The sequence below is a fragment of the Aliivibrio sp. 1S128 genome (genome assembly GCF_001691065.1).
Lineage (GTDB): Bacteria > Pseudomonadota > Gammaproteobacteria > Enterobacterales > Vibrionaceae > Aliivibrio.
In genome coordinates this window covers 230,687-342,392 of the sequence record NZ_MAJV01000003.1, presented here as the reverse complement: position 1 = coordinate 342,392, position 111,706 = coordinate 230,687, and the positions used below count along the sequence as shown (strand labels likewise).

Below are 111,706 nucleotides of genomic sequence, written 5' to 3'. Positions count from 1 at the left end.
GCATCCGGACGCGGGATGGAGCAGCTTGGTAGCTCGTCGGGCTCATAACCCGAAGGTCGTAGGTTCAAATCCTGCTCCCGCAACCACATTTAGATTGAATGCTTTATAGCGTTGATCATGCGACACTAGCTCAGCTGGTAGAGCGCAACCTTGCCAAGGTTGAGGTCACGAGTTCGAGCCTCGTGTGTCGCTCCAAACAAAATAAAAGCGCTGAATTATATTCAGCGCTTTTATTTTCTTTAAAATTAATGCTGTGAAGCATTAACCCCACGAAAAACTCTGCTCTTTTAGAACATTCTGATTCAAATACTAAACAAGAATCAAACCGTCTGATGAACTATCTGTATTCACTGTATCTCTCAATGACTTATAGTATCAGAGGGATAGTTATATGCGTTAATTACCATATAACTAACAGACTTATCCACACATTAGTTTTTGTGGATAAGTCTGTTAGTTGTTTGAAAATGGCATTAAAAAAAAGAATGTATTTTTAGATCTTATTTCTATTTAATGATCAATAACATTTTTGCTTATTTGTATCTATTTGATAAGTAAGGGTTTTGTGTTTTATATGCATTATTCTTGGCCATTTGAAAGATCTTTTTCCTTGACTTCCTTGATCCTAATCATATTCCTGTCTTGTGTTTAACTTTTCTATTTTTTGAATTGTTAAGTCTGCTTAATAATGTTTTCCACATTTATTTCGATCCACCTCAAACTTTATAAGTCGTAATTAATAGGTATAGAAATATTATTATTTATTAAGCGTCTCTTGGTAACCCTTTTTCTATAATGCGGATAAGTCTTTGTTCTTTTCTATTTTTGTTTATTTGGTGTGATTTTTGCTGTTCTATTGCCCAATGAATGTGAATATCTAAATTCTCATCTAAATCTAGACGCTTCATTAGTGCAGAGATAATAAGTTCTGACTGAGGAGCATTTCCCATTGCAATCGAGATATTACGCAGCCATTGTAAATATCCAATACGACGAATTGCAGAGCCTTCCATGTTTTTTAAAAATGTGGCTTCATCCCAATCAAAGAGGGAAATAAGATCTGCATTATTTAAGGAGTCCCTGCGATGAAAATCATTTTGTTGTGTGATATCGGCTTCTCTATTCCAAGGGCAGACAAGTTGGCAATCATCACACCCATAAATACGATTCCCCATTAAAGGTCTAAACTCTTCAGGAATAACGCCGCTGTTTTCTATGGTGAGATAAGAGATACACCGACGCGCATCAATAACTCCATTTTCTAATATGGCATTTGTGGGGCACGAAGTGACACAAGCTGTACATTTACCACATTGGTTCTCAACAGGGGAATCAACCGGTAGTGGGATATCAACTAAGAGCTCGCCCAAGAAAAACCAAGACCCTGCGTCTTTATCAAGTAGAAGCGAATGTTTTCCGGTCCAACCAAGTCCTGCTTTTTCAGCTAAGGGTCTTTCTAAAATTGGGGCAGAATCAACAAAAGGGCGGTAACCTAATTGTTCTACTTCTGCTTCAATCTTTTGACCTAGCTTTTTTAATTGGTTACGAATCAGTTTGTGGTAGTCACGGCCAAGTGCATAGCGACTAATATAGGCCTGAGTGGTGTCGCTTAAATTACTGGCAAATCCTGCTTCTGGAGGGAGATAATCCATACGCGCACTAATAACGCGAATGGTTCCTGGGTGTAGTTCATTCGGTCTTGCTCTCATTACCCCATGCCGAGCCATCCAATCCATAGAACCATGGTAGCCAGCATCAAGCCATTGCTCTAAAGCTGCTTCATGTTGAGATAAATCGATGTCACAGATCCCGACCTTTTGAAAGCCAAGTTCTTGTGCCCAAAGTTTGATGTTATTAGCGAGTGCTTGATAGTCAATTTTCACAAGGAGATTACATTTTTTTATTACAGTATAATGAGTAAAAGTTTATCATATAGCTAAGATAACTCGTAATTTGATACTGCTGATAAAGTACTATTAAGTAAGATGTACCAATACAGAAGATAACTTGCGTATAAATATTCACTATATAAATTGTGAATTTGATACCAAGTCTATCAATTTAGACAATTAGAATAGTGAAATTAGTGAATAATGGAACGCTTTGAATTTAATTTAGCTACTGAAGACGACACTGTTGAATTTGGTAGACAGCTTTCTCAAGCTTGTAATCAACAAACAACGATCTTTCTGCATGGTGACCTTGGTGCAGGTAAAACGACTTTTAGCCGAGGATTTATTCGTTCACTAGGCCATGTAGGTAATGTAAAGAGCCCAACATATACTCTAGTTGAACCTTATGAATTGGATAAGTGGCAGGTATACCATTTTGACCTATATCGTTTAGCCGATCCTGAAGAACTAGAGTTTATGGGTATTCGTGATTACTTTACCGATGATGCAATTTGTTTAGTTGAATGGCCTGAGAGAGGGCATGGGTTGTTACCTGAACCTGATATTGATATTGATATTCGCTATGAAGGTGAAGGTCGTCATGTTGTGATTACAGGTAATAATGAATATGGATGTAGTTTAGTGCAGCGGTTGGATTTGTGTTAATCGGTAAATATTTGCGAGTTCTTTGGTATATGCTATTTGTTGTTTTATCAGCAAATAGTTTTTCTGTTTCTGCTAATACATTAGAGGGAATACGTGTTTGGCCATCACCTGATGAAACTCGTATTGTTATCGATTTAAACTCAGAGGCAAATTACAGTTATTTTACGTTGAGCAGCCCATATCGTTTGGTTGTTGACCTTAAAAATACTAATGTAAAAGCAAAACTACCACTTAGCGTTAGTGATAGTAAGGTGTTATCAAAAATAAGAAAGAGCTCTGCGCCATCAAAAGGGACAACTCGACTTGTTTTTGAATTAAAACACTCCGTTACAGCAGAGATTTTTAAATTAGCACCGACTCCTGGTGGCCAGTATGGACACCGTTTAGTAATGGATTTACCTCATAAATCTAAAGGAAATTCAAAACCAGTTCAAAGTAAACCTATAGCTTCTTCAAAACCAATTATTAATTCTCAAGCCAATCAAATTATTGGAAGTGGTGAGATTATTATTGCCATTGATGCCGGACATGGCGGGGAAGATCCTGGTTCTATTGGACCGACAAGAAAATATGAGAAGCATGCAACTCTCGCTATATCGAAGAAAGTGGTCGCGCAAATAAATGCTCAACCGGGTATGAGAGCAATACTTACTCGTAGCGGTGATTACTTTGTTAATTTAAACCAACGAACTGAATTAGCGAGAAAAAATAGAGCTCACTTTTTAGTGTCGATCCATGCCGATAGCTTTAGTTCTCCAAAGCCACGAGGTGGTTCTGTTTTTGTGTTAAATACACGTCGTGCGAATACCGAAATTGGTCGTTGGGTAGAGAAACATGAGAAGCAATCAGAGCTTTTGGGAGGCGCAGGAGATGTGCTATCTAAAAATAATAAAGACAGAAACGTAAGCCAAACTATTTTAGATATGCAGTTTCAAAACTCAACGGAAGAAGGCTATAAATTAGCGGTAAATGTACTTTCTGAAATGGGTAAAGTGATTAAACTGCATAAATCTAAACCTGCACATGCGAGTTTGGCGGTATTGAAATCACCAGATATTCCATCAATCTTAATTGAAACGGGTTTTATGTCGAACCCTACTGAAGAGAAGCAACTGTTCCAGCGAGCTCATCAGGATAAGATTGCTCGAGCGATCTCAAGGGCCATTACTCGTTACTTTAAAGATAACCCACCTCAAGGTACTTTACTGGCAGCAAAAGGACAGCAGCAGAAACACAAAGTACGATCTGGTGAATCACTGTCTGTTATCGCGAAAAAGTACGGCACTACGACGGCTAAGCTAAAAAGTGCAAATAAGCTTAAGAGTACTGGTTTAGCGGTAGGGCAAGTGCTGATTATTCCAAATAATAAATCTGTGTATGTTGCTCCGAAAACGACGACATCAAGTTCAACGCAAGCACGTACGATTATCACCCATAAAGTACGCTCTGGTGAATACTTAGGAAAAATTGCATCTAGATATAAAGTATCAACCAGTAGCCTACGTTCATTAAATAGATTGAAGTCCGATACCTTGTTTGTCGGTCAAAAATTGAAAGTGAGTATTGTTGCGCCAGTTAAGAAACATACGGTGAAACGTGGTGAGTTCTTAGGTAAAATTGCGACTAAATATGGAGTGTCTGTATCCAGTCTGAGAAAGGCCAATAAATTACGTTCAGATGAATTGGCAATCGGACAGGTACTCGTTATACCAACCAGTTAAAAGGACAGGGTTATGCCAATTCAGATCTTACCAGCTCGATTAGCCAACCAAATTGCGGCGGGTGAGGTTGTAGAGCGCCCTGCTTCTGTTGTAAAAGAGCTTGTAGAAAACAGTATCGATGCGGGAGCAACTCGCATCGATATTGATATTGAAAAAGGTGGCAGTAAGTTAATTCGTATCCGTGATAACGGTTTTGGTATTGCGAAAGATGAATTAACCCTCGCCTTAAGCCGCCATGCGACCTCTAAAATTACCACTCTTGATGACTTAGAAGCGATTGTCAGTTTAGGCTTTCGTGGTGAAGCCCTTGCTTCGATAAGTTCCGTCTCTCGTCTTACCTTAACGTCTCGAACTATCGCTCAAGAAGAGGCATGGTCAGCGTATGCTGAAGGGCGAGATATGACGGTAAAGTTGAAACCAGCAGCTCATCCAATTGGCACGACTATCGATGTGGTTGATCTTTTCTTCAATACCCCAGCTCGTCGAAAGTTTCTCCGTACAGAAAAAACAGAATTCACGCATATTGATGAGTTATTAAAGCGAATAGCGTTGAGTCGATTGGATATTACGATCAATCTGCGTCATAACGGCAAACAAATTCGTCAATATCGAGCAGCCCAAACTAAAGCTCAAGTTGAAAAGCGTCTTGCCGCGGTATGTGGTTCTAATTTTCTACAGCATGCGTTAGAGGTTGAGTTAGAGCATGGCGAACTTAAATTCCATGGTTGGATTTCTTCACCAGAAGGGGCGCGTGCGCAAGGTGATATCCAATATTGCTATGTGAATGGTCGAATGATGAAGGATAAATTAATCAATCATGCTATTCGACAAGGTTATGAGTCCTCTTTACTCGCCAATCAATATGCGGCATATATTCTATTTATTGAGATTAATCCTCATGATGTAGATGTGAATGTTCATCCTGCAAAACATGAAGTGCGTTTTCATCAAGCCCGCTTAGTGCATGACTTTATCTATCAAGCGATTTATGGTGCATTGCAGCAAAGTGCAAGCTTATTTTTGTCTCAGCATGACCATGACAGCGATAACCAAGTTGATGATAAAGAAGCCTATTTTCCACCGATGAAAGAATATGTTCGTCAACCTCAACAAGATTCTCCGCACAAAGAGGTTGATGTAAAGGCTGAACAGTTAAGAGTTGCGGTAAATTCCACGCCAAATTACCCCAACAAAGCCCCGTCAGATTCTTGGGTTTCATCAAGTTCATCTACCCGACTTTCGCCAAAAGCGGAAGGTCCAAAAGCACAAAGATTATATCAAAGCGATAAGCCATCTCAGAAAGAGTTGAATCAATATAAGGCATTGCTAACGACAACGACGAAAGATTTTCAGTCGTCACCTCATCAAATAAATGAAGCCCGCTTAAGTCATTCACCAGACGTTACAGAAATAGAAAAATTTGTACCGGTATTAAGTGTGGAGACTGATAAAACAGTATCATTAGGGAAAGTATTAAGCATTGTCGAAAACGTTTTTGCTTTGTTACAGCAAGGTTCTCAGTTACAACTTTTGGATTTACGCTACGCTGAATTTGTAAAAAGCCATGGCCAATTAAATACAGTACATGTTGAACCATTAAGACCCCAACCTTTATTGATCCCCCTTTCTGTTGGAATTGAAGAGGGAATATGTAATAAAATATTGAATTATGTTTCTTTCTTGAAACCTCTTGGAATTGATCTTAAAGTTAAAAATAGTACTAACGTGATCGTTATGGCGGTTTGTCAGCCGATAAGGCAGCAGAATTTACAACAATTGATCCCGAATCTGTTAAGGTATCTAGATAACATCAATCCGTCACTTGAGCAGGTAATAATTTGGCTTTCTCATCAAATTCAACATGAAGAGGCCAATTATAGTACCGCTCAAGCGATACAATTAGTGATGGAATTAGAGCAGTTATGGGGAAGTGGTTTATCCCAATTTAATCAGAAGCTGTTAAAAAACATCGATATTACTCAGGCGATACAAGCATTTAGTCATGAATAAAGCATTACCAAAAGCCATATTTTTAATGGGACCGACTGCATCAGGAAAAACAAGCTTAGCAATTGAATTGCGAAAACGTTTTCCTGTAGAGTTGATAAGCGTAGACTCAGCCCTTATCTATAAGGGTATGGATATCGGTACGGCAAAACCAAATGAGGCGGAACTTTTACAGGCACCTCATCGTCTTATTGATATTTTAGAACCGACGGAGAGCTATTCGGTAGCTGAATTTCGTCGTGATGCTTTAAGAGAGATGGAAGACATTGTTGCTCAAGGAAAGATACCTTTGTTAGTTGGTGGTACGATGTTGTATTACAAAGCACTACTTGAAGGTCTTTCACCATTACCAGCAGCGGATGCTGACATTAGAGCTCAAATTGAGCAAGAAGCGGTGACTCTTGGATGGGAAGCTATGCACGGTCAGTTAAAAGACATTGATCCTGTATCAGCAGCTAGAATTCATCCAAATGATCCACAACGACTTTCCCGAGCGTTGGAAGTATTTCGAATTTCGGGTAAAACATTAACAGAATTAACCCAGATTAAAGGTGAAGCTTTGCCTTATGAGGTGCATCAATTTGCGATAGCGCCAAAAGAAAGAGCAGAAATTCACCGTCGAATTGAACTGCGTTTTAAGATGATGATGGAAGCTGGTTTTGAAGAGGAAGCTCGTACGTTGTACGAACGAGAAGATCTTCATGCGAATTTGCCATCGATTCGATGCGTAGGTTATCGACAAATGTGGGACTATTTTGATGGGGAAGGCACATTAGATGACGCAATTTTTCGCGGAGTTTGTGCGACTCGTCAATTGGCCAAGCGACAAATTACCTGGCTACGTAGCTGGGAAGAGTTAACTTGGCTGGATAGTGACAACATTGATGGTGCCCTACAAACGATCTCTGATCGTTTAGAGAAAAAATAAGCACAATAAAGTATCAATGTTGTTTAACTTCAGAGCATTTAGTCATAAGCTAAAGACTAATAGCTAAATAAAATTACAATTACAAACCAAAAAGGAAAAAAAAATGGCTAAAGGGCAATCTTTGCAAGACCCATTTTTGAATGCACTGCGTCGTGAAAGAATTCCAGTGTCTATCTATTTAGTGAATGGGATTAAATTACAGGGACAAATCGAATCATTTGATCAATTTGTTATCCTATTGAAGAATACAGTAAATCAGATGGTATATAAGCATGCGATCTCTACTGTAGTTCCAGCTCGTGCTGTAAGCCATCACACTGCAAGTGATCGCCCACAAGGCGAGCGTCCACAAGAAACAACAGAAGAGTAGTATTATTCTATTATTGAATAGTTGGACTCTTAAGGAGTTAATGCTTGTTTGACCGTTATGAATCCGGTGAACAGGCTATTCTTGTGCATATTAACTTCACTTATGAAGGGGAGTTGGAAGATCTCGACGAATGTAAAATGTTGGTGTCTTCTGCGGGGGTAAACACATTGGCTGTTGTGACGGGAACCCGTCAATCCCCACTCCCTAAATATTATGTAGGTGAGGGTAAAGCACTAGAAATTGCCGATGCTGTTCGAGCAAATAATGCAGACATTGTGATTTTTAATCACGCATTGTCTCCAGCTCAAGAACGAAATTTAGAACAAATATGTGAATGTCGAGTAATAGACCGAACTGGACTAATACTGGATATTTTTGCTCAACGAGCACGAACCTATGAAGGTAAGCTGCAAGTTGAGTTAGCACAATTACGTCATATATCTACTCGATTAATCCGTGGCTGGACACACCTTGAACGTCAAAAAGGCGGAATTGGTTTACGAGGTCCGGGTGAAACGCAATTAGAAACTGATAGACGATTATTGCGAGATCGTATCAAAGCAATCCTACGTCGATTAGGTAAAGTTGCAAAGCAACGTGAACAAGGTCGTAGAGCAAGAATTCGGGCTGAAATTCCAACCATTTCTTTAGTTGGTTATACTAACGCAGGGAAATCTACGTTATTTAACCGAATTACTGAAGCTGGGGTTTATGTCGCAGATCAATTGTTCGCAACACTTGACCCGACTTTACGTAAGATTGAAGTAACCGATGTTGGAGCCTCAATACTTGCTGATACAGTAGGTTTCATTCGTCATTTACCACATGATCTTGTTGCTGCCTTTAAGGCAACATTACAAGAAACGCAAGAAGCTAATATTTTGTTACATGTAGTTGATGCCAGTGATGAGCGTTTTCGTGAGAACATTGAAGCAGTAGATATTGTTCTTGAAGAGATAGATGCCCATGAGGTGCCTTATCTTCTCGTAATGAATAAGATTGATAACTTAGAAAATCAACAACCAAGAATTGAACGTGATGAGGAAGGAGTCCCTCGATGTGTTTGGGTTTCAGCAATGGAAGGTCAAGGCATTGAATTACTTTTTCAAGCATTAACGGAACGGTTAGCAGGGCAAATGGTAGTTCATACATTGCGACTACCTCCTGAGTTGGTTGGGCGTTTTCGAAGTAAGTTCTTTCAAATGCAAAGCATTATAAAAGAAGAATATCAGGATGATGGCAGCTTGCTTATTGATATACGTATGCAGCAAGTTGATTGGTCTAAGTTAGAAAAACGTGAAGAGACTCCGTTAAGTTACTTTTTAGTGACAAACGAGAGCGCACAGGATTCTTTATCTTCATAATTACCTTGGAGTTTTCTAATGGCGTGGAATGAGCCTGGAAATAACAACAACAATAATAATGGCGGCGGCGATAATAAAGACCCTTGGGGTAATAAAAATCGTGGCGGTCGTGAACAAGGCCCACCAGACCTTGATGAAGTTTTTAATAAACTAAGTCAAAAGCTAAGCGGTAAGTTTGGCGGTGGAAATAAAGGCGGAAACAATAAAGGTGGCAGTGGCTTACCTTCATTTGGTAATGGCGGCGCAATTGGCTTAGGTCTCATTGCGGTTGTCGCAATTGCTATCTGGATATTTTCTGGTTTCTATACGATTGGCGAGAGTGAGCGTGGTGTCGTTTTACGCTTAGGTAAATACGATCGTATGGTTGATCCAGGTCTAAACTGGAAACCAACCTTTATTGACCAAGTAACAGCTGTAAATATTCAATCGATTCGTTCATTAAACTCAAAAGGCTTAATGCTAACAAAAGATGAGAACGTTGTGACTGTTGAAATGGGTGTTCAATATCGAGTTGCTGACGCACGAAAATATTTATATACCGTCGTTAATGCTGATGACAGTTTACGTCAAGCGACTGATTCTGCACTTCGTGCTGTAATTGGTGACGCAAAAATGGATGATATCTTGACCAGTGGTCGTCAAGTGATCCGTCAACGTACTCAAGAAACACTGAATCGTATAGTTGATAAATATGATATGGGTTTAATTGTTGTTGATGTCAACTTCCAACTTGCTCGTCCACCGGAAGAAGTGAAAGCGTCGTTTGATGATGCAATCGCGGCTCGAGAAGATGAAGAACGTTTCATTCGTGAAGCAGAAGCCTACAGCAATGATATTCTTCCAAAAGCCACAGGTCGTGCTGAGCGTTTGAAGAAAGAAGCTCAAGGTTATACTGAACGTACTGTGAACGGAGCTATTGGTCAAATTGCTCAGTTTGAAAAGTTGTTACCTGAATACAATAGAGCACCTGAAGTCACACGTACTCGTTTGTATCTTGATACAATGGAACGTGTATACGGTAATACAAGTAAGGTTCTTATTGATTCTGAATCAAACGGTAATTTGTTGTATCTTCCATTAGATAAGATGGTAGGTAATCAACAAGGGTCTGCTAAATCTTCTCCTAAAACATCAACATCATCATCTAAAAATTATGATTTTGAGTTAGAGAAAAATGGACAACCAGATCCAAAAGCGAATACTACAAGCCGTACTTCAACTCGTGAAGGGAGATATTAATCATGCGTAAGTTAATGATCCCAACGCTTATCGTTGTTATCGCTATTTTCTTAATGTCACTGTTTGTGATACCAGAAGGCGAACGCGGTATCGTAACTCGATTTGGTCGTTTGATTAAAGATGACAACAACATTACACGTATTTATGAACCTGGTTTACATTTTAAAATGCCAATGTTCGATCGTGTAAACGTGTTAGATGCTCGAATTCAAACAATGGATGATCAATCAGACCGTTTCGTAACATCAGAGAAAAAAGACGTTATTATCGATTCATACGTTAAATGGAAAATTAAAGATTTCGGTCAATTCTATTTAGCAACAGGTGGCGGTAATATCTTAACGGCGGAATCTTTATTGCAACGTCGTGTATCTGATGGCTTACGAGCTGAAATTGGTAGTAAAACCGTTAAAGAAATCGTTTCTGAAAAACGTGAACAAGTAATGGCAACAGTACTTCTTGACTCTCAAGAAGGAACTGGTGATTTAGGAATTGAAGTGATTGATTTACGAATCAAGAAAATCAACCTACCAGAAGAAATTTCAGAATCTATTTACCGTCGTATGCGTGCAGAGCGTGAAGCCGTTGCTCGTAAATTACGTTCTCAAGGTCGCGAGAAAGCCGAAGTTATTCGTGCTCAATCAGAGCTTGAAGTGGCCACTATTATTGCAGAAGCGGATAAAACAGCACAAATTACTCGTGGTGATGCTGATGCAAAAGTAGCGAAATTGTATGCAGATACGTTTAATAAAGAACCTGAGTTCTTTAGCTTTATTCGTTCATTGAAAGCATATGAAAATTCATTTAATAGCAAGAATGACATCTTGGTACTTGATCCTAAGGCTGACTTCTTCAAATACATGAATGATCCAAAAGGCGGAAAATAAATCTCGTGTAGATTTTAATTCTAACTAATTAACAAGGTCCTTCGGGGCCTTGTTTTGTTTTTGTCTATTAATTTATCTCGATAGAGAGGTTGTATGAGTAATGCTATTTGGTTGGCGATTGGCGGTGTACTTATTGTTGAAGGGCTAGGCCCATTAATTGCTCCTAATGGGTGGCGTAATATGGTGGCTCAATTGAGTGAGCAACCAGATAATACCTTGCGACGTATTGGTGGTTGCTTAGTTGTGACTGGTGTTGTGATTTGCAGTGTGATGCTTTGAATTTTGTTAGAAATCTAAGCGCATAAACTTGGTTTGATTTTATTGAGAATAATAAATGACAAATTTGTTTATATTGGCAGCGGTTTATTGTGAAAGTGAGTTTTCCCTTAAAAATAAATGAAACATTTTTCTATCAATGCTAGAATCCATTTTTAACTAACAAGCAGACTTTGGAAAGATGGGAAATAACGTAGTCGTTCTGGGCACCCAATGGGGTGACGAAGGTAAAGGTAAAATAGTAGACCTTTTAACTGAAGATGCAAAGTATGTGGTTCGCTATCAAGGCGGTCACAATGCAGGCCATACTCTAGTTATCGACGGTGAAAAAACCGTTCTACACTTAATTCCATCAGGTATCTTACGTAATAATGTTGAATGCATTATTGGTAATGGCGTAGTACTTTCGCCTGATGCTTTACTAAAAGAAATGGCGCCACTTGAAGCGCGTGGCATTCCAGTTCGTGAACGCCTATTCATTTCTGAAGCTTGTCCTCTAATTCTTCCTTATCACGTAGCGCTAGATCAAGCGCGTGAAATCGCACGTGGTAACAAAGCAATTGGTACAACTGGTCGTGGTATCGGTCCTGCGTACGAAGATAAAGTATCTCGTCGTGGCCTACGTGTTGGCGATTTGTTTGATAAAGCGGCTTTTGCTGAAAAACTAAAAGAAGTAATGGAATACCATAACTTCGCATTAGTGAACTACTACAAAGTAGACGCAGTAAGCTATGAAGAAGTACTTGAGCAAGCAATGAGCTATGCTGATCTACTTACTTCAATGGTTATTGATGTTACTGATACTCTTGACGCAGCACGTAAGCGTGGCGACAAGATTATGTTTGAAGGTGCTCAAGGTACACTTCTAGACATCGACCACGGTACTTACCCTTATGTAACGTCTTCTAATACTACTGCTGGTGGTGTTGCTGCGGGTTCTGGTTTTGGACCTCGTCATTTAGGCTACATCCTAGGTATTACCAAGGCATACTGTACTCGTGTTGGTTCAGGTCCATTCCCTACAGAGCTATATGATGGTCTAGAAAAACAAGACCCAATCGGTAAGCACTTAGGCGATGTTGGTCATGAGTTTGGCGCGACAACTGGCCGTTTACGCCGTTGTGGTTGGTTTGATGCTGTTGCTATGCGTCGTGCAATCCAAATCAACTCATTATCTGGAATTTGTCTAACTAAGTTAGATGTTTTAGATGGCCTAGAAGAGCTAAAAATCTGTACTGGTTACATGATGAAAGATGGCTCTTTATTAGAAGTTTCTCCAATGGCTGCTGAAGCATTTGAAGAAGCAACACCAGTATACGAAACTATGCCTGGTTGGTCTGAAAATACATTCGGTGCACAAACAATTGAAGCGCTTCCACAAGCGGCTTTAGATTACATTAAGCGTATCGAAGAATTAACAGGTGTTCCAATTGACATTATCTCTACTGGTCCTGACCGTAATGAGACAATCGTTAAAGTACACCCATTCGAAGTTTAATAACGAACGAATGAATAAAAACCAGCTCATGTAGCTGGTTTTTTTGTGCCTAAATTTTGAGGCTTGAGCCTTTTAATTCATATTATCATCAATTATTTAATCAACGATTTATAAAGTATGGGCAAAAAATTGCCACTTAGGGTGAATTTTGCCTAAAGAACTTGCCGCTTACGTCGATACAATAAATACAGTGACAAAGAGTTGATGAATTTATGAAACTACGACATCTCGTAGCAGCTTGTATGGTGGCACTTGTGCCCGTGCATGCTTCTAGCGAAGAGATCGGGGAACCGATCCCAATTTATACCGAAAACCAATTATTCCGGCTGTTTGATACTAACTCACAGTTAACTCGTGTGAAGAACGTGGATAATTGTCAATTAGTTGAAGATATCGTTGCTCGTGCAACCAAAATTGATTCTCCTGCGTATGAGTTCCTTTATGGGGATATGCTTGCATGGGGAGTGTGTGTTGACCGTGATGTAGAGCTAGGTCTCTATTATATGGAAAATGCAGCAAGGCAAGGCTTACCCGCCGCACTTGAGCAAATTGGTCGATATTATGCCAAAGGCACATTAGTGCAGCAAGACAGAGAGAGAGCGATCCCTTATCTGCGTGAAGCGGCAGGGATGGGTAATATTAATGCTCGTATTCATTTAGCGGAATTACTGCTTAGTGATTATGGCAGCCCGCTAGATTATGAAGATGCGTATCGATGGTTATATAATTCGATAACTTCTGATGGTCGTCAACATAGACGAATTGCTAATTTGAGAAATGGATTAGAGATGCGCATGCCAGGTAACGTTATTGCGAGAGCAAAAAGGCGAGATACCTTCTGGTAGAACCTAAGTGCTAATATGTAACTGTTTTTGTTAGATAGGTAATGTCATCAACTCTAAAAAACGCCCAGCGATTATTCATCGCTGGGCGTTTTTGCATTTTAATTTAGCGGTTTAAAGAACTTTATGAGGGCCAAAGCATTCGTAGTGAATACGATCTTCAGTAACACCCAGTTCAATTAACTGTTTCGCGACATGTTGCATAAAGCCCACAGGACCACAGAAATAATAATGACCAGTATCAGAGATGATCTCTTCTTTAACGTCAGCTAAGTTAATTAAACCGCCAAACTGGAAGTCTTGATTTAGCTTATCTGTTTCCTGTGCTTGGTTATACCAAGTATACGCAGAGATATGTTCATGCTTCTCTGCTAAAGCAGAAATATGGTGTTTAAATGCATGTTGAGATCCATTTTCTGTCGCGTGCAGCCAAGTTACTTTTTCTTCATGCTGGGTAAGTGTTTCTAGCATAGAAAGAGTAGGAGTTAAGCCAACACCTGCAGAAATAAGCGTAACAGGTGTTGATGCTTCAACATCTAAGAAAAAATCGCCAGCAGGCGCAGTAAGATTTACCTTATCGCCAACATTGAGTGACGCATGTAGATAATTTGATGCTTTACCGCCTTCCTCTCGTTTTACTGAAATGCGGTATGTTTTTTCTTGAGGCGCAGAAGATAAACTGTATTGACGCACTTCTTGGTTTTCGAATTCTTCAGGATTTAAATAAATACCAATGTATTGACCTGGTTTAAATGACGATACCGCTAAGTCATCTGTTGGCATAAGCGTAAAGCTAGTGATGAGCTCACTTTCTTTTTCTTTTGCTATTAGCTCAAACTCACGCAGTCCGCGCCAACCACCATCAAGAGCATTGTTATCTTGATAGATTTGTTCTTCACGTTGAATGAATACATTAGCCAGAATACCGTAAGCTTCAGCCCACGCATCTAATACTTCTTGGCCTGGAGAAAACATTTCATCAAGCGTTGCGATTAAGTGTCCACCAACAATATTGTATTGCTCGGCGGTGATCATAAAGCTGGTATGTTTGTGTGCTATTTTTTCAACAGCAGGCAGTAAGACTGCTAGGTTTTCAATATTACCCGCATAAGCACAGATTGCATTGAATAACGCTTCTCGTTGATCGCCATTGCGCTGATTACTCATGTTAAAAATATCTTTTAACTCTGGATTATGAGTAAACATACGATCGTAAAAATGCGCGGTTAATGCCGGGCCGGTTTGTGCAAGTAATGGAATAGTGGATTTAATGATGTCGATAGTATTTTTGCTGAGCATGATTTATTACCTTTAAAGGTGTATTTATAATGTATGTTATAAGTTGTATCTAAAATATATCTTTTAGTCAAGAGAAGAATTACAATGAAAAAGACATTAAGGAGAGGATATGCAGCTTACAAATTTTACCGACTTTGGCTTGAGAGCCTTGATATTCCTAGCTTCGTTACCTAAGGATGAATTAACCAGTATTACTATCGTGACAGAAACATTTGATGTGTCACGTAATCACATGGTTAAAATAATAAACAAATTAGGCCAAGAAGGTTACGTAAAAACGGTTCGAGGAAAGAACGGTGGCATCTGTTTAGGAAGACCAGCAGAGCTGATTAATATCGGAGATGTGATACGTTCTATTGAGCCATTACAAGTTGTGAATTGTGCTCCTGATTTTTGTCATATCACATCGGCTTGTCGATTGAAGAGCGCACTCGCTAAAGCCAAGCAAGCATTCTTAGGTGAACTGGATAATTACACCATTCAAGATATGTTAACTGACAACAATGAATTACTGATTTTGTTAAAGAGAGTTTAGCTTGTAATTCCAGATCCTTTCCTATCTGTTGTTTCTATACTCAGGTACAATTACCTTATTATCTCCTCCGACTAAGCAGGTCAGCCTATGTCTAAGATTATTCAAAACGATCCTTTCCAAGATCGAGAAGCAGAAAAGTACGAGAATCCAATTCCAAGCCGTGAGTTCATTCTTGAATTTTTCCAAAAAGCAGAAGCGCCTTTAAATCGTAATGACTTATTCGAAGCCCTGGGTTTATCTGGTGAAGATAACTACGAAGGTTTACGTCGTCGTTTAAGAGCGATGGAGCGAGATGGACAATTAGTCTTTACTCGTCGTCAGTGTTACGCATTACCAGAGCGTATTGAGGTATTAAAAGGCCTTGTTCTTGGTCACCGTGATGGCTTCGGCTGGATCCGTCCTGAAGGCAGCATTGGTAAAGATAACGATGTGCTTTTGCCTTTCCACCAAATGAAAAAAGTTATTCATGGTGATGTAGTACTAGTTCAGCCAACAGGTACTGATAAACGAGGCCGAAAAGAAGGTCGTGTTATCCGTGTATTAGAGCCTCATAACGATGGCATTGTTGGCCGATTCTTTACGGAAGATGGATTAAGTTTCGTTGTGCCTGACGATTCGCGTATTAATCAAGATATCTTCATCCCTAATGAGCATAAAATGAGTGCTCGAATGGGGAATGTTGTTGTGATTAATATCACTGACCGTGGTGGCCGTGCTCGCGGCATGTCAGGTCAGGTAATTGAAGTTCTTGGTGAGAATATGGCTCCGGGAATGGAAATTGACATTGCACTTCGTACACACAATATTCCTCATGTATGGCCAGCAGCGGTTGAAAAACAAGTTGAAGGGCTAGCAGAGGAAGTGCCAGAAGAAGCAAAAGAAGGCCGTGTTGATCTTCGTGAATTACCATTGGTAACGATTGATGGTGAAGATGCTCGAGATTTCGATGATGCCGTATTCTGTCAAGCGAAAGCCTCAGGTGGCTGGCGCTTATGGGTTGCGATTGCCGATGTTAGTTATTACGTTCGTCCAGAAAACGCATTAGACAAAGAAGCGATTCAGCGTGGTAATTCAGTTTACTTCCCTGCTCAAGTGGTTCCGATGTTACCGGAAATCTTGTCTAACGGTTTGTGTTCATTGAATCCTCAAGTTGACCGTTTATGTATGGTGTGTGAGATGACTATCTCTGCATCAGGAAAACTGTCAGGCTTTAAACATTACGAAGCGGTGATGAACTCACACGCGCGTCTTACGTATAATAAAGTAAGCGACATTCTTGATGGTGACGAAGAACTAACTCAACGTTATGAACCGCTGGTTCCGCACTTGAAAGAACTGCACAACATGTATCAGGTGTTAAAAACAGCACGTGAAGCGCGTGGTGCCATTGAATTTGAAACCATTGAAACTAAATTTATTTTCAATGCTGAACGTAAAATAGATCGCATCGAACCTGTGATCCGTAATGACGCACATAAAATCATCGAAGAATGTATGATTTTGGCGAACATTGCTTCAGCGACTTTTGTAGAAAAAGCAAAAGAGCCAGCGTTGTACCGTGTGCATGAAGCGCCAGGTGAAGAACGCTTAACGGGTTTCCGTGATTTCTTAGGAGAGTTAGGTTTAAGCTTATCTGGTGGGTTAACGCCATCTCCAACAGATTACGGTCAATTAGTTCATTTAATTGCTGATCGTCCAGATAAAGAATTGATTCAAACGATGTTACTGCGCTCAATGAAGCAAGCGGTATATAACGCAGATAATCAAGGTCACTTTGGTTTGGCTCTTAAGCGTTATGCGCACTTTACGTCGCCAATTCGTCGTTACCCTGATTTATTATTGCATCGTGCTATTAAGTATCTTATTGCAAAAGAAAAAGGTCATAACACCGATCGTTGGACACCAACAGGTGGGTATCATTATTCGTTTGATGATATGGATGTGTTTGGTGAGCAATGTTCAATGACAGAGCGTCGTGCAGATGATGCGACACGTGATGTGTCTGATTGGTTGAAGTGTGAATACATGCAAGATCATATTGGCGAAGAACTAGAAGGTGTGATTGCCAATGTCACGGGCTTTGGTTTCTTTGTTCGATTGAATGAGTTGCACATCGATGGTCTGGTACATATTTCATCTTTGGCAAATGACTATTATCAATTTGATGCTGCGGGTCAGCGTTTAACGGGTGAGAGTTCAGGTCAGATCTTCCGATTGGGTGATCAAGTGACGGTGAAAGTACTTGCCGTTAACTTAGATAGTCGCAACATTGATTTTGAATGCACGACATCAATGCGTAAAGCGCGTGGTCAAGGTAAAACAACCAAAGACAATGCGAAGAAGCGTGATGATAAAAAAGCCCCTCGTCGAGATCCTAACTTTAAAGCAAAAAAAGGCGATAAAGTTGAACCAAAAGGTCGCGGTCAATTAGCTGATCGTAAATCCAAAGGTAAGGGAAAGGTTAATTCAAAAGCTCAAGCCATGGTTGAACCAACGAAACGTCCTGACGGTTCTGCTGAAGGCGCTCCGGCGAAGAAAAAACCAAGACACAAGAAAAAAATACGTGCAAGAAAGCCGAAACCAAAGGCTGAGTAAGTAAACATTCGATAATGAGGCAACGTTGCCTCATTAGCTCCACTAATTTGTAATAGAAAGAAGCGATAACATGAGTAATGAATTTCTTTTTGGTATCCACGCAACCAAAGCTGTATTAGAGCGTGATCCTGCCCGTTTCATTGAAATCTTTGTATTAAAAGGTCGTGAAGACGATCGTTTATTACCTATCATCACTGAACTAGGTGAACTTGGATTTAAGATCCAAGAACTTCCACGTAAAACGTTAGACGACAAAGCGAAAGGTGCAAATCACCAAGGTATTATTGCTCGTGTTACGCCTGCTAAGCAGTTGAATGAACGTGATTTAGACGACATCATGGATAAAACAGAGAATCCATTATTCTTAGTTCTTGATGGTGTAACCGATCCTCACAACCTTGGTGCTTGTCTGCGTAATGCTGATGGTGCAGGTGTGGCTGCGGTTATTGTTCCTAAAGATAAATCAGCATCAATGACAGCAACAGTAAGTAAAGTGGCTTGTGGTGCGGCTGAAATGGTGCCTCTTGTACGTGTAACTAACTTGGCTCGTACTATGCGTGCACTTCAAGAGAAAGGTGTATGGTTTGTTGGTACCGCTGGTGAAGCTACACATGATGTATATCAAGCGAAACTTACAGGGCCATTAGCTATCGTTATGGGTGCAGAGGGGGACGGCATGCGTCGTTTAACTCGTGAGACTTGTGATGACCTCATTAAAATCCCTATGGCAGGTTCTGTAACGAGCCTAAATGTTTCTGTAGCGTCAGGTGTCTGTTTGTTTGAAGCGGTACGTCAGCGTTCGCTACAAGGCTAAATAGTCTATAAAAACAAGTGGCTAAGAGTGAAGGTAATGATGATTTCATTGCCTTCTTTTTTTAAACTAAATGAACGAAAATATTTTTGTGATTTAGGTATCTTTTTCTTGCCAATAACGCTGTTTTTCTATACTATCCGCCGTTCTTAATTCTCAGTCTTTTTTTTAGTTCCTTGCTTCCCTTGGATGACTGAGCCAATCGTGGAAGCTGAATAATCCGTAAGGAGCAACCAATGCGTCATTATGAAATCGTATTCATGGTGCATCCTGATCAAAGCGAGCAAGTTGCTGGCATGATCGAGCGTTACACAGGTTCAATCACAGAAGCTGGTGGTACTATCCACCGTCTAGAAGATTGGGGTCGTCGTCAAATGGCTTACCCAATCAACAAATTGCATAAAGCACACTACGTTCTTATGAACGTTGAGTCTGAGCAAGCTGTTATTGATGAACTAGAAACTGCATTCCGTTACAACGATGCTGTTCTACGTAACATGATCATGCGTACTAAAGCTGCGATCACTGAGCCATCAGTAATGATGAAAGCTAAAGAAGAGCGTACTGCTAAGCGTGAAGACGCTGCACCACGCGCTGAAGAAGCTGCTGCTGAGTAATTGATTTGATGACCAATCGATTGGAGTTAAGCGGTATTATCGCCAAGGCTCCGGTTCGAAGTCTTAGTCCTGCGGGCATACCTCATTGTCATTTTGTCATTGAACATCGCTCGATTAAACAGGAAGCTGGCTTATCACGTGAAGTCTATTGCAGAATGAACGTGGTAGTTAGTGGACAAGGGTCTCAAGCTTTAACTGCAAACTTGGCTCAAAATAGTAACGTTACGGTAGGTGGTTTTATCACGTACCAGACAGGCCGAAATGGCGTGGCGAGAGTAGTGTTACATGCTGAGCATATTAAATTCATTTAGATCTGGAGATAGCCCATGGCTCGTTTCTTCCGTCGTCGTAAATTCTGCCGTTTTACAGCAGAAGGCGTACAAGAGATTGACTACAAAGACGTAGCAACTCTAAAAAACTACATCACTGAAGCTGGTAAAATCGTACCTAGCCGTATCACTGGTACTCGTGCTAAATACCAACGTCAGCTAGCTCGCGCTATCAAGCGTTCTCGTTACCTTGCACTTCTACCGTACACAGATAAGCATCTGTAAGTCGATAGCAGTTTAAATAAGTTTATAGAGGACTAAGATAATGCAAGTTATTCTACTTGATAAAATCGGTAACCTAGGTAGCCTTGGCGACCAAGTTAACGTTAAAGCTGGTTACGCACGTAACTTCCTTATCCCACAAGGTAAGGCTGTTATGGCAACTAAAGCTAACGTAGAGATGTTTGAAACTCGTCGCGCTGAATTAGAAGCTAACGTTGCTAAGCAACTAGCTGCTGCAGAAGCTCGTGCTGAGTCTGTTAACGCTCTAGAAGTTACTATCGCATCAAAATCTGGTGACGAAGGTAAACTATTCGGTTCAATCGGTACTCGTGACATCGCTGACGCTGCTACAGCTGCTGGCGTTGCAATCGCGAAAAGCGAAGTTCGTCTTCCTGAAGGCGCTCTACGTACAACTGGTTCTTTCGAAGTTAGCATCCAACTTCACTCTGAAGTATTTGCTACATTGAAATTAGAAGTTGTTGCTGCTGAGTAATCAATAGCCAACTAATAATTTAAACGCCAGCCTTAGTGCTGGCGTTTTTTTTATCTATTACTTATCTAACTGACTACATTTCATAACTGCATCACTCCTTCTTTAATTTCTCATCTTCTTTATTTCATAGTGAAAATAACTCAATTACTACTTGAGAAAAATTCATAATCAGATCCTTGACTTTGAACTCTATAACATACATTCTGTAGACATATAGACGTCCAAATGACGTCAACACGGATGATGTATTTTTGTAATGCTTTATATTTGGCATTACAGCAGGGAGAGCAAGATATGGCCTATTCACACGCAAGCCACCTAGAGTCACTGAATCAAAATATTGCTGAGCTTGATGGTAGTATCAATGTCTCTTTTGAGTTTTTTCCACCAAGTTCAGAGAAGATGGAAGAAACGCTGTGGAATTCTATTCACCGTTTAAAAACACTAAAACCAAAATTTGTGTCTGTAACGTATGGGGCTAATTCTGGTGAACGTGACCGTACCCATTCCATAATAAAAGAAATTAAAGAGCAAACAGGCCTTATTGCGGCACCTCATTTAACGTGTATTGATGCAAGCCGTTCAGAGTTAATCGACATTGCGAATGATTACTGGGCAAATGGTATTAAAGATATTGTTGCACTGCGTGGTGATATTCCTGCGGGCGGTGGAGTACCTGATATGTACGCATCAGATTTGGTGGAACTGTTAAAATCTCAGCATGATTTTGATATTTCAGTGGCTGCATTTCCGGAAGTACATCCAGAAGCGAAAAGCGCACAAGCGGATTTATTGAATCTAAAACGTAAAGTGGATGCCGGTGCTAACCGTGCAATTACTCAGTTTTTCTTTGATGTCGAAAGTTACTTACGTTTCCGTGATCGCTGTGTTTCTGCGGGTATTGATGTGGAGATTATTCCTGGAATTCTTCCTGTATCGAACTTCAAGCAAGCCTCTCGTTTTGCCAAGATGAATAATGTGAAGATCCCTGGGTGGATGGCACAGCAGTTTGATGGCTTGGATGATGATCCTGTGACTCGTCAAATGGTAGGTGCAAGTCATGCGATTGATATGACGCGTATCTTAAGTCGTGAGGGGGTGAAAGACTTCCATTTCTATACGCTAAACCGTGCAGAACACACTTATGCGCTTTGTCATACACTAGGTGTTCGCCCTAAAGGTTAATATTTACCTAAGAGTTATTGATAAAGAACCGCTCACTGTAGCGGTTTTTTTGTGTCGGTATCTGTCTAAAAGATAAAAGAAAAGGCCACCGAAGTGACCTTTGAATAATAGGAAGGTTGTTTTAACGCTTAGGCTTAGCCAGTGTTACGCATACCTGCGGCAATACCTGCAATCGTAACCATTAGCGCTTCTTCAAGTTCTGGTGACGTCTCTTCTTGTTGACGAGTACGGAACAGAAGCTCAGCTTGTAGCATGTTGAGTGGATCTACATAGATGCTACGTAATTTAATTGACTCAGAACCCCACGGGTCACGCTCCATTAAGTGATCGCTGTTCTCTACGTTCAATACCGCTTTAATATCCGCTTGTAATTGATTACGTAGACGCTCACCTAAAGGCCATAGAGATTTGTCTGTTAAACGTTGATCGTAGTATTCAGACATCTGTGGATTACACTTGGTGTAAACCATTTCAAGCATTCCAAGGCGAGTAGAGAAGAATGGCCATTCACGACACATCTCTTCTAATAGCTCTTGGTGACCTTTATCAATTGAATATTGAATTGCTTCACCAGCACCTAGCCATGCAGGAAGAACTAAACGGTTCTGACTCCATGAGAAGATCCAAGGAATTGCACGTAGGCTTTCTACGCCGCCATTTGGATTTCGTTTAGCAGGGCGAGAGCCTAAAGGTAGTTTACCTAGTTCTAGCTCTGGTGTTGCTGCGCGGAAGTAAGGAACAAAGTCTTTCTCACCACGAACAATATTACGATAAGCTTCACACGATACTTCAGAAAGTACGTCCATTAAATCACGCCATTCTTGCTTAGGCTCTGGTGGTGGAAGAAGATTCGCTTCAAGAATCGCACTTGCGTATAGGTTAAAGCTGTTTACTGCGACTTCAGGTAGACCCAACTTAAATCGGATCATCTCACCTTGCTCAGTAACACGTAGGCCACCTTTTAAGCTTTTTGGTGGTTGAGATAGAAGTGCAGCATGGGCTGGTGCACCCCCGCGACCAATTGTACCGCCACGGCCGTGGAATAAGGTTAGTTCGATGTTTTCTTTTTCACAGACATCGACTAAGGCTTCCATCGCACTGTATTGCGCCCAACCTGCTGACATGACACCGGCATCTTTTGCAGAATCAGAATAGCCGATCATCACCATTTGATGGTTTTGAATAAATCCACGATACCAATCAATAGAGAACAGCTGCTCCATGACTTCTTTTGAGCGATTCAAATCGTCCAGAGTTTCAAATAGTGGACACACATCCATACGGAACGGACAGCCAGCTTCTTGAAGTAATAAATGAACAGCCAATACGTCTGATGCGGTGCGAGCCATTGAGATAACATAAGAACCTAATGCTTCTTTAGATTGTTCTGCAACGACTTTACACGTATCAATAACTTCTTGAACTTCAGGAGATGGCTCCCAGTTACGAGGAAGTAGCGGGCGCTTAGAGCTTAATTCATTAACAAGGAAAGAGATCTTATCTTGCTCGCTCCATTGGTCATAATCACCAATGCCTAAGTAGCGAGTCAACTCTGATAATACGTTTGAGTGACGCGTACTTTCTTGACGAATATCGAGGCGAACAAGATGCACACCAAATGCTTTCACACGACGAAGTGTATCAAGTAGAGAGCCTTCGGCAATAATAGCCATACCGCAAGCGTGCAGAGATTGGTAACACGCATATAATGGTGCCCAAAGTTGATCTGCATCGGTAAGAATTACTTTATTTGAGGTTAGCTCACCTTTCATTTGAGCATCTAGGTTTTCAAGTGTATCGCCTAATAAAGTACGAAGCTGTTTAAGAACCGCACGATAAGGTTCGTGTTGTTCCCCTGCAAGCTCTCGAACTTCATCAGTACATTTCACCATAGAAAGTTCACTGATAAGTTCATTCACGTCTTTTAAGAACAGATCTGCAGCTTTCCAGCGAGAAAGAAGCATCACTTCACGTGTGATCTTGTGTGTGACGAATGGGTTACCATCTCGGTCACCACCCATCCACGAGGACATATGAACAGGGCGAGCATCAATTGGAAGGCCTTCACCTAAATGGCTAGTTAAGCGTTGATCAAATTCTCGTAAGAATTCAGGGATACCTTGCCATAGTGAGTTTTCAACAACAGCAAATCCCCATTTAGCTTCATCTAGAGGCGTTGGACGCTCTTGTCGAATGACATCTGAGTGCCATGCTTGTGCAATTAATTGTTCAAGGCGACGTTCTGTTTTTTCACGTTCAGAGAACGAAATATCGCTAAGTTCAAGTTTTGACAAGCATTCGTTGATTTTAATTAATTTGTTGATCATGGTACGACGTGCAATTTCTGTAGGATGTGCAGTCAGTACGAGTTCAATATTTAATTCACGAACTGCTTGTGTGGTATCTAATTTGCTAATGTTATTTTGGCTTAACTTAGAGAATAAAGTACTAATAGCATCAGGTTCGCACACATGAGCTTCACAGTGACGTGAAATGGTATGATATTGCTCTGCCATGTTCGTTAGATTTAGGAATTGACTGAATGCACGAGCAACCGGAGTTAGTTGATTGTCTGGAAGGTTTTTAATTTCTTCAATTAATGCATTACGGTCATTGTCGCTTCCTGCGCGTGCTGTTTTAGACAGCTTACGAATGGTTTCAACTTTTGCTAATAGCTCTTCACCATGTGCGTCTCTAATTGTATTTCCAAGTAGATGACCCAACATGCTTACATTGCTTTTTAAAGCCGCGTACTTTTCATTCATAGTTACTTCCTATACTGTAATTTTGTTACATCCTAAATTTTTTCTACATCCAATCTATCCGAATTTACGGCTATTCGTCAAATATTGAAGTATAAACGGCGTTCTTTTAGATAAGTTATTGCCGTAGATCATCGAATATTCATTTTCATATTGACGAGTTTTGTAAATTTATTTCAGATTAGAAACAATGTTTGTACATTAATTTGCTAAGAACATTGATTGTTGGATCAATAAAGGAAAATGCTAAAAATTCATCAGGTTGGTGTGCTTGTTCGATAGAACCCGGACCTAAAACTAGAGTGGGGCAAAGATCTTGTAAGAAGGGTGCTTCGGTACAATAGTTCACGGTTTCGACTTCTTGCCCACAAATTTCGGCAGTACTTGTAACAATAGGGCTGTCTGAACTACATTCATAACCTGGAATTGGATCGTGTAATGACGTAATTTCAATTTTACCGGGCCATTTAGCTTCAACTTCTTTCAACGCATCGCGCAACATATTATCTAATCCATCAAGACTTATCCCTGGTAAAGGGCGGACATCATAATGAAGCTCACAACAACCACAAATACGGTTTGGACTATCGCCACCGTGAATATGACCAAGGTTGAGTGTTGGATAAGGAATTGAAAAACCAGGGTTGTGATATTCCTTAACGAGTTTATTTTTTAAATGCATTAAGGCAAACATGATTTCATTCATAATTTCTAATGCATTAACCCCAAGAGCAGGATCTGAAGAGTGTCCAGATTTTCCTGTGACTCGAATAGCATTGGCAACATGACCTTTATGACCTCGAATTGGTTTCAAACTTGTTGGTTCACCAATAATGCAATAGTCAGGTTGAATTTGAGTATTTGAAGCAAAATGACGAGCCCCTAGCATGGTTGTTTCTTCATCGCAGGTAGCAAGGATGTAGAGAGGTTTGGATTGATCTTTCCAATTAATATTTTTGATGGCCTCTAAGATAAAGGCAAAAAAACCTTTCATATCGGCAGTACCTAAACCATAAAATCGGTCATTGGCTTCGGTTAATGCATGAGGCTCGTAATTCCAACGGCCTTGATCGTACGGGACAGTATCGGTATGCCCTGCTAATAATAATCCGCCTTCCCCTGAACCTAGTTTTGCAAGTAAGTTCAACTTACCTTTTTCAATTTCTTCAATTTCAACTTCACACCCTAAATCTTCACACCACTGCGCTAATTTATGTATTACTTCAGCATTACCTTCATCCCAACTTGGATCTGTAGAGCTGATTGAAGAGGTTGAAATGAGTTGTTGATAATAATCTTTAAATTCTGGAAATTTCATTTATTCATACATCCACTGTTGACAGAAAAGAGAGAACCCTGTAAAACACATATTAAATCACATAAAGTGAATAGAAATACAGTTTAGTTTAATTTTAATGAATAAACTAAATTTTAAAAAGGAAAAGCAGTATCTAATATACGTAACTCTCAAGTTACCTTGAATGGCTTTTTCCTTCAATAGTTGAAGAGATAAATGGACGTATTTATGTTGAAAACAACCATCATCGGAGCAAGCGGATACACAGGTGCAGAATTGGCACTGATGGTATTTAAGCACCCACACCTTTCTTTATCAGGCTTATATGTTTCTGAGAATAGTTTGGATAAAGGAAAAGCAATCAGTGAATTGCATGGTTCATTAAAAGGGATTGTAGATGACGCCTTACAACCTTTAGTTAATCTGAATCAAGTAGCGAAAGAGAGTGATATTGTTTTACTCGCAACGGCGCATGAAGTTAGCCACGATTTAGCGTCTACTTTTTTAGAGAATGGTTGTGTTGTTTTTGATTTGTCTGGCGCATTCCGTGTTCAAAAAGAAGGTTTTTATTCTAAATTTTATGGTTTTGAACATAAATACGAAGGTTGGTTAGATAAAGCCGTTTATGGGCTAGCAGAATGGAACGCGGATGAAATTGCTAAGGCGCAATTAATTGCCGTTCCGGGATGTTATCCAACTGCGTCACAATTAGCATTAAAACCATTAGTCGAAGCAAATTTATTAGATCAAAATCAATGGCCAGTTATTAATGCGACAAGTGGTGCGACAGGTGCTGGGCGTAAAGCGAACTTAACGAGCAGTTTTTGTGAGGTGAGTCTTCAGCCTTATGGTGTATTTAATCATCGCCATCAACCTGAAATTGCAGCGCATTTAGGATGCGATGTCATTTTTACTCCTCATCTTGGTAATTTTAAACGCGGTATTTTAGCGACAATTACCACGAAGTTAGAGAAAGGGATAACGGAAGAGCAAATTCAAAAAGCATTTGAGAAAGCGTATGCAAAAGAACCAATTGTACGTTTATTGGGAAATGAAATGCCAAAGCTGCAATCTGTTGAGAAAACGCCTTTCTGCGATATAGGTTGGAAAGTACAAGGTGAGCACCTAATTGTCGTTTCTGCTATTGATAATTTATTAAAAGGCGCATCAAGCCAAGCAATGCAATGCATTAATATTCGTTTTCGGTTCCCTATGTTAACCGCTTTAATATAGAGTATGGAGTGTAATATGAACCAACGTCCATTGGTGATTAAGTTAGGTGGTGCAGTATTGTCATCAACCGAAACGTTAACACAATTATTTAAAACGGTTTCAAACTATCAACAACAAGCTCAGCGCTCATTAGTTATTGTACATGGTGGTGGCTATCTTGTTGATGAGTTGATGGCAAAATTACAACTTGAAACGGTTAAGAAAGAAGGGTTACGTGTCACGCCAAAAGATCAAATTGGTTATATCACAGGAGCACTTGCAGGAACGGCAAATAAAATGCTGCAAGGTCAAGCGATGAGAAATGGTGTGAACGCGATGGGATTAAGTTTGGCTGATGGCGGTTTATGCAAAATCACACAGCTTAATCCTGAGTTAGGTAATGTTGGTTTGGCGACGGCAGGTGATGCAACAATATTAAATGCAGTACTAGCAACGCAGGTAACACCGATCATTAGCTCTATTGGTATTACAGCTGAAGGTGAGTTAATGAATGTGAATGCTGATCAAGCGGCGGTTGCGGTTGCTACTGCGCTAGATGCTGATCTAGTATTGCTGTCTGATGTTGCTGGTGTATTGGATGGCGAAAAACAATTAATAGCAAGCCTAGATTCAGAGCAAGCGGAATTATTGATTCAACAAAAAGTGATAACTGACGGCATGATCGTGAAAGTGCGAGCAGCTTTAGAGGCAGCACAAGAGCTTGGTCGAGCTATAGAGGTGGCGTCATGGCGTTCACCTGAAAAATTAGCTGAGTTGTTTATTGGAAACAGCATTGGCACCCAGTTTCAGCCTTAATAGGCGAGATGTTAAACCATTTTAATTTTATAGAATACAGTCGCCGCGAGTATGCGGAGCAAGGAGAATAGAATGAATAAGAAAATCGAAGTAAACAAGGTTGTTGTTGCATACTCAGGTGGTTTAGATACGTCTGTGATTATTCCGTGGCTAAAAGAAAACTACAATTGTGAAGTTATCGCGTTTGTTGCTGATGTTGGTCAGGGTGCGGAAGAGCTTGAGGGTATTGAAGCAAAAGCCATCGCATCTGGCGCAAGCGAATGTTATGTGGCTGACTTAAAAGAAGAAATGGTTTCAGAGTATATCTTCCCTACGTTAAAAACAGGTGCTCTTTATGAAGGGAAATATCTCCTTGGCACGTCAATGGCTCGCCCTATTATAGCGAAAGCACAAGTTGAAGTGGCTCGTAATGTTGGTGCAGATGCCCTTTGTCATGGCTGTACAGGTAAAGGTAATGACCAAATTCGTTTTGAAGGTGCTTTTGCTGCGTTAGCCCCTGATTTACATGTTATTGCCCCATGGCGTGAGTGGGATTTAGTGAGCCGTGAAGAGTGTCTTGATTACCTTGCAGAGCGTAACATTCCTTGTACCGCTTCACTTACTAAAATCTACTCTCGTGATGCAAATGCATGGCATATTTCAACTGAAGGTGGGGTTCTAGAAGAGACATGGAACGCACCAAATGATGATTGTTGGGCATGGACAGTCGACCCTGAACAAGCACCAAATGAATCAGAAATCGTTTCAATCAAAGTAGAAAAAGGCGCCGTTGTTGCTGTTGATGGTAAAACTATGACACCTTATGAAGTGGTCGTTTATCTAAATGAGAAAGGCAGTAAACACGGTGTTGGCCGTATTGATATCGTAGAAAATCGTCTAGTAGGCATGAAATCTCGTGGTTGTTATGAAACTCCGGGCGGCACCATTATTAATGAAGCATTGCGTGCTGTTGAGCAACTTGTTTTAGATAAAGCATCATTTGAATTCCGCGAAGAGTTAGGAATTAAAGCGTCTCACCTTGTGTATGACGGCCGTTGGTTTACGCCTTTATGTAAGTCAATTTTAGCGGCAACAGAAGAGTTAGCTCAAGATGTGAATGGTGAAGTTGTCATTAAGCTTTATAAAGGCCAAGCGACAGTAACGAAGAAGCGTTCAGATAATAGTTTGTACTCAGAAGAGTTTGCTACTTTTGGTGCTGATGAAGTATACGACCAAAGCCACGCGGAAGGGTTTATTCGTCTTTACTCATTATCAAGCCGTATCCGTGCACTAAACAGTAAGTAAATTAAAGGCACTCATTAACATACGTCAATGGCTAACATATAATTAATAACAACTGTTAAACAATTTGATTTACACTAATCGAAGTTCATTTAATAATTAAATGGACTTCGATTTTTTTTGTCCTGATGATTTATAATGGGGTTTGCAAGCAATACTTGAATAGTTATGTAAAAATAATGAATTTAATTCTTTATTTTTATTTGGAATTGCCGTAAGTTTAAACCATCAAGAAAAATACTGAATTAAATCAGAATTAATATTTGCAAAAAGCAGTGAGCACTGTCCATTTAGGAGATACACCATGGCATTATGGGGCGGACGTTTTAGTCAGGCAGCAGACACAAGATTTAAACAGTTTAACGATTCACTTCGTATCGATTATCGTCTTGCAGAACAAGATATTGTCGGTTCTATTGCATGGTCTAAATCACTGCTGTCAGTTAATGTTATTTCAGAGTTTGAGCAACAGAAACTTGAATTAGCACTGAATGAATTAAAGCTAGAAGTGATGGAAGATCCTGAGCAAATATTACTTTCTGATGCTGAAGATATTCATAGTTGGGTTGAAACTCAGCTTATCGGAAAAGTGGGTGATTTAGGTAAAAAATTGCATACTGGTCGTTCTCGTAATGACCAAGTGGCGACGGATTTAAAACTATGGTGTCGTCAACAAGGGCATCAGCTTCTTCGTACGCTTGATTTACTTCTGAATCAATTGGTTAATGTTGCGAGTGAACACCAAGCAACAATACTTCCTGGTTATACACACCTTCAGCGTGCGCAGCCTGTTACATTTGCGCACTGGTGTTTAGCATATGTAGAGATGATAGAGCGTGACTATTCTCGTCTTGAGGATGCAATTAAGCGTTTAGATACGTGCCCATTGGGATCCGGTGCTCTTGCGGGGACGGCTTATCCGATGGATCGTGAAAAATTGGCACGTAATCTTGGCTTTCAGCGTGCAACACGTAACAGTTTAGATTCAGTATCAGACCGTGACCATGTAATGGAGTTGATGTCGATCGCTTCTATTTCTATGGTTCACTTATCTCGTCTTGCTGAAGATATGATTTTTTATAATTCTGGTGAATCTAACTTCATCGAGTTGGCAGATACGGTGACGTCTGGTTCATCGTTAATGCCACAAAAGAAAAACCCTGATGCATTAGAACTGATCCGTGGCAAGTGTGGCCGTGTATATGGTGCACTGGCAGGCATGATGATGACAGTAAAAGCACTGCCATTAGCCTACAATAAAGACATGCAAGAAGATAAAGAAGGTTTGTTTGATGCATTAGACAGTTGGTCTGATTGTATTGAAATGGCTGCGCTTTGTTTTGAAGGCATTAAAATAAATAAAGAACGCACTCTAGAGGCGGCAAAACAAGGGTATGCCAATTCAACAGAATTAGCTGATTATTTGGTAGCGAAAGGAATTCCATTCCGTGAAGCTCATCATATCGTTGGTGTTGCAGTGGTTAGTGCCATAGAAAAAGGCTGTGCATTAGAAGAGTTGTCTATTGCTGAGTTAAAAGTGTTCTCTGATGTAATTGAAGATGATGTGTATGCAATTTTAACTATCGAATCTTGTCTTGCTAAACGTAATGCTCTTGGTGGTGTCGCTCCAGAGCAAGTCGCTTATGCGGTCGAGCAAGCTGGCAAGCGTTTGCAGGAACGTGACTCAACGGGCGTTAAAGTTCGTCCTGCACGTTTAACGGATTTAGATGCATTAGAAGGAATGGTCGCTTACTGGGCTGGTCTTGGAGAGAATTTACCTCGTAATCGTAATGAGTTAGTGCGCGATATCGGCTCGTTTGCTGTGTCTGAGCATCATGGGGAAGTGACAGGCTGTGCTTCCTTGTATGTGTATGACTCAGGTTTAGCCGAAATTCGTTCTCTGGGCGTAGAGGCAGGTTGGCAGAGCCAAGGGCAAGGTAAAGCGATCGTTCAACACTTGGTAGAAAAAGCGCGTGAGATGGCAATTAAGAAAGTATTTGTGCTAACTCGTGTTCCTGAGTTCTTTATGAAGCAAGATTTCATACCGACCTCTCGTTCTTTGCTACCAGAAAAAGTACTGAAAGATTGCGATCAGTGTCCTCGTCAGCATGCGTGTGATGAAGTGGCATTAGAAGTGAATCTTCAAGAGCAAATAATCATTAAAGCGAGTGTGGCTTAAATAATTATGCGAGGCGCTTAACTAATTAATCTAAATAAAAAGAAAAAGTGGTGAACTTTTTAAGTAAGTACTAGTCTTATTAATACTGCTTTTTCTTAGAAAGATTCTAAGAGACCCCAATATCTTGATTGATGTTGGGGTTTTATTTTTTGTGCTTACCTTTAATATTTGATGATTTTATCAAACGATAATAGCCCATTGCTAATAAATGCAATGTCAGTAATCCGCTAAATGCAGAACTAACCATAAAAGTAGCAATTGCCTCTATTTGGTAAGGACTGGCTTGAAAAAATTCCAACCAAGTTAACCATCCTCCGATAGAAAGAAAAATAAGTTGTTTTATACAACGAGAGCAGCGACCTAATTTTTGTTTAAAAATATCAGTTCGACAAGATTGGCAAGCCATATCAGTCCACTTAAAAAATGAGCAAGGGCGGCTATTTTAGCGAGAGGCTCTGAAGATAGAAATAAAAAAGTCGATGTTTTCACATCGACTTTTATTTTGCTCTTTGTTATTGATGCTTGATTAACAGCCTGGTCCACAATCTAAACAGTGTTTGATTGTTTCTGGACCTAAATGTAGCTTAGCATTTAAATCACGAAGTGCAGTACGCACACCTTCTTCAATTACTGGGTGATAGAAAGGCATATCTAACATTTCTGAAATCGTCATTTTGTTTTGGTGAGCCCAAGCTAACAAGTGTGCTAAATGCTCGGCATTTGGGCCCATCATCTCAGCACCAAGGAAACGACCTGTACCTTGCTCACCATACACGTGAAGAATCCCTTTGTTACGCAGCATTACTCGTGAGCGACCTTGATTTTCAAAAGACACTTCACCTGTTGCAAAGCAACCGCATGTACCTAAGCGAGTGGTAATTTCTTTATATGTTTCACCAACCATTGCGATTTGCGGGTCAGAGAATACCGCTGAGATTTTCGAGCGACGAAGGCCTGCGCGGATCTCTGGGAAACGTCCTGCATTATCACCAGCAATACGTGCTTGATCAGCGGCCTCGTGCAATAGTGGCAGTTGATTACTGGCATCACCAGCAATGAAGATAGTTGGTAATGATGTTTGTAATGTGTAGTGATCGGCTGTTGGTACACCGCGTTCGTCTAATTCAACCGATGTGTTTTCTAAGCCCAATTTGTCGGTGTTTGGACGACGACCGGTTGCTGCAAGTACATACTCAACTAGGATAGTTTCTTGTTCGCCTTGTTTATTGATGAATTTGATTTCAACACGGTCTTCACCTGATTTAGTGGTAATGCGCTTCATGCTTTCAATTTTCACATCAGCATCAAGATAAAATTCTTCATTAAACGCTTTATTCGCATAGGCCATCACTTCAGGGTCTGTAACAGGACCTACTTGACCACCTAAACCAAATAATTTGGTATCAACACCTAAACGATGAAGTGATTGACCAAGCTCAAGACCAATGACTCCTGGACCAAATACCGCGACTGATTTTGGTAAATCATCCCAGTTAAAAACGTCGTCATTGATAATTAAGCGATCACCGAGCTCATTCCATACCGCAGGATAAGCAGGGCGAGAGCCTGTTGCTATCACAATGCGTTTAGCTGTTACGATAGTGTGGTCGTCTACTTGTAGCGTATTGTCATCTAAAAATTTGGCGTAGCCAGAGATTTTATCTTCAGTTGGTATTTCATCAACGCCTTCTAAAACAAACCCAACAAAACGGTCACGTTCAAATTTTACTCGGTCCATGACTTCACGGCCATTAATGACTATTTCGCCTTGAGGGTGAATACCAAATTGAGGTGCTTTTTCTATTTGGTGTACGCTTTCTGCTGCTGCAATTAACAGCTTTGATGGCATGCAGCCAACGCGAGCACAAGTCGTACCATAAGGACCACCTTCGATCATGACAACACTGTCAGTATGTGCTTTTGCTGCACGGTAAGAGCCTAAACCTGCTGTACCACCACCGATAACAGCTACATCAACATTGACTTGTTTCATAATTAATATCTCACGTAGATTTATTTTAGAAGAAGTTTTGAAATGGCCCACGGGGTCGTGGGCCATTTTTATTCATTTCGAGCTAGAGATTAAGCTAGGAAAGCTTCAAGCTCTTCGCTACCACCAATGTGTTTACCACCGATGAATACTTGAGGAACGGTAGTGCGGCCAGTAATTGCACGTAGACTTACTGTTGTTGCATCTTTACCTAGAACCACTTCTTCGTAGTTTAGACCTTTGTCGATTAGGTTCTGTTTCGCTTTCATACAGAAAGGGCAGCCAGGTTTTGTAAATACGGTGATTGACTCTTGTTCTTTGTGTTCAGGAGCAAGGTAGTTCAGCATCGTATCTGCATCAGAAACTTTGAACGGGTCGCCAGGTACGTTTTCTTCGATGAACATTTTTTCAACGATGCCGTTTTTAACTAGCATGCTGTAACGCCATGAACGCTTACCAAAACCAATGTCATTTTTCTCAACTAACATGCCCATACCATCGGTGAAATCGCCGTTACCATCTGGAATAAAGGTAATATTTTCTGCTTCTTGGTCTGCTTTCCATGCGTTCATTACAAACGTGTCGTTTACAGAGACACAAACGATTTCATCAACGCCGTTGTCTTTAAATACAGAATAAAGCTCGTTGTAGCGAGGTAGGTGGCTTGAAGAACACGTTGGTGTAAATGCACCAGGAAGACTGAATACGATAACGGTTTTGTCTTTGAATAGTTCTTCTGTTGTCACGTTAACCCAAGCATCACCTTTACGTGTTGGGAAAGTAACTTGAGGAACTGATTGGCCTTCTTTAGATGTAAACATAATGATGTCCTTTAATTTTTAATAAATTTTAAATTTCTTTCCGGGGTCTGCCCGGTTGATGTAGCTATTATGCAAAAGCTGGCTTGATAGTTCTAATCGTTTGGTGTTATCGTTTCAATCGTTAAAAGCTATCGAACTTATTGCCATCAATAAGATATAAGCTTTCAGGAGTGTAATACATGAATATCCGTGATTTTGAGTACTTGGTCGCACTTGCTGAGCATAAACATTTTCGTAAAGCCGCAGAGTCTTGTTTTGTCAGCCAACCAACGCTAAGTGGTCAAATCAAGAAGTTAGAAGAAGAAGTAGGATTGACGCTGCTAGAGAGAACCAGTCGTAAAGTATTGTTCACCGAAGCGGGTTTACAATTGGTCGATCAAGCAAAGCGTATTCTTATTGAAGTAAAGTTATTTTCAGAGCTTGCTAATCAGCAAGGTAAAGAGATGGCAGGGCCATTACATTTAGGCTTTATTCCAACGGTGGGTCCTTATTTATTGCCTTGGATCGTACCGACATTAAAAGCACAGTTTCCTGATTTGAATTTATATCTTCACGAAGCGCAAACCCATCAATTGGTTAAAATGCTAGAAGAAGGCAAGATTGATTGTATGATCTTGGCCTCGGTTGACGAGACGAGTGGCTTTATTGAAGTGCCTATCTATGATGAACCGATGGTGTTGGCTGTTCCTAAAGAGCATAAGTGGGCAGAAGAAAAGTCGATCGATATGTCTCGCCTTAATGGTGAATCCGTATTGATGCTTGGTGATGGCCATTGTTTACGAGATCAAGCATTAGGTTTTTGCTTTGCGGCAGGAGCAAAAGACGACGATCACTTTAAAGCAACAAGCTTAGAAACGTTGAGAAATATGGTTGCTGCTGGAGGCGGTATCACCCTAATGCCTTACTTGTCTGTCCCTAAAGAGAAAGAGCGTGATGGGATTTGTTATTTACCGGCTAAAGCTCCGGTTCCGCATCGTCAAATAGTATTAGCTTATCGTCCGGGTTCCCCATTAAAAGGTCGCTATGAGGCATTAGCAAAAGAAATCGAAAGTAAAATGGCTGACGTTATCCATTAAACTGTTTTATAGATAAAAGACGAATAAAAAAAGGGACGCTTAAGTAGCGTCCCTTTTTTATTATTTTAAGATAACGGATTTAAAATAAGCTTTCGTCTTCTTCGCCATCTCCATCGGTATCACCTGATGAATAAAGCGTATCTTGGAAATCTTGTTTTACGTATTCTGTCGGCTCAGTTCCACCAGCAAAATATTCCCACATACTGGTTTCATCATTTTTATTGGTTAATAGACCCGTTTCACGATCTATTTTTACCTTGATGATATTAGCAGGAAGACGTTGGCTCTCTTCTGGAACACCATCAAGCGCAACTCTCATAAAATTAACCCAAGCGTAAATAGCCGTTTTACCGCCAGCTTCGCCACCGGTAGGCATCTCTTCTTTGGTCATGTTGTCGTTTTTAGTAGTATAGCCTAATCGGTGTGATGGATTATCAAAACCAACCCATGCAGTTGCCACTACATTTGGACCATAGCCGTTATACCATGCATCAACAGAGTCATTAGTTGTCCCTGTTTTACCACCAATATCACGACGTTTTAGAACTTGTGCACGCCAGCCAGTCCCATTCCAGCCTGTGCCTTTACGCCAGCTACCGCCACCCCAGATATTGCTATACATCATTTGTTTTACTAAGAATGCATTTTGCGCTGAGATAACTTTTTTAGCGTAAGGTGAATCTTCATCGTTTTGGTCAGAACAATCACTTTGGCAAATCGTTTTTGGCGTTGCTTTATAAACTTCATCACCAAATGGACTATTAATGTGGTCGATATAATAAGGTTCTACGTAGTAACCATTATTGGCAAATACCGAGAAGCCTTGCGCCATTTGTACTGGTGTTAGGCTACCCGCGCCTAGTGCAATGGTTTCAGAGTGTGGGATGTCTTCTTTTTTAAAGCCAAAGCGAGTTAGATAATCAATAGTTTCATCTAAACCGACTTCACGTAACACACGAACGGCCATTACGTTTTTAGATTGAGCTAAACCAATACGTAGGCGAGCAGGACCAACATAGGTTGGTGGCGAATTCTTAGGTCGCCATGCTGTACCTTGACTCTGATCCCAAGTATTGATCGGAGCATCATTTACCAAGCTTGCTAGTGTTTTACCGTGGTAAAGAGCAGCAGAGTAGATAAATGGTTTGATACTAGAACCAACCTGACGCACAGACTGAGTAGCACGGTTAAATTTGTTGTGAACAAAGTTGAAACCACCCACTAGAGAGGTGATAGCCCCATCAGTTGGATCCATAGCAACAAACGCGGTATTTGCTGCGGGCACTTGGCTTAACTTCCAAACTGTCGTTGTTACGTCATCGGTAGTTTCTTGGCTTAATGGACGAACATACACTTGCTCACCTGCCGCTAAGATATCAGCGGCACGACGAGGTGCTGGGCCTTGACGTTTGTCTGTTTTAAAGCGACGAGCCCATTTCAAACCATCCCAAGGTATGGTCGCAATACCATTATTTTTGATATCAACGGTAGCTGTTTTTCCTTTAACAGAAAGAACAACAGCAGGCATTAGATCACCATAAGATGGTTCATTTCTTAAATGCTTAGTAATTGCATCTTCATCTAATGGTGTCGCTTTTGGTTCCCACACTGTTTTTACTGCACCACGGAAGCCATGACGTTCGTCATAAGCAAGTAGGTTATCAATTGATGCCTTATTTGCAGCGGCTTGCATTTTTGAATCAACAGTTGTGTAAATGTTCATACCAGAGGTATAAGCGGCTTCTTCGCCGAACTTATTAACCATCCATGCACGAGCGATTTCTGCAATGTAAGGCGCTTGAAGTTCAATCTCTGCACCGTGGTATTTAGAGATAATGACTTCAGCTTTAGCATCTTCAAATTCTTGCTTAGTAATGTAACCTTCATCAAGCATACGAGCTAAAACAACATTGCGACGAGTCGTTGCGCGATCAATTGAATAGATAGGATTCATTGTTGATGGTGCTTTTGGTAAGCCTGCAATAATGGCGACTTCACCTAAAGTGAGTTGCCCAATTTCTTTACCAAAATAAACATGAGCTGCTGCGCCAACGCCATAAGAGCGGTAACCAAGATAAATCTTATTTAGATAGAGTTCTAAGATCTCTTGTTTTGTTAGTAATTGCTCGATATGAACGGCAATAAAAATCTCTTTAATCTTACGCATGATCTTCTTTTCATTAGATAAGAAGAAATTACGCGCAAGTTGTTGAGTAATGGTACTCGCCCCTTGTTTTGCTGAGCCCGAAGCTAAAACAGCAAAAGCAGCACGAGTAATACCGATAGGATCGAAACCATAGTGGCTATAAAAGCGACTGTCTTCAGTTGCAATAATCGCTTCAAGTAGATGAGGAGGCATCTCTTCCAATTTTAAAGGAATACGACGCTTCTCGCCAAATTGCGCAATTAATTTACCATCGCGGCTATATACCTGCATTGGTGTTTGTAGTTGTACATCTTTCAATGTTGCCACATCTGGTAATTCTGGTTTCACATATTGGTAAAAACCAAAAATTGTTGTGACCCCAAGAATAATGCAAACCAATGTAACTATAAGCAGTGCCTTTATGAACTTCACCTGATATTTCCCGTTTACTTTAATCTATATTGTCGTTTCTAACCCATAACTTAGTAGTATAAATATAACACAACAAAAAATAACGCAAATAAACGCTTAATTTTGAGATATTTATTTATTACTTGGAGTTAACTCAAGATGATTTATCCCACCGTCACGGGTTTAGATATAGGGCATCATAGCATTAAAGCTGTATCTGTAAGGTTAAAAAAAGGTCAATTAGAATTAGTTGGCTGTATTGAGATCTTATTATCAGAAACTGTTTTTTTAGATGCGAACACATTACATCTTGAAAAAATAAAACCGTATTTATCTCGTTTAAAGAAAAAATTAAAATTTAATCAAAAACGAGTGGCCTTCTCTATTCCTGATAGCAGTATTATCAGCAAAATTATTCAGGTAGATAGCGGACTTGATGTAAAGGAAACAGAGTTTTCAATTTCTCATACTTTTGAACAGCAATCGTCATTTCTAGTTGATGATCTTAATATTGATTTTGTTGCTATAGATCAGAGAGGGGTAAGTAGCTTAAAAACAACTACTTATCAGGTTTTTGCTGCTCGTAAAGAGTTGGTTCAATCTCGCCAAGAGTGTTTTAAATCTGTGGGGTTATCTCCCGTATTAGCTGATGTGCATTCACATTCCTTATCTATTTTATGGCAGAAAAGTACCGAAATATATCCAGATAAAAAAAACTGGATGTTAATTGATATTGGTCACCAACAAACGATGTTTTGTATTAGCTCTCCAAATCAGAAATCCTATTCTAAACATATTGTTTTCGGCGCTTCGGAGCCAAATCAAGAAAGAAAAAATGATCTATCACTAGTTATTGATTTGGAGTTTGATGCGCAGTTTATTTCTCAATTGTCTGATCATATTCGTCGCCAAATAACATTATATTCATCAATTCATAATCATAAAATTGAAGGTGTTTGGATTACTGGTGGCGGTTCACTTTTACCTGGATTATCTGATTCGTTGAGCTATGAATTATCATTGCCTGTTTTGGATTTGAATCTTTCTTCTTTGTTTAAAGGTGCAAAACAAGAAGCAATGCCAATGAATGCTCAAGCGAATCAGTATGCCTCAGCGTTAGGTCTTGCATTAAGGGGGGTTGAATGGATTACCAAATAAATTTATTGCCTTGGAGAGAGCAAGAAAGATCAAAATATCAACGTCGGTTCATATCGTTACTTTGTTTTGGGGTTATTTTATCGGTGGCAGTTCAGTGGGGGGCTGCACAATATCTAGAGCAACAAAACGCCATTCAGGTACAGCGTAATCGTTCTTTAGATAGCCATATCGGATGGTTAAATGATGAATTAAAAGAGTTAAATGACATCGGCAAGCAACATGATTCTATTTTAACTCGATTAGGCGTTGTTGAAGAGTTACAACAAAATCGAAATACCACGACACAATTATTAAATGTATTGCCTGAAATGATCACGGAAGGCATTTACTTAAATAAAGTACGAATGCATAAAAAGCAGGTTGAGATAAAAGGGTTTAGTGATAGTAATGCTCGTCTTGCCAGTATGTTGGATAAGTTAGAACACTCTCCGTCGATTGCATCGGTTGAAATGCACTCTATCGTCTCTGGAAAAAAAATCTTTGGTCATGACGTTAGTAGCTTTGACGTGTCATTTAGATTGCTTTCTTTGGTAAAGGAGAAGAGTAATGATTGATTGGAGAGAGTTAGATCTTGATGAAATAACTGAATGGCCCTTACTGCCACAGTTATTGATGATTCTACTATTATGCATTGTAGTGCAGGCTGCAGGATATTGGTTTTGGTTACAGCCAATAATGGAAGGTACAGAGCAATTAAAGGTAGATGAAATCACCTTAAAAAGCACAGTAAAGTACAAATACAATCAAGTCGCGGCAATGCCAGAAATGGAAAGTCAATTGAATGAACTCAATTTACGTTATGAATTTTTAGCCCAGCAATTACCTGCGCAGAAAGAACTAGCAAGTATGCTATCAGGGATTAACCAAGTCGGCATTCAAAATAAATTGACGTTTACCCGAATTGATTGGGGTGAAAAACAGAACCAAGAATTTCTTTACAAATTACCATTAAATATTGAATTAACAGGTCAGTATCATGATATAGGCTCATTTTCAGAAGCAATTGCTGATCTTCCTCGTATTGTTAGTTTAGAAAATATTGATATTCAGCGAGTGAGTCGAGAGAGCAGTACCTTGCATTTTCGCGTTATGGCTTATACCTATCAATTTAGGGGGAAAAATGAATAGTCGATTTTTATTATTGGTTATAAGTGCTCTCGTTCTGGTTGGTTGTAAGGCCAATAAAGAATCTCTAGATTCTTTTTATATTGAAGCAAAACAACAAGGAAAAAGTAGCGTAGATACACTTTCTCATGCTCTTCCATTCGAAGTAGAAGCGTATTCTCAAGTGTCGGGTCGTTCACCATTTATTTTGCCAAAATTGCCAGAAATAGCGACGCAACCAATAAAGAAGAAAACATGTTGGCAGCCTCAATATCGAAAAAAAACAGGCTCATTGGAGCGTTTTTCGCTGAAAAGATTGCGATTAAAAGGCGTTATGGGGGCGGATTCTGATATTACTGCATTGGTACAAACACCGAAAGGGAACGTTGTAAAAGTGCGTAAAGGACAATATATGGGAAGTAATAATGGTCAAGTTGTCGATATTAAATCAAGGCAAATTACATTAAAAGAGACCTTACCCGATGGTATGGGTTGCTGGCAAAAAAGATACGTAAAATTGGCGTTGAAACATTAATTTTGAAAAGGATTAGGAAAATCTCATGTTGCTAGGACGCAAGAAAATCACCCAGTTATTAAGTGCTCGATTATGCGCACTTATAGTGCTTACTTTTACTCATTTAACCGCTTACGCTGAAGACGTTATTTCAAATCAACTGGTAAATGTAAACTTTCAATTAAGTCAGAAGCAAGAAGGGGTGATCACGGTTGATCTCGCTTCTGCTGCTGCGACGGTGGATTTAAAAAAAGAGAACGGTAAATTAATTATTGAGTTGTATAACACAAAAGTTAGCGATGATAAGTTAGTTATTTTAGATGTAGAGGATTTTGCAACATTAGTGTCTCGAATTGAAACCTTTAGAGAGCCAAATAGTACGGTGCTATCTGTCGATATTAAAGGTGAATATCAATATGACTACTTTCTAAAAGATCGTTCATTGCAAGTCGTGATTTCATCGAAACCTGAAGTTGATAAAAGTGTCCAAATTAGTAATGGTGGTGACGATAGCAAGCCGATCTCGATCAATTTCCAAGATATTCCTGTTCGAAACGTATTACAGCTAATCGCAGATTATAATGACTTTAACCTAGTTGTTGCAGATACCGTTACAGGAAACCTAACCTTGCGTTTAGACGGCGTACCTTGGCAACAAGTATTAGATATTATTTTGCAAGTGAAAGGGTTAGATAAACGAGTAGAAGGCAATGTTGTATTGATTGCTCCTAAATCAGAGCTTGATGCGCAAGAAAAGCAAGTTTTAGAACAAGCACAAATGGCATCGGAATTAGCTTCGCTTTCATCTGAGATCCTTTCGATTAAGTACGCTAAAGCGTCTGATATAGCTGAATTATTGGTTGGCGAGGGGGACATTACTATGCTCTCAAGCCGAGGTAGTATTACTGTCGATGAGCGAACTAACTCACTTCTTTTACGAGATCTTCCTGAAAATATCGTTGTTATTAAAGATATTATCGATACGCTTGATATTCCGATTAAACAAGTACAGATTGAAGCTCGGATCGTCACGGTTAACGAAGGTAATCTTGATGAGCTAGGAGTCCGTTGGGGCATTACTAACACCAATGGTAGCACTACTGTAGGTGGTTCAATCGAAAGTAATTTAGCTGCTGTTGGCTTATATGATGGTGGTAGTGATGATGGCGGCGGTCTTCCTGTTGATGATTTTTTAAATGTTAACTTAGGGTTGGCAAATCCTGCGGCTTCAAGTATTGCTTTTCAAGTCGCTAAATTGGGGTCTAATCTATTATTAGATTTAGAACTTTCGGCACTACAGGCTGAATCTAAAGCTGAAATCATTTCAAGCCCTCGTTTAATTACAACAAATAAGAAGCCTGCTTACATTGAACAAGGTACTGAAATTCCTTATCTAGAAGCTTCTTCTAGTGGTGCTACATCTGTATCGTTTAAAAAGGCAGTATTAAGTCTAATGGTGACGCCGCAGATCACGCCTGATAACCGTTTAGTTCTTGATTTGGTTGTTACCCAAGATAGACCAGGACAAGTGGTTAAAACGGGCACAGGAGAGGCTGTTGCGATTGACACTCAAAGGATCGGAACACAGGTATTAGTTAATAACGGTGAAACGGTTGTTTTAGGTGGTATTTATCAGCATTCATTATCAAACAGTGTAGAGAAAGTGCCATTGTTAGGTGATTTACCCCTGCTCGGTGTGTTATTTCGTCGTAGCTCAGAAAATATAGGTAAAAAAGAATTATTAATCTTCGTTACGCCAAAAGTCGTTATACAGTAATGAGATAGCGTAACCTAAGCTGATAAAATACGTTGAAAATAGTACGTAAAAAAAATAATTATGCTGAACTTTTCATCTAGCTATTGCAATCACTAGCTATTAACTGAGATAATTTTTGGTCTTATCACGAAATATCTGTGAGGAATATGGTGCCACAGGGGAATGTCTGTTAAAAGAGACAACTGTTGGCAATGTCGTTAATGAACTTTGCATAATTTCTAAAAAATGGCTGAAAAACGAAATATTTTCCTTGTTGGCCCAATGGGCGCCGGCAAAAGTACAATTGGTAGACACTTAGCACAGCAACTTCATATGGAGTTTCTTGATTCTGATACGGTAATCGAAGAACGTACAGGCGCAGATATCGCTTGGGTATTCGACGTAGAAGGTGAAGAAGGATTCCGTGTACGTGAAGAAGGTGTAATTAACGATTTAACTCAAGAGCAAGGCATTGTACTTGCGACGGGTGGTGGCTCTGTTATTAGTAAAGAGAGTCGTAATCGTTTATCTGCTCGTGGTGTCGTTGTATATCTTGAAACTACAATTGAGAAGCAATTAGCTCGCACACAACGCGATAAAAAACGTCCGTTGCTTCAAACTGATGAACCTCGTGAAGTGTTAGAAGCGCTAGCGAAAGAACGTAATGCACTTTATGAAGAAGTGTCTGATTACGTTGTTCGCACCGATGATCAAAGTGCAAAAGTAGTTGCAAATCAAATCATCCAAATGCTTGAAGAGCGTTAATTCAAGTTATTTAATAAGACAGATACTGGGAACGAATCATGGAAACGATTCATGTAGATTTAGCAGAACGTAGCTATCCCATCTCTATCGGCGCCGAGTTGCTTTGCAACCCGGCGCATTTTTCATCTGTAATACCTGCCAAAAAACGTGTTGTCGTTATCAGTAATGTAACGGTGGCGCCGTTATATGCTCAACAAATCATCGACACTCTACATACGTTTGAATGCCAAGTATCACTGCTTGAATTAGACGATGGTGAACAATATAAAAATCTTGATACGTTCAATCAAATCCTGACATTCTTATTAGAAGAAAATCACAGTCGAGATGTGACAATTGTTGCATTAGGTGGTGGTGTTGTTGGAGATGTGGTTGGTTTCGCCTCCGCGTGTTATCAACGTGGTGTCGACTTTATTCAAGTGCCAACAACGTTATTATCTCAAGTAGACTCGTCCGTTGGTGGAAAAACAGCAATAAACCATCCGCTTGGTAAAAATATGGTTGGGGCGTTTTATCAACCTAAAGCGGTGATTATTGATATTAATTGCTTAAAAACATTGCCTGAGCGTGAATTCGCAGCAGGAATGGCAGAAGTGATTAAGTACGGTATTATTATTGACCGTGATTTTTTTGATTGGCTTGATGAAAATATGGATAAGCTATACGCACTCGATCATGATGCGTTGGTATATGCTATTTCTCGTTGTTGTCAAATCAAAGCGGAAGTCGTGGCTAAAGATGAAAAAGAGTCTGGGATACGCGCACTCTTGAACCTAGGTCATACTTTTGGTCATGCTATTGAAGCTGAAATGGGTTACGGTAATTGGCTTCATGGTGAGGCAGTTTCTGCTGGAACAGTAATGGCAGCGGTGACGGCTCAAAAAGAAGGGTTAATCTCGCAAGATGATGTAGATCGTATTTGTAATCTATTAAAAAAAGCGAAATTACCTCTTAAAGCACCAAAAGAAATGACAGTAAATGCATTTATGAAACACATGATGCGTGACAAGAAAGTGTTGTCAGGTAAGTTACGTTTGGTGCTCCCGACTTCAATTGGTAGCTCTGAGGTCGTAACAGGTGTTTCTGAACGCGTTCTCGCTGATGTGATAGAGCAATGTAAGGCATAAAATATGAGTATCGGCCATGATTTAACTGTATTGGAATTAGAAAGCCAAATTGATGTGTTATCACGCATTCAATTTGTCTCCCGATTTGGTTCTAATTTAGTGCATATTGAAGGGGTTAAAGGCTCTGGAAAATCATGGCTTGCTCAACGTTATCTTGAACATTGGAGTGATGATAATAATCAAGCTCTGTTGATATGTCATCCAAGCCAATCAATACAGCAACAGCGCGGAATTATCTTAAAGCAGGTTGTGCAATATCCGCTATTTAATGAATTTGATACTGTAATTGATAGTATTGAAAGAATGTTAGCTGGAGAAAAATGCAATCTTGTTTTAGTTATTGATGATGCCCACTTACTTTCTCCTGAGTTACTTAGTGAATTGTGGCTCTTAGTTCAGAGAGCTCAGTCAACGCCAAATTGGCAAATCAATGTTTTGTTATTTTCGGAAGCAGGTAAGTTAGCGTCTGCATTGTCTCGTGTTTCTTATGGACAAGACAATAAGCCTGTTGATATTGATATAGCGCCATTAAGTGAAGATGAAGCAACAACGTTTTCTGAAATGCTGGTCGTCCGCTTTGCGCCAAGTAGAGAAGATAAAATCCGCATTCGTAATTTAGTCGATAAAACTGAGCGCTTACCTGCTGAATTAATTTCGCTAGGTGAAAAGAAAAAAGAACGTCGAGTTATTATTCGTTCTGTAACACAGTCTCCTGTTCGGATTTTAGCGTTAGCGTCCATTTTATTATTAGGTGCAACAGCGGGGTATTGGTGGCTAAATCAATCATCAATAAAGCCTACTTTTTCTGCGTTGGATGACAATCTAGTTTTGAGTGTCGATGACGCGTTGGATGATGTTGGTGTTAATGAGCCCGAAGACGACACTCATTCTATTCCACCAGATGTAATTGATACACCAGTGATTGCCGAAACAACGGTAGAAGAAGGTAAGCGAGTTGTCGTTCCTTCTGAGTTGGTTGATTCATTAATTAATGAATCGGATTTGACACTGGATGAACAAGAAGAACCGAACCCAATTTCAGTTGATGAAGTTATGCCTACAAGTGAAATTCAAGAACATTCGGCGTTAACAAATGAATTAGCGCAAGCGGATGCTTTTACTCTGGCAAATAAAGAACTAATGACCATTTCAGATAAACGCTATCTTTTACAATTAGCAGCGTTAACGAATGAAGAAGCCGTACAAGAGTTCTTAGAAGAGCATCAAATTGGACAATTGACTCGTACTTATCAAACGCTTCGAAATGGGTCTATTTGGTATATTGTCACTTTTGGTGATTATGCTTCAATTTCATCTGCGCGTGGTGCTGTACAGACTTTACCAAATTCGGTTCAGGCATTAGGGCCTTGGGCTAAATCTTTAGTTCAAGTACACCGTGAAATTGATTCCGTAAAATAAGAGATAAGATAAACAGACCCTAGTAAAAAAATAGGGTACAATCCCCCGCTTTCTGAACTAAGGTAAAAAGGCGTAAAAGACGTATGAAAAAGCATCGTGCATTTCTCAAGTGGGCTGGCGGTAAATATAGCCTGGTAGAAGAAATTCAACGCCATCTTCCCGATGCTAGAAAACTGATCGAACCGTTTGTTGGTGCAGGTTCAGTATTTTTAAATACAAATTACGATCATTATCTTCTTGCCGATATTAATCCTGATTTAATCAATCTTTATAATCACCTTAAAGATGATCCTGAGCGTTTTGTTGAAGATGTTCGTGTATTATTTCAACCTGAATATAATCAAAAAGAAGTGTATCTAGATTTACGTATTGAGTTTAATCAATGCACAGATACTTATCGTCGTTCTTTGCTTTTCTTGTATATGAATCGCCATGGTTTTAATGGTTTATGTCGTTACAATAAAAAAGGCGGCTTTAACGTTCCTTTTGGCTCATATAAAAAACCCTATTTCCCTGAAAAAGAAATGTATTTTTTTGCTGAAAAAGCAAAGAAAGCAACGTTTGTGTGTGAAGGGTATTTAGAAACCTTTAAACGTGCTCGTAAAGGCTGTGTAATTTATTGTGATCCACCTTATGCGCCATTATCAACAACAGCAAACTTTACCTCATATGCAGGAAATGGTTTCTCTTTAGATGATCAAGCAGCTCTGGCTGATGTAGCAGAAAAAGCGGCATTTGAACGAGATATTCCAGTGCTTATCTCAAACCATGACACGATATTAACTCGTCGTTTGTATCTTGGTGCAACGCTGAATACGATTAAAGTAAAACGAACGATTAGTCGCAATGGCGCTGGCCGTAATAAAGTTGATGAGCTTATGGCATTATTTCACGCCCCTAAATGCACTGAGTAAATAGAATAATTCTCTTCAAAAATCCGCTCGAAAGATTAACTGTTCTAAGACAGGTTTAAAATTATCAGGTAGAATTGCGCGGTCGAGTTAATCGATTGCGCTATATCGTCATAGCCGTATTTAGATAATAAAATAATTAACCTGAGGCTCAACATGAAAGATTTTTTGATTGCACCATCTATTCTCTCTGCTGATTTTGCACGTCTTGGTGAAGACGTTGAAAAAGTATTAGCGTCAGGTGCTGATGTCGTTCACTTTGATGTAATGGATAACCATTATGTACCAAACCTAACGTTTGGCGCTCCTATCTGTAAAGCATTACGTGACTACGGTATTACGGCCCCTATTGATGTTCACTTAATGGTGAAACCAGTAGATAGTATCGTTCCTGAGTTTGCTAAAGCTGGCGCAACCATGATCACTTTCCATGTGGAAGCATCAGAACATGTTGATCGCACTCTTCAGTTAATTAAAGAAAACGGCTGTCAGGCTGGTGTTGTATTAAACCCAGCAACGCCATTATCTTGCCTTGATTACATTATGGATAAAGTAGATATGATCTTACTTATGTCTGTTAATCCAGGTTTTGGTGGTCAATCATTCATTCCTCATACACTAGATAAGTTGCGTGCGGTGCGTAAATTGATCGATGAATCAGGTCGTAATATTCGTCTTGAAATCGACGGTGGCGTAAAAGTAGATAATATTCGTGAAATCGCAGAAGCGGGTGCGGATATGTTTGTTGCAGGCTCTGCTATTTTCAATCAACCAAACTACAAAGAAGTGATTGATGAAATGCGCGCTGAATTAGCAAAAGTGAAAGGTAACTAAGAATCATGTTTGAAAACATCAAACTGATCGCCTTTGATTTGGATGGGACGCTGCTTGATAGCGTTCCAGACTTAGCTCGTGCGGTTGACCTTGCTATGCAAGATGTTGGTTACCCAAGAGTAACGCTAGAACAAGCGTCTCATTGGATTGGTAACGGTGCTGATGTTCTTGTTTCTCGTGCTCTAAGCCAAAGTGTCACAGTGCAACAAGGGCTATCCCCTGAATTGATTAAGCAAGCTCGTGCTCGTTTAGATCATCATTATCATGATGGTGGGCATAAGTTAAGTCACTTATATCCAAAGGTAAAAGAGACACTAGAAGCGCTTCATCAACAAGGGTATACATTGACTCTTGTTACTAATAAACCCGCTCAATTTGTACCTGAATTATTGGAGCAACACCAACTTGCTCATCTATTTGTTGATGTCATTGGTGGCGATACCTTCATTGAGAAAAAACCAAACCCATTTGCACTAAATTGGTTACTCGATAAGCATCAATTAAGCGCTTCTGAGATGTTGATGGTGGGTGACTCAAGAAATGATATTCAAGCGGCACAAGCGGCGGGTTGTTATAGCTTTGGCCTGACTTATGGCTATAACCATGGCGAGCCAATAGCAGACAGTAAGCCAGATGTAGTAAGTGATGAATTTAATCATTTATTAGCCGTGATGAGTGTGGCAAGATAGTATTCATTGATAAGTACAAATAAAGACTATCAATACAATAGAATAACCATTAAATGATCCCATCGAGGATCATTTAATTTTACAGTTAAACAAGGAATCATAACCATGAGCAAGCCCATCGTATTAAGTGGTGTTCAACCATCAGGTGAACTAAGTATAGGTAACTACTTGGGTGCTCTACGTCAATGGCAACAGATGCAAGACGATTATGATTGTCAGTATTGTGTAGTAGACCTTCATGCAATTACGGTTCGTCAAGATCCTAAAGCGCTTCATGAAGCAACACTCGATGCACTGGCAATTTGTCTAGCGGTTGGTGTTGATCCAAAGAAGAGCACGCTATTTGTTCAGTCGCACGTACCAGAGCATGCTCAACTTGGTTGGCTTCTTAACTGTTACACTCAAATGGGTGAATTGAATCGTATGACTCAATTCAAAGATAAATCAAAGCGTTATGCAAATGACATTAACGTAGGTTTGTTTGATTACCCAGTATTAATGGCGGCAGATATTTTACTTTATGGCGCACATCAAGTGCCTGTAGGTAGTGATCAAAAGCAACATTTAGAATTAGCGCGTGATATTGCCAACCGTTTTAACAATATCTACAGCCCTGAAGCGCCATTATTTACCGTGCCAGAACCGTACATCCCACAAGTGAATGCGCGTGTAATGAGCCTGCAAGATGCGACGAAGAAAATGTCTAAATCAGACGATAACCGTAAGAACGTTATTACGCTGCTAGAAGATCCTAAGTCGATTCTTAAGAAGATTAATAAAGCACAAACAGATGCAGAAATGCCACCGCGTATTGCTCATGATTGGGAAAATAAAGCGGGTATTTCAAACCTTATGGGTCTGTACTCTGCGGCATCAGGCAAAACGTTTGAAGAGATCGAAGCTCAATACCAAGGTGTTGAAATGTACGGTCCATTCAAGAAAGACGTTGGTGAAGCAATTGTGACTATGCTTGAGCCGATTCAATCTGAATACAAGCGTATTCGTGAAGATCGTGCCTATATGGATTCTGTAATGAAAGCGGGTGCAGAGAAAGCCTCTGAGCGCGCAGCAATTACATTGAAAAAAGCGTTTGAAGCGGTTGGTTTTGTTACTCGCCCATAGTCTGTCGCTCTGATAAAATAGATTGCTCGTAGGGTTTCCTTACGGGCAATTTTTATTTCTTATTCATCTTCTTAAGTAGTTTTTATGCTGTTAATGATCGACAATTATGATTCGTTTACCTATAACTTATATCAGTATTTCTATGAATTAGGTGCTGAGGTAAAAGTAGTTCGTAATGATGAAATTGACATTGAAGGCATTGAAGCACTTAACCCATCCCACTTAGTTATCTCTCCTGGCCCTTGTACTCCTAACGAGGCTGGTATTTCTTTGCAAGCCATTGAATATTTCGCAGGGAAATTACCAATCCTTGGCGTGTGTTTAGGTCATCAAGCCATTGCTCAAGTGTTTGGTGGTGATGTAGTGCGTGCTAAAAAAGTGATGCATGGAAAAACATCGCCAATAATCCATACCAACCAGAGCGTATTTAAAGGGCTGAATAATCCTCTTACCGTCACTCGTTACCACTCATTAGTGGTTAAAGCTGAGACATTACCTTCATGCTTTGAAGTTACTGCATGGACAGAAAATGAAGCGGGAGAAATGAATGAGATCATGGGGTTTTGCCATAAAACGCTGCCGATTGAAGCGGTACAATTTCATCCTGAATCGATAATGACAGAGCAAGGTCACGATATCCTAGCTAATTTTATTAATAAATAATTTTCTTTCGAACTTAATCAGAGGAAGTATTAAACGATATTTATCGATTTTCCTATATAAAAATAAAGACCTCACAAAGAGGTCTTTTTATTAAGTATTAATGTATTTATTGATTAGTATATCGTACATAACCATTGGAGAAGATCCAACGGTTGCCGTTCGACCAGTACACTTCTGGTTCTTGAGTACACTGGCCTGACGCATTGATAAAGCCAGCACCGTACCATTCGCCGCCTCTGTTCAAACTACACAGGTTGGCATCGCTGTTTTTGGTTGCCTTGATCGCCGTACCCACGTCATGGCGATTATTCAGTGATAGCCACTCAAACTGGTTCATCTCAGACAGCAAAGGACGCTCACCAGCCGCATCGCGCACTGTAATGTCATCGCCACCCGTACACTGGTAATTCCCGCCGCTCAGCACATCTACATAGCCATGCAGTGTTTTTTCAATGCCATTCACAAGCATTGGGAAACGACACACGTTCGGTGTTTCGTCGCCCACACGCAATGTTGCCAATACGCTCTTGTCGTTAGCGCTTAATGCGGTAGGATCAAAGTTTTCTGTGTGCGTGAACCAACCTTCAGGCATGTCACTTTCAAACCCTTGGTAACCGTAGTCCTGACCAATGATGATTGGCCCTTTCAACGCGTCTACCGCTGGGTTACGTGGTGTATCTTGTGCATCCAACATTGTGATGTCGCCATTGCCCGACGTACACGTCAGGGAAATACGCGCTGGGTGGTTATCCATCGGTAGGTTAACGTGGAACTTATTACTTTCACGGCTGTTATGACGCGTGTCGTTTAGCGCAATCACGTCCAGTGAACCGTCTTCGCCGACCACTTCAAGCTGACACTGTTTTTGTGATGTCAAAGTATATTGTGTTATGTCACCTTGGTGACCCGCATAGGCCCACGCTGCACCATTGGTGTGTTTCACGCCGTCGATCTGCTTACACTTGCCATCGGCATAGAAACCGGCACCATCATGCGATGTTCCCGCTTTGTCCAAAGCACACACGGCTTGCTCACCCAGTTCAGGGGTTGGCACATACGCCACGTTTCCCGCCAGTTCGCCTTTCCCCGACAATAACTGGTAGTCATGCGGTGCGGAGGTCGGCACTTCGCGTGTGCCATCAACAAGCCAGTACATTTCTGCCGTCACCTGACAAATTTGCGCCGCTGCATTTTCATAACCAACAAAGTTTGCCGTGTCACCTTGCTGGTTGGTGTAACTGAACTGACACAGCGGTAACCATTCACCATCGACTTTCATGGTCTGCCATGCCGTGTTGTGACGATCGCCTTCCGTCAGGTTAGCCACGTGCTGCCAACCTTCGAGTGTCGGCTTGATAGGGCTCGGCGCAGGCAAGGCGAAAATGTTGCCATAGTTAGAGTAAATCAGTGGGTAAATCTGGCTAGCGTTCTCCGTTAATGGGTCATAAATACCCAGCACAGTGATCACTGGTACGCCTTGCTGTTCTGGTTTCGCATAGCCCGTGTCAGATTCAACATAACGCTGTGCTTCTGCATCCCAACGAGAGAAACCGGTCGAGCTGTTCATGTCCACGTTGCTTGACGTGTTCAAATGGTCTTGCGTTACACGCGCGGCAATCGGGTGTTCTAAGGTGTAATTACTGATCAATCCGGTCAGTGGATTTTCACCGCCCCCCATGGCTTCACGCATAAAGCGGAATTCATTGGCAAACGGTGGTACTGACTCACCACTGGTCGGGTTTTCAACCGTGATAGCCGCATCCTTCCAGTGAAGGTTGCCAATAAAGCGGTTGTAGCGAACATCCCAGCCCCAGCCGGATTTCATGTCATGAATTGATGCGTTCTGTGGATTGTGACCACGGCCAAAGTTATGACCCAGTTCATGAGACCATTCGTTACCGCGTGTACTGGTGAGCGTGACGATACCGCCCCCGCCGCTGCCGCCGTGGTTAACAATTTTAGAGGTCACGACACCGGTTTCATTGCCGTCGCTGTCTTTTTCTTTGTACAGGTAGCGACCTTGGCTGTTGTGAGCCGTAATGTGGAAAAACGGACGCGGCCAGCTAATATCACCGCCTGCGGCATCAACACGGCCAAAGTTGGCATTGTTGATCCCCAGTGACACTAAACGTTTGCCGACATATTCACGCATGTCGCCACCGTGCCAACTCGGATTGCCGTCTTCACTGGCTTTGGTGTACACCTTGCCGTTAGGCAGTGTGACTTTTCTTAGGTGCAACGGGGTGTAATCCGCCATCACCAATTTAGATACCGGAATTTTTTGGAAGTAGTCGGTTGACAGTTTGGCCATGTCATTGATCATATCGTAACGATCTCGCGGCTCGGTCAACATACCAATATCAATATTCTGGATCACCAACTCGGGTGCGCCAGCGAACACAAGATCATCTTGGGTCAGCACGCCTTCTCGGCCTAAGTTATCCGTCAAGGTGAGTGACAACCCTGGCGTCATCCAGTCCCACAGTAACGGCAGGCTCCACGCATGGTGGGAGTACACCACTTTGCTGTGGCCATTATCCGGCTGATCCGTGTCTGGCAATGCACTTGGTGGATTCAACGCAAAACGCCCGACAGGTGCACCTTCGATGGCAACATCGACCCACAGTTGATGCACTCGAGGCTGTTGAGGGGTCACCAATAATAGCGCTTCACGCCCAACCACAAGGTTCGGGTGATTGATCGCGTCATTCGTATTCGGCGTCACACTGGTGTGAGTTTGGGCAAAATTCACGTGTGCACGCAGGTTTCCGCTCAGGTGGTTCTGTGCTTTGCGGCTATCGTTGTAGCTCAGGCGTGACGGTAACGTGGTAAAGGTAAAAGATTGAGTGTCACACCCCAGTGTATTGCACGACGTGATCTCGACATCGTATTTGGTATTCGGGCTTAAATCCCCGATATAAAAACTAGACGTTACCTTGCGGTAATGCGTGGTGATAGAGGACTCACCTTCTGGGTACACGGTGAAGGCAAGATCAAATTCGGCGTCAGACGCCGCATCCCATGCCAATCCTACACCCACGTCCGACAACGATTCGCTACGTAACGCACTCAATGTCGGTATTGTCAGCTCACCACAATCGCTGCTCACGACCGCGTGTTCCATGGCATATTTCCAAAGGTAAGACCCATCCGGTAAAGCGGGTGAACTGCGGCTGGCAGGGAAATATTTTAGGTAACACCCGGTCTCGTCGTCATTCAGCACACCCGACTCACGGTGGATCAGGTAAAAACCAGCACGTTCAGATACAATTTCCCAATCCGTATCGATGAAAGGAAACGCATTACTGTAGCTGCCTTGGGCATCATTCAATGGAAACATCGGGTAGTTTTCAAAGTTGAGTTGATACTCTTTGCCTTTGAATGTCACATAGCGCCGATCTTCACGTTGAATAATATTTTTAGGATCTAAAGCAAGTTGATGTATTTTCTCGATAACAGCACGGGTTTGAACTTCTAACGATGGCAATGTTTCAACTTGAGCAACAACCGAGTGGCTGATGAATGCTCCAGCAACAAGTGTTGCTAATATAGTCTTTTTCATATTAGGCTCTTAATTAATATAACTAATCCTTATATTTTTGATCTTAGTTATAACTTTTGAGAATTCTTTTTTTTGGATATTTTGATATTGCTTCATAAATACCTGTTGCATTTTTAGATTTTAAATTTATACAAGTGAATTAATATGAAACTTTTAGACTATTCTTTAGTTAATGATCTGTAATGAGTTCTCATATCCATAGCGATCTAGTTCACTCTTCTTACTTTTTCTTTCGTCTTTTTTTCTGCTTATTTATATGAAGATTTATGCATAAACTTTGTGTCTTCTATTCTTATAAATTCGTTTACTTATCTACTCACCTGCTATAGCTTTATTTCATAACCATTCTAATAAACTGAATTATCAGTCACTTCTCAATAGATAATGGAACTTTTTTAGTTCAAAAAAAGAATTTTGTGCTATTGAAAAGGTTAATGATTTGTAAATACTATGCTGAAAAACGGCATACGCAGAAGGAAAATGTGATGACGACCAATTCAAAAGTCGAACGTAAAGATTTTAATGATGTAATGGTACCTTGCTATAACCCGATGGAAGTCATTCCAGTGAAAGGGAAAGGTGCACGAGTGTGGGATCAAGCCGGTAAAGAATACGTTGATTTTGCTGGTGGTATCGCAGTGAGCTGTCTTGGTCATTGTCATCCTGTAATGGTCACTGCACTGCAAGAGCAATCTCAACAGTTGTGGCATTTAAGTAATGTGATGACCAATGAGCCCGCGATTCGTTTAGCGAAAAAGCTAACAGAAGTATCGTTTGCTGAAAAAGTATTTTTTGCTAACTCTGGTGCAGAAGCGAATGAAGCGGCATTGAAGCTTGCTCGTCGTTGGGCGGTTGATGTTCACGGCGCAGAAAAAAGTGAAATTATTGCTTTTAAACAAGGCTTCCATGGTCGAACTTTCTTTACGGTAACGGTTGGTGGACAAGCTGCGTATTCTGATGGTTTTGGCCCTAAACCAGGTGATATTTCTCATCTTGAATACAATAATTTAGAAGAACTTGAAGCGCACATGTCGGAAAAAACCTGTGCGATCATGATGGAACCACTGCAAGGTGAGGGGGGGCTTATTTCACCAACTACTGAATTTGTGGAAGGCGTGAGAGCCCTGTGTGATAAATACAACGCGCTGCTTATCTTTGATGAAGTACAAACCGGAAACGGTCGTACGGGCGACTTTTATGCTTATCAAGGTTTAGGGGTTACGCCTGATATTTTAAGCACAGCAAAATCGTTAGGTGGTGGTTTCCCTATTGGTGCCATGCTGACAACGACAGAATTGGCTCAGCATTTAAAAGTGGGTACTCACGGCTCAACGTATGGCGGTAATCCGTTAGCGTGCGCTGTTGCTGAAGCCGTTGTTGAAGAGGTATCAAAACCTGAAACATTGGCAGGCGTAAAAGAACGGGAGCAATGGTTCCGTGATGGACTAGAAACCTTAAATACAAAATACGATATGTTTGCCGAAATTCGAGGCAAAGGCCTATTACTTGGTGCTGCATTAAATGAAGCGTGGCAAGGCCGTGCTCGTGATGTTCTTGTTGCCGCTGGAGAGCAAGGTTTAATGGTACTTGTTGCTGGTGTCAATGTGGTTCGTTTTACTCCCTCTCTTGTTATTACAAAAGAAGACGTAGATTTAGGATTTGAACGTTTAGATAAAGCGCTTTCATCATTAGAAAAATAGATACAAACAGGAATTTGGGCAACTCAGGCGTTTGAGTGGCCCTCTTTTTATCTATCTAAAAATCAACGCAATACTCTACCGTGTTTATTCCAATAGATAGCCTTGAAGTTATATTTATTGGACTTAGCACCGCCTATGAAACATCGCATCGGAGGGAATATTGATGCTTGTTATTCGTCCTATCACTCAGGAAGATTATCCTGCACTTCACCAGTGTGCAGTAGAATCAGGACATGGTTTTACATCGTTACCAGTGAATGAAGAACAATTACGAAATCGAATAGATCATTCTATTGGTAGTTTTCAAAAAGAGGTCCAAGCCCCTGGAACGGAAGGCTATTTAATGGTTGGTGAAGATTCAGTTTCTGGTGAGGTTACTGGTACCACAGGAATTGAAGCTGCGGTTGGTTTAGATTCTCCCTTTTATAATTATCACATCAGTAAAGTCGTTCATTTTTCAAGAAAACTCAATGTGAATAATGTGGTTAAAGTGCTGACTTTTGGTAGTAACTACACGGGTAGTACTGAGATTTGCACGCTTTTCTTACGTCCTGAATTTCGTGAAGGTCTTAATGGTCGCTTAATGTCTAAAGCTAGATTTTTAATGATGGCCGAGCACCCCCATCGTTTTTCTGACACCATTTTTGCAGAGATGCGTGGTGTGTCAGACAAGGAAGGAGAGTCGCCATTTTGGAAGTGGCTACAGACGCATTTTTTTTCTATCGACTTTACGGAAGCTGATTACCTAACAGGTATTGGTTATAAAGGCTTTATTGCCGATCTTATGCCTAAGTTACCGATTTACGTTAATTTATTAAGTAAAGAAGCACAGGAAGTTATTGGTAAGGTTCATGACAATACAAAACCCGCATTAAAACTATTAGAGAATGAAGGTTTTCGTTGTCGTGGTTATGTCGATATTTTTGATGCTGGCCCGACGGTTGAATGTGATTTACGCAGCATTGAATCAGTGAAAAATTCATTTAAAGCTAAAGTAATTATTACTGAACATAACAGCTCACAACAGTATTTAATTTCAAATACATCGTTTGAGAATTTCAGAGCAACAGCAACCACCGCCGCTTATGATAAAGCGACTGATACCGTTCATTTAACACAAGAAGCAGCAACGGCTTTACAAGTTAATGTGGGTGATTACGTACGTTTATTAGCTCAATAGAGGACAAAGGATATGACACATTGGATTGCAGGGGATTGGGTTTCAGGTAATGGTGAAACAATACAATCAGTAAGCCCGTACAACAGTGAAGTAGTGTGGGAAGGAGACAGCGCAACCAAAGCTCAGGTTGAGTCAGCGGTCAGTGCTGCACGTCATGCCTTTATTGAGTGGAAAAAACAGCCTTTTGAAGCACGCCAAGCAATCGTTGAGCGTTTTGCAGAATTAGTGAAAGAGAATACTGATCTGATAGCAGAAGTGATAGCGAAAGAAACGGGTAAGCCATTCTGGGAAACTAAAACAGAAGCGGGCGCAATGGTGGGTAAGATCGCAATTTCTATCCGTGCTTATCATGAAAGGACGCCCTATAAAGAGCGTGAAGCTGCTGGAAATAAAATTGTACTTAGACATCGACCTTTAGGTGTTATGGCTGTCTTTGGGCCGTACAACTTCCCAGGACACCTTCCTAATGGTCATATTGTTCCTGCACTGCTAGCAGGTAATACTGTCGTGCTAAAACCCTCAGAGCAAACGCCATGGACCAGTGAAGTCGTCATGAAATTATGGCAACAAGCAGGCTTGCCAAATGGTGTGATTAACCTAGTACAAGGTGCTCGTTCAACGGGTGAAGCGCTAGCGGGAGCTAAAGGTATTGATGGCCTGTTATTTACCGGTAGTGCGAATACTGGACATATCCTGCATCGCCAATTTTCAGGAGACACCGGAAAAATGCTGGCTCTAGAAATGGGCGGTAATAATCCGATGGTTATTTCAAAAGATTTTGGCGACCAAGAAGCGGCAGTTTACACCATTATTCAATCGGCATTCATTAGTGCGGGTCAACGTTGTACGTGTGCGCGTCGCTTATATGTCCCTATTGGAAAAGCAGGCGATGAGTTGTTAGTTCGCCTTGTTGAGGTGGCAAAAAGCATCGTTGTTGACCAACCGTTTGCTGATAACGCTCCGTTTATGGGATCGCAAATATCAGTCGCAGCAGCAGAGTTTATTCTCAATGCTCAGAAGAATTTACAAGCTTTGGGTGGAGAGTCTTTACTTGAAGCCAAAAGCTTAGGTCATGCCTTTGTTTCACCGGGTATTATTGACGCGACTAACGTTGCTGAATTACCAGATGAAGAATACTTTGGACCATTACTGCAAGTGGTGCGTTACGAGACATTAGAAGAAGCCGTAAAGCTTGCTAATGACACTTGTTATGGATTATCGGCAGGCCTTGTTTCCACGGATGACAGTGAGTGGGAATATTTTGTAGAGCATATTCGTGCTGGTATTGTAAATCGTAACCGTCAATTGACGGGAGCAAGTGGTGACGCGCCATTTGGTGGTCCGGGTGCCTCTGGCAATATGAAACCAAGTGCGTATTACGCAGCGGATTACTGTGCATATCCAATGGCATCAATGGAAGGCGATGCATGTGAAATACCTGCACAACTCTCTCCGGGTTTAACTCTATAAGAGGCGATAAACATGAATAATGTAAATTCTTTATTTTCGTCATTGTGGAAAGATTATATTGCGCGCTTATCCCCATCTGCTGGGAAGGTGCATCAATTACTGTCTAATAACGATGAACTGATTAACGATCATATTGCGCTACGTACGTTTAATTTACCTAAAGTTGGATTACAGACTCTTGCTGCACCATTTTTAGCAATAGGCTATAAAGCGTGTGAGATTTATGACTTTGAAGCTAAAAAACTGAAAGCGCAGCATTTTGAGCACCCAGATCCTAATGCGCCACTCGTTTTTATTAGTGAATTATTAGTAGAAGAGTTATCACCTGAAATACAGGACATTATTCATGGCTTGGTTGAACAAGTACCAGCCCACTATTTTGCCACCAGTGATTTTCTTTCTTCCGGTAGGCCTTGGACATTAAGTTTCGAAGACTATCAAGTATTAGCGAAGGAAAGTGAGTACGCTTCTTGGTTAGCGGCTCATGGTTATGGCGCTAATCACTTTACGGTTTACGTTAATCAGCTTGAAGCGTTCTCTGAAGTGGTTGATGTGAACCAACACTTACGTGATGCAGGTTTTGCAATGAACGAAGTGGGTGGTGAAGTGAAAGGCTCTCCTGAGGTTTACTTAGAACAGTCATCAACAATGGCGGATAAAGTGAAAGTGAATTTTACGGAGGGTGAGTTTGAAATTCCTGGTGGATTTTATGAGTTTGCTAAGCGATATACGTTGCCAAGTGGGAAGATATATACAGGATTTGTCGCTGCATCTGCTGATAAAATTTTTGAAAGCACAGACAGTTAATTCTAAAATTTAGGCATAAAAAAACGCAGCTCAAGGGCTGCGTTTTTATTCGTTTAAGATAAGCGTTAAATTAACGAGTACCGTAAACTACAATTGTTTTACCGTGTGCAGAGATCAAGTTTTGCTCTTCAAGCATCTTCAAGATACGGCCAACAGTTTCACGTGAACAACCTACAATTTGACCGATCTCTTGACGAGTGATCTTAATTTGCATGCCATCTGGGTGAGTCATCGCATCTGGTTGTTTAGCTAGATTCAGTAGAGTCTGAGCGATACGGCCTGTAACGTCTAAGAATGCTAAATCACCCACTTTTTGGCTAGTGATTTGTAGACGAGTTGCCATTTGAGCAGAAAGACGCATCAGAATATCTGGATTTACTTGGATAAGTTGACGGAATTTCTTAAATGAAATCTCAGCAACTTCACAAGGGCTTTTTGCACGAACCCATGCTGAACGTTCTTGACCTTCTTCAAACAAGCCAAGTTCACCAATGAAGTCACCTTGGTTTAGGTAAGAAAGGATCATTTCCTTTCCTTCTTCATCTTTAATTAGTACAGCAACAGAACCTTTTACGATGTAGTAAAGAGTCTCAGCTTTTTCACCCGCGTGAATCAAAGTACTTTTTGATGGGTACTTATGAATGTGACAATGAGATAAGAACCACTCTAATGTTGGGTCTGTCTGAGGTTTACCTAGAACCATACTTTTATACTTCCTCTGCGTTTGCCAAGTAGGCGATGTCCATTTTAAAATAACTGAGCCAAATATCAGTTTGGCCTATACAATATGGTTATCGGAACAAGGCTGCATGTTCGTTGGGATAATTGATAAAATCATACCCTGTTTCGCCGTTGATTTCTTGACTTTGATCGTATGAAATGTGCGACCAAGGGCACAGTTTCGTGAAATGGATCACGAGTTTTCCTTTTATGTAGTAAAGAGGCTTTTATGAACGCTGAAGTTAAATGGATTGATGGATTTACTTTCTTAGGTCAATCTCAATCTGGTCACTCTGTTGTAATGGATGGTAATGGTGGAGAAAAAGCACCAAGCCCAATGGAATTAGTGTTAATGGCTGCCGGTGGATGCAGTTCTGTTGATGTTGTTGATGGTCTAAAATCAGCAAATCAAGCCGTACTTGGTTGCGTTGCAAAGCTATCAAGTGATCGTCGTGAAACCGCGCCGAAGTTGTTTACTCATATTAACATTCACTTTGAAGTGAGTGGAGATAATCTCGATCCTAAGGTGGTTGAGCGAGTCACTGCTGATTCATTACAGAAATATTGTTCTGTGTGTTTAATGCTAGGTGAAGGCATTGAGATGACACATTCTTGGGAAGTGATTGCTTAGATTATTTTTTCCAAAGAAAAAGCCTCATACATTTTGATGTATGAGGCTTTATTTTTAACTATTGTTTAACCAGTAATAATGAACAGATAATTACTGGAATTAGTATTCGTCGTCAATTATAGAATGAAACGACTTAGATCTTCATTAGCAATCAGATCACCTAAGCGAGATGTTACGTAAGCGGCATCTACCGTTAGGCTCTCGCCATCTTTTTCGGATGCGTCATAAGAGATCTCTTCCATTAGGCGTTCCATCACGGTGTGCAGACGACGTGCGCCAATGTTTTCTGTGCTTTCATTTACTTGGAATGCGGATTCTGCAATACGAGTAATGCCATCTTCAGTAAACTCAAGATTAACATTTTCTGTTGCTAATAAAGCGATGTATTGCTCTGTTAACGATGCATTTGGTTCGGTAAGAATACGTTTAAAATCATTCGCAGTTAATGCTTCAAGTTCAACACGAATTGGTAAGCGACCTTGTAGTTCAGGGATAAGGTCCGATGGCTTAGCCATTTGGAATGCACCTGAAGTGATAAATAACATGTGATCTGTTTTTACCATACCGTGCTTAGTGCTTACTGTGCTGCCTTCAACTAATGGAAGTAGGTCACGTTGCACACCTTCACGAGATACGTCACCAGACTGGGAGTTAGACCCTTTACAGATTTTATCTATCTCATCAATAAAGACGATACCGTGGTTTTCTACGTTGAAAATCGCTTGTTCTTTTAATTCTTCAGGGTTAACTAATTTAGCGCCTTCTTCTTCAGATAGGGCTTTAAGCGCATCTTTAATTTTCATCTTACGCTTTTTAGTTGTTTCACCACCAGATAGATTTTGGAACATACCTTGAAGTTGGTTTGTCATCTCTTCCATACCAGGAGGAGCCATGATTTCTACGCCAACTTGAGGAGCCGCAACATCCACTTCGATTTCTTTGTCATCTAGCTTACCTTCACGTAATTTTTTACGGAAAGATTGGCGAGTGCCTGAGTCATTATCGCTTTCTTCATTTTTACCCCATGCATCACGAGCCGGTGGTAATAAAATATCGAGAATACGATCTTCAGCTTGTTCTTCAGCACGGAATTTTACTTTTTCTACCGCTTGCTGATGTGTCATTTTTATTGCCACGTCAGTTAAGTCACGAATAATGCTGTCGACTTCTTTGCCTACGTAACCCACTTCGGTGAATTTTGTGGCTTCTACTTTTATGAAAGGCGCGTTTGCTAATTTAGCTAAACGACGGGCAATTTCGGTTTTACCAACACCCGTTGGTCCGATCATTAAAATATTTTTTGGGGTTACTTCAGCACGCAACTCAGGGTTAAGTTGCATACGACGCCAGCGGTTACGCAGTGCGATTGCCACTGAACGTTTTGCTTTATCTTGACCAATAATATGGCTATCTAGTTCGTGTACGATTTCACGAGGAGTCATCTCAGACATGGGTATTCCTTATTATTTATCGTTAAACGTTCAGTTCTTCAATGGTATGATTATGGTTAGTGTAGACATCAATATCGCCCGCAATCGTCAATGCTTTTGTGGCAATTTCACGTGCATCTAAATCAGTGTTTTCTAGTAATGCAGTCGCTGCAGAGCGAGCAAAATAACCACCAGAACCAATGGTAAGAAGGTCATTATCCGCATTGATTAAATCACCCGTACCGCTGATGATTAGAGACGTTGTTTTATCTGCAACGATTAACATCGCTTCAAGGCGGCGTAAGGCTCGGTCACTACGCCATTCTTTAGCGAGTTCAACGGCAGCTTTAGTCAAATTACCTTGGTGCATTTCTAGCTTTCGTTCACACAGGTCAAACAGAATGAATGCATCAGCAGTGCTACCAGCAAAGCCAACTAAAACGGAATCATTGTAAAGGCGACGTACTTTTTTTACGTTACCTTTTGCGATCATATCACCTTGAGATGCTTGGCCATCGCCAGCAACCACGACTTTGCCTTCACGGCGTACAGAAACTATTGTAGTCACGAGTAAAACCTCTTATTCGATGATGTAATTTAGTGAGACTCTTACATTAATCTTTATGATTATTACTATTGTAATGGGGGGGATGATGTTGGTTTTCAAGATGAGGAGAATAGAAAAAGGAGCACTTGATGTGCTCCTTTTGGGAAATGTGTGATGTTATTACGACTTTTTATGCTGAGGGCTACTGATCTTTCCAGATAGCGCATGGCTCTATTTTAGCTCGTTGTAATTTATGGCGATCTTTTTCAGCATCACGCTTAAATTTATACGGACCTAAAACCACTTTAAACCAGCTACTGCCTTCTGCATGTCTAACTGTAGAGGTTAGTCCTTGGAACGCGATGTTCATTTTACGTTCTTCGGCTTGTGAGCGATTTTTATAAGCGCCACATTGCATGATGTAAGGGATTTCAGAAACTTTCAGTTCTTTTTGTTTAACTTCAATTTCTTTATTTGGCAGTTCATCCATATAACTCCATTGCTCTTCTGGCATTGGAGGGATCTCTTCCGTGTTAGATTTCTTTTTAGCTTTAACTGGAATAACTTCGGTCACCGTTGATTTAGTTTCTGGTGTAGGAGAGTCATTTAGAAAGTAAAGGGCATAACCAAACACCGCGACTAATAGAGTAGCAACAGCAACCGCTTTCCATGGAGTTGATCCACTCGATGCAGGTTGTTTAGCCCCTTTTTTCTTGGCTGGTTTCTTTGTCGCTTTCTTAGGAGAGCGTCCACGTTTTACATAATCTTTATTGGCCACAATACTTTTACTTTATACAGAATTACAGAGAGAATACGTCATGGTAATCAGTTGTATGAATGCATACCAGCACTTGTGTAAAAAAGTACGTAAAAAGTCACTATTTGAACAAATAGTTCTATTGATAGTAGTGACTTTAGTGTTTTATTCTTTTTCTTCTTATTAATTCTTGTCTTTACGTTAACGGCTTTTTGGGGGTGCCGTACTCGCTCTAAGCACTAAAGAAGATTCAAGTAGACGAGAGCCTGAACGTACATCATGACCCTTTAATAAATCTAAAAGCATTATCATCGATTGGCGGCCAATCTCATAACGAGGTTGAGATATAGTCGTTAAAGGGGGATCACAATATTGAGAGAACTCAATATCATCAAAGCCCATAATTGAAATATCTTGAGGAATGCGAAACCCCATTTGCTTGGCTTTCTGAATTGCACCAATCGCCATTACGTCATTATGACAGAAGACCGCGGTTGGTGGAGAAGCAAGAGAAAGCAGTTGGGCGATGGCTGCCGCACCTGCTTCAAAAGTAAAGTTACCGTAATGCACATACGAGGTATTCATTGTGATACCTGCACGACGCAGTGCTTGTTGGTAGCCTTGATGTCTAAATTGGCACAGTGCGGAGTCTTCTGGACCAGATAATTCAGCGATTCTATTGTGGCCTAATTTGGTTAGGTAGTTTACGGCTTCAAATGCTGCCGTTAGATTATCGATATGAACGGTTGGAAGTTCTAATTCTGGCGCATATTCACACGCCATGACAAGAGGAGGTAAGTTTTTCTGTTCTTGGCGACTGGCATTAAAAGGAAGATCAGAGCCTAATAAAACCATTCCATCAACTTGCTTAGTGTAAACAAGATTAGCAAAAGACTGCTCACGTTTTTTTTGTTGGCTACTGTCGCCAACTAATATGACATACCCATTTTCAACCGCAGTGTCTTCAATACCTCTTAGAATTTCACTAAAATAAGGATCGCAGATATCAGGAACAATCGTCACAATGGTTTTTGATTCATTGCGGCGTAATGTTCGAGTTAATGTCGTTGGAGAGTAGCCAGTTTCAATGATGGCGCCATCTACACGTTTACGGGTGGATAATGATACTTTTTCTGGTGTCATTAGCGCTCGTGATACGGTCGCTGTTGATACTCCTGCCGATAAAGCAACGTCCTTCATTGTCGCCATAATATTCCTCTCCAACTGATTTAAATCTAAAGTAAACGATTGCTCTAATTATTTGAATAGATATTTTATGTGTAAAATAAAGATTTAAATACGGGTTGTTTAACAAAAATTACATCTGTATTGTGAAGTGACTCACATCAGAGTCGATTGTTTTTTCTATTTAGTATGAATAATAATCAGAAAAGCCTTATTTTAACTAAGATCTTGTGGCTCAATGTCTAAAGTCCAACGTACTTTTTTAGCTAATGGTAATAGCTCAATCGCGGTTTTTGCACCACGCAACATTGATTGCATTACGGTACGGTTTGGCGCTTGAAACAGCAATTGCCAACGGTACTTTCCGGCTCGACGTGCCAGTGGCGCAGGAATAGGCCCTAGCACAGGGGTTGCATCATGAAATTGTGGGTGGCTTTCTAAAATATCACGAACTTGTCGTAAGAACTGTTCCACATTTTCACTACTATTTGCTTCTGCTCTAAACAGAGATAAATGAGTGTAGGGTGGCAATTGTGCAAATTTTCGTTCTTGTAAAGCGTATTCCGCAAAGTGCCCATAACCGTGATGTAATAAGCTTTGTAATAAAGAGTGTTCAGGGTGGTGTGTTTGTAAGATAACTTCACCAGGCTTGCTTGCTCGCCCCGCACGTCCTGCGACTTGGATGAATAATTGTGCGAGTCGTTCAGGAGCTCGAAAATCACTACTAAACAATGAACTATCGACATCAATTAAACCAACGAGCGTAACATTAGGGAAGTGGTGGCCTTTTGCTAACATTTGAGTACCAATGAGTATTTGATATTCGTTGTTTTTAATTGCGTCTAAATAGTTCTCTAAGCTGCCTTTTCGGCGAGTGCTATCTCGGTCAATACGAACGGTTTTGTACTCAGGAAATAGATTCATGAGTTGCGTTTCAAGCTGCTCTGTACCGACGCCAACTGAAATTAGCTGCGTAGAACCACATCCTTGGCATTGATGAATAATCGGTTGTTGTGAGCCACAATGATGACAACGAATTTCGTTGCTATGTTGATGGAAGGTATAAAAGGCATCACAACGTTTACATTCAGCCATCCAACCACATTCATGGCACATAAGTGCAGGGGAGAAGCCCCGACGATTTAAAAATAACATCACCTGATTCCCTTCAGATAAATGCTTTCTCATCTGAGCAATTAAAGGGGCAGATAATCCACTATTTAGATATAGACCTTTTACATCTAACACACCATGTCGAGCAGGGATTGCAGTACCCGCGCGCTTGGTTAATGTGAGATGGTGGTATTTACCGACCTTAGCATTATGTAATGTCTCTAGAGCTGGCGTTGCTGAGCCTAACACAATCGGAATATTGTCTAAATTTGCACGCATTACCGCGAGATCTCGGGCGTGGTATCTCATGCTGTCTTGTTGTTTATAAGAGGCATCGTGCTCTTCATCTACAATGATAATACCGAGATCATTAAATGGGGTAAAAAGTGCTGAGCGAGTACCTATAATGATGCCGGCATGGTTATCTCGTGCCGCTAACCATGCATTTAAACGTTCGGTATCATTAAGTGCAGAGTGGATCATATCGACAGGCACATTAAAGCGACGTTTAAAGCGATTAATGGTTTGTGGGGTTAAGCCAATTTCTGGTACTAAAATAAGAGCTTGGCGACCGGCTTTTAAAATAGGTTCTAATAATTGAAGGTAGACTTCTGTTTTTCCGGAACCTGTTACCCCATCTAATAGGTAACACCCAAATTCAGGGTTTGCATTAACCGTGGCAATAGCAATGGCTTGCTCTTCATTTAACTGTGGCTTTTCTTGTGTTATTTCGACATTACGTTGCCAATAAGTTGGTTTTGGGGCGAGAGAGATTTCTTCTATCCATCCTTTATCCACGACGGCTTTTAAGGTTGCAGCAGTAATGTCTTCTTCCAACATTTGTTCGTGACTGCATTGTTGGTGACGAACAAGGTTAAGGGCCTTGGCTTGTTTAGGTGCTCGAGTCAGTTTGTTAAGATCTTGATTTTTTCCTAGCTCAGTAATTTGCCACGCTTTTAGTGCAGCAAAGCTTGCTTCTCTTCCTTTACGTAACCACGCAGGCATCGCATTCGCTAAGGTTTCCCCAAGTGGATATTGATAATAAGTGCTACTCCAATTAAGAAGTTTATAAAGATGAGGTGACCAGAGAGAGGCGGTATCGAGTACGGAGTCTAGTCCTTTTAATTTCTCACGAGCAAATTCAGAGTCATTACTTAATTTTGTGACTATACCGATAAGGCGTTGACGACCAAAAGGCACTTTTACACGGCCCCCAATGACAGGGTGTTGTCCGGCTTTAATTAAGTAATCAAAGGTACGGTCAAGAGGAACGGGCAGTGAAACGTGTGCAATTGAATAGGACATAGCCAACATTAATCAGGAATAATAGGATGAATAGTCTACTCTTAGATAAAAATATCGCAAAGGAGTAAAATAATCGGTGGAAAAAGTAACAGATCAGTTGATTGATTGGCTGCGATTCATTATTATACGCGACCTTAAGTAAGTGTAATTTATTTATGCTTATTATTTTTGTTACACGACGTGTGGTGTCCGGCTTAGATTCGGATGGCGACACGGCCTAAATTATAAGGTTTTCCCATGAAAGTAGGTATCCACCCAGAATACAAAGCTGTTAAAGCTACTTGTTCTTGCGGCAATGAATTTGAATTCAAATCAGCGCTAGGCAAAGACACAATCCACCTAGACGTATGTGGCGAATGTCACCCGTTCTACACTGGTAAGCAACGTATCGTTGATACTGGCGGCCGTGTTGATCGTTTCAACAAACGTTTCGGTGCAATTGGTTCTAAGAAATAATTACCAATTTCCGATAAAAGAGGAGTCCAATAGGACTCCTTTTTTTATGCTTAAAATTCGGAGTCGCATCACTTTCTTGTTTGAAATAAAGGAATAAAATCTGCCATTAAAGCCCCCATTTTTGTTGGTATGATTTGTAAGTGAGGACTATGAAGTTTGAGCTAGATCAACTATTATACTATTCACTGTTTTGAAACAATCCTCCTATAATTATTAGCATTCAGGAAAACGGCCATGTCTGAAGATTTTCGCGAACAAGCTCTCCATTATCACGCTTACCCAACGCCGGGTAAAATTGAAATTGCATTGACTAAGCCTGCAGATACGGCAGAAGACTTAGCACTGGCATACAGCCCTGGTGTTGCAGAGCCAGTACGTGAAATCGCAAAGAATCCAGACGATGTTTATAAGTACACATCAAAAGGCAACATGGTTGCAGTTATCTCAAACGGCACTGCTATTCTTGGTTTAGGTAACTTAGGACCTTTGGCTTCAAAGCCTGTTATGGAAGGTAAATCATTACTTTTCAAACGCTTTGCTGGTTTGGATTCTATTGATATTGAAGTGAAACACCGCACTATCGATGAGTTTGTTGATACGGTTGCGAACATTGCAGATACTTTTGGTGGTATCAACCTAGAAGATATCAAAGCCCCTGATTGTTTTGAAATTGAACGTCGTTTAATTGAACGTTGTGATATCCCTGTATTCCACGATGATCAGCACGGTACTGCAATTGTAACGGCAGCTGGTATGTTGAATGCTATCGAGCTTCAAGGTAAGAAGTTAGAAGACGCTATCATTGTTTGTTTAGGTGCGGGGGCGGCGGCGGTTGCCTGCATGGAAATGCTGATTAAATGTGGCGCGATGCGTGAGAAAATCTACATGCTAGATCGCAAAGGTGTTATTCACACTCGCCGTGATGACATTAATGAATACAAGCAACGTTTTGCAAATAACACAGACAAGCGTACGCTTGAAGATGTTATTGAAGGCGCTGATTTATTCTTAGGGGTATCGGGTCCTAACCTACTACCACCTGAAGCACTTAAATTAATGGCCGATAAGCCGGTTGTATTTGCGTGTTCAAATCCAGATCCTGAGATTAAACCAGAATTGGCTCATGAAGTTCGTAATGATTTAATTATGGGTACGGGTCGTTCTGATTACCCGAACCAAGTAAACAACGTACTTTGTTTCCCATTCATTTTCCGTGGCGCACTCGATGTTCGTGCAAGCGTGATTAATGATGAAATGAAGTTAGCAGCAGTTGAAGCAATTCGTCAGTTAACAAAAGAACCAGTACCCGTTGAAGTATTAAAAGCAGCAGGTGTTGATGAATTAGAATTTGGTAAAGGTTACATCATTCCTAAACCAATGGATCCTCGCTTACTTCCTCGTGTGGCTAAAGCTGTAGCACAAGCAGCGGTTGATTCAGGTGTAGCACGTATTGAAATGCCTGAGAACTATATGGAAGCGTAAGTCGCTTTTTATTTTTCTTATAAGCATAAAAAAGGCTTCCTACATCATTGATGAGGAAGCCTTTTTGTTAGGGGTTACTTATTGTATTTTTTGTTATTAATGGTGAAGTTTTTCAAAAACTGCAACAGACCAGGCTGGAGTATTTAACTTATTGTTCGTCACACTTGAGTTTTCTGAACCGTTGCGTGCAATTGATTTAGCGCCATTTGTTGCTTGGATTGAATGAAGCGTATAACCCGTTGCATCAAAGTTAGCAAATTCGCTGAGAGCTGTTGGAGTTGCATTAACTACAACCACTAGACCATCACGATTTTGGTCAATCGAGGCATCGTAGTTGCTTCCACTGTTATCCATACTCATTACAATCACACCAACGTTTTGATTACTGCCTGTATTATGGAATTTCACACGTTTAATGATCTCTTCACCATGACCTAGAGTTAGTAGGCCAGAAGACGCACGTAATGAAGCAAACTCTTCATAAAAGGCTTTCATTGCTTGAATATTCGCGGTTGTTGGGGTGGCATTCTCGGCTGAATTAGTTATTACGTCTTGAATAACCGCCCAATTATTTCCATCTTTATCTTCTCGAGGTAAACCCACATCCCAGTTATTGTTTTGTGCTGTGAAATCAACACGGTTGTACCAATCCCCTGAATCATAAGAATCACGTTGCATTGATTTAGAACGTAATAACTCACTGCCCATATGTGTAAATGGAACCCCTTGACCTAGCATTGCAGTTGCCAATGAAATTGCTTGCATACGAGTTCGAATTTCAGATGAAATACTATAGCCAATTTTATATTGGTTATTATCCCATAAGGTTTGATTATCGTGTTTTGATACGTAGTTTTGTACTTCCCAAGCGTCTTTTGCGTAGCCTGCAGGTTGGCCGTTGTAATCTAACTCTGAACCTTTAATATTTTTGTTTTTACTGTCAACAAAAGGGTAATCAGATAAGTTGCCAGCCATACCTAAGCGAGTTAAATCAGCTAGGTGCAGTGCGGTTTCTTTGCTTGTTTTATTTTGTTCGTTAGGTAGTACAGCGGCGCCATTACCAAATCCTTGATTCTCACGTAATCCCATCTCTGAGTCGAATGGGCCACCGCCACGAACAGAATCACGTAAGCGATCGGAAAAAGTACCAACGCCCGTGCCATACATATTTATTTGAGTGGCTTGAGTAAATTGACGATCATTACCCACTTCACCAAAGTTCCAACCTTCACCATAAAAGTAAGTATCAGGATCTACGGCTTTAACTGCAGCCAGCGTTTCTAAGATTTGAGTTTTTGGATGATGTCCCATCAAATCCCAACGAAAAGCATCGATTTTATAATCTTGAGCCCAAACGACTAATGAATCAGAGATTAATTTTCCCATCATGGCATTTTCTGGTGCGGTATTTGAACAACAGGTTGAATTTTCTACGCTACCTGTCACTTCATTCAAGCGTTGGTAATACCAAGGAACAATGCGATCTAAAACCGATTTATTGCTTACACCGGCTTCATTGGTGTGGTTATAAACAATATCCATGACAACGTTCATGCCGATATCATTCTTTATTGCCATCACCATTTCACGGAACTCTTTAATTCGTGTCATGCCGTCTGGGTTACTTGAATAAGATCCTTCTGGAACCGTATAGTGATATGGATCATAACCCCAGTTAAAGCCATCAACATCTCTTACGTAACTATTTAAGCGTTGTACTACTGCATTCTCTGGAGAGTCTTTTGCTAGCATGGCAGTAAACACAGATGCGATACTGTCGTTGCTGCTACAGTAGCTACCAAAATCTTTATCGTCTTTGATGGTTGTTTTCAAATCACATAACTTAGTGAAGGGTTCATCAATATTTGCAACTTGAGTTGTGTCTTCATTGATGGTCGCAATATCAAACGTTGGTAATAAGTGCAGGTGTGAGACGCCAGAATCAGAGAGTGACTTTAAATGTTTTACTGGTGCTGAATCTGCTTGGCTAAAGGCTGAATATTTACCTCTGCTATCTGTTGGTGTTGATTGGTCTAGTGCTGAGAAATCACGGATGTGAGCTTCATATAAAATAAATTCAGTAGGGTTATTTTGAGAGTGGGGAGGTGTTAGGCTATTCCAACCTGTAGGCACTACTTCAGCATTGTTTAAATCAATAACTTGGCTGAATACGGAGTTGGTAGAAAGACTTAATGAGTAAGGGTCAGTTACTTGGTACGTTTCAATCTTATCTGTTGCTGGGTGATAAACGGTTACTTCGTATTTATAGAAATCACCATGTGCAAGTGCTGTGTTTTCAGCAACCCAACTACCCGTTGCTTGATTAAAGATCATTGGGATCTTTTTGCTCTCTTGCTTGTTGTTGTCATAAGAGACTAAAACAACAGATTGAGAGGTTGGTGCCCATAAACGGAAAGTTGTACTGCCATCTGAATTAATAATAGCACCAAATTTTTCATTCACGGCTTGACTAGCGTACAGTGAATCTAACGCACTTGCTGCTTGAACTTCGGTTGCTTTAATAACACCAGTAGCGTCTGATGCTACTAGTATCAATTGGCCTTTCAGTGCTTCTTTTAAAGTGATATCTGATTGAGTAAAGTCGATATCAAAAGCGATAAAATCAGACGCTAGATGTGGCTTTTCTTCTGAACCTTTCCACTCTTCGGAGCTGCTTAATGTACCGCTGCTAATAACGTCATCAGACCCAAGTATTTTTTTGCTTTTACTATCAAAAGTCATTCCAGCATTTTTTGCATAATATAACTCTATTTTAGTCGCGTTTTTGCTATTAATTAAAAGAACATTATCACTGGCAAAAATAGCGCTTGCACCTGAAAGCTCAACCCCATTCTCTGGTTTATTTGCGAAAGGTTCATAATAGACTTTATCGGTTCCTTTGAAGATAAATGCAGCGTTACCAATAGCGGTTGTTTTATCAAATTCAATTTTTAGATTGGCAGTTTGGTAATCACCATCACTTTTATTATTTGGAATTATATTTAAGCAGTTGTCTGTGCCGTTTACAGGAATATCCCAGTACACGCCATAGGTATCGCTGATACCTGAAGATTCAATGCCGGGCCATGCTGAACTGTCATCATCGAGATTGGTACAGCTACCTTCATTCCATACATGAAGACGGAACGCGTTCGTATCACCATCTGGTGTATTCATATATACACGAGCGTGATTGGCTGGAATATCACCTGTTGGGATCAGTTCAGGGTAAACCGCTGCAACGCCTTCTTGCGTGAATACTTCACCATCAGCATTAGTTTGAGATAAATCGACCTTACCGTTAAAGCCTGCTAATGGCTTATCATTATTTTCGCCAACACGTGGAATAAAATTAATACATTGAGATGCGTTTTCTTTATCTGCCTTTAATGACCAGTACACGCCAAGTTCAGCATCTTCACCATCGGGAATTAGTCCTTTATTCCAATCACTAGCTTCAGAAGTATCGCCGGCATAAGCACCACAAGCGTCATCATTCCAAACATAAAGGCTAGCATTATCGTAATTATCAGATGTTGATTTAAAATACACCTTAATAGCGTCATTTTTTTCAATAGGGACATCTGTATCATCAGAAGGAGCATTACAGCCGAAAAGTATTGAAGATGTCATTATTGTTAAAATAGATTTTGCCAAATAAGATTTTCTTAATGTGTTATTAATATTATTCACGTTTAATTATTTCCATATATTTAATAGTAGGGTTTATAAATTAAAATAAGAATAATATTATTTAATAAGTACATATTGTGATCGGCTTAACTAGAACTTATTTAACTTTAAAAAATATCGTTCTGTTTATTTTTATCAGCAGGAAAAGCCCTTAAGGTAGGTCCTTAAAGGCTTTTTATTGTTTATATTTTACCGTTTATTTTTTATTTTTTAATGCGTTAACAAAAACAGTTTCAGCGTCTTTAATTCCTAATGCTTTTGCTTCTTCCAATAAGGCAAGAGCTTTCGTTATATCGTTTGTATTTACAGCTTCAATAATAGCGTTTTTGTAAAACGTTTGGGTCTCTGGTTGAGCTAATGGAGTAATAGGTTTTACTTGTTTTTCTGGTACCTTATAGGCCTGTAGAGACAGTGTTTTTACTGATAGTTTTAGTTTTCCAAAGCGCTTATAGGTATAAGTAGGATCGGTCACCATTGGCATTGCTTCACCTAGCTCTTCAGCTCTTATCCTTGCTGGGTGCTTTATTTTTATTGATTGGCCTAAATAAGCCTCTGATGAATAAATAATAAAATAAGGTGTTTTCGAAGCATCAAGGTCAAAATTTAATTGAAATTGAGTACGAGTAAAAGCATCAGACGTTTTAATATCAAATTGATCTAAACTTGTCGTACTAACAATATTGAATTGGTCATCAAGAGCAATTAGTTTCGGAGCAACTACCGAATCGTTGATCATTAAACTAGAAAGACGTAATTGCACTTTTCCTGAACGTTCTGATAATTTAAAAGCATTAAAATAACTATTTCCATCAGAGAAATGACCAATAGGAGAATCAGTATCTAATTGAAAATCGATCTCTTCAGTACTGTTAAGTTGTATCCACGGGAATTGAGTAAAGTCACTGCAACACACTTCTGAAGAGGCTATAGGAACGATTGGTTCTTGAATGGCTTTAGTTGAAGAACATGCGGTTAAAGAAAGCCCGACAAGTAAGCTAAGTAATAATTTTTTGGTGTTCATCAAGGCTCTCCATGATTTCGATAAATAAACGCAAAAAGGCAGCCGATGTGGCTGCCTTTAATTTTAAAGTAATTAGAACCAGATTTCAGTGTGAACACCGATAATTGTTTCAGACTTACCATCTTTAATGCCAATTTGTTTAGCACTTGCTTCATCGTCAGCAGTAATGTAGCTCACATATGGTTTGATTTGTGGACGACCAAAGTAATCAGCGTTAACAGTAAATGCGGCAGCTAATTCAACGTTAATAATATCACTCTTCAGATCATCACCAGTGCGTCCCCAGTAACCTTCAGCACCTTCTTCGTGAGCATAAGACCCAGTCGCTTCTAAGCGTAGATTATCATTTACTTTGTATGATGGACGCGCTGCAACAATGTAGCGTTTCAGATCTTTAGCACCAAATAACTCATCCAATGCAGCAAAGTATGTTACTTCAGAACCCATTTGCCAGTTTTCAGAGATGTTAACTACACCACCAGAAGTGAAGAAAATTGATTCAGCATTGTCATCACCACCTGACCAGCTACCAAAGTTTACACCACGGTTTTGAGCTGCGCCTTTACCGTAAGCGATAGCGGTTTGTGACCAACCATCTAAGCCGTAGTAGCTAGAGTTTAATGTGATAGAAGCACCGATACCATCATCGTCAGTTACGTTAGCTTGAGTAATGTATTTGAAATCAAAATCTAAGCTACCAAACCCAACATCAACACCGTAATAGTATAAGTCATGAGATGTTAGTGTTTGTCGCCCGTCTGCTCCTGGACCGTTATTAATATCACCATCTGTATCAGCTGCAACAATAGCAAAACCTGCTGTGTTACCAGCGATCTTAGTTTGGATACCAGCACCAACACCTGATGATTGTTTCCAGAACTCACCAGATAGAGCACTTGCAGAACGGTTTAGATAACGTTGACCACCCCAGATAGAAGTGTCCTCGCCTAAGTATGATAGCCCGCCAATCTCAACAAAAGTTTCTTTGATTTCAAATTGTGCTGTTGTGTTGTCTTTTTGGCTACCTGGAGATGAATAAGCGTAAGAGTTACCATTGCCGTATTCAGAACGAACAACAAAGTCAGACCAAACACCATTTGCATGCTCGGTGTGTTTTTTGATTACGAATTCAACTTGGTTAGTACTTTTTCCGTGAGTACCTGCTGTTTTGTAATCTGGTTTACCAAATTCAGTATCTACTGTTTCGCCATCAACCATACGGAAGTTCATCGACGCGTAACCGTGTACTTCCCAACCATCTGCAATTACATCAGTACCATTAACTTTTTCAACTTTAGGTGCGGCTTCATCACCAGAGATAACATCTAATGCAACTTCTGTTTCAGCGAATGCTGCACCTGAAAGTAATGCGGTAGAAACAGCGGCAGCAAGCAAAGTGTATTTATTCATTTTCATCTTAAAATCCTATTTCCTTTTTAAAGGATATTTTGATTTGAAAATGTTTACTCAACTAAGGCAGTGTAGGGAAGTAAAGTAAACATCGTCGTCGTTATTGAACGAGATATAGATTAAAAATAAATCACGATGTTTAACTCCTCCTTCGTTTATGAAAGAGAGGGCGTAGGCTTAGGGATGAGGGGATTAAACAACAGGTCTTCTGTTGATAATAATCACACTTGGTAGGAGGGATTGGATTTATTTATGAGAGAAGAGTCACGTAGGAAGATATTTTGAAATCGGAAATAATGCGGAAATAGAGAAAAGAAAGAAAATGGGAAATAATCAGAAATGTGATCTAGCTAATGATAGACCTCATTAGCTAGAGTTAGTTCAGTTTTTATTCGCTTATTTACATTTAGAAACCATCATTGATTTCGGTTTTCCTTGGGGAGTAAACTCTAAACTCCAAACATAATCCCCCCCTTCTGGGAGGTATATTGCCGTATCTTGTCCATAACCGCCGTTAATTAATGCATTGTTTTGTCCTAACTTAGGAGATAAACCATCGGCAGTGTATTGCGAGGACCAGTCTTTAGTTGCGTATTGCATTTTATAAGGCCCACGTTTCTCATTGATAACTATTTGATAAATATTGTTGCCCTTATATTGGTAAGCACGTTGTGCTTTATGGCCCCAACGAGAATCAGAGAAATCACCCACGAGATATAAAGTCTCTTTTATTGGGGCGTTAGTATCAGCTACCGTCGGGTTATCACACTGAGCCATAAAACCATTGCCATACAACGCTATTTCTTTTTCTGCTTTTTTAGGTCCTACTGAGTTTGGTTCTTCTATCTTTAAAAAGCGGCTTTCAAAGTTAGATAGAGGAATTGTATATACACCTTCGTTAGGGCTAAATATTTGGCCTGTTAATAAATCGACTAAATTACCTTTTGACGCTATCTGTTCAGCTTCAAGGGAAAGCGTTTGGCTTTGTTCTTGAGTGCTAACCATAAATATAATTGCATTATTCTCTGTTTGTTTATGGTCTATATATACCGCTTTATTTGCAATAATATTGGTTCTAACGCCTTCCGATAATGCTGGGTTTTCAATACGTAAAGTCATTAACTCTGAGACGTAGTTTTTTAAGTTAAGTTGGTCAGGTGTTAGTGTTGCAGTAAGGTCATCTATTTTGGCGGATGAGCGAGCGATATGATCATCACATAACCCTTTAATGGCACAAGTGTCTTTATTTTCTTTGTTAGAGAAACCATCAATTTGATCGCCAATTTCATCTCCGTAATAAAGAGTGATAGGGCCGGTATAAGCAGCTTGAAAGGAAAGAGCAGCTTTATGACGTAACCAATAATTACTCTCACTTGGCTCGGCAATATCACCACGTTGTAATAAATCACCAAAGCGAACGACATCATGGTTTCCTAGCATTAGATTTGGAGTGGCGTGTGAAGGGTAGAGTTCATGCATTTGCATTCCCTCATTAAGCCATTCGCCCCCTTTATTTCCCACGCTACTTTCATTGACTGCAAAGGTTTCAGTCACTCGGAAACGCAAAGGAAAATCGAATGCAGAGCATAATGCTGGGTTCCCTTCTTCTCCATAACCTGTTTCTGTAATGTAGTTTTCGTTATTCCAGATCTCTGCCACCATGTAACCGAGAGGGTTAACTTGTTCACCTTTATTATTCGTATACGTTGTGTTTTTTGATGCGTTATCAACGGATTTTCTGATGTTTACCCACGATTCTGTAGGGACTTGGTAAGCTTGATCTAATCGCCAGCCATCGATTTTTAATTCAGAAATCCAATAAGCTGCGACTTCAGAATAAAAATCTTCACTGGCAGGGTAATCAACAGGATTATTGCTACCACTAGGAAGCAAGCCTGATGGTGATGGCTTAATTAACCCTTCTTTATGATGTCCAAATACGCCATCAAATAAGACATAGATCCCGCGTTTATGAGCTTCTTCTACTAATTCTTTAGCCTTTTCCAATGTGCCAAAACGAGGATCAATTTTGAAGAAATCAGTTGCGAAATAGCCGGTTGCATCCAGCTTATCAGCCCAATGGTCTTGGCCTTCAATTGGTGCGGATTCAAAAATAGGCGTCATCCAAATGGCGTTCATACCTAATGATTGAATGTAATCTAATGAATCAATGATCCCTTGTAGATCACCATTATGATGACTCGGGCCGTAACCTGTGCCATGACCAATGCTGTTATCACCATCAACAAAGCTTTCCACCATGATTTGGTAGATGCGTAAATGATTACTTTCTTCCATCATTTGTGGATTGCATTGATAGGTAGAGGTTATTTGTGTTGTTTCTGAGGTTGAGCTACATGCGCTCAATATAGAAGTAATAGCGAGTGCTATTGCTGCTTTTGCTATCTTATTTTTCACAGTAAGTCCTTTATAATTATAAGTAGGGCACTGTGATTATTTAATAAGCAAATAGAAATGTAATCCTCCTAATTTGTTTAAAAGAAGGAGGAGACAGCAGGAGGAGATAAAGAGTTACTTATTCTTCATCAAATGCTTCGAATTCAATGCCCATAGCGGTCATTAAGGCTTTCGCTTCTGTTGGAATATCATCGGGACGGTCTTTACGTAGATCTTCATCTGTTGGTAAAGGTTGCCCTGTATAAGCATGAAGAAATGCTTCACACAACAATTCACTGTTTGTTGCGTGACGTAGGTTACTTACTTGACGACGAGTTCGCTCATCAGTAAGTATTTGAAGTACCTTCGTTGGAATTGACACGGTAATTTTTTTTACCTGTTCACTTTTTTTACCATGCTCGGCATAAGGACTTAAATAGTCACCATTCCAATCAGCCATTGCTCACCTTCGTTCTGAATTATTGTTGTTTAAAATACGATGGCTTAATTCTAGCGATATTTACGGCTATAAGCAAAGATATATAGACGTCTAGAAGTATTGACGTCTCATTTTGTGATGGTAGAGTAGAAGAATATAACTTATGGATTAGATTATATCAGTCATCTGAGATAGAAGAGTAGAAAATTACTGCTTTATATCTCATTAAATTGATTGGTATCAGACTACTGCTTAGCAGTTTGGAAGGGAAATGATGAGCGAGAGAAAACCTGCAACTATTGCCGTTCGTACTGGCATTGAAACTGATTCACAACATAATGCGGTTGTGCCACCTATCTACTTATCTACCAATTACAGCTTTCCTGAATTTGGTGATGTTCCTAAGTATGATTATGCTCGCTCAGGAAACCCGACCCGAACCCAACTTGAAACTACCTTGTCTGATTTAGAGTGTGGTGCGGGGGCGATTGTTACAAACTGCGGCACGGCGGCTCTTAATCTTATGGTGTCTGCGTTACTTGGTCCTGATGATCTTATTGTTGCGCCTCATGATTGTTATGGTGGAACGTACAGACTGTTTAATAGTCGTGCCAATAAAGGTGACTTCAATACTTTGTTTGTTGACCAATCAAATGAAGATGCTCTGGATGCGGCATTAGCTAAAAAGCCTAAACTTATCTTATTAGAAACACCATCGAACCCATTAGTTCGTGTGGTAGATATTGCGAATATTTGTCAAAAAGCCGCAAAAGTCGGTGCATTAGTTGCCGTAGATAACACCTTTCTTTCTCCTGTATTACAGCAGCCTTTAACTCTTGGTGCTGATTTTGTTCTTCATTCTACAACTAAGTACATTAACGGACATTCTGATGTCGTTGGTGGCGTGTTAATTGCTAAAACCCAAGAGCATGCGGACGATTTTGCATGGTGGGGCAACTGTATTGGCGCCACAGGAACTGCATTTGATAGTTATTTAACATTGCGTGGTATTCGTACGCTTAGTGCTCGTATGCGAGTGCATGAAGAGAATGCAATCGAAGTATTGAAATGTCTTCAAGAGCAAGAATTAGTCGGTACAATTTATCATCCAAGTTTGCCTGAGCACCCTGGTCATGAAATAGCAAAACGCCAACAAACTGGTTTTGGTGCGATGTTAAGTTTTGAATTAAATGGTTCATTAGAGCAATTGAAGGTATTTGTCAGAGCGTTGAAATATTTTTCTCTAGCAGAATCTCTTGGTGGTGTAGAAAGTTTAATTGCTCACCCTGGCACCATGACTCATCGAGCTATGTCGGATGAAGCACAAGCTGAAGCGGGTTTAGTTCCAACACTATTACGTATCTCTGTTGGGTTAGAAGACAGTCGTGATCTTATCGCGGATCTGAAACAAGCCTTCGTTATTGCTGCAGAGGTGAAGTAATGACAGGATTAGTACCACGTCAGTTACATAAGTTTGGTGGCAGTAGCCTTGCCGATCCAGAATGCTATCGTCGTGTCGCGACTATTTTAAAAGAATACTCAAGTGAGCATGATCTGGTTGTCGTGTCTGCTGCGGGCAATACGACAAACCGAATTTTAGAATGGTTCGATGGTTTATTAAAAGATGGCCGATTAGCACATGAAATCTTGGAATCTTTACGTAAGTACCAACAAGAGCTGATTTCAGAATTACTTAGCGCTGAAAATGCGGAACCACTACTTGAGCTACTGCATAAAGAGCTGATTGCTATTGGCCAATTGCACGCGCCACTAACTGAGGTCCAACAAGCGGATATTCTTGGTCATGGAGAAGTATGGTCATCTCGATTACTTTCTGCCTATTTAAATCAAATTGATTTGCAAGCGATACCTTTAGATTCACGTTCTTTTTTAAGAGCAGAGCGAGGCTGTCAACCTGAGGTTGATCGCGCATTATCATGGCCATTATTTAAAGATCAAATAGCGTTGCACCCCCATGGACGAATCGTGATTACTGGATTTATGGCTCGCGACCAAAAAGGAGAAACCGTTCTGCTTGGTCGTAATGGCTCTGACTATTCAGCGACCATGATAGGGGCATTGGCTGAAGTCTCTCGCGTTACTATTTGGAGTGATGTCGCTGGAGTATTTAGTGCCGATCCTCGTAAAGTGGAAGATGCTTGTTTACTGCCTCTACTGCGTTTAGATGAAGCGAGTGAGTTGGCTCGATTAGCGGCTCCTGTATTACACAGCAGAACGTTACAACCCGTTGCGCAAAGTGCATTGGATTTGAGTTTGCGTTGTAGTTATCAACCTGAATCTGGTTCTACTCGTATTGAGCGAGTATTAGCTTCTGGTCGTGGTGCAAAAATCGTCACTTCATTAGAAGATGTGTATTTAATCCAATTAGGTTTTGGTCGTGGGCAAGATTTTGAACGAGCAAAACAAGAAGTCCTTTCTTTACTTACTCGTTCTCAGTTACAGCCTCTAGCATTGGAAGTACAAGATGATCAATATACGCTTTTATTGGCGTATACCTCTGAAGTCGTTAATGAATCATTAGATGTGCTACAAAACTCGGCGGTACATGCTGAAATTAAATTAAAGGAAGGCTACTCAATGGTTGCAGCCGTTGGGGCTGGCGTGACAAGTAATGCCATTCATAGTCATGGTTTTTATCATCAATTAAAGAATCGCCCATTAGAGTTTGTATGTGAATCAGAATCAGGATTAAGCTTGGTTGCGATTTTGCGTAAAGTGGATACAACGTCAATTATTAAAGCGATGCATACACACCTATTTCAAGCGCAAAAAAGAGTAGGCTTAGTCTTATGTGGTCATGGAAATATAGGATCTCAGTGGTTATCGCTTTTTACTCAACAAAAGCGCCATCTTGAAAAACGTCACGGAATGCAATTTTCGTTAATTGGTGTTATCGATCGCCATCGTAATTGGTTTGATTTCGATGGCTTAGATAGCGGCTCAATTGTTGAAAAGTTTGATGATGAAGCGGTTCCTTATGACAATTTTGATTGGATCGAAAAAATTGGTGCAATTCAAGGGTACGATGATGTTGTTGTTTTAGATGTAACGGCAAGTCCAGAGTTATCACAGCAATACAGTAAAATTGCGGAGCAAGGGATACATTTGATCTCTGCAAATAAAGTGGCTGGCTCTGCACCAAGCGATGAATACCAAGCCGTGATTGATGCGTTTACAAAAACAGGTCGTCATTGGTTATATAATGCGACCGTCGGAGCGGGACTCCCTATTAACCACACAGTAAGGGATTTACGTGAAAGTGGTGATGAGATAATAGCTTTATCTGGTATTTTTTCAGGGACATTATCTTGGTTGTTCCAACAATATAATGGTGATGTTCCGTTTACTGAGCTAGTTGATCTCGCTTGGCAACAAGGCCTAACTGAACCAGATCCTAGAAATGATTTAGATGGTTCTGATGTCATGAGAAAATTGGTGATCTTAGCGCGTGAAGCTGGATTGAAAATCGAACCAACTCAAGTAAAAGTAGAATCTCTCGTTCCTGTTGAATTGAAAGATGTCAGTTTGGATGATTTTTTAGCGAAAGGTGAGCTGATCAATAACGCCTTATTTGAGCGTTTAGAAAAAGCCCAAAGAGAGCAGAAAGTATTGCGCTATGTTGCTCGTTTAAATAAAGATGGCAGTGCAACAGTAAGTATCGAAGCTCTTTCTGATCATCATGCATTAGCTAACTTATTACCTTGCGATAATATCTTTGCGATTGAAAGTAAATGGTATAAAGATAATCCATTAGTTATTCGTGGCCCGGGGGCAGGAAGGGAAGTAACTGCTGGTGCAATTCAATCTGATTTAAATCGAATAGCTGCTCTTTTTTAACCTAGTTAATGTTCACTAATATTGATTGGCCATGCAGGTTTGCATGGCTTTTTTGTTGATTTTGTAGGAAAAAACGGAATTGGGGTAAGTTTAGATTATTTTATGTTTTTTCTTAATTGACTGATTTATAGATAATATTTAATTACTCATGTTAATTAAGCATAAATTAAAATTAAAATTCTTTTAGTGCTATGGATTTTAAAAATATATTCAGTGATGATAATTGAGTAGTGGCTAATATATACAGGGTCAATATCTCGACATAACAATAAGACCTGTAGTCATTCTCTGTTATTTAATTTGAATTAAACTGCCGATTGAGAGAGTCATCCATGAGTACAGAACCTACCCAAGAATCAACATCAATAACAAGTTCAGAACAAGTATTACGTAGTGTCGATTTAAATTTATTGACGGTGTTTGATGCTGTAATGCAAGAGCAAAATATTACTCGAGCAGCGCAAAATTTAGGTATGTCACAACCTGCGGTTAGTAATGCGGTATCTCGATTAAAGATAATGTTTAATGATGAATTATTTATTCGTCATGGCCGTGGAATTCAACCAACTCAACGAGCTCGTCAATTGTTTGCACCAATGCGCCAAGCATTACAATTAGTTAAAAATGAACTGCCTAGTTCTACGTTTGTTCCTGAAAGCTCAGCAAGACAATTTAAGCTATCAATTTGCAGCCCATCAGACATGCGCTTTGCCCCACGTATTTTGAGAGATATTCAACAAAAAGCACCTCATATTAGTTTAAAGCTATCAGGTGAATATGATCTAGATATCGCTCAAAAATTACGATATCAAGAAGTAGACTTTGTGATTGATTACGTGCGTTTTGATGAACCTGGCTACATGAGCACTGAACTATTTACGGATGAATTAGTTGTTGTTGCTTCAGTTAATCACCCGCGTATTCAAGGCGGGATTACGAAAGAACAATTAGCAAACGAAAAACACGCGGTTCCTGCTCGTGTTGAAAATACAAAAGGATTTGCTGATCATCTTTATATGGATTCTCTGTATGAACAGGCCTATAAAGGCGCAAGCATCAGTAATGTTCTGTATGTTGTATCTCAATCAGATTTAATAACAGTAGCGCCTAAATGGTTAGTGAGCTCAATGCAGAATCGCGAACAATTGATGATATTACCGCTGCCAATCGAATCAAAAAGCATTCGTGGCTACTTAAGCTGGCATGATTCATACCAAAAAGACAAAGGTCATATTTGGATGAGAGATCAATTAATGCTTATCTGTGGTGAGGAAGTCGTTGCTTCAAGCAAAGGAATGATGTTTTAAACCATGTTTTCATACTAAAAAACGAGATTAAGGCAGCCTATAAATGGCTGCCTTTTTTGTTGGTATACATACGATATAAACAGAATGTAGAGTTTAAATAATTATTTTGTTAATAGAGTTATCTTGAAATGAGTTTCACACAACAATACTTACATTTTATACAGAGAAACAGTTGCCTTTTTTATTACCACTTGTACAATTTGTGCAGATTATAGCTTACACCTGTAAGCCTAAAGGTGATACGAGATGACTATTCAAAACCTACATATTGTAAAAGAGATCCGCCAGCACATTGCAACTAGAGCAAATGACACTGCATTACGTGAACGTAAATGTGGTGCTTGGAGTGATACTCAGTGCTCAGCATGGAGTGATATTACTTGGGGTGAGTTTGGCCAACAAATGGATACTCTATCTTTGGCATTATTAGCTCATGGATTGAAAATACAAGAGAAAGTAGGGATCTTTGCCAATAACATGCCTCGTTGGACGGTTGCTGATTTTGCAACTATGCAATTACGTTCAGTCCCTGTTCCAATTTATCCGACGAATACACCAACACAAGCGGCCTATGTCATTAATGATGCTAATATCCGTATATTATTTGTAGGTGAACAAGCGCAATATAATTCGGCTATTGTAATTTTTGAACAATGTCCACAATTGACTCATATTGTAGCGTTAAGTGATGATATTGATTTAAATGATCATGAAGCGGGTGTTTCATGGAATGACTTCGTATCAACAGCAAGTGAATTACATCAAGAAGAATTAACTCACCGTCTTGATACGGCTGAGATGGATGATTTACTTACGTTGATCTACACCTCTGGCACAACAGGGGAGCCAAAAGGGGTAATGCTAGATTACACTAATATTGGCTCTCAGTTAGCTGGGCATAACACAAACTTAGCGTTAACTGAGCAAGATGTATCGTTATGTTTTCTACCTCTCTCTCATGTATTTGAGCGTGCTTGGACTTTTTATGTTTTATACAAAGGTGCTGTAAACTGTTATTTACCAAATACAAACCTAATTAAAGAAGCGCTAACAGAAGTGAAACCAACGGTAATGTGTGCGGTTCCTCGTTTCTATGAGAAAATATTTTCAACAGTACATGAAAAAGTATCTCGTGCTCCTGCTCATCGTAAGGTGATGTTTACTTGGGCGGTAAACATGGGAGCAAAAATGTCGGTGTGTAAACAAGAAGGTCGAGAACCATCATGGGCTCTAAAGCAAGCTTATAAGGTGGCAGATAAATTAGTTCTCTCTAAATTACGCATGATCCTAGGTGGGAATATTAATTTCATGCCTTGTGGAGGCGCTAAATTAGATGCAACCATTGGTCGTTTTTTCCATGCTCTTGGCGTTAATGTTAAATTGGGCTATGGCATGACAGAGACCACTGCCACTATTTCATGTTGGGAAGATGGTAAGTTTCATCCAGACTCTATTGGTACATTAATGCCTGGCGCTGAAGTTAAAATTGGTGAAAAGAATGAAATCCTAGTTCGTGGCCCAATGGTTATGAAAGGGTATTATAATAAACCAGAAGAAACCGCTCTAAACTTTACAGAAGATGGCTTCTTAAAAACGGGTGATGCTGGTGAGTTTGATAAGGAAGGTAATTTATATATTACTGACCGAATTAAAGAGCTTATGAAAACGTCAGGTGGTAAATATATAGCACCGCAAGTGATTGAAGGTGCTATCGGTAAAGATCACTTTATCGAACAAATTGCAGTTATTGCGGACACTCGTAAATTTGTTTCAGCATTGATTGTCCCTTGTTACGATGCATTAGAAGAATACGCTAAAGAGTTAAATATTGCTTATCATGACCGTATGGATTTAGTTAAGCACAGTGAAATTGTTGAGATGCTAGAAAAACGAGTGGCAAATCTACAAAAAGAACTGGCTCGTTTTGAGCAAGTGAAAAAATTCACGCTATTATCTAAATCATTCTCGATGGATAAAGGTGAATTAACACCAACTCAAAAGTTGCGTCGCAAAGTGATCAGTGAACGTTACCAAAACGAAATTGATGAGATGTATAGCGAAAAGCAAGAGAAAAAAGATAAGTAAATTTTCTTTTAGTTAGAGCGTATAAACCAGTCTATTTAGACTGGTTTTTTTATGCCTATAAAAAATGAGATCATTAGCTACCTTAATATGGTGGTGTTATTTTTTATTATCTCTTTTTATTTTGAATTTATTGGTTTTTAGCACTGAATTTGTTTGCTTTCAATAGTCTTAATAACTGAACTTTACCTTTTAAGTGAAGCTATATTCTAACCTGTCAAATACCCTCTAGACCAAAGTGCTGCGAAAAGGTTAAAGTTGTTTCGTAATGTTGATTTTTGTTATCGTAAATCACCATTTACATAGGATCTTAATCTAATTAATTTCGGTTTAGGCTAAAAATAAGCCCTAACTATGTAAATCACTAATAATCGGTAATTCATGTCGTTTATTAGAGGGTTTAATGTCTGGAGATAAATATGGAAATGTTATCTGGCTCAGAGATGATCGTACAATCTTTGATTGATGAAGGTGTAGAGCACATATTCGGATACCCTGGGGGTTCTGTTCTTGATATTTATGATGCGTTGCACATGAAGAGTGACGTTATTCAACATGTATTAGTGAGGCATGAACAAGCCGCTACACATATGGCTGATGGCTATGCCCGCGCTACCGGGAAACCTGGAGTCGTTCTTGTTTGTTCCGGTCCAGGAGCAACAAATACGATTACAGGGATAGCGACAGCTTATATGGACTCTATTCCGATGATAGTGCTTTCTGGAAACGTACCAAACAATATGATTGGCACTGATGCCTTTCAAGAGTGCGACATGGTAGGTGTCTCTCGCCCGATAGTTAAACATAGCTTTTTAGTTAAAAAAGCCGAAGACATTCCTGAAATCATCAAAAAAGCATTTTATATTGCATCTACAGGACGCCCTGGCCCTGTTGTTATTGATATACCTAAAGATGTCATGAGTCCCGCATTTACATTCCCTTATCAGTATCCTACGTCGGTTTCATTACGTTCTTATAATCCAACAACGACAGGGCATAAAGGACAGATTAAAAAAGGGTTAAAAACGTTATTAGCCGCCAAAAAACCAGTACTGTATGTTGGTGGTGGAGCCATAATTTCTTCAGCGGATAAGCAAATTCTTACATTGGCAGAAAGCTTAAATTTACCCGTTGTATGCACTTTAATGGGATTAGGTGCTTTTCCTGGTACGCATAAAAATTCCGTAGGAATGCTAGGTATGCATGGAACTTACGAAGCCAATATGGCAATGCATAATGCGGATTTAATTTTTGGTATTGGTGTTCGATTTGATGATCGTACGACGAATAATTTAGAAAAATACTGTCCCGATGCAACGATTATGCATATAGATATAGACCCTTCATCTATATCTAAAAACATTCAAGTAGATGTACCAATTGTTGGGTCTGCTGACGTAGTTCTTGAATCAATGTTGTCATTAATGAAAGATCAAGATGGACATAATGATACCGATGCGATGGAAGCGTGGTGGAGTGAAATATCTGAATGGCGTGCTCGTGATTGCTTAGCATATAAAGCATCACCGGATAAAATCAAACCACAACAAGTGATAGAAACACTGTATAAATTAACCAATGGCGACGCTTACGTTGCTTCTGATGTAGGCCAACATCAAATGTTTGCCGCGCTTTATTACCCATTTGATAAGCCGCGTCGTTGGATAAACTCTGGTGGCTTAGGAACAATGGGTTTTGGTTTACCTGCAGCATTAGGCGTTAAGTTTACTCATCCTAATGAAGTTGTTGTTTGTGTTACTGGTGACGGTAGTATTCAGATGAATATTCAAGAGCTATCAACGGCGCTTCAATATGATATTCCTGTAAAGATTATTAATCTTAATAACCGATTCTTAGGTATGGTTAAACAATGGCAAGATATTATTTATCAAGGTAGGCACTCAAACTCTTACATGAGTTCTGTTCCTGATTTTGCAGCGATTGCAGAAGCTTATGGTCATGTTGGAATCCGAATTAATCACCCTGATGAACTGGAATCTGGTCTAGAAAAAGCGTTAGCAATGAAAGATAGATTGGTCTTTGTTGATATTAATGTAGACGAAACGGAACATGTTTACCCAATGCAAATTAAAGGGGAAGCAATGGATAAGATGTGGCTAAGTAAGACGGAGAGAACGTAATGAAACATATCATTTCACTGCTATTAGAAAATGAATCAGGGGCGTTATCTCGTGTTGTAGGCCTGTTCTCTCAACGAGGCTACAATATTGAGTCATTAACGGTGTCTCCGACTGAAGATGCTACTTTATCGCGTTTAAACATCACTACAGCGAGTGATGCTATGGAGCTTGAACAGATTCAGAAGCAATTACATAAATTGATAGATGTAATTAAAGTGCAAGAAGTGACGGATTCGGATCACGTAGAGCGAGAGTTATTACTTATTAAGGTTAAAGCCAGTGGGTTTGCTCGAGCGGAAGTAAAGCGCACTGCGGATATTTTTCGTGGACAAATCGTAGATGTAACCAGCTCTTTATACACAATCCAACTAACTGGAACCTCAGAGAAACTTGATGCATTTATTACCGCGATGTCTGAAGTCACTGACGTTATCGAAGTGGCGAGAAGTGGTGTTGTTGGTATTGCTCGTGGGGAAAAAGCATTAAGGGTGTAATATTTACATTTAGCTTTTGTTTATTTATCAATTAAGCCCTTTTTTATCGCTGGGCTTAATTGATATTCCTTTTGGATCTACGGCATAAATCTCACTTAGAAAGTCAGTTAGCTAAGTCCGTTCTTAAAGGAATGTCAGTGGTTGTTATTACAGATAAATACTAATGAATTATTGAAGTGAATGCGCATTACCTCTATACGTAATTGTTCTGAGGTAGAAGCGGTAGGGAAAAGCACATTAGACTAAAGTATAATATTATCTATACTTATTTCTATTAGTTAATAAGCTTATAGTAGGATGCTATTGTGTTAAAGGGATAATACCAACAGGCTAATGATGGTGTGAGGTCTCTATGTTTACTGATTTTTTAGTTAGACTAACTGTAGTTGGCTTGGTTGTTTTAGGATTTAAATTGAGTGCTATTTATTTCTTATTGATGGTATTGCTGATTGGAACTCATAATAAAGAGTTTTTTGGTTGGTAACTATATTCGAAAAAAACCAGACAATAATGTCTGGTTTTTTTATGTCTTAAATCTTTCTTTTTATTAAGCCGCAAAAGAATTAGCTAATCGATTCATTGATTTTATATAGTGTTTCTCTAAGAGTTCGATTGCTTGAGTCGAGTGGCGAGACAGAGCCGATTTCATAATAGACTCTTGTTCTTCTAGGTATTTAATATGTTCGTCAGTAATGTTTGTATAAGTGCTTTGAAGGTGACTATAACGTTTAATTTGATTGATTAGATCTTGATGGAATTGGTACATAATAGGAGCGTTAGCTCCTTCAAGAAGCGCAGAATGAAAAGCTAAATGGCGCTCTTCCCTGTCGATCATCATTTCTTTTGAAAGATTATTTAGATTTATTTTACTTAATTTATGGAAGTGCGTAAGAACATTTAGCTCCCAAGCTTCATCGCCATGACTGATTGCTTTTTGCAATAAAGCATTACCTACAATACGTAAACCTTCAAATAATTCTTTTAATTCGTCTTGTGAGATAGATGCAACCCAGCATCCTTTCTGAGGTTCAAGCTTTACGTATTTACTCCATGATAATTGAACAAGCGCTTCTCTAATAGGTGACGCACCAACGTTATAACGTTCTTTTAATTCGGCAACAACCAATTTTTTACCAGGGGTTAATGAGCCATTCAGGATATCTTGATGGATCATTTTTGATACTTTATCAGTAAGGGTTGGGCTAGACACTTGTCACTCTCTTATATAAATAGTCATTACAAAAAGTAGAATATGATCCATAATAATCATTATACCGTCTTTCGTTCTGATGCTGAGTGTAGCGTATCGTATAATTTGTGCAATAAAAACTTATAAAAAAAGAGGGCATAAGCCCTCTTTTTATCGAACGATGTACCAGCCCTATGAATTCAAATGAATTATAGTACGTGTACAGACGCTGTGTTAGTTGTGCCTGATGGTACTAGAGCACCAGAAACCATAACAACGATATCGCCTTTAGCACCAATACCTGACTCAAGAGCTAGCTCTTTGCCACGTAGGTAGAATGCGTCAGTACTGTCGATAGCATCAACAACCATTGGTGTAATACCTTTAGAAAGACAAAGTTGTGCTGCTGTCTTAGTATTAGTCGTTACGGCAATGATTCTTGCTGTTGGGAAGTACTTACGGATAGAACGAGCTGATTTACCCGCTTCTGTAGCAACTACGATTACAGGTGCACTTAGTTTCTCAGCTGTATCAACAGCGCCTTTACATACCGCTTCTGTGATACGTAGACGTGGGCTGTCTAGGCGAGAGCTAAGCTCTGCTTTTAATACTGCATCTGTACGAGCACAGATTGTCGCCATGATAGTAACTGCTTCGATAGGGTATTTACCTTTCGCAGACTCACCAGAAAGCATTACTGCATCTGTACCATCAAGGATTGCATTAGCTACGTCGCCCGCTTCTGCGCGAGTTGGACGTGGGTTTTTGATCATAGAATCAAGCATTTGAGTTGCAGTAATTACAACTTTACGTGCGCGATTACATTTCTCGATCATCATCTTCTGTGCAAAGATTACTTCTTCAACAGGGATTTCAACACCAAGGTCGCCACGAGCAACCATGATACCGTCAGATGCTTCTAGGATTGAATCGAAGTTATCTACACCTTCTTGGTTTTCAATCTTAGAAATAATTTGGATGTTCTCGCCGCCGTTAGCAACAAGTAGAGCACGGATTTCTTTAACATCTTCTTCTTTACGAATGAAAGATGCAGCAACGAAATCAACGCCTTGCTCACAACCAAATTTAAGGTCAGCTTTATCTTTTTCAGAAAGAGCTGGAAGCTTAACTGAAACGCCAGGAAGGTTAACACCTTTGTTTTCGCCTAGGTCACCGTTGTTAAGTACTTTACATTTAACTTCAGTTTCAGTAGTTGAAACTACTTCCATTTCAATTAGACCATCATCAACAAGGATAGTGTTACCAGCAACAAGATCTTTTGCAAAACCTGGGTAAGTAACAGCAACAACATCTTTGTTACCAACAACTGAAATATCAGTTGTGAATGTGAAGTCTTGACCAGCAACTAGAGCAACATCATTACCATTGTCTAGTTTGATAGTACGGATTTCAGGACCCTTAGTATCAAGAAGGATAGCAAGTTGCTTACCTGTGTTCTTCATTACTTGACGAAGATTATCGATACGGTTGCCGTGCTCTGCGAAATCGCCGTGTGAGAAGTTAAGGCGCATTACGTTCATGCCAGCATTAGCCAGTTCAGTTAGTTTTTCTACTGATTCAGTTTTTGGGCCAATCGTACATACGATTTTGGTCTTTTTCATGTGAGAAATCTCTCCAGATAAGTATATTTAAAATGATAAACGAAGTAATGTTCAGCCTAATGGAATGAAGTGTTGAAATATAACAACAAATTCTAGCTTCATGCCTCTATGGCTAAACATATAAATTTAATAATTGTCTGTATTTTAGAACGAAAAGAGTGATGGATTATTGATTCAGATGAACAATTTGCACTTTAATCACAATATTAAAAACAAATTTACATTACTCAACACTGTTTCGTTCAGATCTTTTCTGTAATTTTCTATCTATTTTGGTGCAAATTCTAACAGTAAAACAGATGAAGATCACTTTCTTGTTGTAGGGATTTTTATTAAATATTTATTTTACGGAGCGAAATAAAAAAGGCACAGAAAGTGCCTTTATATTATTGATTTTCAATTGGTTGATATGCTTTAAGTTTTTGCATTCCTTTTGCCAATTTCACAAACCAAGCAGCAATAGCAAGAATGGAAATAATGGCGCCAATAATAGGAATGGCAGAATATACTTTATTAAGAATAGAACTATGGATCCAGTATTCTAAGCCTGCAACCATGCCGCTCATTGTTGCAGCAGTAACCGCAAGTACCACAAAGAAAGTAAGAAAAAGAAAGAAACTTTTGATGATGGCATAGTAGTGACTATCGATGACTTCATCGTTAGTTCCCTTATTCATTTGGTATCCAGCATAAATAATCGCAACAATGCCTGAAGCCATTAATGTGACTGGCGTTAGTAGGCTAGCAATATAAGCAAACCAGATGCCTTTATCTGTTTTATTTGACATGTTAGTTATCCAATTATTAAGTTGTAGCACAAGTATATACCTATTTTTTATACGGGAATATACTTGAGATAAAGAGTGTTATTTGAATCGCCTAAGGCTTTAACATACGTTTTAAAATTTTTCCTGTCGCAGTCATAGGTAAGGCTTCCACAATTTCTAGGTGTTTAGGGCACTTATAATCAGCTAAATGTTGTTTGCTCCATTTTATAAGTTCTTTTTCTGATACAGAGTGTCCTTCTTTTAGAATGACAAATGCTTTTACCTCTTCGCCGAAGCGAGGGTGTTCAACGCCGATGACTGCAACTAAATGTACAGAAGGGTGTTTCATGTAGATCTCTTCCACTTCTCGTGGGTAAACATTATAACCACCGCTTATGATTAATTCCTTTAAGCGGTCAACAACATAAATATAGCCTTCGTCATCAAAGCGCACTATGTCACCGGTATGTAGCCACCCATCAATAATGGTTGTTGCGGTTTCTTGTGGTTTTTTGTAATAGCCTTTCATTACGTTATGTCCACGGATAACGAGCTCACCTTCTTGTCCTATTGGTAATTCATGGCCATTTTTATCTACTACCTTCATTGTGACTCCCGGTAAAGGCTGTCCAATACTGCCGGGCTTTCTTTCAAATTCTAAATGGTTAAATGCAGCAACGGGGGACGATTCAGATAAACCGTAACCTTCGATTACTGGAACTTGTAGCTTTTCTTCAAATTGTTTAAGAACCTCAACGGGCATGGAAGCACCGCCTGAGATCGCGACTTTAAGCGTTTGTGCTATCTCTTTTAGATATTCGCCTGGGTGTTTTTCTGCATAAGCAAGTAAACCAATGAACATCGTAGGCACACCAGCAAGGTGCGTCACTTTATGTTCATGAACTTGCTGAAGAACGGTTTTAGGCACAAAGCGTGAAATAAGAACTAATGCACTACCGGCTAGAACTGAGGTGTTCATGATCAGTGATTGACCGAAAGTGTGGAATAATGGAAGTATGGCAATACTCACATCAGTGCCTTTCTGATTGGTCAACGATTGACAAGCTTGTGCGTTACATAGCATGTTACTTTGGCTTAGCTCCGCCCCTTTTGCTGCACCAGTAGTACCTGATGTATAGAGGATGACACAGCTATCTTCAGCGGTGCGATAGACGCTCTCAAAGTTTTCTCTGCCTGTTTCTAGCCATTGGTTAAAAGAATGAGCAGCGATGGATTTTTGTGATTCAGTGGTTTCAATTAAAATAAAGTGTTCACAAAAATCGGCTTTCTCATAACCCTCGTAGCCAAACTTACCAATAGGCATGGCATCTGAGCCTTGATATGAAATAAGAGCTACTGCATCTGAGTCTTTCAAATGGTAAGCCACTTCGTCGCCTTTAAGCATCACGTTAAGTGGAACAACAACGGCACCTATTTTCTGTATGGCGTAATAAGCAATAACAAATTCGGGCGTGTTGGGGCATGACAAGGCAATTTTTTCATCAGGTTTGATATTAAGTTGAGTTAAATGATCAGCAATGGCGTTCACTTTTTTATTTAATTCAAAATAAGTAATTTTTTGCTCTTGGAAGATTAGTGCAATGTTATTTGGACGAAAAGTGGCGTTGCGCTCAAGATTAGTGGCAAGATTGTACATATATAACCTTTGTTAGTTTTTGTTGTGTGTTATACCGAGAGTCATGATCATCTAGATGAACTAAGTGTATATCAAGGAAAAGAAAAAATAGAGGAGGTAAAGGTGATTTCTTGTTTTTATTATCAATAAGAGCAGTAATTGGATTGCCAAGTACTACTTCATTTACAATGGTTAATCACGTTAGAACTTATACGATGCACCAAAGTACAGAGAATCGAGAGCGTATAAGTTTGTGTCTGTTGTGAAACCATTTTGAACATCAATATAGTCAACAGCGTACATATCCATTTCATAAGCCGCTCTTAGTTGAACTCCCTTTAGAGATGCTGGTGTATATTCAACACCAAAACCAAATTTGAAGGCTGCGCCATTATCATCGCTAAGGTACTCTTTATTTTGATTTAAATCTAAATTAGACATCCCAATAAGGCCAAATGGACGAATACCACTGTCAAAAGTGTAGCCTAAATTAGCGGCAAGAGATATCGAGGTAGGTTCCATAGAATAGCCATCGACTTTTGCTTTTACTTTTCCGTAATTAGTATAAGTTCCTTCGATACCTACAATCTTATTAAATTGATAACCAAGGTAGACTTTTGTGGTGTTTCCATCTGCTTTTGCTTCTATTTTATTATTACTATAGCCCCAAGAGTCTTCTTCTGAATAACCAAATGTACCCAAACCGGCCCCAATATAAAAGCCACTGATTTTAGGTGTTTGTGCTGGTGTACTTTCATTAGCCATGACGAAAGAAGATGCAGAAAGAAGTAATAGCGATGCACATAATTTTTTCATTGATTATCCCTTAATCAAATGGAGTATTATTTTGAGTATAGGAAGGTTTATTAAATATCCACAAAATGAATGGTTAATAGTGAGAGATGGATAGTGCAATTGGATCTTTGATAGAGGAAAAGGTTATTTTTTAACTAAAAGACAGTAAGGGATAATCTCTATTCTAATTACTCAAGGATAGAGAATATGAATAAAAAAGTAATTCTTAGTATTATCATTATTCTTATTGCTGTTGCGGTGTTTACTTCAGGTTTGATGAGAGCAACGATTGAATTATCATTATTTTTACTTTTGATGGGTTATGTATTGATAATAAAAAGAAAACAGAAAGAATAGAAAAGCAAAAAGGCTGATAAGTAATTTACTTATCAGCCTTTTCTAATTTGGTGGCCCCTCCCAGATTTGAACTGGGGACCGAACGATTATGAGTCGTGCGCTCTAACCACTGAGCTAAGGGGCCTTTGTAGGTGGTCGATTATAGGGGAAGATGAAAAGGGTGTCTAGAGAGAAGGCGTTTGCTTTTTAATCAATTAGTTAAAAAAATGCCTTTAGATCGAAAAAAGGTGAGCCTGAGCTCACCTTTTGGATATTATTGATAAATAATGACAGTAATAATTACTCGTCTAAGAAGCTGCGTAATACTTCCGAGCGGCTAGGGTGACGTAATTTACGTAACGCTTTTGCTTCGATTTGACGAATACGCTCACGTGTTACATCAAATTGCTTACCTACTTCTTCAAGAGTATGGTCGGTATTCATATCGATACCAAAACGCATACGAAGTACTTTTGCTTCACGAGGTGTAAGACCAGCAAGAACATCGTTAGTTGCAAATTTCAAGCTTGTTGAAGTTGCAGAATCAACAGGAAGTTCAAGGGTATTATCCTCGATGAAATCACCTAGGTGCGAATCTTCATCATCACCGATTGGTGTTTCCATTGAAATTGGCTCTTTAGCGATTTTCAGAACCTTACGGATCTTGTCTTCTGGCATTTGCATGCGTTCAGCAAGTTCTTCAGGTAATGGTTCACGGCCCATTTCTTGTAGCATTTGACGTGAAATACGATTCAGTTTGTTGATCGTTTCGATCATGTGAACTGGAATACGGATTGTACGTGCTTGGTCGGCAATTGAACGAGTGATCGCTTGACGGATCCACCATGTCGCATAAGTAGAGAATTTGTAACCACGACGGTACTCAAATTTATCTACTGCCTTCATCAGACCGATGTTACCTTCTTGAATAAGATCCAAGAATTGTAGACCACGGTTTGTGTATTTTTTCGCAATTGAAATAACAAGACGTAAGTTGGCTTCAACCATCTCTTTCTTTGCACGACGAGCTTTTGCTTCACCGATAGACATACGACGGCTGATGTCTTTAATATTTACAACAGGTAAACCTGTTTCTTTTTCAATGTTGTCAATTTTCTTGATTGAACGACGAATGTCTTCTTCGTAACGCTTTAAGCGTTCAACATATGGTTTATCTGAAGCCAGAATTTCATTGAACCATTCATCAGACGATTCATTGCCTGAAAATAATGAAATAAATGATTTCTTCGGCATTTTTCCATATTCAACACACATACGCATAATTAGGCGTTCTTGCGTACGAACACGATCCATGCTGCCACGCATTTCGCGAACAAGGTAATCAAACTGCTTAGGAATAAGTTTGAATTCACGGAAGACGTCAGTTAACTGACTAATCGCTTCACGTGCTTTACCGTTATCACGGCCATGCTCTTCAAAAGCAAGTTGCATGTTGTGATAAGAAGTTCGAAGCTCTGTGAATTTAGCCAAAGCAAGCTCTGGATCAATACCTACATCTTCTTCTTCTTCGTCTTCGTCATCATCTTCAGCATCTTTATCTTCGTCTTCAAGATCTGATTCACTCAGTTCTGAACCGATGTGTGTTGCTGTTGGTGCTGCAGAGCCATCATCATTAGGATCAACAAAACCAGAAATGATATCAGTAAGACGAATTTCTTCGGCTTGAACTTTATCAAATTGTTCTAGTAGGTATGAAATTGCGCCTGGGAATTCAGCAACAGAACACTGAACCTCATTGATGCCTTCTTCAATACGTTTAGCGATGTCGATTTCGCCTTCACGAGTAAGAAGTTCAACGGTACCCATTTCACGCATGTACATACGAACTGGATCTGTTGTACGGCCAATTTCACTTTCTACACTTGATAGTGCGGCTGCAGCGGCTTCTGCAGCATCTTCATCAGTTACGGCATCATCATCATTCAATGACATATCATCAGCATCTGGAGCGGTTTCAACCACTTTGATGCCCATGTCATTGATCATTTGAATAATATCTTCAACCTGCTCAGAATCTACAATTTCTTCTGGTAGGTGATCGTTAACTTCTGCGTAGGTCAGATAGCCTTGTTCCTTGCCTTTGATTACAAGTAATTTTAGCTGTGACTGCGGATTTTGATCCATAGACGGTATCCTACTTTTGGTCTGTGTGACGGAATTAGTATGCGAAATGCAAACCACTAATGATAACAAATTTTCTTATTGATGACGATGGTGGGATTTTATGCTTTTAGTTCTAGCATTAAGGCTAGCAGCTCCCGTTTTTCTTCGACTGATAAGCCAAGTGTTCTTTCTTTCGTCTGCAAATTTTCAATTTGTTGATTGATGCACTGGGCTAAAATATTGTCCAGCGAATCCATAAATACATCTTGTATATTGTCTTGGTCTATCGGGAGTACCCACTCTGCCAAGCGTGATAATAGTTGCCTATTTTTATCACCGCGCCAATATTCTAATAATTGGCCTGTAGAGATATGGGGGTTATGTCGACAGTTTTCAAGTAATTGAAGAAATAAACTTAATCCTGGCAGTGGGATCTCTTTTACGCTCTCTAAATCTGGCACTAACTGAGCAAGATTTGGATTCTGTAGTAAGAGAGTAATCACTTCACGCATAGCGGTTCGTTTTATTTCTGGTTGTGCTTGCCTTTTTACTTCGGGCGCGCCTTGCTTAGATATTAGTTGCTGTAATTGACTTTCATCCATAATTCCAAGCGTTTTGCCAAGTTGCTCACGTAAATAAAGACGTAATGTACCACCGGGAACTTTATCAATGAGTGGAACGGCCAGTGTGGTTAACTTAGCTTTACCTTCACGGCTGCTCGTATCAATTTGATCAACCAAGCTTCTAAACATGAAATTAATGAGTGATTCTGCTTGAGTTATTTCTTGTTCAAATGCAGCTTTGCCATGTTGACGAATATACGTATCTGGGTCTTCCCCATCAGGTAAAAACATAAACTTTAATTGGCGTCCATCATTTAAGTATGGCAGAGCTTGTTCCATTGCGCGCCATGCCGCTTCTCGACCTGCTCGGTCACCATCGTAACAACACACAACAGTGCTTGTTTGACGAAAGAGCAATTGCATGTGATCGCCAGTGGTTGCTGTGCCTAAAGAAGCCACCGCATAGTCAACACCAAACTGAGCAAGAGCAACCACATCCATATAGCCTTCTACGACTAACGCTTGTGGTAATTCTTTATAAGCTTGCAGTGCTTCATATAAACCATATAGTTCTTTGCCTTTATGGAAAATAGGCGTTTCTGGTGAGTTTAAATATTTGGGAGTGCCTTCACCAATTACACGGCCACCAAATCCAATAACACGCCCTCGGCGATCTCGGATTGGAAACATAACTCGACCACGGAAACGGTCATAACGACGGCCATTATCGCTTTCAATTAACATCCCACCGCTGACTAAAGCATCTTGTGATGTCTTATCTCGGCCGAAATTGTTTTTCACCAACTCCCATTCATCTGCAATATAACCGATACCAAACTTCTGAACGATTTCGCCAGAGAGTCCACGATCTTTAAGATAGTTGATTGCATGAATATTTGCTGCGGATTTTAATTGGGAACAATAAAATTGACTGATGCCACCCATCAAGTCATATAAGCTTCGTTTTTGTTCGGTATTTGCTGTTGGGCCTGAAGGGGCATTGAAACCACTGCGTTGTTCACGCGGAACGTCAAGACTAAGCATTGAAGCAAGTTCTTCAATGGCTTCGACAAATTCTAAACGATCAAATTCCATCAGAAAATCAATGGCATTGCCATGAACGCCACAGCCAAAACAGTGATAAAACTGTTTTTCTTGGCTAACAGAAAAAGAAGGGGATTTTTCATTATGAAATGGACAACAGGCACCGTAGTTTTTCCCTTGTTTTTTCAGTTTTACTCTTGCGTCAATAATATCGACAATATCGTGTCGATTTAAAAGCTCATCAATAAAACTGCGAGGGATATGTCCTGCCATCTTTTTCTTTTCCTTTAAATACAAACAAGCCGTGCATATCAAAGATAGCACGGCTTGTTTTATAAATAGAGTAGTATTAAGCCAGTTTAGATTTAACTAATTGACTTACTTTACCCATGTCAGCGCGGCCTTGGATTTGAGGTTTTAATACGCCCATCACCTTGCCCATATCTTGCATTCCAGCAGCACCAGATTCAATAATTGCTTTGTCTAATAACTCAGCAACTTCTTCATCGGTAAGTGCTTGCGGCATAAAGTCATCAAGAACTGAAATCTCAGCGCTCTCTTTATCTGCAAGATCATCACGACCAGCGGCAGTAAACTGCGCGACTGAATCACGACGTTGTTTAACCATCTTAGTTAAAACAGCAATGATATCATCGTCAGACAAAGTAGTATGACCATCGATTTCACGTTGTCTAATTTCAGATAAAGCTAAACGAATTGTGCCAAGGCGTAATTTGTCCTTGGCTTTCATCGCTAACTTTTGCTCGTCTTTGAGTTGTTCAATTAGAGCCATAACTTAGTCCTAAATTAGGTAAGTTATTAGTACAGGCGAACGCGACGTGCGTTTTCGCGAGACAACTTCTTAGCGTGACGCTTTTGAGCTGCTGCTTTAGCGCGTTTACGTACTGTAGTAGGTTTTTCGTAATGCTCACGACGGCGAACTTCAGAAAGAATACCTGCTTTTTCGCAAGAGCGCTTGAAACGACGTAGTGCAACGTCGAACGGTTCGTTTTCACGTACTTTAACTACTGGCATATGCCTTTCACCTCAGGTGTTAGTCAATTCGCTGGTAGTTATAATTAACCAGCTATTATTCAAATTGGTGCCGAATTTTAATCCGATCGAGGCGTTTTGTAAAGCATTCTTGATTAAGAATTGAGTAATTTCTTTGTTTATTTTACCTTCTCTAGTCATCACGTCGCTTGAGGTAGCTTAGTGATGTAGGTAATATGGCGTTAAATTAACAGGTAACTGAGAAAAATATGCGAATTTTAGGCATTGAAACCTCGTGTGATGAAACGGGTGTTGCGATTTATGATGATGAAAAAGGGCTATTAGCTCATCAACTTTATAGCCAAGTAAAACTGCACGCAGATTACGGTGGTGTTGTCCCTGAATTGGCCTCTCGTGACCATGTTAAAAAGACGATTCCATTAATTCAAGCGGCATTAAATGATGCTGGCATGACCAAAGATGATATCGATGGAATTGCTTATACGGCAGGTCCAGGTTTAGTAGGAGCCTTGTTGGTTGGTTCAACTATTGGTCGTAGTCTTGCGTATGCATGGGATGTTCCTGCTATTCCTGTTCATCACATGGAAGGCCATTTATTGGCTCCAATGCTTGAAGATGAACCACCTGAATTTCCATTTGTAGCTCTTCTTGTTTCTGGCGGCCATACCATGATGGTTGAAGTAAACGGTATTGGTGAATATACCATTCTAGGTGAGTCTGTTGATGACGCAGCTGGTGAAGCATTTGATAAAACAGCTAAATTAATGGGTCTTGATTATCCAGGCGGTCCTTTGCTATCAAAATTAGCAGAGAGCGGAACAAAAGGACGATTTAAATTTCCTCGTCCTATGACTGATCGCCCAGGTTTAGATTTTAGTTTTTCAGGTTTAAAAACATTTGCTGCAAACACTATTCGTGCTAACGATGATGATTTGCAAACCCGTGCTGACATTGCATTTGCTTTCCAAGAGGCCGTTGCTGATACCTTAGCAATTAAGTGTCGTCGAGCATTAAAACAAACAGGCATGAAGCGTCTTGTTATGGCGGGTGGTGTGAGTGCGAATACCTATTTACGCCAAGAGCTTGAAGCGATGATGAAAAAGATTGGTGGTGAGGTTTTTTATCCACGAACTGAATTTTGTACCGACAACGGTGCCATGATTGCTTATGCGGGAATGCAACGTTTGAAAAATGGCGAGACAACAGATTTAGCGGTTCAAGCTAAGCCGCGTTGGCCGATAGATCAATTAAAACCAATTAGTAAATAAAATAGATCAAAAAAGATCGTGAGTGATCTTTTTAACTATATTCTATAGAAGGGACTAAATTAGTCCCTTTTTCTTTGCCAAATTTTCTTCTCTTTGCCTGCAAAAAATCGACGAATATTTTCGTGATGTTTTAGGACGATTAAACAAGAAAGCATAGCAACAGGCAGGGTGTACTGAGGTTTGACTAACCAAGTAAATAAAGGGGCAAGTAAAGCGGTAATCATTGACGCTAAAGAAGAGTACCCAGTTACCAATACCGTGATAACCCAACTACCGAATAACATCCCCGTCAGATCCAATCCTATCGGAGCTAATGCGCCAAGAGCGGTTGCGACCCCTTTGCCACCTTTAAAGTGAAAAAACAGTGGGTACATATGACCGAGACAGGCAGCAATTGCAATGATACCTAATAAGAGAGGGTTAATTTCTAGAAAATACCCGCCCCATACCGGTAACATCCCTTTCAAAATATCGCAAAGAAGAACTAAACCTGCAGCCCCTTTACCGCCCAAACGAAAAACATTGGTTGCTCCTGGATTATGAGACCCTGAATTTCTTGGGTCTGGTAGGCCTTTTAATCGACAGATTAAAACCGCACTAGAGATCGATCCTAGAAGATAGGCGATGATGATCATAATAAGTGCAAGAGGGGTCATGAATGAACCTTTATTTAAGCGATCAAGAGCGATCAGAAATCATTTTTATAGTATATTGCTCAGCACATTGAACAAAGTAATATCAATATTACGTTGTTTTTCTTTTGATGGGTATCCGACCTCTTAATAAAAGTGTGATCAAAGATGGATTTAGTATTTATAAAACAACTTGAAGTTATTACAACCATTGGTGTTTATGAATGGGAACAAGGCATTAAGCAAAAGCTTGTATTAGATATTGATATGGCGCATGACAATAAACCCGCGGCAGATTCAGACAATGTCGAATATTGTTTAAATTATGCAGAGGTCAGTGAAGCGGTGACTGAGCATATTCAGCAAGGTCGCTTTCTATTAGTTGAGCGTGTTGCTGAAGAAATTGCCGATCTTATTATGACTCGATTTTCAGTGCCTTGGATCCGTATTCATTTATCTAAGCCTGGTGCTGTTGTGAACGCTCACAGCGTAGGAGTTGTGATTGAGCGAGGGATAAAATGATCACAACCTATATTGGTGTTGGCTCCAATATTTGCCCTGAAAAAAATGTAAAAATAGCCATTGATGAATTACATCAACTTGGTGAAATAACTAAAATTTCTACTGTGTATGAAGCAGAACCGGTTGGTTTTTCTGGTCATAATTTTTTTAATTTAGTTGTAGAGTTGAAAGTAACGCATTCTTTGAATGAGCTTGGCGTTCTATTACGTGCCATTGAAATTAAGTGGGGGAGAGAGCCTAACGCCAAGAAGAATCAAGATAGAACGCTTGATCTTGATATATTACTTTATGGTGATGTCGTCTCTAAATCGGACCCAAAATTACCACGAGATGATCTTTTTAAATTTGCTTTTGCCATTGTACCAATGATGGAATTGAACCCTGATCTTATTATTCCTAATACTGAAAAAACGATCAGTCAAATATGGGCTGAGTTTTCGCAAAGCCAGTCACTAAAACCTGTTTTATTTAACTTTAATTTTAATGGAATATCATGACGTACTTTGAAGCTTTTTTTCTTGCTTTATTGCAAGGATTTACTGAGTTTTTACCTATTTCAAGTTCTGCCCATCTTATACTTCCTTCTGCTGTTCTTGGCTGGGCAGATCAAGGGCTCGCTTTTGATGTTGCTGTACATGTTGGTACATTAGCGGCGGTAGTTATTTATTTTAGAAAAGAGGTTGTCACTTTATTAACCGCTTGGGTTGGTTCTATTGTTAAAAAAGAACACAATAAAGAATCTAAATTAGCTTGGTTAATTATATTATCGACGATCCCTGCGGCACTATGTGGTCTGTTATTTAAAGATTTTATTGAAGTGTATTTGCGTAGTGCGTGGGTAATTGCAACGACGACTATTATATTTGGTCTTTTACTTTGGTGGGTAGATAAAAACTCAGCGTTAGTCAAAGATGAATATGAAATGACATGGAAGAAGGCATTATTTTTAGGTATTGCCCAAGCAATGGCGATGATCCCTGGTACCTCTCGTTCAGGTATTACTATTACTGCGGCATTGTATCTTGGCTTTACTCGTGAAGCGGCCGCTCGTTTTTCATTTTTAATGTCGATCCCTATCATCGTCCTTGCTGGTTCTTATCTTGGACTTAAATTAGCAATGAGCGGCATCTCAATAGATCTTGGTTTATTAACTACGGGTATTATTGTTTCTTTTATTAGTGCTTATATCTGTATTCACTTTTTCTTGAAGTTGATTTCAAGTATGGGTATGACGCCGTTTGTTATCTATCGCTTGTTATTAGGTGTTGGTTTATTTGCTTGGTTAAGCTTTGCTTAGAAACTAGAAACTAGAAACTAGAAACTAGAAACTAGAAACTATAAGAGCCTATGCGACTGATTTAGGAATAAATAATTCAACGATCATAGCTTTTGCTTTTATAGTTTCTAGAGCGAAGCGTTCTAGTTAGCGTAGCGTATAGCTTATTTGATATCCAACGTATCCTTCACCGCTTCAATTCGTCTTTTACTCAACTCTTCTCTAATCTCAGCGCCTTTAAACCCAGCGGCAACCACTTCCTTAACGTCTACATTCTTCGCAACATCAAACGCCATTTCAAAACGTGCTTTTTGTGGATAAGGCTCAGACTCTAATCCCAATCGTCCTGCGTGATCCGCTTGGCAGCAGAGTAAGGTTGGTTCTAAGCGCTCAGGTTTACGCCATACGTCCATTTTATCTAGTATTTTAATAAAGGTCTGAGCGCGGAGCTCCAGAGCTCGATGAATATTGGTGTGATGCTCACAAACTAAGAGCGCTAAGTCTCGGTACTCATTGGGCACTTTAACTCGAGCGCATAGCTTTTTAATGAGTTTAATGCCGGTATGACAATGCATTTTATGGCTTGGCCATTCTGATTCCGGCGTCACGCCTTTGCCTAAGTCGTGAACTTGAGCGGCAAAGCGTGTTGGTAAATCTTGGCTTAATAATGCGGCTTGTTGAGTGACCATTAAAGTATGAATTCCCGTATCAATTTCAGGGTGCCACTTTTCTGGTTGAGGTACACCAAACAATGCATCCAGTTCTGGTAACACAACGGCGAGAGCACCACACTCTTTTAATACTGAAAGAAAAATCTCAGGGTGCTGGCTAGATAGAGATTTTTCCCATTCTTGCCATACACGCTCTGGTGTTAAGTGAGACAACTCTCCGCTGTCTACTAAGGTTTTCATTAATGCCATTGTTTCTGGTGCAATAGTAAAACCAAGATAATGAAAACGGGCGGCAAACCGAGCGACGCGTAGTACGCGTAATGGGTCTTCGACAAAGGCATCTGAAACATGACGTAAGAGACGATTATTTAAATCATCCTGTCCATGGTAGGGATCTATCAGTGTCCCGTCATCGGCTTTAGCAATGGCGTTAATAGTAAGGTCGCGGCGCAATAAGTCCTCTTCTAGTGTTACGTCTGGCTCTGCATAACAAGTAAAGCCTTTATAGCCTTGGCCGCTTTTTCGCTCTGTTCTTGCTAGTGCATATTCTTCTTTAGTTTTTGGGTGTAAAAAAACAGGAAAATCTTGTCCTACCGGTTGATAACCAAGGCTGCCCATTTCATTAGGCGTTGATCCTACTACAACCCAATCTTTATCTTTTACTGCAATATTGAGAAGTGAATCTCGAACTGCACCACCAACTAAATAAATAACCACTATTTTTCCTATCACTATCCAAGATAAAGAGAACTTTCTTTACATTATTATCTCTAATGATAACGTGCAATCATAGATTTTCGACTTTTTATTCCATATTTTCATTTTGGAATTTTTGGCTAAGGCAAACATTACTTTATGTACCAAGATTTTTTTGGCTTTAATGAGCTTCCATTTTCTATGACGCCTAATGCGCGTTTTTTCTATTTGAGTGAGCGTCATAAAGAAGCGTTGAGTTACTTATTGTCTGGATTAGGTCAAGGTGGTGGATTTGCATTATTAACTGGAGAAGTTGGAACAGGAAAAACAACGGTATCAAAAGCATTATTTTCTAAATTGGAAAATAAAGTTCGTTTAGCCTTAATTTTAAATCCAATGTTTAATGCGCAAGAGTTGCTTGAAGCTATTTGTGATGAGTTTGATATCCTTTATTCCGTTGATGCTTCCTTGAAGATGTTAACCGATAGAATTGTCTGTTTTCTTAAAGAAGAAAGAGAAAAGGGATTTCAGACGATTGTTGCGATTGATGAGGCTCAGCATTTAGGGCCTGATGTATTAGAGCAATTACGTTTACTCACTAATTTTGAAACGGACAGCGATAAATTATTAAAAGTACTTTTAATTGGTCAGCCCGAATTACAACAAAAGCTACAACAAACCAATTTACGTCAACTAGCCCAACGCATTACGGCTCGATATCATTTACTGCCATTAACGCAACAAGAGATTGAATATTATATTGCCCATCGTTTAAAGGTAGCGGGTGGTGATATTTCATTATTCTCAGCCTCAGCAATAAAAAAAATAGCTCATTATTCTAATGGAATACCTAGAGTTGTGAATTTATTGTGTGACAAAGCACTATGGATTAGTTATCAAAATAGCAATAAGACTGTGAATAATAAGGCGGTCGAATATGCGCGTGAATTAGTTTTGGATTGGCAAACTTCCCCAGAAATAAACAGTAAGTTACGATCTTCATTTTTATTACCACCGTTATTCATTGCTTTGGGTTTATCTGTATTATTGAGTATTGGTAGTTATTCTTTTTTACCGAGATATTTGAATGTAAATTATCCAATCGTTGCGCCACTGGTTGAAGCGCCTCTCAGTGGTTTTGAGTCTAAATCAGAGGCTTTCCAAACCTTATTATCAATATGGGGTTATTCCGTTAATTCGTTCCAGGCAAATTGCACTAATGCAAAGAGAGCGCAACTCTATTGCCTAGACAGTAATGGAAGCTTAAGTGATTTGTTAGCCATTAATCGCCCTGCCGTTGTATGGTTGCAGCAAGGATCAGGAGAGGATTTATTAGCACTCGTTTACCGTGTTGATTCAAAAGGAGTAGAGTTACTTTTACCTTCTAAACGAGTTAAGGTTTCTCATCAATGGTTTGAGCAGCATTGGAATGGCGCTTATATTCAACTGTGGAAAAAACCAATCATTACTGAACGAGCCATGAAGCGTGGTGATAAGGGAAAGGCAATTTTGGAATTGAATCGCTTACTGTCTTTTGCATTAGAACAACCGTTTAATCAATCTGAACAATTTGATAAAAAAACAGAGCAACAGGTGAAAGATTTTCAAGAGATATTTGGTTTGTCTACTGATGGTATTGTTGGGTCAAGTACTTTGATGTGGTTAGATAGTGTTGTAAATATAGATGCGCCTTTGCTTCAAGGAGTTCAATAAATGTGGTCTTCTCGTCTTCCTTTATGGGTTCTAGGTACTATTGTTATTCTTCCTCCTCTAGTGATCTCTAGTTATATTTCACTTCCTTATTATAAAGCATCTCAAGAGACGTTAATTCCAGAGAAGCCTACCTATACGTCACTTTTATTTCCTAATATAGAGACGATGACATTACCGTTACGAGCTCAAGAGTTATCATTAAGCCGTTGGAAAGAACCGACGGAAAACGTGAGTTTGGATAGGGAAGGTAAGAATGCCTTTGAGTCCAAAAATCCAGATGTAAAGTCAAACGCAACAGAAGATGCCTCACAACTATTAGATATTGATAATCTAGATTTATCTGGATTATCACCAGAATTGGCCGCTCGCTTTGAATCTATTTTAAATGAACCATCTGATATTGCAGACGTTGATGATAGTACGTCTAGCAAATATGGTGATTCATCTTATGTTGAGTTAGATAAAAAAGGCGCTCAATTTTCAGGGTTGTTGCCCCCGCTTAATTTTCAAACGCACAACTATACGTCTAAACCAAGTCGTCGCTGGGTAAAAGTGAATGGTAAGGAAGTGAATCTTGGAGGTCATATTTCGAGTGAAATTACGTTATTAGAAATAAATCCAAGAAATGTCGTTATTGAATTTAAAGGCCAAAAAATAGAAGTTCCAGCTCTGTATGAATGGAAAGGGTAATGGTTGTTTTTTAGTAGAAATAAAAAAGCTCAGAATTATCTGAGCTTTTTTGTGTGTATCGAGTATTGGTTAGTAATCAATAATGATTAAGACCAACCGTTTTGCTTTTTCTTACGGCTTGGGATCATATGAGGAAGCAGAAGGCCGAAGAGTAGACCGAGACCTGCAACACCACCACCGTACATGAAGTACTTAAGCAATAAGTCTTCTTTTTGTGTATCTAGTTTAGCGCGTAATTCACGGATCTCAGATTGAGAACTAACCAATTGGTTATTTACATCGCTGTAGCTGTGTTCTAAATCTTGCATTTGTTGATTACGTTGAGTCAAGCTATTCGCTAACCCCGCTTTTTCATCATTTGCTGCTTTACGTGCATTTGCTAGTTGTGCTTTAACTGATGTTAGTTCAGCCTCAACTTTTGGTAAACGCTCACCTAGTCCCGCTTGACGAGAAACAAATTTACTTTCAACCCAACCTTTACGGCCTTTAGTATCAACAATTTGTGTGAAGCTCGCATTTTTGTTGCTGCTTAAAAGAGTTACACGATCACCCGCATTTACACTGCCAATAATTTTATATTGGTTACTTGGACCTGAGTGCATGTACGTAAACAGGTTATCAGAAATATAACGAGTTTGAGCTTGCGCTGGCGCAGCAATAGCCCAAGTAAGTAGAATCAGGCTAATAAAATGCTTCACAATAATATTCCTTTGAAAAATTGGCATTGAATCGTTTTAGTAGAGAGAAATGACGCTCTCAACATTGTAAATTCAAACGAAGGTGTAGATAGTAAAAATATTTAGGTCCAGATGCAAGAAAAGAGGAGATTTTACTCTCCTCTTTGTGCAATTGTTTCAAAATTGATTAACTTTAGACTGGTGTGCCGATACCAAAGATAGCTTGCATTGCGTAGTAGAAGACTACCGCTAATAACGCACCTGCCGGTAGGGTAATGACCCAAGAGGCAACAATGTTACGTACAACACCTAAGTTTAGTGCGCCAATACCACGAGCAAAACCAACCCCAAGAACCGCACCAACCAATGTTTGAGTCGTTGAAATTGGAAGACCTGTACCTGAAGCTAATACAACCGTTGATGCAGTCGCTAGTTGAGCGGCAAAACCACGGCTTGGCGTTAGTTCCGTAATACCAGTACCAACGGTAGCCATTACTTTATGACCTAAGGTTGCAAGACCAACAACGATACCAATACCACCTAGAGGAAGGATCCACCAAGCAATAGCTGTTTGAGAAGATATTTCACCTAAATTCTCAACTGTTGATACAACTGCTGATAGAGGACCGATCGCGTTGGCAACATCGTTAGAACCATGAGCAAATGCCATAGCACATGCGGTAATAACCATTAACGTACTAAAAATACTTTCTACGCCAGTAAAACCACGGCTGTCTTTCTCATCATTTACCGTATTTGCAAATTTACGAGAGATATACAGATAACCACCAACCATTACTAATGCTGATACGCCTGCAGATGCAACCCATGCTTCGCCATTACTTAAATGCAGACCAACATGTTTTAGGCCTTTTTTGATTGTAACAAGTGCAATAACCATCGTGGTGATGAACATATACACAGGAACAAAACGTTTCGCATTCATTAAAGGCTTATCAGTATCAAATATCAGTCGTTGAGCACTGATAAAGATCATGTAAGCAAAAATACCGGATATGAGTGGTGTAATTAACCAACTCCCTACGATACCTTGAACTGAATGCCAATCAACCGCTTCAGTACCTACGGCAACACACGCAAAACCGATGATAGCACCGATGATAGAGTGAGTTGTTGATACAGGCCAGCCCATGTAAGACGCAAGCAATAACCAAGTACCCGCAGCAAGAAGTGCTGACATCATGCCGTAAACTAAGACTTCAGGCTGATGGGCGAAAAGTGAGGTATCAATTACCCCTTTACGAATTGTATCTGTAACTTCACCACCAGCAAGGTATGCCCCTGCAAATTCGAAGATCATAGCAATGATGATCGCTTGTTTTACTGTTAGTGCTTTAGACCCGACAGAGGTGCCCATAGCATTCGCTACGTCATTTGCACCAATACCAATAGCCATAAGGAAGCCGAAGAAGGCCGCAACTAAAATAAGGGTCGTGCCGTAGTTAGCAAGAATATCCATTGTATTACCTGTTACTGAATCACAAACTTATGAGCGAGATAGCATTAATTCTAAACGAGAACCAACGCGCTGTGCTTGGTCGGCAATGCCGCCAACCCACTCAAGGATTTTATAAAGGAACATAACATCGATCGGATTGTATTTGTGCTCGATGCTCATGAGTTGCTGGCGCAGTTGAATTTGCAATTCATCAGTATCATCTTCAATGATATCTAATTTATTGATCATCTCAGCAACCAAAGTGACTTCACGTCCCTTAAAGCCTGTTTCTAGTAGCTCGTCCAATTCGCTGATAACTTCTTGCGCTTGATTAGCCGCATCTAAACAACGTTGAACATAAGCTAAAAATGCATCCTGCATAGAGCTTGGAATTTCAAGTTGGCGACCAACAACGCGACCTGCGATGTCTTTAGCCAGGTTTGCGAGTTTATCTTGCTGAGTTAACAGACCGAGCATGTCGGTACGATCAACAGGCATAAATAACCCACGAGGAAGTTTTAAACGAATTTCACGTTTCAGAACGTCCGCTTCTTTCTCTAAATGAGAAATTTGCGCACGAAGTTCACTCGCTTTTTCCCAATCACCTTTTGCGCACGTTTCGAAAAACGGAACAAGAAGTGAGCAGCATTCATTGACACAAACAACGTGACGCTGCAAAGGTTTCATAGGGGATTTTGCGAATAACCCCATAATAGTATTTACTGGCATGGTTTCTTAACCTAATAAAACAAGTACCTAATGGTGAATTGTTAGACGATGGCCATAAAGGCGCGAATGTTAACCCAATCCCACTATCAATAAAACTACTTTAGATCATGGTTTGGGCATTATTTCTTGCTTGATACCGAACAGTTTAAGCCATATCCTTGGAAAGACAACGGTTATGAGGTCATTATGGAAACTGAAATAGAACTGAAGTTTTTTGTTTTTCCTGAATTTGCAGACACAATTATAGATAAAATATCAGATGCTAAAGTTATAGAACAGAGTTGCCTTCAGCTCGGTAATATCTATTTTGATACTCCCGAACAGCACCTCCGTAAGCATGACGCGGGTTTACGCATTCGTCGGTTTAACGATGAACGAACCCAAACATTAAAAACGGCAGGTCGAGTTGTTGCTGGTTTACATCAACGACCAGAGTACAATGCAACGCATGATTCTGATATACCTAATGTGAATTTACATCCTCTGGATGCCTGGCCAACTAACATTGCACTAGATGATCTTCAACAACAACTTTTCCCTCTTTTTTCTACCAATTTTGTACGCCAGCAATGGTTAATTGCAATGCCAGATGGCAGTGAAATTGAATTGGCATTTGACCAAGGAGAGGTGATTGCTGGAGATAAAACTACGCCAATATGCGAAGTGGAATTAGAGCTTAAATCTGGCCAAACGGATGCCTTGTTTACCTTAGCTCGTGATTTATGTAGCTCTGGTGGAATGCGTTTAGGCAACCAAAGTAAAGCGGCAAAAGGGTATCGTCTAGCGATGAATACTCCAGCAGATAAAGTAAAAAACTTATCGTTAGTAAGAACGGAATCTAATGACAGTGTTGAAACCTGCTTTATCAATTCTTTAGAGTACGCACTTTCTCATTGGCATTATCACGAACAAATTTATATCGACACTCAAGATCTACTTGCTTTGCAAGAGATCCGAATTGCGATTGCCTTTTTACGTCAAATATTCTTGGTGTTTGGTGAAATGGTGCCAAAGCGCGCAAGTGAATTGTTGCGTCAAGAATTAAAGTGGTTAGAAGAACAGCTTCATTGGTTAGATGAATCTGAGCACTTAGATTATTTAATTGAAGAAAAAGGCAACGTATTAAGAAAACTAGATGCGAGAAAGTTTTTAGTCGCCAGTCTAAAAGAAAGTGCTGAGTCGTTACCAAAGACAAATGAAATGATGTCTCTATTAATGTCGTCTCGTTATTGTGGATTATTATTAGATTTAAGTCGTTGGATTTTAACTCGTGATTGGCAGCCATTTTTAGATGATAAAAAGCGTCAAGTATTGCAAGAATCCATTGATACCCATTCTGGCACTTTGCTTGATCGTACTTGGGAAGCATTAGATTCTGCTTTTTCTACATCAAATCAGTTATTGCCTATCGATTATTTCAAACAAAAAATGAGATTACGTCGAAATTTAATGACAGGAACGTGTTTTGCTCTCATTTACGATGATGATAGAAGAAAAGGTTTCCGTTTACCTTGGCTTGATTTATTGCAAGGTATTGATGATTTGATGAGCTTGGAACCATTAAGAACTCGAGTTCAATTACTAGAAGATGAAGAGGAGAAAGCGCAACTTGTTCGTTGGTTACTTCGTCAAGAGCGCTCTATTTTACATGCGATGGAACAAACTCGTAAAGCAGGGTTAGAATACCCTCCTTATTGGCAATAGATTTATGCTTAATAAGAACGTGTAATAATATAAAGAGAAGTAATCACTTCTCTTTTTTATTGTCTATCTGATCTAGTTTTTTTAGTATTTCAGCTTGCTGCTGTAAAAGTAGTTCTAATCTTTCATCTCTATGATGCCTATCTTCTTGTTCTTTTTTTCTTTTCTCAATCTTTGAAGGCTCGGTAATTATTGATGTTATTAAACCTGAAATCATACCAAATATACCTACACCAGAAATAATCACCAATACCGCTAATACTTTTCCTGCGAATGTCACAGGATAGTGATCGCCATACCCAACTGTCGATATAGTAACAAAAGCCCACCATACCGCATCGCCTGCAGTATGAATATTGGCATTAGGGTCTTTCCCTTCAAACATCAGCATAAAGACTGAACCTAAAGATATTAGGGTTACCATTAGGATTAAAATAGAGGCAATGGTTGCTTCTTTTCTATTAGATTGAATTTGCTTTAGTAAGGATTGGCTAGAACGTAATAAACGAAATACACGTAAAATATGAAAAATACGAGCATAACGTACGGGTTCAATGATTGGGATGCTGGCAATAAAATCTATCCAGTGATCTTGTAAATATTGAAGCTTGTGTTTACTACGAAAAAAATCAATCGAAAGCTGAAAGAGAAAGAGCCCACAGATGATGGTGTCGAGAGTGATCAACATTGTTCGACTATTGTGTTCTAACGGAACAAACAGAAGGCTTGAGATCACAATTAGTGATAAAAAGGATAGTATCAGTGACATTAAGCTCATGGGTTTAAGGTCAATTTTGTTATGATTCATGTTAATTACTTATGTCTGTCTATCGATATAAAATAGAAATATGTGTTTTCATGATGATAAAAATTATGCGTTTTTATCATGCACTAAAAAAATTGATTCCGAAAGGTAGTGAGGGAAGAGAATGTTAACAATCGCTTTTAGGCCATGGGAAAGGCTGGTCACTGATATTAAGTTAGTACCAAAGTTGGTCATGTTAATGGTATTCAGTACGATTTTGTTGGTGTCAAAACAGTTATGGGATGCGAATACTTTTTATCAAGCGGTAATTACTATTCAAAAAGAACAAGCCAAAGAGTCTGCAATTGCTAGTGCTGAATTAGTTGAAAATATCTTAACGAATAAATCAAATGGTAAAGAGTTAGCGCGTGAAGTGGTTAGCATTCAATCTAATGCATTGGCTAAAGGTAATTATGTTTATGTGATAGATCGTGATAGCGGCAAAGTGTTTGGCCATCAATCAGTGCAGTCACTTTCTTCTCTTTCCTCTTCATTAGATGAAGGGCGTTCATTAAAAGAAGAGCTTCAAAGCCTTTCTTCTCAAAAAGCGTATTCTCTTAATGATCACAGTCGCTATGAATTTGCAGTAAAAGTACCTAGCCATAATTGGGTGGTGGTGGCTTCTCAAACATCAGAGAGTGCTGAGGTATATTACCAAGATTATCTTTTCCAAGTTATTTGGCAAACGATAGCCATGATCGTTGCTTTTATGGTTATTCTTCTTGGTGCTTCAAGCATTATGTTACGTCAAATGCGTTATT

At 39.9% G+C, this 111,706-nt stretch carries 94 protein-coding genes and 3 tRNA genes (1 of these 97 only partly in view); 61 read left to right on the top strand and 36 right to left on the bottom strand.

The window, feature by feature from the left end:
- The first annotated feature begins 9 nt into the window (after window positions 1–9).
- Together A6E03_RS03375 and A6E03_RS03370 are read left to right on the top strand one after the other, a co-directional pair.
- Window positions 10–86, top strand: a tRNA-Met gene (locus A6E03_RS03375).
- A 33-nt stretch (window positions 87–119) separates the two neighbouring features.
- Window positions 120–195: transfer RNA gene (locus A6E03_RS03370), tRNA-Gly, on the top strand.
- A 569-nt stretch (window positions 196–764) separates the two neighbouring features.
- Here the strand turns inward: A6E03_RS03370 and queG are convergent.
- Window positions 765–1,877 carry a tRNA epoxyqueuosine(34) reductase QueG gene (gene queG / locus A6E03_RS03365; RefSeq protein WP_065594260.1) on the bottom strand — a complete coding sequence of 371 codons (1,113 nt, stop codon included), beginning with the start codon at window positions 1,875–1,877 and terminating at the stop codon, window positions 765–767.
- A 216-nt stretch (window positions 1,878–2,093) separates the two neighbouring features.
- On the opposite strand from queG, the gene tsaE reads away from it, so the two are divergent.
- The 11 genes from tsaE to A6E03_RS03310 all read left to right on the top strand — a co-directional run bounded on the left by tsaE (window position 2,094) and on the right by A6E03_RS03310 (window position 13,693).
- Window positions 2,094–2,558: a tRNA (adenosine(37)-N6)-threonylcarbamoyltransferase complex ATPase subunit type 1 TsaE gene (gene tsaE, locus A6E03_RS03360; RefSeq protein WP_065594235.1), complete on the top strand. Its 465-nt coding sequence runs from the start codon at window positions 2,094–2,096 to the stop codon at window positions 2,556–2,558.
- A complete protein-coding gene (locus A6E03_RS03355; protein ID WP_065594234.1) occupies window positions 2,552–4,279 on the top strand; it encodes a LysM peptidoglycan-binding domain-containing protein in 1,728 nt (575 codons plus the stop codon). The genes tsaE and A6E03_RS03355 overlap by 7 nt, the downstream gene beginning before the upstream one ends.
- Window positions 4,280–4,291: 12 nt before the next feature.
- Window positions 4,292–6,289: a DNA mismatch repair endonuclease MutL gene (gene mutL, locus A6E03_RS03350; protein ID WP_065594233.1), complete on the top strand. Its 1,998-nt coding sequence runs from the start codon at window positions 4,292–4,294 to the stop codon at window positions 6,287–6,289.
- Window positions 6,282–7,214, top strand: coding sequence for a tRNA (adenosine(37)-N6)-dimethylallyltransferase MiaA (gene miaA / locus A6E03_RS03345; RefSeq protein WP_065594232.1), 933 nt, complete (start codon window positions 6,282–6,284; stop codon window positions 7,212–7,214). Before mutL ends, miaA begins: the two co-directional genes overlap by 8 nt.
- 103 nt (window positions 7,215–7,317) lie before the next feature.
- Complete coding sequence (gene hfq, locus A6E03_RS03340; protein WP_017022675.1) at window positions 7,318–7,584, top strand: RNA chaperone Hfq; 267 nt, start codon at window positions 7,318–7,320, stop codon at window positions 7,582–7,584.
- 44 nt (window positions 7,585–7,628) lie between these two features.
- Complete coding sequence (gene hflX / locus A6E03_RS03335) at window positions 7,629–8,948, top strand: ribosome rescue GTPase HflX (RefSeq protein WP_065594231.1); 1,320 nt, start codon at window positions 7,629–7,631, stop codon at window positions 8,946–8,948.
- An 18-nt stretch (window positions 8,949–8,966) separates the two neighbouring features.
- Window positions 8,967–10,187, top strand: a complete 1,221-nt coding sequence (gene hflK, locus A6E03_RS03330) for an FtsH protease activity modulator HflK (protein ID WP_065594230.1) — start codon at window positions 8,967–8,969, stop codon at window positions 10,185–10,187.
- Window positions 10,188–10,189: 2 nt separating this feature from the next.
- Window positions 10,190–11,074, top strand: a complete 885-nt coding sequence (hflC, locus tag A6E03_RS03325; protein WP_065594229.1) for a protease modulator HflC — start codon at window positions 10,190–10,192, stop codon at window positions 11,072–11,074.
- Window positions 11,075–11,167: 93 nt separating this feature from the next.
- Window positions 11,168–11,353: a DUF2065 domain-containing protein gene (locus A6E03_RS03320; RefSeq protein WP_065594228.1), complete on the top strand. Its 186-nt coding sequence runs from the start codon at window positions 11,168–11,170 to the stop codon at window positions 11,351–11,353.
- A gap of 178 nt (window positions 11,354–11,531) precedes the next feature.
- Window positions 11,532–12,848, top strand: coding sequence for an adenylosuccinate synthase (locus tag A6E03_RS03315; protein ID WP_065594227.1), 1,317 nt, complete (start codon window positions 11,532–11,534; stop codon window positions 12,846–12,848).
- A gap of 212 nt (window positions 12,849–13,060) precedes the next feature.
- Window positions 13,061–13,693, top strand: a complete 633-nt coding sequence (locus A6E03_RS03310; RefSeq protein WP_065594226.1) for a tetratricopeptide repeat protein — start codon at window positions 13,061–13,063, stop codon at window positions 13,691–13,693.
- Window positions 13,694–13,804: 111 nt separating this feature from the next.
- On the opposite strand, the gene hmpA is transcribed toward A6E03_RS03310, so the two are convergent.
- Entirely contained in the window at window positions 13,805–14,989 is a 1,185-nt protein-coding gene (hmpA, locus tag A6E03_RS03305) for an NO-inducible flavohemoprotein (RefSeq protein WP_065594225.1), read from the bottom strand.
- Between the two features lie 109 nt (window positions 14,990–15,098).
- Here hmpA and nsrR point away from each other — a divergent pair, with 109 nt between their 5' ends.
- From nsrR to metF, 8 genes are all read left to right on the top strand, one after another.
- Window positions 15,099–15,524: a nitric oxide-sensing transcriptional repressor NsrR gene (nsrR, locus tag A6E03_RS03300; RefSeq protein WP_065594224.1), complete on the top strand. Its 426-nt coding sequence runs from the start codon at window positions 15,099–15,101 to the stop codon at window positions 15,522–15,524.
- A gap of 87 nt (window positions 15,525–15,611) precedes the next feature.
- Entirely contained in the window at window positions 15,612–18,119 is a 2,508-nt protein-coding gene (gene rnr, locus A6E03_RS03295; protein WP_065594223.1) for a ribonuclease R, read from the top strand.
- 70 nt (window positions 18,120–18,189) lie between these two features.
- Window positions 18,190–18,933 (top strand): 23S rRNA (guanosine(2251)-2'-O)-methyltransferase RlmB, encoded by a 744-nt coding sequence (rlmB, locus tag A6E03_RS03290; RefSeq protein WP_065594222.1) that lies wholly within the window; start codon window positions 18,190–18,192, stop codon window positions 18,931–18,933.
- Window positions 18,934–19,166: 233 nt separating this feature from the next.
- The gene (gene rpsF, locus A6E03_RS03285; RefSeq protein ID WP_065594221.1) at window positions 19,167–19,547 is read left to right on the top strand and encodes a 30S ribosomal protein S6; all 381 of its coding nucleotides are present in this window, start codon (window positions 19,167–19,169) and stop codon (window positions 19,545–19,547) included.
- Between the two features lie 8 nt (window positions 19,548–19,555).
- Window positions 19,556–19,858 carry a primosomal replication protein N gene (priB, locus tag A6E03_RS03280; protein ID WP_065594220.1) on the top strand — a complete coding sequence of 101 codons (303 nt, stop codon included), beginning with the start codon at window positions 19,556–19,558 and terminating at the stop codon, window positions 19,856–19,858.
- A gap of 15 nt (window positions 19,859–19,873) precedes the next feature.
- Window positions 19,874–20,101, top strand: a complete 228-nt coding sequence (gene rpsR / locus A6E03_RS03275; protein ID WP_005421136.1) for a 30S ribosomal protein S18 — start codon at window positions 19,874–19,876, stop codon at window positions 20,099–20,101.
- Window positions 20,102–20,141: 40 nt separating this feature from the next.
- Complete coding sequence (rplI, locus tag A6E03_RS03270) at window positions 20,142–20,591, top strand: 50S ribosomal protein L9 (protein ID WP_060992649.1); 450 nt, start codon at window positions 20,142–20,144, stop codon at window positions 20,589–20,591.
- A gap of 294 nt (window positions 20,592–20,885) precedes the next feature.
- Complete coding sequence (gene metF / locus A6E03_RS03265) at window positions 20,886–21,776, top strand: methylenetetrahydrofolate reductase (protein WP_065594219.1); 891 nt, start codon at window positions 20,886–20,888, stop codon at window positions 21,774–21,776.
- A 134-nt stretch (window positions 21,777–21,910) separates the two neighbouring features.
- Here metF and ppc read toward each other — a convergent pair whose 3' ends face one another.
- Both ppc and argE read right to left on the bottom strand, forming a co-directional pair.
- Window positions 21,911–24,541 (bottom strand): phosphoenolpyruvate carboxylase, encoded by a 2,631-nt coding sequence (gene ppc / locus A6E03_RS03260; protein ID WP_065594218.1) that lies wholly within the window; start codon window positions 24,539–24,541, stop codon window positions 21,911–21,913.
- A 178-nt stretch (window positions 24,542–24,719) separates the two neighbouring features.
- Window positions 24,720–25,856, bottom strand: a complete 1,137-nt coding sequence (gene argE, locus A6E03_RS03255) for an acetylornithine deacetylase (RefSeq protein ID WP_065594217.1) — start codon at window positions 25,854–25,856, stop codon at window positions 24,720–24,722.
- Between the two features lie 207 nt (window positions 25,857–26,063).
- Between argE and argC the strand changes: the two genes are divergently transcribed.
- The 4 genes from argC to argH all read left to right on the top strand — a co-directional run bounded on the left by argC (window position 26,064) and on the right by argH (window position 31,323).
- Window positions 26,064–27,068, top strand: coding sequence for an N-acetyl-gamma-glutamyl-phosphate reductase (gene argC, locus A6E03_RS03250; protein ID WP_065600158.1), 1,005 nt, complete (start codon window positions 26,064–26,066; stop codon window positions 27,066–27,068).
- Window positions 27,069–27,083: 15 nt separating this feature from the next.
- A complete protein-coding gene (gene argB, locus A6E03_RS03245; protein WP_065594215.1) occupies window positions 27,084–27,863 on the top strand; it encodes an acetylglutamate kinase in 780 nt (259 codons plus the stop codon).
- A 72-nt stretch (window positions 27,864–27,935) separates the two neighbouring features.
- On the top strand, window positions 27,936–29,147 hold the full coding sequence (locus A6E03_RS03240; RefSeq protein WP_065600157.1) for an argininosuccinate synthase: 1,212 nt from the start codon (window positions 27,936–27,938) through the stop codon (window positions 29,145–29,147).
- Window positions 29,148–29,448: 301 nt separating this feature from the next.
- Entirely contained in the window at window positions 29,449–31,323 is a 1,875-nt protein-coding gene (argH, locus tag A6E03_RS03235; RefSeq protein WP_065600156.1) for an argininosuccinate lyase, read from the top strand.
- 142 nt (window positions 31,324–31,465) lie between these two features.
- On the opposite strand, the gene A6E03_RS03230 is transcribed toward argH, so the two are convergent.
- The 3 genes from A6E03_RS03230 to A6E03_RS03220 all read right to left on the bottom strand — a co-directional run bounded on the left by A6E03_RS03230 (window position 31,466) and on the right by A6E03_RS03220 (window position 34,134).
- Window positions 31,466–31,729 (bottom strand): DUF3624 domain-containing protein, encoded by a 264-nt coding sequence (locus A6E03_RS03230; RefSeq protein ID WP_065594212.1) that lies wholly within the window; start codon window positions 31,727–31,729, stop codon window positions 31,466–31,468.
- 120 nt (window positions 31,730–31,849) lie between these two features.
- Window positions 31,850–33,316 carry a dihydrolipoyl dehydrogenase gene (locus A6E03_RS03225; protein ID WP_065600166.1) on the bottom strand — a complete coding sequence of 489 codons (1,467 nt, stop codon included), beginning with the start codon at window positions 33,314–33,316 and terminating at the stop codon, window positions 31,850–31,852.
- 89 nt (window positions 33,317–33,405) lie between these two features.
- Entirely contained in the window at window positions 33,406–34,134 is a 729-nt protein-coding gene (locus A6E03_RS03220; protein WP_017022490.1) for a glutathione peroxidase, read from the bottom strand.
- A 179-nt stretch (window positions 34,135–34,313) separates the two neighbouring features.
- On the opposite strand from A6E03_RS03220, the gene oxyR reads away from it, so the two are divergent.
- Window positions 34,314–35,210, top strand: coding sequence for a DNA-binding transcriptional regulator OxyR (gene oxyR, locus A6E03_RS03215; RefSeq protein ID WP_065594209.1), 897 nt, complete (start codon window positions 34,314–34,316; stop codon window positions 35,208–35,210).
- 79 nt (window positions 35,211–35,289) lie between these two features.
- Here the strand turns inward: oxyR and A6E03_RS03210 are convergent, their stop codons facing one another.
- The gene (locus A6E03_RS03210; RefSeq protein WP_065600155.1) at window positions 35,290–37,788 is read right to left on the bottom strand and encodes a penicillin-binding protein 1A; all 2,499 of its coding nucleotides are present in this window, start codon (window positions 37,786–37,788) and stop codon (window positions 35,290–35,292) included.
- 138 nt (window positions 37,789–37,926) lie between these two features.
- On the opposite strand from A6E03_RS03210, the gene pilM reads away from it, so the two are divergent.
- The 13 genes from pilM to A6E03_RS03145 all read left to right on the top strand — a co-directional run bounded on the left by pilM (window position 37,927) and on the right by A6E03_RS03145 (window position 49,829).
- Window positions 37,927–38,925: a type IV pilus biogenesis protein PilM gene (pilM, locus tag A6E03_RS03205; RefSeq protein WP_065594207.1), complete on the top strand. Its 999-nt coding sequence runs from the start codon at window positions 37,927–37,929 to the stop codon at window positions 38,923–38,925.
- Window positions 38,910–39,479 carry a PilN domain-containing protein gene (locus A6E03_RS03200; protein WP_065594206.1) on the top strand — a complete coding sequence of 190 codons (570 nt, stop codon included), beginning with the start codon at window positions 38,910–38,912 and terminating at the stop codon, window positions 39,477–39,479. Before pilM ends, A6E03_RS03200 begins: the two co-directional genes overlap by 16 nt.
- The gene (locus A6E03_RS03195; RefSeq protein WP_176703443.1) at window positions 39,472–40,053 is read left to right on the top strand and encodes a type 4a pilus biogenesis protein PilO; all 582 of its coding nucleotides are present in this window, start codon (window positions 39,472–39,474) and stop codon (window positions 40,051–40,053) included. The genes A6E03_RS03200 and A6E03_RS03195 overlap by 8 nt, the downstream gene beginning before the upstream one ends.
- Window positions 40,046–40,564: a pilus assembly protein PilP gene (locus A6E03_RS03190; protein ID WP_065600154.1), complete on the top strand. Its 519-nt coding sequence runs from the start codon at window positions 40,046–40,048 to the stop codon at window positions 40,562–40,564. The genes A6E03_RS03195 and A6E03_RS03190 overlap by 8 nt, the downstream gene beginning before the upstream one ends.
- 25 nt (window positions 40,565–40,589) lie before the next feature.
- Window positions 40,590–42,320 (top strand): type IV pilus secretin PilQ, encoded by a 1,731-nt coding sequence (locus tag A6E03_RS03185; RefSeq protein ID WP_141677214.1) that lies wholly within the window; start codon window positions 40,590–40,592, stop codon window positions 42,318–42,320.
- Window positions 42,321–42,545: 225 nt separating this feature from the next.
- A complete protein-coding gene (gene aroK / locus A6E03_RS03180; RefSeq protein ID WP_045101110.1) occupies window positions 42,546–43,064 on the top strand; it encodes a shikimate kinase AroK in 519 nt (172 codons plus the stop codon).
- Window positions 43,065–43,102: 38 nt separating this feature from the next.
- Complete coding sequence (aroB, locus tag A6E03_RS03175) at window positions 43,103–44,191, top strand: 3-dehydroquinate synthase (protein ID WP_065594204.1); 1,089 nt, start codon at window positions 43,103–43,105, stop codon at window positions 44,189–44,191.
- A 3-nt stretch (window positions 44,192–44,194) separates the two neighbouring features.
- A complete protein-coding gene (locus A6E03_RS03170; protein WP_065600153.1) occupies window positions 44,195–45,610 on the top strand; it encodes an SPOR domain-containing protein in 1,416 nt (471 codons plus the stop codon).
- An 83-nt stretch (window positions 45,611–45,693) separates the two neighbouring features.
- Window positions 45,694–46,524: a Dam family site-specific DNA-(adenine-N6)-methyltransferase gene (locus tag A6E03_RS03165; RefSeq protein WP_065594202.1), complete on the top strand. Its 831-nt coding sequence runs from the start codon at window positions 45,694–45,696 to the stop codon at window positions 46,522–46,524.
- A 153-nt stretch (window positions 46,525–46,677) separates the two neighbouring features.
- The gene (gene rpe / locus A6E03_RS03160) at window positions 46,678–47,355 is read left to right on the top strand and encodes a ribulose-phosphate 3-epimerase (protein WP_065594201.1); all 678 of its coding nucleotides are present in this window, start codon (window positions 46,678–46,680) and stop codon (window positions 47,353–47,355) included.
- Between the two features lie 5 nt (window positions 47,356–47,360).
- Window positions 47,361–48,044, top strand: coding sequence for a phosphoglycolate phosphatase (locus A6E03_RS03155; RefSeq protein WP_065600152.1), 684 nt, complete (start codon window positions 47,361–47,363; stop codon window positions 48,042–48,044).
- 105 nt (window positions 48,045–48,149) lie between these two features.
- On the top strand, window positions 48,150–49,166 hold the full coding sequence (gene trpS, locus A6E03_RS03150; protein WP_065600151.1) for a tryptophan--tRNA ligase: 1,017 nt from the start codon (window positions 48,150–48,152) through the stop codon (window positions 49,164–49,166).
- An 84-nt stretch (window positions 49,167–49,250) separates the two neighbouring features.
- On the top strand, window positions 49,251–49,829 hold the full coding sequence (locus tag A6E03_RS03145) for an aminodeoxychorismate/anthranilate synthase component II (protein ID WP_065600150.1): 579 nt from the start codon (window positions 49,251–49,253) through the stop codon (window positions 49,827–49,829).
- Between the two features lie 106 nt (window positions 49,830–49,935).
- Here A6E03_RS03145 and A6E03_RS03140 read toward each other — a convergent pair whose 3' ends face one another.
- Window positions 49,936–53,391 (bottom strand): M66 family metalloprotease, encoded by a 3,456-nt coding sequence (locus tag A6E03_RS03140; protein WP_065600149.1) that lies wholly within the window; start codon window positions 53,389–53,391, stop codon window positions 49,936–49,938.
- Between the two features lie 485 nt (window positions 53,392–53,876).
- Here A6E03_RS03140 and A6E03_RS03135 point away from each other — a divergent pair, with 485 nt between their 5' ends.
- The 4 genes from A6E03_RS03135 to A6E03_RS03120 all read left to right on the top strand — a co-directional run bounded on the left by A6E03_RS03135 (window position 53,877) and on the right by A6E03_RS03120 (window position 58,548).
- Window positions 53,877–55,091: an aspartate aminotransferase family protein gene (locus tag A6E03_RS03135; protein ID WP_065600148.1), complete on the top strand. Its 1,215-nt coding sequence runs from the start codon at window positions 53,877–53,879 to the stop codon at window positions 55,089–55,091.
- A 163-nt stretch (window positions 55,092–55,254) separates the two neighbouring features.
- Entirely contained in the window at window positions 55,255–56,271 is a 1,017-nt protein-coding gene (astA, locus tag A6E03_RS03130) for an arginine N-succinyltransferase (protein WP_065594195.1), read from the top strand.
- A gap of 12 nt (window positions 56,272–56,283) precedes the next feature.
- The gene (gene astD / locus A6E03_RS03125) at window positions 56,284–57,741 is read left to right on the top strand and encodes a succinylglutamate-semialdehyde dehydrogenase (protein WP_065600147.1); all 1,458 of its coding nucleotides are present in this window, start codon (window positions 56,284–56,286) and stop codon (window positions 57,739–57,741) included.
- Between the two features lie 12 nt (window positions 57,742–57,753).
- Window positions 57,754–58,548 carry a DUF1338 domain-containing protein gene (locus tag A6E03_RS03120; RefSeq protein WP_065594193.1) on the top strand — a complete coding sequence of 265 codons (795 nt, stop codon included), beginning with the start codon at window positions 57,754–57,756 and terminating at the stop codon, window positions 58,546–58,548.
- Between the two features lie 70 nt (window positions 58,549–58,618).
- On the opposite strand, the gene crp is transcribed toward A6E03_RS03120, so the two are convergent.
- A complete protein-coding gene (crp, locus tag A6E03_RS03115; RefSeq protein WP_005421074.1) occupies window positions 58,619–59,251 on the bottom strand; it encodes a cAMP-activated global transcriptional regulator CRP in 633 nt (210 codons plus the stop codon).
- A gap of 246 nt (window positions 59,252–59,497) precedes the next feature.
- On the opposite strand from crp, the gene A6E03_RS03110 reads away from it, so the two are divergent.
- Entirely contained in the window at window positions 59,498–59,899 is a 402-nt protein-coding gene (locus A6E03_RS03110; protein ID WP_060992622.1) for an OsmC family protein, read from the top strand.
- Window positions 59,900–60,015: 116 nt separating this feature from the next.
- Here the strand turns inward: A6E03_RS03110 and hslU are convergent, their stop codons facing one another.
- From hslU to priA, 5 genes are all read right to left on the bottom strand, one after another.
- Window positions 60,016–61,350: an HslU--HslV peptidase ATPase subunit gene (hslU, locus tag A6E03_RS03105; protein WP_065594192.1), complete on the bottom strand. Its 1,335-nt coding sequence runs from the start codon at window positions 61,348–61,350 to the stop codon at window positions 60,016–60,018.
- A gap of 22 nt (window positions 61,351–61,372) precedes the next feature.
- Complete coding sequence (gene hslV, locus A6E03_RS03100; RefSeq protein WP_065600146.1) at window positions 61,373–61,897, bottom strand: ATP-dependent protease subunit HslV; 525 nt, start codon at window positions 61,895–61,897, stop codon at window positions 61,373–61,375.
- A 181-nt stretch (window positions 61,898–62,078) separates the two neighbouring features.
- Complete coding sequence (locus A6E03_RS03095; protein WP_065594190.1) at window positions 62,079–62,654, bottom strand: SPOR domain-containing protein; 576 nt, start codon at window positions 62,652–62,654, stop codon at window positions 62,079–62,081.
- 180 nt (window positions 62,655–62,834) lie between these two features.
- Window positions 62,835–63,842 carry a DNA-binding transcriptional regulator CytR gene (gene cytR / locus A6E03_RS03090; RefSeq protein WP_065594189.1) on the bottom strand — a complete coding sequence of 336 codons (1,008 nt, stop codon included), beginning with the start codon at window positions 63,840–63,842 and terminating at the stop codon, window positions 62,835–62,837.
- A 192-nt stretch (window positions 63,843–64,034) separates the two neighbouring features.
- The gene (priA, locus tag A6E03_RS03085) at window positions 64,035–66,236 is read right to left on the bottom strand and encodes a primosomal protein N' (RefSeq protein ID WP_065600163.1); all 2,202 of its coding nucleotides are present in this window, start codon (window positions 66,234–66,236) and stop codon (window positions 64,035–64,037) included.
- Window positions 66,237–66,473: 237 nt separating this feature from the next.
- Here priA and rpmE point away from each other — a divergent pair, with 237 nt between their 5' ends.
- Window positions 66,474–66,692, top strand: a complete 219-nt coding sequence (rpmE, locus tag A6E03_RS03080) for a 50S ribosomal protein L31 (RefSeq protein ID WP_012551187.1) — start codon at window positions 66,474–66,476, stop codon at window positions 66,690–66,692.
- 234 nt (window positions 66,693–66,926) lie between these two features.
- Window positions 66,927–68,174 (top strand): malic enzyme-like NAD(P)-binding protein, encoded by a 1,248-nt coding sequence (locus A6E03_RS03075; protein WP_065594188.1) that lies wholly within the window; start codon window positions 66,927–66,929, stop codon window positions 68,172–68,174.
- Between the two features lie 96 nt (window positions 68,175–68,270).
- On the opposite strand, the gene pulA is transcribed toward A6E03_RS03075, so the two are convergent.
- The 5 genes from pulA to metJ all read right to left on the bottom strand — a co-directional run bounded on the left by pulA (window position 68,271) and on the right by metJ (window position 77,155).
- The gene (pulA, locus tag A6E03_RS03070) at window positions 68,271–71,858 is read right to left on the bottom strand and encodes a pullulanase-type alpha-1,6-glucosidase (protein ID WP_065600162.1); all 3,588 of its coding nucleotides are present in this window, start codon (window positions 71,856–71,858) and stop codon (window positions 68,271–68,273) included.
- A gap of 205 nt (window positions 71,859–72,063) precedes the next feature.
- On the bottom strand, window positions 72,064–72,888 hold the full coding sequence (locus A6E03_RS03065; protein WP_065594187.1) for a MalM family protein: 825 nt from the start codon (window positions 72,886–72,888) through the stop codon (window positions 72,064–72,066).
- 72 nt (window positions 72,889–72,960) lie between these two features.
- Window positions 72,961–74,298, bottom strand: a complete 1,338-nt coding sequence (locus A6E03_RS03060; protein WP_172794768.1) for a carbohydrate porin — start codon at window positions 74,296–74,298, stop codon at window positions 72,961–72,963.
- 396 nt (window positions 74,299–74,694) lie between these two features.
- Window positions 74,695–76,716, bottom strand: coding sequence for an alpha-amylase family glycosyl hydrolase (locus A6E03_RS03055; protein WP_065600145.1), 2,022 nt, complete (start codon window positions 76,714–76,716; stop codon window positions 74,695–74,697).
- A gap of 118 nt (window positions 76,717–76,834) precedes the next feature.
- Entirely contained in the window at window positions 76,835–77,155 is a 321-nt protein-coding gene (gene metJ, locus A6E03_RS03050) for a met regulon transcriptional regulator MetJ (RefSeq protein WP_012551189.1), read from the bottom strand.
- A gap of 253 nt (window positions 77,156–77,408) precedes the next feature.
- Between metJ and A6E03_RS03045 the strand changes: the two genes are divergently transcribed.
- The 6 genes from A6E03_RS03045 to ilvN all read left to right on the top strand — a co-directional run bounded on the left by A6E03_RS03045 (window position 77,409) and on the right by ilvN (window position 87,016).
- A complete protein-coding gene (locus tag A6E03_RS03045; RefSeq protein WP_065594255.1) occupies window positions 77,409–78,575 on the top strand; it encodes an O-succinylhomoserine (thiol)-lyase in 1,167 nt (388 codons plus the stop codon).
- Complete coding sequence (locus A6E03_RS03040; RefSeq protein WP_065594185.1) at window positions 78,575–80,992, top strand: bifunctional aspartate kinase/homoserine dehydrogenase II; 2,418 nt, start codon at window positions 78,575–78,577, stop codon at window positions 80,990–80,992. Before A6E03_RS03045 ends, A6E03_RS03040 begins: the two co-directional genes overlap by 1 nt.
- A 332-nt stretch (window positions 80,993–81,324) precedes the next feature.
- The gene (gene leuO, locus A6E03_RS03035; protein ID WP_065594184.1) at window positions 81,325–82,299 is read left to right on the top strand and encodes a transcriptional regulator LeuO; all 975 of its coding nucleotides are present in this window, start codon (window positions 81,325–81,327) and stop codon (window positions 82,297–82,299) included.
- Between the two features lie 246 nt (window positions 82,300–82,545).
- Complete coding sequence (locus A6E03_RS03030) at window positions 82,546–84,384, top strand: long-chain fatty acid--CoA ligase (RefSeq protein ID WP_065594183.1); 1,839 nt, start codon at window positions 82,546–82,548, stop codon at window positions 84,382–84,384.
- Window positions 84,385–84,800: 416 nt separating this feature from the next.
- Window positions 84,801–86,522, top strand: coding sequence for an acetolactate synthase 3 large subunit (locus A6E03_RS03025; protein WP_065594182.1), 1,722 nt, complete (start codon window positions 84,801–84,803; stop codon window positions 86,520–86,522).
- Complete coding sequence (gene ilvN / locus A6E03_RS03020) at window positions 86,522–87,016, top strand: acetolactate synthase small subunit (RefSeq protein WP_065600144.1); 495 nt, start codon at window positions 86,522–86,524, stop codon at window positions 87,014–87,016. Before A6E03_RS03025 ends, ilvN begins: the two co-directional genes overlap by 1 nt.
- A 547-nt stretch (window positions 87,017–87,563) precedes the next feature.
- Here the strand turns inward: ilvN and A6E03_RS03015 are convergent.
- The 5 genes from A6E03_RS03015 to A6E03_RS02995 form a co-directional block, all read right to left on the bottom strand.
- Window positions 87,564–88,226: a GntR family transcriptional regulator gene (locus A6E03_RS03015; protein ID WP_065600143.1), complete on the bottom strand. Its 663-nt coding sequence runs from the start codon at window positions 88,224–88,226 to the stop codon at window positions 87,564–87,566.
- Window positions 88,227–88,414: 188 nt separating this feature from the next.
- Window positions 88,415–89,827: a pyruvate kinase PykF gene (gene pykF, locus A6E03_RS03010; RefSeq protein ID WP_065594179.1), complete on the bottom strand. Its 1,413-nt coding sequence runs from the start codon at window positions 89,825–89,827 to the stop codon at window positions 88,415–88,417.
- Window positions 89,828–90,213: 386 nt separating this feature from the next.
- Window positions 90,214–90,615 (bottom strand): hypothetical protein, encoded by a 402-nt coding sequence (locus A6E03_RS03005; protein ID WP_065594178.1) that lies wholly within the window; start codon window positions 90,613–90,615, stop codon window positions 90,214–90,216.
- A 91-nt stretch (window positions 90,616–90,706) separates the two neighbouring features.
- A complete protein-coding gene (locus A6E03_RS03000; protein ID WP_065594177.1) occupies window positions 90,707–92,251 on the bottom strand; it encodes a long-chain fatty acid--CoA ligase in 1,545 nt (514 codons plus the stop codon).
- Window positions 92,252–92,431: 180 nt separating this feature from the next.
- The gene (locus tag A6E03_RS02995) at window positions 92,432–93,046 is read right to left on the bottom strand and encodes an outer membrane beta-barrel protein (RefSeq protein WP_065594176.1); all 615 of its coding nucleotides are present in this window, start codon (window positions 93,044–93,046) and stop codon (window positions 92,432–92,434) included.
- Window positions 93,047–93,232: 186 nt separating this feature from the next.
- Between A6E03_RS02995 and A6E03_RS20185 the strand changes: the two genes are divergently transcribed.
- A complete protein-coding gene (locus tag A6E03_RS20185) occupies window positions 93,233–93,382 on the top strand; it encodes a hypothetical protein (RefSeq protein WP_176703442.1) in 150 nt (49 codons plus the stop codon).
- A 48-nt stretch (window positions 93,383–93,430) separates the two neighbouring features.
- On the opposite strand, the gene A6E03_RS02990 is transcribed toward A6E03_RS20185, so the two are convergent.
- The 5 genes from A6E03_RS02990 to rpsU all read right to left on the bottom strand — a co-directional run bounded on the left by A6E03_RS02990 (window position 93,431) and on the right by rpsU (window position 98,127).
- Window positions 93,431–93,506 (bottom strand) — tRNA-Ile (locus tag A6E03_RS02990).
- A 155-nt stretch (window positions 93,507–93,661) separates the two neighbouring features.
- On the bottom strand, window positions 93,662–95,554 hold the full coding sequence (rpoD, locus tag A6E03_RS02985) for an RNA polymerase sigma factor RpoD (RefSeq protein ID WP_369688353.1): 1,893 nt from the start codon (window positions 95,552–95,554) through the stop codon (window positions 93,662–93,664).
- A 50-nt stretch (window positions 95,555–95,604) separates the two neighbouring features.
- On the bottom strand, window positions 95,605–97,365 hold the full coding sequence (gene dnaG / locus A6E03_RS02980) for a DNA primase (protein WP_065594174.1): 1,761 nt from the start codon (window positions 97,363–97,365) through the stop codon (window positions 95,605–95,607).
- A 76-nt stretch (window positions 97,366–97,441) separates the two neighbouring features.
- Window positions 97,442–97,885 carry a GatB/YqeY domain-containing protein gene (locus A6E03_RS02975; protein WP_065594173.1) on the bottom strand — a complete coding sequence of 148 codons (444 nt, stop codon included), beginning with the start codon at window positions 97,883–97,885 and terminating at the stop codon, window positions 97,442–97,444.
- A gap of 26 nt (window positions 97,886–97,911) precedes the next feature.
- The gene (gene rpsU, locus A6E03_RS02970) at window positions 97,912–98,127 is read right to left on the bottom strand and encodes a 30S ribosomal protein S21 (RefSeq protein WP_005421025.1); all 216 of its coding nucleotides are present in this window, start codon (window positions 98,125–98,127) and stop codon (window positions 97,912–97,914) included.
- 227 nt (window positions 98,128–98,354) lie between these two features.
- On the opposite strand from rpsU, the gene tsaD reads away from it, so the two are divergent.
- A complete protein-coding gene (tsaD, locus tag A6E03_RS02965) occupies window positions 98,355–99,374 on the top strand; it encodes a tRNA (adenosine(37)-N6)-threonylcarbamoyltransferase complex transferase subunit TsaD (protein WP_065600142.1) in 1,020 nt (339 codons plus the stop codon).
- A gap of 59 nt (window positions 99,375–99,433) precedes the next feature.
- Here the strand turns inward: tsaD and plsY are convergent, their stop codons facing one another.
- Entirely contained in the window at window positions 99,434–100,030 is a 597-nt protein-coding gene (gene plsY, locus A6E03_RS02960; protein ID WP_065594171.1) for a glycerol-3-phosphate 1-O-acyltransferase PlsY, read from the bottom strand.
- A gap of 144 nt (window positions 100,031–100,174) precedes the next feature.
- On the opposite strand from plsY, the gene folB reads away from it, so the two are divergent.
- The 3 genes from folB to A6E03_RS02945 are packed head-to-tail and all read left to right on the top strand — an operon-like array spanning window position 100,175 to window position 101,825.
- Window positions 100,175–100,528 carry a bifunctional dihydroneopterin aldolase/7,8-dihydroneopterin epimerase gene (gene folB / locus A6E03_RS02955; RefSeq protein WP_065600141.1) on the top strand — a complete coding sequence of 118 codons (354 nt, stop codon included), beginning with the start codon at window positions 100,175–100,177 and terminating at the stop codon, window positions 100,526–100,528.
- Window positions 100,525–101,025 (top strand): 2-amino-4-hydroxy-6-hydroxymethyldihydropteridine diphosphokinase, encoded by a 501-nt coding sequence (gene folK / locus A6E03_RS02950; RefSeq protein WP_065594169.1) that lies wholly within the window; start codon window positions 100,525–100,527, stop codon window positions 101,023–101,025. The genes folB and folK overlap by 4 nt, the downstream gene beginning before the upstream one ends.
- Complete coding sequence (locus A6E03_RS02945) at window positions 101,022–101,825, top strand: undecaprenyl-diphosphate phosphatase (RefSeq protein ID WP_065594168.1); 804 nt, start codon at window positions 101,022–101,024, stop codon at window positions 101,823–101,825. Before folK ends, A6E03_RS02945 begins: the two co-directional genes overlap by 4 nt.
- A 143-nt stretch (window positions 101,826–101,968) precedes the next feature.
- On the opposite strand, the gene A6E03_RS02940 is transcribed toward A6E03_RS02945, so the two are convergent.
- Complete coding sequence (locus tag A6E03_RS02940; RefSeq protein ID WP_065600140.1) at window positions 101,969–103,192, bottom strand: multifunctional CCA addition/repair protein; 1,224 nt, start codon at window positions 103,190–103,192, stop codon at window positions 101,969–101,971.
- 138 nt (window positions 103,193–103,330) lie between these two features.
- Here A6E03_RS02940 and A6E03_RS02935 point away from each other — a divergent pair, with 138 nt between their 5' ends.
- Both A6E03_RS02935 and A6E03_RS02930 read left to right on the top strand, forming a co-directional pair.
- Window positions 103,331–104,884 carry an ExeA family protein gene (locus A6E03_RS02935; protein ID WP_065594166.1) on the top strand — a complete coding sequence of 518 codons (1,554 nt, stop codon included), beginning with the start codon at window positions 103,331–103,333 and terminating at the stop codon, window positions 104,882–104,884.
- Complete coding sequence (locus A6E03_RS02930; protein WP_065594165.1) at window positions 104,885–105,574, top strand: general secretion pathway protein GspB; 690 nt, start codon at window positions 104,885–104,887, stop codon at window positions 105,572–105,574. It begins immediately after the preceding gene.
- Window positions 105,575–105,660: 86 nt separating this feature from the next.
- Here A6E03_RS02930 and A6E03_RS02925 read toward each other — a convergent pair whose 3' ends face one another.
- From A6E03_RS02925 to A6E03_RS02915, 3 genes are all read right to left on the bottom strand, one after another.
- The gene (locus A6E03_RS02925) at window positions 105,661–106,272 is read right to left on the bottom strand and encodes a TIGR04211 family SH3 domain-containing protein (protein WP_065594164.1); all 612 of its coding nucleotides are present in this window, start codon (window positions 106,270–106,272) and stop codon (window positions 105,661–105,663) included.
- A 172-nt stretch (window positions 106,273–106,444) separates the two neighbouring features.
- On the bottom strand, window positions 106,445–107,731 hold the full coding sequence (locus A6E03_RS02920; RefSeq protein WP_065594163.1) for an inorganic phosphate transporter: 1,287 nt from the start codon (window positions 107,729–107,731) through the stop codon (window positions 106,445–106,447).
- A gap of 27 nt (window positions 107,732–107,758) precedes the next feature.
- Entirely contained in the window at window positions 107,759–108,439 is a 681-nt protein-coding gene (locus A6E03_RS02915) for a TIGR00153 family protein (RefSeq protein ID WP_065594162.1), read from the bottom strand.
- 186 nt (window positions 108,440–108,625) lie between these two features.
- On the opposite strand from A6E03_RS02915, the gene A6E03_RS02910 reads away from it, so the two are divergent.
- Window positions 108,626–110,143, top strand: coding sequence for an inorganic triphosphatase (locus A6E03_RS02910; RefSeq protein WP_065600139.1), 1,518 nt, complete (start codon window positions 108,626–108,628; stop codon window positions 110,141–110,143).
- 43 nt (window positions 110,144–110,186) lie between these two features.
- On the opposite strand, the gene A6E03_RS02905 is transcribed toward A6E03_RS02910, so the two are convergent.
- On the bottom strand, window positions 110,187–110,948 hold the full coding sequence (locus tag A6E03_RS02905; RefSeq protein ID WP_065594160.1) for an ion transporter: 762 nt from the start codon (window positions 110,946–110,948) through the stop codon (window positions 110,187–110,189).
- A gap of 121 nt (window positions 110,949–111,069) precedes the next feature.
- Between A6E03_RS02905 and A6E03_RS02900 the strand changes: the two genes are divergently transcribed.
- Window positions 111,070–111,706, top strand: the start of a protein-coding gene (locus A6E03_RS02900; protein ID WP_065594159.1) for a methyl-accepting chemotaxis protein. It continues 965 nt past the right edge of the window; only the first 637 of its 1,602 coding nucleotides appear in the window; the start codon lies at window positions 111,070–111,072; its stop codon lies beyond the right edge, outside the window.

What these genes read in the sequence shown, in the direction of transcription:
- A6E03_RS02935 (WP_065594166.1), top strand. Translation starts at nt 103,331, where the DNA reads ATGTACCAAGATTTTTTTGGCTTTAATGAGCTTCCATTTTCTATGACG.
- priB (WP_065594220.1), top strand. Translation starts at nt 19,556, where the DNA reads ATGACCAATCGATTGGAGTTAAGCGGTATTATCGCCAAGGCTCCGGTT.
- A6E03_RS03145 (WP_065600150.1), top strand. Translation starts at nt 49,251, where the DNA reads ATGCTGTTAATGATCGACAATTATGATTCGTTTACCTATAACTTATAT.
- A6E03_RS20185 (WP_176703442.1), top strand. Translation starts at nt 93,233, where the DNA reads ATGAATAAAAAAGTAATTCTTAGTATTATCATTATTCTTATTGCTGTT.
- hmpA (WP_065594225.1), bottom strand. Translation starts at nt 14,989, where the DNA reads ATGCTCAGCAAAAATACTATCGACATCATTAAATCCACTATTCCATTA.
- trpS (WP_065600151.1), top strand. Translation starts at nt 48,150, where the DNA reads ATGAGCAAGCCCATCGTATTAAGTGGTGTTCAACCATCAGGTGAACTA.
- A6E03_RS03155 (WP_065600152.1), top strand. Translation starts at nt 47,361, where the DNA reads ATGTTTGAAAACATCAAACTGATCGCCTTTGATTTGGATGGGACGCTG.
- ppc (WP_065594218.1), bottom strand. Translation starts at nt 24,541, where the DNA reads ATGAATGAAAAGTACGCGGCTTTAAAAAGCAATGTAAGCATGTTGGGT.
- metJ (WP_012551189.1), bottom strand. Translation starts at nt 77,155, where the DNA reads ATGGCTGATTGGAATGGTGACTATTTAAGTCCTTATGCCGAGCATGGT.
- A6E03_RS03040 (WP_065594185.1), top strand. Translation starts at nt 78,575, where the DNA reads ATGACAGGATTAGTACCACGTCAGTTACATAAGTTTGGTGGCAGTAGC.
- A6E03_RS02945 (WP_065594168.1), top strand. Translation starts at nt 101,022, where the DNA reads ATGACGTACTTTGAAGCTTTTTTTCTTGCTTTATTGCAAGGATTTACT.
- dnaG (WP_065594174.1), bottom strand. Translation starts at nt 97,365, where the DNA reads ATGGCAGGACATATCCCTCGCAGTTTTATTGATGAGCTTTTAAATCGA.
- tsaD (WP_065600142.1), top strand. Translation starts at nt 98,355, where the DNA reads ATGCGAATTTTAGGCATTGAAACCTCGTGTGATGAAACGGGTGTTGCG.
- A6E03_RS02910 (WP_065600139.1), top strand. Translation starts at nt 108,626, where the DNA reads ATGGAAACTGAAATAGAACTGAAGTTTTTTGTTTTTCCTGAATTTGCA.
- hslU (WP_065594192.1), bottom strand. Translation starts at nt 61,350, where the DNA reads ATGTCTGAGATGACTCCTCGTGAAATCGTACACGAACTAGATAGCCAT.
- A6E03_RS03225 (WP_065600166.1), bottom strand. Translation starts at nt 33,316, where the DNA reads ATGAAACAAGTCAATGTTGATGTAGCTGTTATCGGTGGTGGTACAGCA.
- A6E03_RS02915 (WP_065594162.1), bottom strand. Translation starts at nt 108,439, where the DNA reads ATGCCAGTAAATACTATTATGGGGTTATTCGCAAAATCCCCTATGAAA.
- oxyR (WP_065594209.1), top strand. Translation starts at nt 34,314, where the DNA reads ATGAATATCCGTGATTTTGAGTACTTGGTCGCACTTGCTGAGCATAAA.
- folK (WP_065594169.1), top strand. Translation starts at nt 100,525, where the DNA reads ATGATCACAACCTATATTGGTGTTGGCTCCAATATTTGCCCTGAAAAA.
- A6E03_RS02930 (WP_065594165.1), top strand. Translation starts at nt 104,885, where the DNA reads ATGTGGTCTTCTCGTCTTCCTTTATGGGTTCTAGGTACTATTGTTATT.
- rpmE (WP_012551187.1), top strand. Translation starts at nt 66,474, where the DNA reads ATGAAAGTAGGTATCCACCCAGAATACAAAGCTGTTAAAGCTACTTGT.
- pykF (WP_065594179.1), bottom strand. Translation starts at nt 89,827, where the DNA reads ATGAAAAAGACCAAAATCGTATGTACGATTGGCCCAAAAACTGAATCA.
- metF (WP_065594219.1), top strand. Translation starts at nt 20,886, where the DNA reads ATGGCCTATTCACACGCAAGCCACCTAGAGTCACTGAATCAAAATATT.
- rlmB (WP_065594222.1), top strand. Translation starts at nt 18,190, where the DNA reads ATGAGTAATGAATTTCTTTTTGGTATCCACGCAACCAAAGCTGTATTA.
- A6E03_RS03140 (WP_065600149.1), bottom strand. Translation starts at nt 53,391, where the DNA reads ATGAAAAAGACTATATTAGCAACACTTGTTGCTGGAGCATTCATCAGC.
- A6E03_RS03315 (WP_065594227.1), top strand. Translation starts at nt 11,532, where the DNA reads ATGGGAAATAACGTAGTCGTTCTGGGCACCCAATGGGGTGACGAAGGT.
- A6E03_RS03240 (WP_065600157.1), top strand. Translation starts at nt 27,936, where the DNA reads ATGAATAAGAAAATCGAAGTAAACAAGGTTGTTGTTGCATACTCAGGT.
- argB (WP_065594215.1), top strand. Translation starts at nt 27,084, where the DNA reads ATGAACCAACGTCCATTGGTGATTAAGTTAGGTGGTGCAGTATTGTCA.
- astA (WP_065594195.1), top strand. Translation starts at nt 55,255, where the DNA reads ATGCTTGTTATTCGTCCTATCACTCAGGAAGATTATCCTGCACTTCAC.
- A6E03_RS02995 (WP_065594176.1), bottom strand. Translation starts at nt 93,046, where the DNA reads ATGAAAAAATTATGTGCATCGCTATTACTTCTTTCTGCATCTTCTTTC.
- A6E03_RS03030 (WP_065594183.1), top strand. Translation starts at nt 82,546, where the DNA reads ATGACTATTCAAAACCTACATATTGTAAAAGAGATCCGCCAGCACATT.
- mutL (WP_065594233.1), top strand. Translation starts at nt 4,292, where the DNA reads ATGCCAATTCAGATCTTACCAGCTCGATTAGCCAACCAAATTGCGGCG.
- A6E03_RS03025 (WP_065594182.1), top strand. Translation starts at nt 84,801, where the DNA reads ATGGAAATGTTATCTGGCTCAGAGATGATCGTACAATCTTTGATTGAT.
- crp (WP_005421074.1), bottom strand. Translation starts at nt 59,251, where the DNA reads ATGGTTCTAGGTAAACCTCAGACAGACCCAACATTAGAGTGGTTCTTA.
- argC (WP_065600158.1), top strand. Translation starts at nt 26,064, where the DNA reads ATGTTGAAAACAACCATCATCGGAGCAAGCGGATACACAGGTGCAGAA.
- A6E03_RS03075 (WP_065594188.1), top strand. Translation starts at nt 66,927, where the DNA reads ATGTCTGAAGATTTTCGCGAACAAGCTCTCCATTATCACGCTTACCCA.
- hflC (WP_065594229.1), top strand. Translation starts at nt 10,190, where the DNA reads ATGCGTAAGTTAATGATCCCAACGCTTATCGTTGTTATCGCTATTTTC.
- rnr (WP_065594223.1), top strand. Translation starts at nt 15,612, where the DNA reads ATGTCTAAGATTATTCAAAACGATCCTTTCCAAGATCGAGAAGCAGAA.
- A6E03_RS03065 (WP_065594187.1), bottom strand. Translation starts at nt 72,888, where the DNA reads ATGAACACCAAAAAATTATTACTTAGCTTACTTGTCGGGCTTTCTTTA.
- hfq (WP_017022675.1), top strand. Translation starts at nt 7,318, where the DNA reads ATGGCTAAAGGGCAATCTTTGCAAGACCCATTTTTGAATGCACTGCGT.
- rpe (WP_065594201.1), top strand. Translation starts at nt 46,678, where the DNA reads ATGAAAGATTTTTTGATTGCACCATCTATTCTCTCTGCTGATTTTGCA.
- A6E03_RS03000 (WP_065594177.1), bottom strand. Translation starts at nt 92,251, where the DNA reads ATGTACAATCTTGCCACTAATCTTGAGCGCAACGCCACTTTTCGTCCA.
- hflK (WP_065594230.1), top strand. Translation starts at nt 8,967, where the DNA reads ATGGCGTGGAATGAGCCTGGAAATAACAACAACAATAATAATGGCGGC.
- rpsR (WP_005421136.1), top strand. Translation starts at nt 19,874, where the DNA reads ATGGCTCGTTTCTTCCGTCGTCGTAAATTCTGCCGTTTTACAGCAGAA.
- A6E03_RS03230 (WP_065594212.1), bottom strand. Translation starts at nt 31,729, where the DNA reads ATGGCTTGCCAATCTTGTCGAACTGATATTTTTAAACAAAAATTAGGT.
- A6E03_RS02905 (WP_065594160.1), bottom strand. Translation starts at nt 110,948, where the DNA reads ATGAATCATAACAAAATTGACCTTAAACCCATGAGCTTAATGTCACTG.
- leuO (WP_065594184.1), top strand. Translation starts at nt 81,325, where the DNA reads ATGAGTACAGAACCTACCCAAGAATCAACATCAATAACAAGTTCAGAA.
- A6E03_RS02975 (WP_065594173.1), bottom strand. Translation starts at nt 97,885, where the DNA reads ATGGCTCTAATTGAACAACTCAAAGACGAGCAAAAGTTAGCGATGAAA.
- astD (WP_065600147.1), top strand. Translation starts at nt 56,284, where the DNA reads ATGACACATTGGATTGCAGGGGATTGGGTTTCAGGTAATGGTGAAACA.
- priA (WP_065600163.1), bottom strand. Translation starts at nt 66,236, where the DNA reads ATGTCCTATTCAATTGCACACGTTTCACTGCCCGTTCCTCTTGACCGT.
- aroB (WP_065594204.1), top strand. Translation starts at nt 43,103, where the DNA reads ATGGAAACGATTCATGTAGATTTAGCAGAACGTAGCTATCCCATCTCT.
- aroK (WP_045101110.1), top strand. Translation starts at nt 42,546, where the DNA reads ATGGCTGAAAAACGAAATATTTTCCTTGTTGGCCCAATGGGCGCCGGC.
- miaA (WP_065594232.1), top strand. Translation starts at nt 6,282, where the DNA reads ATGAATAAAGCATTACCAAAAGCCATATTTTTAATGGGACCGACTGCA.
- A6E03_RS03165 (WP_065594202.1), top strand. Translation starts at nt 45,694, where the DNA reads ATGAAAAAGCATCGTGCATTTCTCAAGTGGGCTGGCGGTAAATATAGC.
- A6E03_RS03195 (WP_176703443.1), top strand. Translation starts at nt 39,472, where the DNA reads ATGATTGATTGGAGAGAGTTAGATCTTGATGAAATAACTGAATGGCCC.
- A6E03_RS03200 (WP_065594206.1), top strand. Translation starts at nt 38,910, where the DNA reads ATGGATTACCAAATAAATTTATTGCCTTGGAGAGAGCAAGAAAGATCA.
- ilvN (WP_065600144.1), top strand. Translation starts at nt 86,522, where the DNA reads ATGAAACATATCATTTCACTGCTATTAGAAAATGAATCAGGGGCGTTA.
- A6E03_RS03185 (WP_141677214.1), top strand. Translation starts at nt 40,590, where the DNA reads ATGTTGCTAGGACGCAAGAAAATCACCCAGTTATTAAGTGCTCGATTA.
- argE (WP_065594217.1), bottom strand. Translation starts at nt 25,856, where the DNA reads ATGAAATTTCCAGAATTTAAAGATTATTATCAACAACTCATTTCAACC.
- A6E03_RS02920 (WP_065594163.1), bottom strand. Translation starts at nt 107,731, where the DNA reads ATGGATATTCTTGCTAACTACGGCACGACCCTTATTTTAGTTGCGGCC.
- A6E03_RS03060 (WP_172794768.1), bottom strand. Translation starts at nt 74,298, where the DNA reads ATGAATAAATACACTTTGCTTGCTGCCGCTGTTTCTACCGCATTACTT.
- plsY (WP_065594171.1), bottom strand. Translation starts at nt 100,030, where the DNA reads ATGACCCCTCTTGCACTTATTATGATCATCATCGCCTATCTTCTAGGA.
- folB (WP_065600141.1), top strand. Translation starts at nt 100,175, where the DNA reads ATGGATTTAGTATTTATAAAACAACTTGAAGTTATTACAACCATTGGT.
- nsrR (WP_065594224.1), top strand. Translation starts at nt 15,099, where the DNA reads ATGCAGCTTACAAATTTTACCGACTTTGGCTTGAGAGCCTTGATATTC.
- A6E03_RS03310 (WP_065594226.1), top strand. Translation starts at nt 13,061, where the DNA reads ATGAAACTACGACATCTCGTAGCAGCTTGTATGGTGGCACTTGTGCCC.
- A6E03_RS03220 (WP_017022490.1), bottom strand. Translation starts at nt 34,134, where the DNA reads ATGTTTACATCTAAAGAAGGCCAATCAGTTCCTCAAGTTACTTTCCCA.
- rplI (WP_060992649.1), top strand. Translation starts at nt 20,142, where the DNA reads ATGCAAGTTATTCTACTTGATAAAATCGGTAACCTAGGTAGCCTTGGC.
- A6E03_RS03045 (WP_065594255.1), top strand. Translation starts at nt 77,409, where the DNA reads ATGAGCGAGAGAAAACCTGCAACTATTGCCGTTCGTACTGGCATTGAA.
- A6E03_RS03120 (WP_065594193.1), top strand. Translation starts at nt 57,754, where the DNA reads ATGAATAATGTAAATTCTTTATTTTCGTCATTGTGGAAAGATTATATT.
- A6E03_RS03135 (WP_065600148.1), top strand. Translation starts at nt 53,877, where the DNA reads ATGACGACCAATTCAAAAGTCGAACGTAAAGATTTTAATGATGTAATG.
- A6E03_RS03110 (WP_060992622.1), top strand. Translation starts at nt 59,498, where the DNA reads ATGAACGCTGAAGTTAAATGGATTGATGGATTTACTTTCTTAGGTCAA.
- A6E03_RS03190 (WP_065600154.1), top strand. Translation starts at nt 40,046, where the DNA reads ATGAATAGTCGATTTTTATTATTGGTTATAAGTGCTCTCGTTCTGGTT.
- A6E03_RS03170 (WP_065600153.1), top strand. Translation starts at nt 44,195, where the DNA reads ATGAGTATCGGCCATGATTTAACTGTATTGGAATTAGAAAGCCAAATT.
- A6E03_RS03005 (WP_065594178.1), bottom strand. Translation starts at nt 90,615, where the DNA reads ATGTCAAATAAAACAGATAAAGGCATCTGGTTTGCTTATATTGCTAGC.
- A6E03_RS03320 (WP_065594228.1), top strand. Translation starts at nt 11,168, where the DNA reads ATGAGTAATGCTATTTGGTTGGCGATTGGCGGTGTACTTATTGTTGAA.
- tsaE (WP_065594235.1), top strand. Translation starts at nt 2,094, where the DNA reads ATGGAACGCTTTGAATTTAATTTAGCTACTGAAGACGACACTGTTGAA.
- rpsU (WP_005421025.1), bottom strand. Translation starts at nt 98,127, where the DNA reads ATGCCAGTAGTTAAAGTACGTGAAAACGAACCGTTCGACGTTGCACTA.
- cytR (WP_065594189.1), bottom strand. Translation starts at nt 63,842, where the DNA reads ATGGCGACAATGAAGGACGTTGCTTTATCGGCAGGAGTATCAACAGCG.
- argH (WP_065600156.1), top strand. Translation starts at nt 29,449, where the DNA reads ATGGCATTATGGGGCGGACGTTTTAGTCAGGCAGCAGACACAAGATTT.
- pilM (WP_065594207.1), top strand. Translation starts at nt 37,927, where the DNA reads ATGATTTATCCCACCGTCACGGGTTTAGATATAGGGCATCATAGCATT.
- rpsF (WP_065594221.1), top strand. Translation starts at nt 19,167, where the DNA reads ATGCGTCATTATGAAATCGTATTCATGGTGCATCCTGATCAAAGCGAG.